Below are 114,561 nucleotides of genomic sequence, written 5' to 3'. Positions count from 1 at the left end.
ACCTATCGCGACATCGGTTTGAGCTTGAACCCTTGAACCGAATGAACCGGCAAGATCGCGGAAGACTGCTTCCAGCGATTTAAGATCATCCACCGAGAGGCCTGCAGCCCGCAGAATGTTCTCTGCGAGCGCGTCGGGTCGTCTCTGTTCGGCTTCGACCTCCATGATCGTCTTACGCCGCTTGCTGCAACGGGGCAGGAGCCGATGGCGTCAGCGTTTCCTGCTCGACAACATCGATGGACGGGCGATCATAGGCGGAAATAGTCTTGCGGCCGTACTCCAGCGCAATTTGGGGCAGTGCGCCATTCATATAAGCAAGCAATGTCTGCTTGACGATCATGTAGAGACGGTTTTGCTTCTCACGGGTTGTCTTGATCTTGGTGGCGATCGGGCCGACGACGCCATAGGAAAGGAAAATTCCGGCGAAGGTTCCGACCAATGCCGCGCCTATCAAATGGCCGAGCACCTCCGGCGATTCGTTCAGCGCACCCATGGCCTTGATCACACCGAGTACCGCCGCGACGATGCCGAGCGCCGGAAGGCCTTCGGAAACGCTGACCATGGCATTATAGGGTTTGAGCTTGTCACGGGAGATGGTGTGGATCTCTTCGTCCATCAGGGCTTCGATCTCATGCGAGCGCGCATTGCCGATGATAATGAGGCGGCAATAATCGCAGATGAAATGCGTCAGATCGTGGTTTTTGAGCACGCTCGGAAAGGTTTGGAAAATTGTTGATTCCGTTGGGTTGTCGATGTGAACCTCAACCTCGTTGCGCGACTTGGCACGCAATTCCCGCATCAGGGCGTAAAGGACCCCGAGCACATCAAGGTAGTCCCGCTGCTTGGGAATCTTGTTGGTAAAGGCTTCCATACAGGCCCGACCTGTATCTTTGACCGCCGAAAACGGATTGGCCACCAGGAAGGTGCCGAGCGCAGAGCCGCCGATGATGACGAATTCCCAAGGCTGCATGAGCACGGCAACATGGCCTCCCATTGCGATAAATCCGCCGAGAAGACATCCCATCGTCACGACGAGTCCAACCAGAATACCCAAGGCGCTCTCCTGCACGTTTATCGTTAGAGCGCTAACAGCGTCGGCTTGCGTGAACCTTGCAGCGATGGGCGTTCGCCCTGTGGCGCGCGGATCAGTACCGCCAGCTTCAGGCAAGCTTGATTTGACAAACATGAGCCAAACGTTTTCAGGAAAGGCGCATCATGATCAATACGATGACGGGCTATAGGCTGATTGCCGCCGACTTGCCGCGTTCGCTCGCCCGCGTCTCCAAGGAGCCGATCGTTCAACGCGAGAGCGATTATTATCTGAAAAATATAGGCAATGTGAAATCCATCGACGATTTCATGAAAGACACGAAGCTGTACAATTATGCATTGAAGGCGTTCGGGCTTGAGGATATGGCCTATGCCAAAGCCTTCATCCGCAAGGTACTCACCGAAGGCATCGACAATCCCGACAGTTTCGCCAACAAGCTTACGGACCCCCGTTACAAGGAACTCGCGACGACGTTCAATTTTGTCAAGCTTGGCGACAAGACAACTGCCCAACCTCAGGTGAAGCAGCCCATCGTCGACAAATATGTGCGCCAGACCCTGGAGGTCGAAACGGGCCAGCAGAATGAAGGCGTGCGGCTGGCGCTGTATTTCGCCCGCAAGGCGCCAACCATTACCAATGCTTTCGAGATACTTGGTGACAAGGCGCTGCTGCAGGTCTTCCAGGCAACCTTCAACATGCCCGCACAGATGTCCAATCTCGACATCGACCGACAGGCCGAACTGGTCGAGGACAAACTTAATCTCAAGGATCTCAAGGACCCCGCCAAACTCAACAAGCTGTTAACGCGGTTCACTGCCATGTATGAGATGAAAAATCCTTCCACCGCTGCGAGCGCACCATCCTTGCTGCTCGGAGGAACCTCTACGATCGGGATATCGGCAAGCATTCTTGCGACCCTGCAGTCCTTCAAGCTGGGTGGTCGTTGATGGAAAATTCAATCTATGTTGGGCTTTCGGCGCAAATCTCGCTGGAGCGCCGGCTCGATGCGCTTGCTCACAATGTCGCCAACATGTCGACGCCTGGCTTTCGCGCCACGGGCATGAAGTTCGAGGCAATGGTGTCGAAAGCCGCGGAAAACTCAAGTTTCGTTACGGCCGGTGAGAGCTACATCAAGACCGAAGCCGGTCCGATCACCCAGACAGGCAATCCACTCGATGTGGCTGCAAAAGGCGACGTTTGGTTCTCCCTCCAGTCGCCGGCCGGTCAGGTCTATACGCGCGATGGTCGTATGCAGATGTCGACCACGGGCGAACTCCTCTCCGTGAAGGGCTATCCGATTCTCGATGCGGGTGGGCAGCCTTTGACGATCGATCCAAATGGTGGACCGCCTGATATTTCTTCGGATGGAGCCGTCTATCAAAACGGCAAGCAACTGGGCGCGATCGGTCTTTTTACCATTAGCCCGAACGCCAAGCTGACCTATTTTGACAATTCCTCAGTCATTCCGAGCCTGGCGGCGCAGCCTGCTATCGACAATCCCAATGCCGGTGTAATTCAGGGTTCGATCGAAGGGTCGAACGTAGACGCAATCAGCGAAATGACGCGGTTGATGAGCGTATCACGCGCTTTCGAACGCGTTGACGCATTGCTTCGCGGCAGTGAGAATACGTTCTCCGAAGCCATAAAGACGCTCGGATCGAAGACGTGATCGCCGTTTGACCATGCAGTCACTTGCAGCAGCCTTGCCTATGATACGCCAACGGACGGGCAGCCTGGAGACGCTGGCAAGGATCGTGTCGCAGATTGTCCAGGAGCGAAATCCTGTTGTTGTCGGCGGCTATGTCAATGAGGTGTCGCGCTCCGCCATCGGGGTTCGTGGGATATCGCACAAGGTTCAACTCGGCGACATCGTGGCAATCCGCGCGGACAACCAGCTCCACCCGGCGGAGGTTGTCCGGCTCGAACAGACAAGAGTGCTGATCAAGCCGTTCGATGACCGCATCGTGCCATCGCTTGGAACACCGGTCTTCCCGGAAGGTCCGTTGCGTATTGCGCCTGCACCCGACTGGAAGGGCAGGGTAATCAATGCTCTGGGATATTCACTCGACAATAAGGGACCATTATCAGCGGGAACCGATCCGAAACCTGTGGATTGCCCGGCACCGTCGGCGATGAATCGCGGCCGGGTGGAAAGGGGACTGCGCACCGGCGTCAATGTCGTCGACGTCTTCATGCCGATGTGCTTCGGCCAGCGCATGGGCGTTTTCGCCGGGTCTGGCGTTGGCAAATCCACACTGCTCGCCATGATGACGAAAGCCACCGACTTCGATACGGTCGTGCTGGCTCTGACAGGCGAGCGCGGGCGCGAAGTGCGGGACATGCTTGAAGACACGATGGCTGGGAAGCTCGAAAAGACCATCGCCGTCATCGCCACGGGCGATGAAAGCCCGATGATGCGCCGGCTTGCACCCAATACGGCAACCGCGATTGCAGAATATTTCCGGGATCGCGGCGAGAATGTTCTGCTGATCGTTGATTCCATCACGCGCTTTGCTCATGCGGCACGGGAAATCGCCATCGCAGCGGGCGAACCACCGGTATCGCGCGGTTATCCACCAAGCGTTTTCAGTCAGCTGCCGCGCCTGCTCGAACGCGCTGGACCTGGTCTCGAAAGCGGCGGCACCATTACCGGTATCTATGCGGTTCTTGTCGACGGCGACGACCACAATGATCCTATCTCCGATGCCATTCGTGGCACGCTTGACGGCCATATCGTTCTTGATCGTGGCATCGCGGCGCGGGGACGGTTCCCGGCAGTCGATATTCTCGGTTCCGTTTCTCGTCTTGCACAGCATAACTGGACAACAGAACAACAGAAATTGGTGACCAGTCTGCGCGGCCTCGTCGCGCGCTATGAAGAAACGCGCGATCTGCGCATGATCGGCGCGTATCAGGCGGGTAGCGACCTTCTCATCGATCAGGCGGTCAATCTTGTCCCTCTCATCTATGAAGCCATGCAGCAAACGCCGACGTCGCCACTCTCGCAAGACCCTTACAACGACCTTGCGGCATCGCTTCGCCCAAAGGAGCCATCATGACGAAACAACAGGCACCGCTCGCGAAATCGGCAGCGACAGCGGCAGAGCCCAGACTAATTCGTCCGCGCGATAAACGCTTTGACGGCTATTTGAAGAGTGCCGGGTTCGCGCTGGCGGTCGGTAGTTTCGTACTGCCCTTCGTCATGTACTACGATATTCTTGATGCGCGATCGACGCCCATGTCCTCGGGCCAAAAAGTCAATGATCCGCTCGACCGGACCAATCAGAAGGTCGTACGTGAGACCCGTGGCAGGAACGGGGCATCGCCGGGCAAACCGAGCGAGGAATTTGACCCCATGACGACCGCCACGACCGCGGATCTGAAGGAAAACCGGGTGTCCAGCATCGATGAGGCCAGCAAGCAGCCGTTTCCCGGCAAACCGGTTTTTCTGTTACGCGAGATCGTTGGCGGCCTGGTTATGATCGAAGACGATACCGGCTACTGGTTCGTCGAAAAAGGCGCAACCCTCCCGGATGGAAGCAAGCTCGTCGCTATCGAGCGCGGTGATGGCAAGGACAGTTGGCAGATCAAGACATCTGACGGCGATGTGATCAGCCGCACCAACTAGTGAACGTCGTTTTGAACATATGTTCCTGGCGCATCGGGCCGCAAGTCTCACGCAAGTTTGAAAGCATAGGTTAAGGCCAGTTAACCGTGTCAGACGTGCGAGGAAAGATATGCAGGGCATCCATCTGTTCGAGCTGGCATCACGTCAGGCCGAATGGCTCTCGGTGAGGCAGGCGGCGATCTCCGGAAATGTGGCCAATGCGAATACGCCGGGCTTCAAGGCGCGCGATGTCGAGCCGTTCAAGGACGTGCTGGAACAAACGCAGCTGACCATGGCTGCGACCAATCCCAAACATCTTGAGATCGATGCCTCCGGCATCAGCGCGACAGCGCTGCGCAAGGATGCGGTGACCGAACAAAATCATTCCAAAAATACGGTCAGCCTCGAGGAGGAAATGGTGAGATCCGGCGAGATCAACCGTCAGTTCTCGCTCAACACCAGCATCGTGAAAGCGTTTCATCGCATGATGCTGTCAGCGGTAAAGAGCTGAGATGTCCGATCCATTGCAAGCCGCCCTCAAAGTCGCCGCATCCGGTCTTTCCGCCCAATCGACGCGCCTGCGCATTGTTTCGGAAAACCTGGCCAATGCACAGTCGACGGGCAAGACCGCAGGCAGCGACCCTTATCGACGCAAGACGGTCTCCTTTGCGACAGAGCTTGATCGCGCCACCGGCGTCGAAACAGTACGCATTGCCGAGGTCGGTAAGGATACCTCTGCCTTTACCGAAGAATATGACCCGAGCCATCCGGCAGCCGATGCCAATGGCTATGTGAAATTGCCCAATGTCAGCATGGTCGTTGAAATGGCGGACATGCGTGAAGCCAATCGCTCCTATGAAGCCAATCTCCAAGTCGTCAAGCAGGCACGCGAACTGATTGCCATGACTGTCGACCTTTTGAGGAATTCCTGATGATAGACCAACTTCTCAGTGTTTCCACGCGTAACGCCCTCTCGAATTTGGCGGAGACCGTAGCCCCAGGCGCAGCGTCCCACGCTGCAACCACTGGCCAGTCTTCATTCGGCAATGTTCTGTCACAACTGGCAGGATCGGTCAGTCATAAGCTTGAAGGTGCCGAGGGGGTTTCGATGAAGAGTATGACCGGCGACGTGCCGACCCGCGACGTCGTGAATGCGGTCATGGATGCGGAACAGTCGCTGCAAACGGCCATCGCCATCCGCGACAAGATCGTCCAGGCCTATCTCGAAATCAGCCGCATGCCTATCTAAGGATCAACGATGAAAGCGCTTACTATTGCTGCAACCGGCATGAATGCCCAGCAGCTCAATCTGGAAGTGATTGCCAATAACATCGCCAACATTAACACAACGGGCTTCAAGCGCGCCAAGGCGGAATTTTCGGATCTGCTGTATCAAGCGGAACGGACGGCAGGCGTACCCAATGCGGCAAACCAAAGCATTATTCCAGAAGGGGCGATGGTCGGGCTGGGTGTTCAGACATCGGCGGTGCGCAATCTGCATATCCAGGGCGGACTCAACCAAACCGGTAATCCGTTCGACGTGGCGCTGGTCGGTCGCGGATGGTTCCAGATCCAGAACCCGGCTGGCGAGACGTTGTATAGCCGGGCAGGCACATTCAACACGAACAGTACCGGCCAACTGGTGACCCTCGATGGAAATCTGGTCGAACCGAACATCATTGTCCCCACGGATGCGATCGAGGTCAAAATAACCGATACGGGCCAGGTGTTTGCAAAAATGGCCGATCAGACGGCACTTGTCGATCTCGGCCAGCTGACGATCGCAAACTTTGCCAACGAAGCCGGATTAGAGCCGCTTGGCGACAATCTCTACAAGCAGACAGATGCTTCAGGTGACGCGGTTGTCGGTGTCCCGGGCGATCCTGGATTTGCGACGTTGAAACAGGCCTATCTGGAGAATTCCAACGTCGATCCGGTCAAGGAAATCACTGATCTGATCACGGCGCAGCGCGCCTACGAGATGAATTCGAAGGTGATTCAGGCTGCGGACGAAATGGCTCAAGTCGTTTCAAAGAACCTGCGCTAAGGAGAATTATGAAGGTGGCAACTTACTCGGCCAAAAATATCATTCGCATAGTGGCCTTGGCCGGCTGCGTTTGGCCGTTTGCGTTTGCCGCCTGTGCCGACCGCATAGCGTTTCTCGTTCCATCGCAGATTATCTACCCGGGCGAGATAATCGGCGGTTCAGGACTTCACGAAAAATACTTCACTATCAGAGCAAGTGCGGCGGGCCAATATGTCCTGTCTTCGCAACAGCTTGTCGGCAAGGTGGCGCGGCGGACTCTGCTGCCCGGACAGCCAATTCTGGTCAATGCATTGAATGAGCCTGATCTGGTCGAGCGCGGTGTTCCGGTAGCTCTGGTGTACAGCACGGGCACATTGGTCATCACCGCCAAAGGCTCGCCGATGGAAGCCGGACACGCTGGCGACTTCATCAAGGTACGTAATATGGACAGCGGCATCATCGTCTCCGGCACCGTGTTGGCTGACGGCAGCATCCAGGTCGGCATGCAATGATGCGTTTTACAGCCGCTCTCCTCGTGGGGATACTGGCAGGTACAGTGGTCGTGAAGGCAGCTGAGCCGTCGCCGAATGCCAAACTATATGGCACACCTGGCGAAGCCAAGGCTGCATGGCGAAAGGCTGAAGCGGAGGCCGCACTGCAGAGAGGCGATGATGGGAACTGGGGCGGTGCCGCGTCGCCTTTGGGGGAAGGCGGGGCGATTGCCCGCTTGAAGGATATCGCCAACATTCAGGGTGTGCGCGAAAATCAGCTCGTCGGCTATGGTCTTGTCATAGGCTTGAATGGGACGGGGGACAGCCTGCGCAGTGCACCCTTCACCGAACAATCCTTGCGCGCAATGCTCGACAATCTCGGCATCAGCCCACCTCCGGGCGCCTCGCGCGTAAAAAATGTCGCGGCGGTTATCATCACCGCCAACCTGCCACCGTTTGCCGGGCGGGGCTCGCGCATCGATGTTACGGTTTCCTCCCTCGGTGACGCAACATCGCTTGCCGGCGGAACACTGGTGATGACGCCGCTGGCGGCGGCCGATGGCCAGACCTACGCAGTTGCACAGGGTAATATGGTCGTCTCCGGGTTCGTGGCTTCCGGACAGGCCGAAACCTTGACCCAAGGTGTTCCGACCAGTGGCCGTATTCCGAACGGCGCGCTCGTCGAGAAGGAAGTGACCGGCAATTTCGGCCAGGACGAACTTGTGGTTGAATTACGCGAGCCGGACTTCACGACAGCTGTACGCATCACCGATACGATCAATGCCTTTGCCAAGCGGCGCTACAACCAGCCGGTGGCCAAAGAACGCGACTCAAAGACGATCCGCCTGCGCAGGCCCAAGAATATTTCCGCAACACGGTTCCTTGCCGAGATCGAGGGACTGCCGGTCGTGACCGATGAGGTCGCGCGCGTTGTCGTCGATGAGCGGACCGGCACGGTGGTGATCGGTGAGAAAGTGCGCATTTCGCGTGTCGCAATCAGCCATGGCAGCTTGTCGGTGCGCGTCACCGAGACACCGACGGTCGTCCAGCCTGAGCCTTTTTCCGATGGCGTGACGGCAGTTGAGCCGAACACGGCCATTGACGCAACCCAGACGTCGAAGCTCGGGATTCTCGGTGGTACCGATCTCGAAAGTCTCGTCAAAGGGCTGAACCAGATCGGCGTCAAACCACAGGGAATTATCGCGATCCTGCAGGGTATCAAGACGGCGGGCGCTTTGCATGCGGAGCTGGTGGTCCAATGACTATGATATCAGGCATGAAGAAATCGCTCAGATCGAGCATTGCTGCACTCGTCTTCAGTTCGGCTCTGTTGCTGCCTGTTACCTATGGTATTTCGCAGGAACCGGCGGTCAAGCAAGAGAGCGGTCAAGAGATTGACCGCTATTGCACCAACATCAGCGACAAGGCGGCCGATGAACGCTATGCCATGCAGACACGCGAATTGGCACAGCTTCGCGCGGATATAGACAGCCGTATCGAGCAGCTCGACGCCAGGCGCAAGGAATATGAAGTCTGGCTGAAGCGACGCGACGCGTTTATCGACAAGGCCGAGGATTCCCTTGTCGGCATCATCTCCAAGATGCGGCCGGACGCAGCGGCAGCGCAGATGGCGCTGCTTGGCGACGAGGCCGCCGCCGCACTTCTTCTCAAACTCAATCCCCGCGTCTCCAGTGTCATTTTAAATGAAATGCCTGCGGAAAAATCATCGAAGCTTGCCCGGGTCATCGTCGGGTCACGCATTGTTCCAGCAGCAGAAAGAACCGCCCAATGAAAAAAGCGGCACAATCGATCGCTCTTGTCGGTGTTCTCACTCTTGCAGGTTGCGCGAACAATTTACGCGACTTCAATCGCCCGCCCGAAATGTCGCCAGTGGGCACAGGCGTTGGCCAAGGCTTCAATGTTACTGACCCGGCTTACTACCCGTCACAGCCGCGGCCACAAAAATATTCGCTCTGGCGGGACAGTCAGGCAAGTTTCTTCCGTGATCCGCGGGCAACCAATCCCGGTGACGTGCTGACCGTCGACATCACCATTGATGACAAGGCGAAGCTGGACAACAAGTCTGACCGGTCGCGTGTAGCATCCTCCGGCTATGGATTGTCCGCTGACATAGGCGGCAGCGGAGTGTCGCCGAGCGATATCAGCGGCAATCTCGACCTGAATTCGGATAGCCGCTCCAAGGGCGAAGGCAAGATCGACCGGTCGGAAAAGATCAATCTCCAGGTCGCGGCGATCGTCACCGCAATTCTGCCGAACGGAAACATGGTTATCCGGGGCTCACAGGAAATCGGTGTCAACAACGAGTTGCGGGTTCTCAATGTGGCCGGCGTGGTCCGTCCCCGAGACATCACCAATCTGAACAGAATTCCGTACGACAAGATTGCCGAGGCGCGGATCTTCTATGGTGGACGCGGACGCCAGAGCGAGGTGCAACAGCCGCCTTGGGGTCAGCAGATCCTCGACACCGTCTCGCCGATCTAGGATTGATAATGAGTGCTTCTGAAGATACTCCATCTGCCCCGAAAGGCCCTTCGATCGGCGCGTTGATCGGTGTCGTTGCGGTGCTGACGCTTGTCGCAGCGGGTGGTGGATGGTTTCTTGGTGGCCAACTTGGCCTTGCCGAAGAGGCCAAGCCCGAGGGGGAAAAACCCGCCATCGCGGCGGAATTGCCTACCGGCAGCGTCGTTCCGCTGAAACCCATACTCACCAACATCAAGATACCGCAGGACGTATGGATCCGGCTCGAAACCGGCGTCGTGGCGCGGCCCGGTGAGAAAGTTTCGGACGAGCTTGCCGCGACGGTCGCTGGCGATTTCACGGCTTTCATGAGAACTGTCAATTTGATGCAGCTGCGTGGTCCGGCAGGCATCGAGTATCTGAGGACGGATCTGCAGGAGCGCGCGGTGATACGCTCCCAGGGCAAGATCGAGAAAGTCTATATCTGGGCGCTGGTGATGGAATGAAAAGACGGTTTCTGACGCCAGCATTCCTTCTGGTTCTCACCGGGACGGCGATGGCGCAAACCTCGCTGCTCGAGGGTTTGCTCCCGCCCGGCAGTGCATCGACCAGCGGCCAGATCATGCAGATGCTGGCGGCGCTGACGGTACTGTCCATCGCACCGGGCCTCTTGATCATGGTGACCAGCTTTACCCGCTTCGCCATTGCTTTTTCGATGCTGCGCTCAGGCTTGGGCCTGCAGACGACGCCGGCCAACCTGGTGATGATCAGCCTTGCCTTGTTCATGACATTCTATGTCATGGCGCCTGTATTCGATCGAGCCTGGCAAAATGGCGTCCAGCCGCTGGTCAACAATCAGATTACCCAGGAAGTGGCTATCAACGAGATCGCCACACCGTTTCGCGAGTTCATGCTGCGACAGGTGCGCGACAAGGATCTGCGCCTCTTCGAGGACCTGGCGGACGAGTCATTTCGCACCAAGGCCAATGATGTCGTCGACATGCGCATCCTCATTCCAGCCTTCATGATCTCTGAACTGCGCCGCGGTTTCGAGATCGGTTTCCTGATCGTATTGCCCTTTCTGGTAATCGATCTCATCGTTGCGACGCTGACAATGTCGATGGGCATGATGATGCTGCCGCCAACGGTGCTGTCGCTCCCCTTCAAGATCCTGTTTTTCGTGCTCATCGATGGCTGGAATATTCTCGTCGGCAGCCTGATCCGTTCGTTTTCGTAAAGGCTGACCAGCACTTGCCAAGAAGAAAAAAATTAACGCTTAGTGTTATTGAAACTGTAATACTTATGTCGTACTCATCACGCCATGACGGGTTGTCATCAAGACAATAGGCATCATGCCGCTCCGTCAAATCGGTAAAATCCGATATGTCCCGATCCAGATATCTCATCAGGGGCTTGATCCTATGACCAGCATTCTTACAAACGCATCAGCAATGACTGCGCTGCAGACACTCAACACAACCAACAAGAACCTTGCGACCACGCAGGACCGTATCGCTACCGGCCAGCGCGTTTCCACCGCTTCCGACAATGCCGCTTACTGGTCAATCGCGACCGGCATGCGCACGCAGAATTCCGCTCTTTCGGCCGTCAAGGACGGTCTGGGTCTCGGCGCTTCGATCGTGGACACTGCTTACACCGCATTGACCAGCGCTATCGACCTCGCCAGCAAGATCCAGGCGAAATACGTTGCCAAGGAAACCCCTGGTACAGACGGCACGATTATCGACGCTGACATCGCTGAAATGAAGGCCCAGATCGTCGAGATGGCGAAGGGCGCAACATTCCAGGGTGTAAACCTGTTGGAGACTGGTGGCGCGGCACAGAATATCGTGACCGGCTATACATCTGGTACGGGCGTAACAACGATGAGCGTCGCGGCCTATGATCTTGAAGCCGCGCTGACCGCTGCAACATCGTCCTCAACCGTTGAAACAGCCGTCAACGCCATGAAGGCTGCTGCTGCCGGCCTTGGCTCTGCCAAGACTCGCATTGATACACAGCAGACGTTCACCGGCAATCTGATGGACGCAATCGATCGCGGCGTTGGCCAGCTCGTCGACGCCGACATGAACGCAGAATCCGCACGGTTGTCGGCTCTTCAGGTTCAGCAGCAGCTGGGTATCCAGGCTCTCTCGATTGCCAACTCCAGCAACCAGAGCATCCTGTCGCTGTTCCGCGGCTGATAACGATAATTTTTCTAGTTCAGATCTGGGCCACGCTTCGCGTGGCCTTTTTTGTTTTGCAACGATGTTCCGACACGAGGCTCTAACTTCGCGCAAGCTTCGCGCTCTATGGTTCCATCACGCGACGGTGGTGGGAATTGATGGAAAAGAACATAAGACAGACATTTGCGCAGCTCGGCACGGCGATGCAGAAGCTTGGCGCAAGGCGGCTCCTTGCTCTTGGAATCATTGGCATCACGCTGTTCAGCGCCATTCTTGTATCAAGCCTTTACCTCAACCGGCCGCAATACGAGACGCTGTATGTCGGTCTCAGCCGTGACGATGTTAACCGCATGGGCATGGCGCTCGGCGAAGCCGGCATTCCCTTCGATGTGAAATCGGACGGCACCTCCATTCTGGTGGCCTTTGGCAAAGCCGATCAGGCACGCATGTACCTTGCGGAAAAAGGTCTGCCCACCAGCAACAATGCCGGTTACGAGCTGTTCGACAATATGGGCTCGCTCGGGCTCACATCGTTCATGCAGGAGATTACCCGGGTTCGAGCGCTCGAGGGTGAAATTTCCCGTACCATTCAGGCAATTCGCGGCATCAAGGCTGCCCGCGTTCATATCGTCTTGCCGGAAAAGGGGAGCTTCCGTCGTGGCGATCAGGCGCCATCCGCGTCGGTTGTCATTCGTACCGAAGGCGACTTCGCCATCGAATCAGCACAGTCGATCCGCCAGCTTGTCGCTGCCGCGGTGCCGCAGCTTACAGCAGCGGAAGTCACCATTCTCGATACCAATGGCCGTCTGCTTGCCTCGAAGGATGACGGCACCAATGCGGGTGCCGTGATGTCGGCGACGCTGGAACAGAACGTTTCCGCTTCGGTGGATGAGAGCATCCGCAAGGCCCTTGCGCCCTATCTTGGCGTTGGCCATTTCCAGACCAGCGTTCAGGTCGCGCTCGACACGGATCGCCGCCAGACCAACGAGACGGTATTTGATCCGGAATCACGCGTCGAACGTTCGGTGCGGGTGGTGCGCGAGAGCGGCGATTCGAAGAATTCGACCAGCGACAATGCAACGGGTGTCGAACAGAACATTCCGCAGGAAGAAATCGCCAGCAAGAACGGCGATAGTTCTACAGAAAAGACTGACAAGCGAGAAGAACTGACCAATTACGAGTTGAACTCGAAGACAGTCTCGACGACCAGCGACAGTTATCAAATCAAGCGGCTCTCGATCGCAGTCGTCATCGATCAGGCGCGCCTGCTGGCAACGGCCGGTGTGACGCCGGCTCCCGACAAATTCCTCGAGCAGCAGATCGCAAAAATCACCGAACTTGTCGCAACAGCGGCGGGTCTCGACCAGAAGCGCGGCGACGTGATTAACGTGACTGCAGTCAATTTCATGGAGGCTTCGGACGAACAGCTGGCGCCTGCTTCAACACCGGTATCTGAGATGATCTTCCGTCAAGCCGGTAGTTTCATCAACGCTGCCGCTCTTATCGCCGCAGTAGGGCTTGTGCTCTGGTTCGGAGTCCGCCCCCTGATGCGTGAAATGAACAAGCCGCAAGAGGCTTTGCAACTCGCCGCAAGTTCGAACCTTCCGGTTCCAGGTTTGGCACCCGCGTCTAATCTTCCGGTCGTTGCGCAGGTTCGTGCGGAACATAGCCTGCCGTATGATGATCTCAGCGAACTCAGACGACGCATGCGTGTGCCTGCGCAAAATCGTCTGGAGCAGATGATCGACATGGATGAAGAACGGGTCGCGGCTATCCTGAAACAATGGGTTCACGAGGCAGCCTGATGGTCGCGCGCTCTGTCGCCAGTGTGCTGACTGATTTCACGCCGAAGCACGTGCCAGCCGACCGCGTCACCGTCTTTGCGGCCGTGAACAGGGAACGAGCCGACTTATTGGCAAAGATCGAGGAACCATCGGAGGATGTTGTTGAACTCATCGATTACGAGTTGAAGATCAAGGAGGCGTTTGTTGCGGGGCGCGAATCCGGCCAGGCGGAGGCCGCGGTGCTGTTCGAGGCCGAGAAAATCCGGCTTGAGAGGGAGTTCCAGGATCAGCTGGCCGCCGCGGAGGTGCTCTTCATGCAACAAACCGGCACGCGCATGGCGGAGCAGATCGGCGACGGGCTGTCCGCAATTGCATCGGACCTTTCGGGGTCGCTCGCTGCCGTTCTCACACCTTTGGTCGAAGAGCGCTTGCGCGAACGCGCTGTCGAAGCATTTGCTCGGGAGGTGGAACGGATGACCAAGCAATTCGCCGCTGTCAGCATGGAAATTTCCGGTCCATCCCATCTTCTCGACGTGCTTCGCATGCGACCCGAGATCGATCAGATGCGTTGCACCTTCCGGGAATCTGGCCAATCGGAATTGTCGATGAAACTGGATGATGCAGTGGTCGAGACCCGGCTTGGCCGCCTCATCGACGCGTTGAGAGATACCGCCGATGAACATTGATCCGGAAACGCACCGTGAGATCATAATTGTGCGGCGCGGCCGTGAACATGAAGAGGGTCATCACGGCGGGGTTTGGAAAATCGCCTATGCGGATTTTATGACCGCAATGATGGCCTTCTTCCTTGTCATGTGGCTCATCAATGCGGCCAACGAGGAAACGAAGGCCGCCGTTGCCGCCTATTTCAATCCGGTCAAACTGATGGACCGGCAATCGAGGCCGAAGGGTATTGAGGAAACCGACAACCAGGAGGGCAAGGTTCGCTTTGAAAGCCTGGATGCGACCGATGCCGAGACCAAAAGTGCGCGCAATGAAAAGCAGGTTCAATCACCACCTGCAACCGAAGAACGGCAGATTTTCAAAGATCCGTATGCCGTGCTTGCCGAGATCACCACGGAGTCCGGCGTTCTGCAAAACCGTTCTGCAGCGGGGGAGGGCGGCTCCAATCGTGCCGGTCCATCGACAGGTGCCGAGGGCGGAGACGCCTATCGCGACCCATTCAATCCCAACTACTGGTCGACCCACGTCGAGGATGAGATTTTCCCTCTGACGGACAGTCCGGTAACGTCGCCTCCATCCCAGGACAATGCGATAGCGCCAAAGCCGAATGAGGCTTCTGATGCAGACGTGCAAGTAAAGCAGGTGGCGCTGGAGAAACGAATGGCCGCTGGCGAGCCGCTGGCCGACGCGAAAGCTGCTGCATCCAATGATGTCAAGCCGGCGAATGCCGAAAAGACAGCGGTGGTGAAAGACGAAAAGCCCGGCGCGGTTGAGATCAATGCTGCCCGTGAACTTGCAGCGGAGATTTCGAAGAAAACGGGCGCGAGCTTGGATGAAAAAGCGCCTGACATTTCGGTCGTCCCCACTGAAGATGGCGTCATGATCCAGCTCACCGACAAGGTTGATTATGGCATGTTTGCCATAGGATCGGCCAAGCCTGACAAACGCGTGGTGCAGGTGCTCGATGAAATCGCCAAGATCATTGCCACCCGCAAGGGCGACGTGGTCATCAGCGGACACACCGATGCGCGACCGTTCAAAAGCGAAACCTATGACAACTGGCGCCTGTCATCGGCGCGTGCACATATGGCCTATTATATGCTGACGCGTGGTGGTCTTAACGCCAAACGTATCCTGCGCGTTGAAGGCTATGCCGACCGCGACCCAAAGATTCCGGCAGATCCTTACGCTGCCCAGAACCGGCGCATCGACATCTTTCTGAAGACAGCTTCCAGATGATCGCACGGCAAACCATCCGCTGGTTGTTGTTCGGCCTGATCAGTATGCCGCTGACAACGGCGCATGCTGCCATGCCCTCACCTGAGCCCTACATGCTGGTGCGATCCATGCGCATGCTGCAGGATCAGGTGGCGTCCGGAAAGCCGGAAGCATTGCCGATGCTCAATCGCGTGCTCGGCCATATTGCTGAACAGCTACAGGCTGCCAGACCGGAAGTCTGGTCGAAACCGGCAAATGTCTACGCCATTTTCATCTATCTCCTTAATGGCGGCAATCCAGAGGTTGTTCGCACCATATTGACCTCGGCCAATCTCGGTCACGTCGATCCCAAACTCGTAGCGGGGTCTCTGGCTTATGCCGATGGCGATACGCTGCGCATTATCGAGAATTTCCAGGAACTGCCGCCTAATGTTCCCATCGAGCTTGTTGCATCGATCTATCTGGTCACGGCGACACAGCTCGCGGGCCTCGACGCAGGAACCGCACTCAAGCGGCTGGATTATATACGCCTCAACGCACCAGGAACGCTGCTGGAGGAGGCGGCGCTGCGGCGTGGGCTGATGATCGCGGCACGTCTTGGAGACAAGGACAAGGTCAGGTTATTGGCGCGGAATTATCTTCAGCGCTTCGCCCTTTCCCCCTATTCGGAGGACTTCTTTCGCCAGCTTGTCGACGCCTTGATGGTGATCAAGGATAAGATAAGCAATGCGGAGATCGAAGAGTTGGCCTCCTTGGCGTGGCCCGGTGCCCGCTTGCCTTTCTACCTGCGCATTGCCCGAGGTGCGATCGTCGATGGCGATATGCAGCGGGCACGATTTGCGTCGGAACAGGCTGACGCCCTTTCAACTGTGCTTAAGACAGACGACACGCAAGCCAAGCTCTATCTGGCGGTCAGCAATGTTGGATCCGACAAGACCGGCGACGCCAGGTTCATGCTTTCGAAACTGCCGAGAGACCGTCTGCATGGTCGTGACGTCAATCTCTTGGAGGCTGCGATCGTGATGGCAAACAAGATTCTTGCACAACCAATTGCGGGGATGGATGGACTGCAGCAAGCGCCGGTCGCAGGCAGTGCCATTGCAATCGCTGAACCTGGCAGCGCCAAGACAGCTCCGGTCAATGCCGTCGATCCGATGATTGTTGAAACACGCAAGAAACTCGACGCTGTTGACGCGCTTCTCGGGAGGGCGAGGAAATGACCATGGGAGCTCAGATGCCGCTTAAGACAATGCTTGAAGCAATTGTCCGCGACAAGGGCAAGGACGCTATGCCTGACCAAAAGCCGGAGAAGGATGCATCTTCGGATTTCAGCTCAATGGTGAGAGCGGTTGGCCCGAAGCTGAAGCTCGACAAGGAAAATTCAAAGCCGGACAAGAGCTTGACGGAATCGCGCGATACAGCGGAGCTTGATGAGGAGGACAGGGATGTTCCGGGCGCTCCCGCTCAAGGTGTCTTCGGCCAGGCGCTTCTTGCTTTCGAACAATTGCTCGACCGGCAGCAGCACGAAAATGGCGCAAAGCCACAATCCGTCACCAAAGCCAGGGCGTCATCCAAAGCCGATACAGTTACAGAACCCATGCAAATCGTCGACGCGGATCAGGCAAGCGAAAAACCGGCCGAGATATCCGTGCCCGATAAAAGGCCCGGGAAGAGCGATCTGAAAGCCGTCACGAATACCCAGGTAGCCGCTGCCTTGCAGGACAAACAGCAACCCGGCAAATTAGTCTCGCAAGCCGGGCAGGACGTTGCGCCTGCGACCGAGGCACCCGAGGCACCGAAACCCAAGGTGAACATCAAGGCCGCCCCGGTCGAATACGCCGCGCCTGGTGAGGCAGCTACGCCCGCACTGTCCCCGTCGGTTCAGGCGGAGGCAAAACTCGGTGCGACTGCGTTGAATAATTCGGTGCCGGTACAAACCTCCCGCCTGCCGATAACCGATGTCGAGGTTCTTTCTGATCGCAGCATGCCCGGCGCCAGAACGCTGGTGATCCAGCTTCAGCCCATCGAACTTGGAACAGTAACGGCGCGCATGCGTCTGACGCCTGACGGGATGCATATCCAGTTGATGGCGGAAAACCCGGCGATGGCAGAACATCTGGCCAAGGACCATGACATGCTTACCAAGGCCCTGCAGCGGGCGGGTGTGGCAGATGATGCCTCGTCAGTCACCATCTCGGTCATTGATCGCTCCGGCGCCGCCTCGAGCACGCAGACAGGGCAGCAGAACCCGTCCGCGCAGGATCAGGCCGGCGCGCGAGCCAGCGGTCAGGGTCAATCCGGGTTCGACGGCTCGCCCGGTGACCGTTCCGGCAATCAAGAACCCTTTGGAGAGATGCGATCCGATGCGCGTGTGGAAAAGGCAACCGAGCCGGATATTGGGTATGGCCGTTCACGCGGGTTGGTTGTTTAGCCTGTTTCTCGCGTTGCAGCCTGCCTCGGCGGAAAACCTCTGCGAGCAGCAAATGCACCGTGCGTCGACGAAGTACGATATTCCTATCGGCATTCTCTACGCGGTAGGTTTGACTGAAACGGGGCACAAGGACTCGCTCCAGCCCTATGCAATGAATATAGAAGGCAAAGCGGTTTTTATGCCGTCAGCAGCAGCTGCCATGGCCAAATTCAACGAGGCGCATGCGCGCGGAGCAAAGCTCATCGACATCGGATGCATGCAGATCAATCACTATTTTCACGCCAGCAAGTTCCCGTCTGTAGAGGCAATGTTAAACCCTGCCGCTAATGTCGACTACGCCGCGCGATTTCTAAAAGAGCTCAGAGCACGCGAAGGCGGTTGGACCATGGCGGTTGCGCGCTATCACGCGGGACCCAACAATGACCCGGCCCAGAAGCAATATGTTTGCCGGGTAATTGAAAATATGGTGGCTACCGGCTTCGGCAACTGGACGCCAAAGGCGCGAATGTTTTGCGATAAGTGATTGTGTTAATACTTGGTAATAAAACGTGAATTTGTCTTCGCGGTCATATTTTGTAAAGTTTAAATTGGTAATGATCCTGCCCGCGCCGGACCTGCCAGCTTCCCCGAGAATGCATCTAATCCGAATTATTTAGGTCTCCCAATAAATTAGGTACAATATATTGGGAATTGTCGCCGAGTCATCGACCCCGCTAGTTGTGTGTTGCTTGGGGCAAAATAAATGATTCGGAAGGTGGGGCAGTGATTGTAGTCGTCGACGAACGAAGTCTGGTGACGAGTGGGTATTCGGCGTGGTTCGCCCGGGAGGGCATAACAACAACAGGTTTTACTCCGGACGATTTCGGCGATTGGGTCGCCACCGTTCAGAAGAACGACATTATGGCGGTCGAGGCATTTCTCATAGGAGAATGTGTCAATCGCAGCCAGTTTCCACAAAAAATTCGCGAGCGCTGTTCAGCGCCGGTCATCGCTGTCAATGAAACGCAGTCATTGGAACATACGCTGGAACTTTTTCAGGCGGGTGTCGACGATGTGGTTCGCAAGCCGATGCATGTGCGAGAGATACTGGCGCGAATCAATGCCATTCGCCGCCGCTATGGCAATGGCGATGCGGGAACGCAGGTCGGTCCGATCCGGGTATTTTCTGACGGCCGCGATCCGCAGGTCAACGGGCTTGATTTTTCCCTGCCGCGGCGGGAACGGCGCATACTTGAATATTTGATCGCCAACCGCGGACGCCGGCTGAACAAGGCGCAGATATTCAGCGCGATCTACGGCATTTTCGACAGCGATGTCGAGGAAAGTGTCGTTGAGAGTCATATCAGCAAGCTTCGCAAGAAGCTGCGTGAGCAACTTGGTTATGATCCGATCGATTCCAAGCGCTTTCTCGGCTACTGCATCAATCTGGACTAACTTGCCAGATTTTGGCCGCCATCGGCGGTCAAGTCGAAATTCAAGTATTCCCCGGTGACACCATCTGAACGTCAGCTTCGCGCAAGTATTGCGCGCTAACGATTCTGAACGGAATCACGGTGCAAGGAGACGGAAATGAGCCTCTATGGAATGATGCGAACCGGTGTGTCGGGCATGAATGCTCAGGCCAACAGGCTGTCGACCGTGGCGGACAACATCGCCAACTCCAGCACGACCGGCTACAAGCGCGCCAGCACGCAGTTCGCATCGCTGGTGTTGCCAAGTTCTGGCGGGGCTTATAATTCCGGTGGTGTCGAAACGGTCATTCGCCACCATATTTCGGATGACGGCTCGCAGCGCTTTACGACTTCTTCGACCGACCTTGCGCTGAAAGGCAATGGCTTCTTCATCGTCGGCAATGCCGACGATACGCCCTATCTGACGCGGGCCGGTTCATTCGTACCGGATGCGCAAGGCAACCTTGTCAATTCGGCCGGTTACTATCTGATGGGTTATCCGGTGGTCAATGGCAACGTCAATCCGGTTGCCAATGGCTTTCAGGGGCTCGAAAAGGTCAACATCGCTCAAAATGACCTGATCGCCGATCCAAGCAAGACCGGCATATTCACGGCCAATCTCCCGGCAGGCGCTTCGATTGTTGCCGCGGCTGACCGCCCGCCGACAAATGCCACTGCGTCAGCTCAATATACGGCCAAGACATCCGTGCAGACATTTGACAATCTCGGTAACGTCGTCGTCGTCGATCTCTACTTCACCAAGACTGCAGACAATACCTGGGAAGTTGCCGCCTATAATCATGCCAATGCATCGGCCGCCGGTGGTTTTCCCTATACGCCTGCCGCTCCGTTGACGACGGAAAATTATACGTTTGATGCCGTCACCGGCAAGCTTACTTCTGCTGACAAGTCGATCTCGGTCCCAGTACCAAACGGACAGGCGCTGGAAATCGACTTTTCCGCCACCAAACAGCTGGCAGGTGATTACACGCCAATCGAGGTAAAGATTGACGGCAACACGCCAAGCCCAATCGAAAATGTCAGCATCGCCGACGATGGCACCGTAACCGCCATCTACAAGAACGGTGCGAAGCGGGCGATTTACCAGATTGCGCTGGCCGACGTTCCAAGTCCTGACAACCTGCTTGTCATGACAGGCAATGTGTTCTCCCCGAGTGCAGAATCCGGCGACGTCCAACTCGGCTTTGCCGGTAGCGGCAGCTTTGGCACGCTGACATCCGGGGCGCTCGAAGAATCGAATGCCGACATCGCGCAGGAACTGACGGAAATGATTGAATCTCAGAGAAGCTATACCGCAAATTCGAAGGTCTTTCAGACCGGCGCGGATTTGATGGACGTGCTGGTGAATCTGAAAAGATAGCTGAACTTCTAATGGCGAATGGACACAGGGCATGTCACTAACTTCGGCGCTCCTTACTGCTCAGAGTGCGCTCAATACCGTATCGAAACAGACAGCGCTGGTCTCCCGCAACATCGCGGGCGCCAACGATCCTGATTTTACCCGGCGTATTGGTGCCGTCGTGAGCGGGCCAAACGGATCGACCTATCTTTCCATGACCCGCTCGGCCGACTCCGCGCTTCTGTCCAAATTTATTGAAAGCAACAGCCAGTATAACGCGTCCAACACGCTGCAGGCCGGCCTCGACCGACTGTCCGGGATCTATTCGGCCGATGATGCATCGGGATCACCAAGTTCGCTCCTTGGCGACTTGCGCGATTCATTGCAGCTCTACGCCTCGCAGCCCGGCAACACGTCAGTTGGGGAATCCGCGGTCACCAAGGCGACAGAACTCGCCAACGCGCTGAACAAGGGCACGGAAGAAACGCAGAAGCTGCGCCAGGATGCCGACAACGACATCGGCGATTCCGTCAAGAATCTGAACGCGCTGCTGGCGCAGTTCGAGACCGTCAACAACAGGATCATCAACGGCACGCGTTCCGGCACAGACGTCTCGGACTATCTCGACCAGCGCGATGGCCTGCTGAAGCAGATCTCAGGCGAGATCGGCATCACGACGCTGGTCCGCGGCGATAACGACATGGTGGTGTTTGCCGAATCCGGTGTAACGCTTTTCGAAGGTTCACCGCGCACGGTCAGCTTCACACCGACCAGCGCATTCAGCGCGGGTACAGGCGGCAACGATGTCTATGTCGATGGCGTGCCGCTATCGCATGGAACATTTCAGCAGCCCTATGGTACTGGCCGCCTCAGCGGTTTGTTGCAACTGCGCGACGACACGGCGCCGGCCTATCAAAACCAACTCGACGAGATAGCGCGCAGCCTCGTCAGCATGTTCGCGGAAAAGGACCAGAAAACACCAGCGACGCTACCGACGGTGCCCGGTCTGTTCACGTATTCAGGTGCGCCAACAATGCCGGCGGACGCGGCGATTCTTCCGGGCATTGCCGGCACAATCAGGGTTTCTGCCGCCTTCATCCTGACCGAAGGCGGCAACCCAGCTCTCTTGCGCGATGGCGGTGCGGCAGGCGCAGATTATGTACAGAATCCCGACGGCTCGGCGGGATTTTCAGCGCGGCTCCAGGATCTCATCGGTTCTATCTCGGCGCCTCGCAACTACGATCCGGATGCAGCCGCCGGCGATAGGAAAAGTCTTCTTGATTTTTCTGCGGCCACGATCAGTTCGCTTGAGACCAAGCGCAAATCTGTAACCCAGACAAATGAGTACAACACCGTTCTGGCATCGCGTGCCGAAGACGCCATTTCCAACACCAGTGGCGTGAATATCGACACGGAGATGGCGTCGATGCTCGATCTCGAACATTCCTATAAGGCATCGGCGCAGATCATCTCCGCCGTTGATGCCATGTTGAACGAACTCTTTCAGGCGGTGAGATAGATATGAAGACCCAATCGGTTTCATCCTATATGCTATCCAACTCGACACGTAATATCATCGCCAAGGCCCAGGCAGAACTGGTCAAGGCGAATCAGGAAGCCACAACGGGTTTTGTTTTCGACACAGGGCTTACCCTTGGAAGCCGCACGGGCCAGTCGCTTTCTCTGCGCAAAGAGCACGATCGGCTGACAGTCTTGACCCAGACCAATGGGCTGATCTCTGAACGAATGAAAGCCTCTCAAGATGCCTTGAGCAATGTCATCCAGGGATCGCAGGATTTTCTCGGCAACGTGACGGCGATGCGCGGGGCGAGCGAGGGCCGTTCGATTATCGTCGACAAAGCGAAGGGTCTGTTGCAGACCGCCACCGACCTGATCAACACCAGCTACAATGGTGAGTATATTTTCGCGGGAGAGAACACCGACGTGAAGCCGCTGGGTGACTACGGCTCCGCAGGCGATCCCGCCAAGGCCGCTGTTTTGCAGTCCTTTCAGGATTACTTCGGCTTTTCGACCACTGACCCGCAGGTCGCAAATATCAGCGCGGCAGACATGAAAACCTACCTGGACACGTCGCTCGCGGCGCAATTCGATTCCGCTGCCTGGTCGGCCAATTGGTCTTCGGCGTCGGATACGCTCGTCAAGAGCCGGATTGCGCCAACTGAGCTGGCGGAGACGTCGGTTAGCGCCAACAATGCGGGATTCCGCCAGCTCGCAATGAGCTACACAATGATGGCGGAACTCGGAGATATCGGCCTCAATCAGGCAGCATTTGACACGGTGATCGACAAGGTCGCGGAGACGACCAACCAGAACTCTACTTTGCTGGCGGGTGCTCAGTCCTTCCTCGGTAATGCCCAGGCCCGGACAAAGGACGCGACTGACCGGCTGACAGTACAGATCAATGTTCTCAATAGCTCGGTTCTCGATCTGGAGGCGGTGGACCCGTTTGAGGCGGCCAACCGGGTTGAGGCTTTGAGGACCCAGATTGATGCTTCCTATGCCCTGACCGTGAAGATCCAGAGCCTGAGCCTGCTCAATTACCTGAAGTAACACAACGAACGCGATGGCCGCGTTCGTTAAAAGCCGGAAAAGCACATGTACCAGGCCCGATACGACGACATCATGAACGATGGTGCTGACGAAGCCAAGGAGCGGGAACGCTCCTTGTTCGATCAGTCGATCATAATGCTGGAAGCGGCTCGCGATGAAAACGGCTATTCCTATAAAGGCGTTGAAGCCGTGTATTTTACGTCGCGTCTGTGGATGATTGTGATCGAAGATCTCGGCAGTCCTGCCAATGGATTGCCCCAGCAATTGCGGGCATCACTCATTTCGATCGGCCTGTTCATTTTGCGGGAGCTGGAGGCCATCCGGCAGGAGACCTCGCGAGACTACGACAGCATTATTGATATCACCAAGACCATTCGCGATGGGCTTTGATCATGAAACTATCGTTGCGTGCCGGTGAAAAAGTTTACGTGAATGGGGCAGTTTTACGCGTTGACCGCAAGGTTTCCATTGAATTCATCAACGATGTCAGTTTTCTTCTCGAAAGCCACGTCATTCAGGCGGATCAGACGACAACGCCGCTACGGCAACTCTATTTCGCTGCACAGATCATGCTGATCAATCCTGCAATGAAGGAAGAGGCCAACCGCACATTCAAGCGTATGCTGGCGTCACTCCTCGCAACCTTCGAAAACCAGCAGATGCTGAAAGAATTGAAGCTGATCGACGAGATGATGTGCAACGAACGGGTGTTCGACGCCCTGAAATCGATCCGATTGCTCTACGCGCTGGAAGCACAGATTCTTTTCGGCTCAGCAGAACCGACCATTTCCTCTCAAACACAACAGGCCGTCAGGCCGGAGGCAACCGCATGACCACGATTCCTCCCGTAGGAACACAGGCCGATACGACAGATACGTCCAAGGCTACCGGACCTGGCGTCGACTATCAGGCTTTCCTGAAGCTTCTCGTTGCAGAAATGAAAAACCAGGATCCAACCGAGCCGATGGATGCGACGCAGCAAATCTCCCAGCTCGCACAGTTTTCGAGCGTTGAACAAGCGGTTCAGACAAACACCAAGCTCGACCAGTTGCTTGCGAGTTCGTCGTTGTCACAGGCCGATGGTATCATCGGCCGGACCGTCACAAGCGCTGACGGTACCGTCAAGGGCGTTGTCGAGTCCGTGCGCATCTACAGCGACGGCATGATTGCAACACTCGTGGGTGGCGCCCAGCTTCCAATCACAGCCGGCATCGTCATTTCGGCCGGCAATGAATGAGGCAGATGCACTCGACATCATCAATCAGGCTATCTGGACGGTCATCGTTGCCTCTGGCCCGGCAGTCGGAGCCGCGATGCTGGCCGGGGTCTGCATTGCACTGTTTCAGGCACTGACGCAAATACAAGAAATCACACTCACCTTTGTCCCGAAAATCCTTGTCATCCTGGCGGTTCTTGCATTGACCGCTCCGTTCGTTGGCGCACAGATCAACACGCTGACGCTGCTGACATATTCTCGGATTGAGAAGGGTTTCTGACGCGGTCAGCCGCGTGCACTCACGCTGGCCTCGCACAAGCTTCGGTATCTATTGTCCCCGTGACAACAGGAGAATGCCGTGCAGCAAGCCGCAGTAAAACGATTGGGTGACAAGGGCTATCTGACGGGCAGCGATGTCGGCCTTGCTCTCGGCATCGTCATCATCCTGACGGTTCTTTTCCTTCCCGTTTCACCAATCGTTCTCGATATTGGTCTCGCCTTCTCCATTGCTCTCTCCGTGCTCATCCTGATGGTGTCGCTGTGGATCCAGCGGCCTCTCGATTTCTCTGCCTTTCCGACGGTGCTTCTGATCGCGACAATGATGCGCCTGTCGCTCAACATTGCGACGACGCGCGTCATCCTGACCCATGGCGACGAGGGTTACGCCGCAGCCGGACAAGTCATCCATGGCTTTTCGCAGTTTGTCATGGGCGGTGATTTCGTCATCGGTCTGGTGGTCTTCGCCATTCTTATCATCGTCAATTTTCTCGTCATCACCAAGGGCGCCACGCGTATTGCCGAAGTTGGTGCGCGCTTCACGCTCGACGCCATTCCCGGCAAGCAGATGGCCATCGATGCGGACCTGTCGTCCGGCCTGATCGACGAGAAGGAAGCACAGCACCGGCGGCGCGAACTCGAAGAAGAAAGCGCCTTCTTCGGATCGATGGACGGTGCTTCAAAATTCGTGCGTGGTGATGCGATTGCCGGCCTCATCATTACCGCCGTCAACATCTTTGGCGGTATTATCATCGGTGTGACGCGGCATGGCATGGAAGTCAGCGAAGCAGCCGATGTCTTTACAAAGCTCTCTGTCGGCGACGGTCTCGTCACCCAAATCCCGGCACTGATCGTATCGCTGGCGGCCGGTCTTCTCGTCTCCAAAGGCGGGACGCGCGGTTCAACCGACAAGGCCGTCTTTGGTCAGCTTGGTGCTTATCCGAAAGCGCTTTTCGTCGCCGCCTTGTTATTATTCGTGCTTGGCATCTTGCCGGGGCTGCCTGCCTTTCCGTTTTTCGTGCTCGCGGCTGGTCTTGTGGCGATTGGCGTATCTGTCCCGCGCAAGCTCGCCCGCGTGGCCGCTGCTGCACAGGCCGAAACCGCACTGAAGCAGCAACATGCGGAACAGGTAGACCGGGATTCTGTCAGGGCCTCACTTGAAACGGCGCAGATCGAGCTCTGTCTGGGCAAGCAAATCTCGGCGAGACTGCTCGCATCGCAGCTTGAACTTGCGCATCGCGTCAACAAGATGCGCAAGAAATTTGCGGTTGAGTACGGCTTTGTAGTCCCGGAAATCAAAGTTACGGATGATTTTCTCCTGCCCCCCAAGACATACCGGATCAAGATCCACGGTACCGTTGTGGCTTCGCATGAGCTGCGGGTCGGTGAAATCCTGGTTATTCCCGGTGACCGGCCACCCCCGCATGTACCGGGCGAAGAGGTGAGGGAACCGGCCTTCGGCATGAAGGCATACTCCGTTCCGGAAATCTTTGCAGCGGACCTCAAGCGCGACAACTACATGACCGTCGATAATCTCTCCGTATTGCTGACGCATCTCAGCGAGATCGTCCGCAACAATCTGGCGCAGCTGCTTTCCTACAAGGACATGCGTGCACTGTTGGACCGTCTTGGACCCGAATACCGCAAATTGCTCGACGATATTTGCCCTGCGCATCTCTCCTATTCTGGCCTGCAGGCGGTTCTCAAGCTGCTGCTGACGGAACGGGTGTCGATCCGCAATCTGAATCTCATCCTCGAAGCAATAGCGGAAGTGGCGCCGCATATCCGCCGCGCGGAAATGATCGTGGAACATGTGCGGATGCGTATGGCCCAGCAGATCTGCGGCGACCTTGCCGACAATGGCGTTCTTTCGGTTTTACGTCTCGGCAACCGTTGGGATCTGGTCTTCCACCAGAGCCTCAAACGGGATGCCAAGGGCGAGATTACGGAATTCGATATCGATCCGCGTCTGCTGGAGCAGTTCGGCAATGAGGCGAGTGTCGCGATCCGCAAGCACCTTGACGGGGGAGAGCGGTTCGTCCTCGTCGCTTCGCCGGAAGCGCGGCCTTACATCAGAATGATCATCGAGCGCCTGTTCGCGACATTGTCGGTCCTGTCGCATGTCGAGATCGCGCGTGGCGTAGAGGTGCGTTCCCTCGGCACTATTTCGTGAGGCTTTGAACGTGCCGCCACTGAGCGATAGCATCATTGCGGCCCTGCTTGTTTTTGCCCGCGTCGGAGCCTGCTTGATGATCATGCCGGGCATTTCCAGCCCACGCATTCCCATGCAGATACGTCTTTTCCTGGCGCTCGCCTGCTCTCTTATGGTCGTGCCAATGGTGCTGCCGCAGGTCACTCCGGCGGCAAAGGCAGCCCCGTTGATGCTGATGCGGATAATCGTGATCGAAGCGATCGTTGGCGCGTTCATCGGCATTTTGTCGCGCCTCTACTTTTGGGCACTGCAATTCATGGCCAATGCGATGGCGATGGCGACTGGATATTCAGGCGCACCAGAGCGCGCCATTGAATCGGAAGAACCGCAGGCGGCCATCGCCAGCCTGATCACGCTCTCTGCGCTGTGTCTGTTCTTCGTATCAGACCTGCATCTGGAGGTGTTGCGTGCGCTGCTTTCATCCTATTCGACAATTCCGGTGGACGGGATCTTTCAGCCGGCAACGGCGATGGTCAACCTGACCGACACGCTGTCGAAGGCGTTCATGAGTACCATACGCATCGCGGCGCCCTTCATCGTCTTCGCCGTCGTTGTCAATATTGCGGTGGGCCTGATCAACAAACTCACGCCATCGATTCCCGTTTATTTCATTTCCTTGCCCTTCGTCCTCGCAGGCGGGCTGATGCTGCTCTATTTCAGCATGTCCGACCTTCTGCGTTTTTTCACCAATGAGGCCGGCATGTATCTGAGGAACTTTTGAGCGATGACAACGAACGCATCCCGGACATCCTATCTCGGATTGATCAGGCTGCAAAAGCTCGCCAAAGCGCGCCATGAGCTGGAACTGTCACGCCTCAATGCAAAGCAAGCTGCGATCGAGGAGGAGAATGGCGCTCTCTTCAGGATGCAGGAAGATCGCTTCGCCGCAGATACAGCAGCGTTCGTTCCTGTGCACATTATTTTGAAGCGCCTTGAGACCAACAAGTCACTTCAGGCTCAGTTGTCGGACCAGATGGTCGAAGCCAAACGCAACCTGCTGAAAACGTCACGAACGCTCGACACGCTGGATGGCCGGCTTCGCGATTTGGTGAAGGAGACATCGCGCGCAGAAGTCACGGACGAAGCGGACGAATATATGGCCCATCTGCTTGGCGGGCGCTTGATCTAAAGACGCAAGGCTCAAGCCTCCCGTAAGTTTGGGAGGGTAGGGTGCATGGAGCGAAACAGGATGGAACAGGAATCGATGGCCATTAATCCACCTTCCGATCTGGTATTGGATGTTGCCATGGCAGCCGATCCGGACACGTTGCGAACCTCAATGGAGAAGTTGCGTAGCATGGCTTCCGATCGCGTCGCGGCACAGATGCAGCTGTCACGTGAGAACTTTGCCTCCATGCAGCAACCGGCTTCGACAAGTGGCTCTATTGCCGGTAGCGTAACTCATGCACCGAACGCCGCATTCAAAAAGTTCGAAGCTTTTATGCTGCAATCCTTTGTCGAATCCATGTTCACGGGAGACAATCAGGCAGTCTTCGGCGAAGGAATTGCCGGAGACTACTGGAAATCGATGATGGCCGAAGCTGTCGCCAACAAGATGGCCGATGCCGGCGGCATAGGCGTCGCCCGCATGTTGGAGCAGCAGAGCGCCAAAAAGGCGAAGTCTGAAGCCGCAACGCAAGCTGAGGGAGCAGCTTCGGGGATGTCCGCAGATCAGCAACATTTTCAAAACCAGGATTCAAATGTCATTTTGTACCAAATCCAACGCCAGCTCATTCATAAGCAATTAAAATCAACGGAAAGCGTTGACAACTCGAGGCAGAGTTAGAGCGCGAACTATCAAGGCCGACGAGATTGGAGAGATAGATATGGAAATAGAAATAATGACCAATGATCAGAACCGCAGCGATGTGCCCGAACCGGCGCTGGAGCCCGTCCTTTTCGCCATTCGTCGTTTGGAAGATGTCGTGGAGCGCGAGACACGGCTGCTTCTTGAAGGTCAGTTGGTAGATCTTGCAAATATCAACGCCAATAAGAGCCGCGGGCTACGTGATTTCAACAAGGCGATGGGCAAGGCGGTGAAGACCGTCGATACGCGCGCGCTCAAAACGCTCCAGCCGGTTCTCGATAGCCTGCGTCAGAAGCTTGATCGCAATTGCGATGCCATCAAATTGCACTTGCGTGCAGTGACAGAGCTCGCGGGAATTATCCGCGATGCGCTTGAGACACAGGAAGCCGACGGAACCTACACTGCGAGCCAGGTCAGAAATGGGCTCGGTGCATGATCCGTATTGTGCTGATCGGTCTGTGGATCTGCGTCGTTGCACTGGGATCCCTGTATTTTGCCGTCTGGCAGAATTCGGCGACAGCAGCCGTTGCACCCAACGCTCAGGAGGCACTGGATGATGGCAAGACCGAAGTCTTCAGTGTTCCGATCATCGTGGACAACGCGGTTCAGGGTTATATCGTGTCTCAGTTGGCCTATACACTGGATCACACGGTGAACGCGTCCTTCAAGATTCCGGTATCGTATTTCATCAATGACGAGATTTTCAACCAGTTCTACGGGCATTATTCCGACGCTAAGAACGTCCAGGAAGTCAAGTTCGACGATGTCAAGAAATCCATCATCGACGGCGTCAATGCACGATTTCCGCAACCATTGGTGAAGGACCTGCTCGTTGAGCAATTCAACTACATAACTGCCAAGGAAATCCGCGACCAGAACACCAAGGGTCTGGAGCGTCAGCAAGCACATCAGAGTGAATAATACTTACCGGCAAGCGTGCGCAGAATTGTGTCTGTCAAAGGCGTAACGTCCGGATCCTCGATGAACCGCACGCCAAGTTCCATGTCCTGGCGCCAGACGACTTCCGTAATCAACGCGCCGTTATATTGATCATCGAACAGCCAGAAGCGAGTGGGGACGGTGGATTGGTTGACAAGCCTGATCTTGGCGCCGCCGCCGGCTAGGTTGTGAAAATGACATTCGGTCAGAAAATGCCCCTCGAGCGTGACGACTTTGCCGGAGCGCAACCGTGTTCTTTTGCGCTCCTCGACTCGCTTCTCCGCTCTGCTGTTCGTTTGGTAAAATGGCATGTAAGCTCGCCTGGCCCGAATTGAAGCCGGTAAAAAGGCGCACGGACGACTTTCATACCGGCGGTGTCATGCGTCGCTTGTAGAGGCAAACAATTGCAAATCCGTTATGCTTTGATCGGTTACACCGCTCGAGACTGCGAAGGTTTACGGTCCTGGATCAATGGAGCTTGCGTCGCGGACGTTTTCAAGAGTAGGTACAGCTGAATATTGACAGCCCCCTCAGGTGACACACTTGCCAACCGCCACCAGGCTCCGAATTGCCTCCTACATTTTGTCGTTCATCGCGCTCGTCGCTGTGCTTGAACTAGGCTTGCTCTCGGCTCTCCTTTCCGGACTGCTCGTTTACAACCTCGTCCATTATTCGGCTCCATTGCTCGGTAGATTAGGCATCTCCGGACATCTGGCAAAAACCATAGCGTTGGCAATGCTGGCGCTGATCTTCATCTTGGTGATTGTCGCGGCCGTCATGAGCAGCATGGCACTGCTCACCGATGGCTCCGACGAAGGTATAGTATCGCTTTTCCAGAAGATGGCGGAAATCATCGATACGGCCCAGTTACATCTGCCGAATTGGGCGCGCGATTATTTCCCGTCAAATCTTGAAGAACTCGAAACGCTGGCGGCAAAGTGGCTGCGGGAACATGCGGGCCAGCTTCAGCTTGTCGGCCGGGAACTTGGCGTTCTCCTGGTTCGAATCATTGTCGGAATGGTGATCGGGGGAATGATCGCGCTCAGTTCTTCCGTTGCGGCATCACGTGAACCGGGCCCACTCGCGATTGCCCTTCGGGAACGTATCGAGCTATTAAGCGCGGCATTTCGCAATATTGTGTTCTCACAGCTTCGAATCTCGGCATTGAACACAGTTTTCACTGCCATCTATCTTGTTGTAATCCTGCCGTTTTTCGGCGTTCACCTGCCGCTGGTCAAGACCATGATTGCCGTGACGTTCATTGCGGGTCTACTTCCTGTTATCGGCAATTTGATCTCCAACACTGTGATTGTCGTCGTGGCACTCAGTGTTTCATTTGTTGCCGCGGTGGGTTCGCTCGCGTTTCTGGTAATCATCCACAAACTCGAATATTTCCTGAATGCCAGGATCATCGGATCGCGGATAAAATCGCGGGCATGGGAATTGCTCCTCGCGATGATCGTGCTGGAAGCCTGGTTCGGTATCGCTGGCCTCATCGCCGCTCCGATTTATTATGCCTACCTCAAGGACGAACTTAAAAAACAGAGCCTGATCTAGGCCAGCAAATTTGCGGTCGCGTGATATAATTTCCCGATGGCAGGGAATAAATCCGCCGCAGGTCCGTATACGCCCTATGGATAGTCCGAAACCCCGTTTTGACGTTGTTGGCCAGCTTGGATCGTTGCGCCGGTATGCACGTTCGCTCACCCGCAACGAGACCGACGCGGAAGACCTTGTGCAGGACACGCTGGTGCGCGCTTACGAGCGGCGCAGTCATTTTCGCAATGGCGGAAACCTGAAGGGCTGGCTTTTGTCGATCCTGCATAATGGTTTTATCGACAGCAAGCGTTCAAGCCAGTCGGAAGCGCGCCGCGGAGATGCTTTTGCAGTCATTGCCGAAACCGTCCTCCAACCGCCGCAAGAGCACTCCATGCGGTTAATGGAGGTCAGGGATGCCTTCTTTTCGCTGCCCGAAGAGCAGAGAGCAGCTCTGCATTTGGTGGCGATCGAAGGTCTCTCCTACGAAGAAGCCGCAGCAACCTTGGGGATACCGATCGGCACGCTGATGTCCAGAATTGGCCGCGCGCGTGCGACACTACGGTCTCTCGAGGCGGAGCAACCCGGCAAAGCCGCACGTCTGAAAATTGTTGGAGGCCGCGATGAATGACGCGATTGACCCTGTCGTTGAGGCCGACCTTGATGCCTATGTCGACGACCAGCTGGATGCGGGCCGCCGCATCGAGATCGCCCGTTATCTCTCGCATCATCCCGAGCAGGCTGCCCGCGTCATGTCGGATCTGCAGGCGAGGGACGAATTGCGGCTGGCGCTAACCGGCATGCACAGCAAGGGATCGCCGGAGACGAGCGAAGCGGCGCGCCGCCTTGAACGCGGCCTTATGCGAAACCGGCTGCTTGGCAATTTACAACGTGTTGCCGCGGTGGCCGTTCTTGTCGGTCTCGGGTGGCTGGCCCATGCCGGTTTTGGCCCACTCACCATCTCGCAGGTCGTCGCCTCGACACCGCCGCCAGCTTATGTTTCGGATGCGGTGATGGCCCACAAGACGTCCCTGGTCAGGGCGGAGATGACGTCGCAGTCCGAGGTGAATAGTTACGATCCTGCGGAAATACGTGCGGCCACCGCTATCACCATGCCACAACTTTTGGACCGTTGGATCGTCAATGATGTCCAGCTTTTCCCGTCAGCCTTCGGGCCAAGCGTCGAGATGGAAATCACATCTGCGGATATGGGACGGCTCTCGCTTTTCGCGGTTCGCCCCGGCAGTTTCGATGTCGTGAAGCCAAAAGCAGTGCGCGTGGGTGATAGCTCGGCGGCTTATTTCCAGATTGGCGATGTTGCCTATGCGCTCGTTTCGAATGCAAGCCCGACCGATCTCGAAACCGCTGCGTCGCAGCTTGTAACGACCCTTTACTGATTAACCAAGAGGATCCACAACCATGAATACACCACTTCGCTATGAAATGGGGACAGCGCGCGGACAGTCGGCTGCACTGTTCGATGAAGGACTGCGCCAGCATATGCTGCGCATCTACAATTATATGGGCTTGGGCCTTGTTCTGACAGGCGTTGTTGCCTTCGTCGTCGCCTCGACACCGGCCCTTTACGTTCCCATCTTTTCGACCCCTCTGAAATGGGTCGTCATGTTGGCGCCGCTTGCCTTCGTAATGTTGTTCTCGTTCAAGATGCAAACCATGTCGGCAGCATCGGCACAGGCCATGTTCTGGGCATTCTGCGCGGTCATGGGGCTTTCGCTGGCATCGATCTTCCTTGTCTTTACCGGAACCAGCATCGCCCGCACATTCTTCATCGCGGCCACGATGTTCGGCGCCACCAGCCTTTATGGTTATACAACGAAGCGTGATCTCTCCCAGTTCAGCTCGTTCCTGATGATGGGTTTGATCGGCGTCGTCGTGGCGAGTGTCGTCAACATTTTCCTCGGTTCCTCGATGCTGCAGTTCGTTGTCTCGGTTGCCGGTGTTCTGGTATTCATCGGTTTGACGGCTTGGGACACGCAGTCGATCAAGGAACAGTTTGCCGAAAGCTACGATTCGGAATCGCAGCAGAAGTTGGCTGTGTTCGGGGCCTTCTCGCTTTACCTGAACTTCATTAACCTCTTCCAGCTGCTGCTCAGCCTGACCGGTCAGCGGGAAGAATAGCGATAGGGTAGCAATCCTGTGCAGGCGCCCTCAAGGCGTCTGCACAGTGTGATTCAGCCCGCGGCGCGGGGTCTTCCCGCGTTCGTTCTGCACAAGGTAACGATTGTTCAGTGAATATCGTTCATATAGATACCTGTTGGCAGAGGAACCAGCCGAGAGATTCGCGCTATATGAATGAGCATGTCGATCACCACGCCGATATCGAAACATTCGATCTCGCTCCGATCTCGTTATGGCTGGAGGATTTTAGTGGCGTCAAGCACCTGTTCGAGAAATGGAAGCAATCGGGCGTCACCGATATCAGATCCTATCTGCGTGAGGATGAGGGCCGGATTAAACAATGCTCAAGCCTGATCCGCGTTCTCAAGGTCAACAAGAAGACCCTTGCTCTTTTCGAAGCAAATGACTTCAACCACCTGACCGGCAATCTCGGTTCTGTCTTTCGCGACGACATGCTGCAGTCGCATATACAGGAGCTGTCGGCTCTGTGGGATGGCGATACCGAATTCTCCAGTGACACGGTGAACTACACGCTGACGGGGCGCCGGCTGGATATTCAGCTCCGAGGCGCAATTTTACCAGGATATGAAGATTCGTGGACGCGGGTATTGCTTTCCATCGAAGATGTAACCGAACGCGAGGACGCGCGGCGGCAGCAGATCGAGAGCAAGCGCTACGCGGAAGGGTTGTTCGAGCATTCTCCCGTGTCTCTTTGGGTGGAAGATTTCAGCCGCATCAAGCGTTTGCTTGATGACGTGCGGGAGCAGGGCATTACCGATTTTCGTGTGTTTACCGATGTCCATCCTGAATTCGTTGGACAATGTGCAAGCGAGATCCGTGTCATCGACGTCAACAACGAGACGCTCAGACTGTTTCTCGCACCTGACAAATTGACATTGTTGCGCAGGCTTCCTGACATTTTCAGGGATGGGATGGATGTGCATTTCAGGGAACAGCTTATCGAACTCTGGAATGGCAACCTCTTCCATCAGCGTGAGACCGTGAACTACGCGCTCGATGGTACCGAACGCCATGTGCTGCTGCAATTTTCTGTTCTGCCGGGCCACGAACAGGATTGGTCGTTGGTCCAGATATCCTTGACCGACATCACGGCACGCAAGAAAGCCGAAGCCTATCTAGAATATCTCGGCAAGCATGATGTGCTCACCAAACTTTACAACCGCGCCTTCTACGTGGACGAGTTGAACAGGCTCGAACGTCGTGAATTTCATCCTGTATCGATCATCATCCTCGACCTTAACGGATTGAAGGTGATCAATGATCAGTGGGGGCATGGCGTTGGTGATGGTCTGTTACGGCGGGTTGGCGAAGTGCTGGGTGGGGCCGTCAAGCCTCCCTGCTATGCCGCGCGTATTGGCGGCGATGAATTCGCCATTCTTCTTCCGGCCGTCGATGCGCTTGGCTGCGCAAGCATGATCGAGGAAATCCGCAGCCTTATCGAAATAAACAACCAGTATTATTCCAATATACCCCTGAACATATCGATCGGCTGGGCCACCAGTCATGTCGGAGAGAAGATGGAAGCTGTGGCCAAGCGCGCCGATCTGCTGATGTACGAAGACAAGCGTTCGCATTATTCGTCAGAGAACGAGCGTCGTAACCTCGATTAGTTACGACCGCCCGCGTTTCAAATTAGGCTGTTTGGGGGATTTTAAACAGATCCGCGTGATCCCGGGGCTGGGATCGCCAATATTGTTCGGGAGCCACCACCTGTGCTCCGAGTTCCGCCGCTGCATGCCAGGGCCAGCGGGGATCATAGAGGATTGCACGTGCAAGTGCGATCGCATCGGCGTCACCGTTGGCAATAATGTCTTCTGCCTGTTTCGCCTCGGTGATTAGTCCGACGGCAATGACGGGCATTTTCACCTCGGCCCTGATGCGCCGCGCGAATGGGACCTGATAGTTGGGTTCAACCGGCATTTTCTGCAAGGCCGAAAGACCGCCACTGCTGACGTGGATGGCGGCGCAACCGCGTGCCTCCAATTCCTTTGCAAAGATCACGCTGCTCTCGACATCCCATCCTCCATCGACCCAGTCGGAAGCGGAAACGCGTATCCAGACAGGCTTGTTGGCAGGAAATGCTGCCCGTACTGCCTCGAACACTTCAAGAGGAAAGCGCATTCGGTTTTCCAGACTTCCACCATATTTATCTTCGCGCTTGTTGGAGAGCGGTGACAGGAACTCGTGCAGCAGATATCCATGGGCCCCATGAATTTCGATGCCGTCGATACCGATCCTGTCGGCGCGGTGCGCCGCCTTGACGAACGCATCCCGAATGCGATCAAGGCCAGCGCCATCCAATGCCGTTGGAACATCGTACTCATCCAGATAGGGCACCGGTGAAGGGGCTACGGTTTTCCAGCCGGTCGGCTCATTTGGCGCAATCTGTTTGCCGCCTTCCCATGGCACGCGGGTTGATGCCTTTCGCCCGGCGTGGGCCAGCTGCACTGCGATGGGTATCGGCGAATAGTCCCGGATTGCGGCGACAACACGCCCGAGGGCTGCTTCATTGTCATCGGAGTAAAGCCCGAGATCACGGGGAGATATGCGTCCTTCAGGCGTTACTGCGGTAGCCTCCGTGACCAGCAAGCCGGCGCCAGACAGGGCAAGATGGCCGAGATGCATCATGTGCCAGGCGGAGGCCGAGCCATCTTCGGCGGAATACTGGCACATGGGAGCGACTATGATCCTGTTTGCGAGTTCGAGCGAATCCAATCGCAGCGGTTGAAACAACTGGCTCATTATATGACCTCAACTTTTCGAGTAGCTGCGTTGCGAAATTGGGAGTTTCGTCGCAGCAGGTTCTTTTTGAATTTGACATTGAACAAATGGATGCTGCCTGCTGGAAGTCAAGTAACGGGTTCGTAATGACCAGAAGCGGCGGGCGCTCGGCAGTGACACCGGCCCAATTCAGAAAAACCCCTGACAGACAGCACTTCAGCGGACGAAGCGTGGAAGCCATCCGCTTCCCTCCAACCTTGAGCTGAAATTCTGGTATTAGAAACGCGAGAATGCAGCCGTTGATTTTGACCTGAGAACTGACAATCCGCACTTGACATTTTCTAACACATCGGTAAATCCAGATATATGAAAAAAGAAAAAACAATCGAAGCTTTTTCGGCTCTTGCCCAACCAACCCGCATGGATGCGTTCAAGCTGATTGTGATGCATGAGCCAGATGGGATCGCGGCTGGAGAGGTGTCTGGCCTCCTCAACGTTCCGCAGAACACCATGTCTACCCATCTCGCGATCCTGTTGCGAGCGGGGTTGATTTCCTCTGAGCGACAGAGCCGTTCAATTATCTACCGGGCTAATTTCGTAAACCTGCGCGAAGCAATTAACTTCTTGCTGAAAGATTGTTGTGCCGGACATCCCGATATCTGTGCGCCGCTGTTAGCCGATATCGTTCCCTGTTGCCCGGCAAAGGAAAACCAGGGGCTTCATGCGTGACCTGTCGGATTGAAGGGGCGACTTTGGCGTCCTGATCGAAATTCGGGTGATGTTGTGGTGTGGATCGTCAACCGCAGCAAAAATTGGTACGAGCGCGGCGCGGACGTGCAGAACTTCCAGAAAATCGAAAGGACTGTTTAATGGCCGTTACCATCTATCACAATCCCTCTTGCGGCACGTCGCGCAACACGCTGGCTCTCATTCGCAACGCGGGCATCGAGCCGACGATCATCGAATATCTGAAATCGCCGCCTGCGCGCCAGGAACTCAAAGACTTGATCCGGAGAGCTGGGCTGACTGTCCGCGAAGCCATTCGCGAAAAGGGTACGCCCTTTGCTGAACTTGGTCTTGATGACATGTCGTTGACCGACGAGCAGTTGCTTGACGCTATGGAAGCGCATCCCATCCTCATCAACCGCCCATTTGTGGTGACTGAGAAGGGTGTACGATTGACCCGACCGTCGGAGCTGGTATTGGATATTCTGCCGGAGCCGCAAAAGGGAGCGTTTGCCAAGGAGGATGGCGAGGCCGTCATCGATGCAAAAGGAAAACGCGTTGTCTGATCTGCCGAACACTTTGGAACAGGCTATGCACAAGGTCGATGCGTCCAGGTTGGCCGCACCAAAATCCTCGCATGCGCCAAAGATACTTTTGCTCTGCGGTTCATTGCGCAAGATCTCCTATAGCCGTTTGCTGACACAGGAGGCGGCGCGGCTACTGCAACATTTCGGTGCTGAGACCCGCATTTACGATCCAGCCGGATTGCCGCTTCCGGATGACGCTCCAACTGATCACCCGAAGGTGCAGGAGCTGCGTGAGCTTTCGCTGTGGTCAGAAGGCCAGGTCTGGACAAGTCCGGAGCGGCATGGGGCGATGACAGGTGTGATGAAATCGCAGATCGATTGGATACCTCTTGCGATGGGCTCGATCCGGCCAACGCAGGGGCGTACGCTCGCAGTCATGCAGGTCTCGGGTGGCTCGCAATCATTCAATGCGGTCAATCAGATGCGGGTACTCGGGCGCTGGATGCGTATGATCACAATACCCAACCAGTCATCTGTGGCGAAAGCCTATCAGGAATTCGACGAACAGGGTCGTATGAAGCCATCGGCCTACTACGACCGGGTCGTCGATGTCATGGAAGAGTTGGTCAAGTTTACGCTTCTGACCCGCGACGTGTCGGGCTATCTGACTGACCGGTACAGTGAACGTAAGGAAAGTGCAGCAGAGCTAGAGCAGCGAGTAAATTCCAGGTTAGCAGTCTAAGCCTTCAATCCTTTGACCTTGCATCGTCTACCAGACCCGATAGCCGGGCGTCCGGCTGTCGTTAAGCGAACTTCTGCCCGCGCGAAAGCGCGATGCGCCTTTCGGCCGTAACGCAGCTGCCGTCAAATTGTTCGACAAAAACGTCGCCTTCAAGCAGGAGTGTCGCAACACAGAATGACAGGTTGAGCTGAGCAGAAGTCAGGCCTTCCAAACGATACGGCCAGCCGAAGCGGCAGGCCTGGCGCATCCTAGCCGAATTGCCTAACCCAAATTCCTGAATCGCGCATCGTTTAGAACTGTAATAAAATTCGCCTATGGCAAATTTCGACTATCCTGAATTTGAATGTCAAAACTGCAAAGCGATCATGATCGCGGTGCGGCGCAACTTGTGCGATTCCAGTGCCATTTTTTGCAGTCGCTGCGATAATTTTCTGGGGGCGTTTGTCGACCTGGACAACCAACTTTCGCTGAGGTCACGACAACTGAAGGGTCCTCCGGACTTCCGTTAACGCTATGGGATGAGGTCGAGGACAAGTTGCTGGCGCGCGGCCTGAGCCTGTCAGGCGGACAGCAACAAGGCCTTTGCATTGCACGCTGCATCACCCTGCGACCTGAGGTTCTTCAGCTCGACGAACCCACATCCGCACCGGATCGCATATAGACAGCCCGCATCGAGGAACTGATCAATACGCTCAAGAGACAGTTCACAATCGTCATTGTCACCCACAACAGGGAGCAGGCGGCACGCATATCGAGTAATACAGCGTTCATGTGCCTGGGAAAACTCGGTCCAACAACCGACATATTTCAACCAGCCGCAAGACAAGAGGATCCTTGGGTATTACGGGTCGCTTTGGTTGAGGCCGCCTGCCTGACGGTATTATGCTGATGGCGCGGCGTTGAAGAACGGTGACAGCCGGGCTTCGGCCCATACCGAAGCAGGTCATTTGCGCCGTGCAATAAGTATCACGGGATCGATCTGATGGTTCTCGAGCGCCTTTGCGTAGTTTGAGAACTTTTCGGGTGCATTGGTTCCGGTCAAAAGGTGAAGCCCCAGGGGTGGAGGAGCATTTGCACTGGCAGCCTTCGCCAAGACCTCTCGAAAGAATTGCCTGGCAAACTCCCGCACGCTTACCTCTTTGTCGATAAGAAATCCGGCCTCGACGAGGAGGTCACTTGTCTGCGCGGGGGACTTGAGGAAACTGGTTGCCTCGCTTTCCGCCCACGGCTCGGGGTAGATCATACCTGGCGACGGACCCTTCATGACGTCGAACACGCATAGCGGTGCGCCGGAGCGCATCACGCGGGCCAATTCGGCGTAGAATCTGTCGCGTTCGCGGATATTCATGGCCGCATGAAAACTCACGGCCGCGTCGAACACAGCATCCGGAAACGGCATCGAGGTGACACTGCCAACCTGAAAAGCGCACTGTCCAGTGAGCTGCATCCGGTCGGTTAGGGCTTGGGCAACCTCGACATATTGCGGTGTGAGATCGATACCGGTGACACGGCACCCATGTTCTTTCGCCAGTAGCCGTGCTGTTCCACCAAGGCCGCATCCGGCGTCCAGTACGTGCATTCCCGCCTTGAGCGGCATCATCTTCAGCGCCTTGACCGTGGTCAACCGGCCAGCTGTGTGGAACTCGTCAACTGGTGCCAGATCAATGGGCTGGAGATTGTCCAGATCAGCCCCAAGGGTCTTTAGTCCAGCCAAAATGGCCTCCAGCAGTCCCGCTCTGCCGTAGTGACTTGCTACCGCGTTCTCCAGTTTCTTCATGATTACCTCCCTGCCATTCGACCGCACGCTATGGCGTGGTATAGCTGGAGAACATGCCTCGCTCGCGGGCATGGTCCGGGATGATCAGCACGCCATGGCGGGCAGTTTAACCACCTTTATTATCGCTCAACTACGAGATTGTTTCCAGGGAGATGTGTCGGCCCCATGCCATCTGACAAGAAAGTGAAGTATCCTTGATGATGACCTCAATGGTGGCCTTATCGGCATCGCTGCTGGCGTGCCACATCGGGTTGAAGCTGTGATGATGGGCGACGAGAGATTAAATTATCCGAGGGACTCTGTCGTCCTGTCGCTCAAGGAACGTACCGAGCGACTGCGCACTTTGGAGTTGACCCTTGGCTGTTGCCGGAATTGAGAAACCGAACATCGCTCCACCTTCCGGACGGTTTGAAGCAGCTATCTCGCCCCCGTGAGCTTTGATAATTGACTGGCAGATGGCCAGCCCTATCCCCAGCCCGCCTTCCTTTGTTGTAAAGAATCCATCGAATATCTGATCTAAATGATCAACCGGGATACCAGTCCCGGTATCCCTGATCGAGAATTCGACACGAGCGTTCTCGTCCAATCGGGTTTCGAGAAAAATGTCGCGTTGCACGTGAGGAGCCGTCTTCATGGCTTGGATGCTGTTAACGATCAAGTTGACGATCACCTGTTGCAGCTGGATGCGATCACCCCGGACAGCGGGAAGATCCTGGTGCAGCTTTGTCGTAATGACAACGCCCTTATCCTCGCTTTCGTGGCGGAGGAACACCACGCACTGACGAATGACATCATTGAAATCAAGCAAAGTAGAGGTGGCCTCACGCTTGCCGGCCATATCCTGAATCCGGCCGATAATGTCGCCCGCGCGCTGTGCGCTTTCAACGACACGGGATGTGAGGATGTCTACCTTGCCAAGATTTGGCTCGGCCCGCCTGAGATATCGCAGGCTCGTCTGAGCGTTCATCAGGATTGCCGAAAGCGGCTGCTTGATTTCATGCGCTATCGATGTCGTCATTTCGCCCAATGTGGAAAGACGCGCTGCATGGGAAAAGTCGGCTTCGATTTTTCGTAATTTTGCCTCTGCTTCAAGGCGAGCGGTGTTGTCGATCATCATGAGGATTGTCGTATCGAGGCGCTCGCCGGGTACCGGGAAGGTCATCAACAACAGTACATCGAGCAGCCGGCCATCGAAGGCCCTTACCTTCAATTCCTCCACATGATTCCTGACACCTGAAAAATGCGCCAGCATCACGCGTTTCGTCGCGCCGGGTGTGGTTGAAAACAGGTATTTTACCGACCCGATGAATTCTGAGCGGTGCTTCCCGCCGAAAAGGACCATGGCCTCTTTGTTGACGTCGAAAACGTGTACGATATCGCATGCAAGTTTGACGATCTCTGGATGTTCATCCGAATATGAGGCCATGTCAGTGATGCCATTGGCGCGAAGGCGGTCAAATATGCGCCCTGCCGGCCGGGCGTCGATCTGCCAGACAGGAATGGGCAGGGAGGAAATCATGTTCCGATAGCGTTTTTGGCTCGCTTCGAGTTCGATGACAGCATTCGGTGCATTCAAGGTTGCCCTGACAGAGACGAATACGGTGTCCGCGCATCTTGGATCAAAAGCCTTCCAGCCTGTCAGCACGACATGCTGCAACCGCCCCACGGTGGGGATTTCTCGTGCTACCGTTCCTTTATGAGCAGAGGCGGCGATGGTTGTGAGCAGATCGCCGAGGGCAGCACGGCTTTGTTCGGGCCAGAGGCTTGTAATTGGACGGTCCAATACTTTGTCCCGGTCTGCGGGCAGGCCGAACAGACGGATTGCTTCATCGTTGACGTCCAAAATCCGGACGGCAGAGAGCAACATATCCAATCGATCGGGTTGCCATTCCTGATCCCCGCCGGGGCAGGCTGCATCCATGCTTTCAAGCAAAGCGCGTGCGCGCGTCACATTGAATTGCCAGTAGGCAACCTGTCCGATAGCAGCCTGCGTAGGCGGTTTGCCTTTTTCGATGGGGTGATCAACGGAATCCATTGGCGACCTCTCCGGGCGATGGTCAATGTTTAATTCGATGAAACGGTACTGTTACGGCTCTCGGGGCAAATCGATCGTCGATTGAGAGCTGAAATAATATGCCCGTGTAGAACATCGTCACTGATCGGCTTGTTCAAAAAGGCGACGGCGCCGAGACGCAGTGCCCGGGCTTTTGCTTCGGGGGCTAACCGGGCCGACATGAAGATGATGGGCAAGACGGGATCGGCGGCAGACAGCATCTCCTGAAGCTCCAGTCCGCTCATGCCTTTCATGTTGAGATCGGTGATGAGGCAGTCGAAGCGCCCTCTTGTATGTGCAGCCAGAAACTTTTCCGGACGGTCGAAGATCTGGCACTTGAAATCGAACACCTCGAGCAATTCGGCCAAGGCGTTGCAAATACTCAAATCGTCGTCGACGACTGCAATGATTGGGGTAAGGGTCAATTCGCAAACTTTCACACAGCGGACTTTCGTCACGGCGGTTTAGTATCTGCTTGATCACTGCCTCATCAAATCCATACGAAAGTCTAGGCCCGGTAGTCATCACGCATATCCGCTGGTATCGACTGCCAGGCGCGAACAAGATGGGTGATGAAGGGCGTCTTCATCTTGCGCATCACACTGCTGCGATGAAGCTTGACCGTGATTTCTGAAATGTTGAGATCGAATGCGATCTGTTTGCTCAGTGCACCCCGCACCACGGCTTCCATGACTTGACGCTCACGAAGGGTGAGCGTCGCATAAAGCGCCATATTCGCCTTGGTTGTGAGTTGCTCGGCGCGCCTCTCCTTGTCAATTTCAATGGCCTTGTTTACCGCATCAAGCAGGGTCTGATCGCGCACAGGCTTGGTCAGAAATTCGATCGCACCTGCCTTCATCGCCTGAACTGTCATTGGAATGTCGCCATGACCGGTCAGAAAGATGATGGAGGCAGAGATACCATTGGCGGCCAGGCGGGTCTGGAAATCAAGACCGCTAGCACCTGGCATTCGCACGTCAAGAATCATGCAGCCTGGTCTGTCCAGAATGTCCGCGTCCAACAGTGCCTGGGTGGAGCCAAACCCCGCCGTATCAATGTCCACCGATTCCAGCAGTTCACAGATCGAGAGCCGCACCGATTCATCATCGTCCACGACCAGCACCAGGGGTTCCGTCTCGGGACGAGCTTCAATGGTGGCGATTGCATTTCCCAAAGAAATGTTCATTTTCCATTCTCCAATGCATTGCGCAGCTTTACGGTTGCGACGCCTAGTCCTGCTGACCGCGCCGTACTCTTTTCCTTGAACTGTCCTTGACTGCCGAAATGCGCGTAACTTCCCGGTTCGTCGCGCGATTGTCGAGCCATGCACCGACGTCTTCGCCAAACTGTGCTGGAGCCAGGCCACCAAAGGCCCCCGAAAGGTCTTCAAGCGTCGTGCGCGCCATCTCCTTGCGCATGCTTTTTTGGGCACGCAGCATCACAGCGTGAATCCCGCACACGCCGTTGGTTATCCAGGCTGGCGGCGCGCCGCCAAACAGAAGGCAATTCTCGCGCACATCCTTGCAGTCGAAGAGATTTTTGCGGCCATCGATGGCATCGACAATATCGAGCACCGTTACCTCCCGTGGCTCCTTGGCAAGCCTATATCCGCCATTGATGCCACTGGTCGAAACAACGATCCCGGCTTTTTCAAGCCGCGGCATAATTCTCGCCATCAATGTCACTGGAACGCCTTGCAGTTCGGCAAGATCACGGCTGCTCACGGGCTTTGCACGCGGCTGGATCAAATACATCATGCAGTGGATGCCATATTCGACCGTCGCGCCATACAGGCTCGGCGGCCGGGCCCTGTGGGCCGCTGTATCAATGAGATCCCTGGGCTTTGTCGGGTTGGTCATAACACCTCTCCTACACGTCCGTGTTATAAAACGCCAGAGTTTTTTGTAGTGCGGACTTTCGTTCAGCGGACGAATCTACAAGGGGATCCGATGATACCAGGCAACTGGCCGGCGAAAACAGCATGGAAATCTGGATATCACAACACAGCCGGTGCGGACGACGCTCGCAATGAAATCCGATGGCAGCTATGGCCTTTTTGCTGCAATCCACACCGCACAGACCCATCTCGAAAATCGACTGCTCGCGTCCCGATCGCTAGCCCTCGTGTCGCAGGTTCCTAAACTTGAGGATGGGTCGACTAACCCCGGCGATTAGAGCGGCCCACCCCCTTGCACGATGGAATGTTTTTGTCTCCCCAGCCATGCTTGGAAGCGATAGAGTTATTAGCCCCAAAGGCCACAACGAGGAGATAAGTTATGAAAATTGTTATTATCGGTGGAACTGGGCTCATCGGATCCAAGACCGCCGTACGTCTGCGCAATAAAGGCCACGAGGTTCTCGCCGTATCGCCAAACACCGGCGTCAACACCATCACCGGCGAAGGCCTGGCGGATGCGCTGGTCGGCGCCGAGGTGGTTGTTGACCTTGCAAATGCGCCTTCGTGGGAAGACAAGGCTGTGCTCGAATTCTTCGAAACATCGGGCCGCAATCTGCTCGCCGCAGAAGCCAAGGCTGGTGTAAAGCACCACATTGCCCTTTCTATCGTGGGAACGGAGCGGCTGCCGGAAAATGGCTACTTCAGGGCTAAACTTGCCCAGGAGAGGCTCATCAAGGAATCGCCCATTCCATACACAATCGTTCATTCCACCCAGTTTATGGAATTTCTGAAGGGCATCGCCGATGAAGCAACCGTCGGCACCGTTGCTCGCCTGTCTCCTGCGGCCTTCCAGCCCATCGCATCGGACGACGTTGCCGACGCGATGGCAGACGTAGCCGTCGGCAAGCCGCTCAACGGGACGATCGAGATTGCGGGTCCCGAGCGCGCTCCCATGAACGAAATCATTGCCCGGTATCTGAAAGCGGCCAACGATCCGCGGACGGTCGAGGCAGATGTCCATGCGCGTTATTTCGGGTCCGAACTCAACGATCAGTCGATCGTGCCCGGCAACGGTGCGCGACTCGGCAAAGTGGGCTTTGAGGATTGGCTCCGTCACTCTCAACAGCCGAATTGAGCCAACCATCGAACAACCTGTCTTTGGCCCAGGTTACGAACGCACATGAATCAACAACCAAAGGGATTACGACAATGAAGTCAGCTTTGTTAACGCTGTTTGTGTCGGCTTCAGCTTGCCTGCTCGGCACCTTGCCAGCCGTTGCTGCTGAAGATGGTGCAAAAGTCACGCCCCTCATGCAAAAGGATCTGCCGAATTATCCCGGAAAGGAGGGCCTGATGATATCGGTGGTGTATGAGGGTGGAGGCTCTTCACCCATTCACAAGCACGACGCAAATGCATTCGTCTATGTGCTCGAGGGTTCGATCGTGATGCAGGTCAAGGGAGAAAAGGAGGTCACCTTGTCACCGGGAGACACCTTCTACGAAAGCCCTTCCGACATTCACCTGGTCAGCCGCAACGCGAGCACGACTGAACCCGCGAAATTCATCGTCGTGTTGCTCAAGACCAAGGACGCTCCGGTTGTCATGCCGGTGAAGTGACATTCGGTGCGATGGCGGATCCAATGGTCTGCCGGTCGTCGCTTCGTATCGGGCGCACCAAGCAACAGCTGCGAGAGGATCAAGTTGATGAGAGTCACGGTTATGGGAGCGACAGGACGGGTCGGGATGCACCTCGTGGAAAAACTTGAACAGGTAGGCGTCGAAGTGGCAGCGGCATCCACTTCCCTCGGAATCAACAGCGTGACGGGGAAAGGTCTCAGGGAAGCTATGACGGGAGCCGAAATTGCCATCGACGTCACCAACGCCGAGTCGTTCGGTGATGACTCGGCCCTGGATTTCTTCAAGACGTCTACCCGGAACCTGTTGGCCGCCTCAGCAGAGACCGGGGTCAGGCACTACGTCGCGCTTTCCGTGGTGGGGACACCTCGCCTTGTCGAGAGCGATTATTTCCGTGCGAAGATGGTGCAGGAAAATCTTATCCGGGCAGCGCGGAGACCCTTCACCATCCTCCATTCCACGCAATTCTTCGAGTTTATCAGCGGCGTGGTCGACATGGGAGCAGAGGAAGATGCCTTTCGGCTCCCGTCGGCATCGGTAAGGCCAATAGCTGCCCACAACGTCGCCGAAATGCTGACAGAATTGGCGATGGGGGCGGCAAGGAACGGTACCGTGGAGATCAGCGGGCCCGAGCAGTTTGGGCTCGATGAAATTGCTCGTATCCACCTCGCAGCAAACGAAGATACACGCCAGGTCATTACCGACAACAGCGCGCGCTACTACGGCGTTGAATTAAATGACGACACACTGCTTCCACTCAACGACACGCATATTGGTTCGATGCGCTACGGTGACTGGCTGTACCGCTCCATGGCCAGCTAGAAGGTTGACCTTCCAGTCGTATGGCTTGGGCTTCCCTGTCGCGTGGGTAAACGGCATCGTTCGGGGGCAATGCCGACCAATGGCTGAACCGCCACAACAGATTTGCCGGCTACGTTCTTCCTCTCCCGGACGACAATCATAACTACCCGCAGTTGCAAGCTGCTTGATCATGACAACCATTTGATGGAGTATTCCAGAGCATGATTTAAGAGAGCGGAGGGCTTCGGGAATGCGCCGCATTGCATTGACTGTCGCGCTTCTGTTCGCCGCCACGAATGTGGCCTTCGCCTGGGGTCATTCCATCATCGCCGAAATCGCCCAAAGTCGGCTAACCCCTCTGACATTGCGGCGTGTCGCAGACTTGCCTGGCAGCGGCGCGTCGTTGGCCTCAATTGCCAGTTGGGCCGACGACGAACGGGCTCGCGACAAGACCACCACCAGATGGCACTTGGTCGATATCCCTCGAATAGCTCCCGGTTATGATCCCGCGCGCGACTGCGTTCTTGATGCGTCTGATAGTGATTGCATCATCGCCGCTATAAACAGACAGCTCAGTATTGTTGCCTGTCCCTCTCTTCCACTCGAACCATGCCAGCGCGCGCTTGAATTTCTCGTGCATTTCGTAGGTGACCTGCACCAACCTCTGCACGCCATCGGCGAAGAAGGGCGCTTGGTCCCAGCCAATGGTTTGCTCGACGACGACTATCGACGGGAAAATCTTCCAGTTCTTGACACACTACTCGCTCGGGCGGGTTTGCGCCTTGCCAAAACCTTGAACGACGCCTTTGCTAAGGGTGATTGTTCGGCGGAGCAGGCATAGGGGATCTGATGGCGAGAAAAACCACGGAAAACAGGCACCGGCTTTCGCCGGAAACGCGCCGGAGGCTCTATGGTGCACGGCGTTTCTTGCCGCTGGAGGTGCAGAAGGACACTGACCTTCGCCTGCAAATCGATGTCTATTTCAAAGATCCGCTTGTGGCGAAGAACAATCCTGCTGCGGCCATTGATCAGAACTTCTTTGTGCCCTGGGAGCCGGGGTTGCGGGACGGACCGACCAGTGCCCGTTTTGCGGTGGTCGATTACGATGCCACCTCCAACACCCTAAAACCGCCTGCTGTCTGGGACAGCAAGGCCAATGCCTTCGTCGCACCGAACGGGCGTATCCTCGACGAGAACACCAGAAAGCTACCGCAGTTTCGCCAACTCAGCGTGTGGGCAACCGTCCAGCATACGCTCGACTTTTTCGAGAGCGGCTTTGCTCTTGGCCGCCGGATTACCTGGGCTTTCGAAGGCAACCGGCTGATTGTGGTGCCGCATGCCGGCTACGGCGAAAACGCCTATTATGATCGTCAGAGCAAATCGCTGCAATTTTATTGGTTCGACGGGGAGGATGGGCGCATCTTCACCTGCCAGTCCAGCGACATCGTCAATCACGAATTCGGTCACGCGGTTTTGGACGGGTTGAGACCCTGTTACTATGAATCCGTTTTGCCGCAAACGGCAGGCTTCCACGAGTTCGTTGGCGATTTGACCGCTATCCTCATGGCCTTCCGCAACAATGATTTCCGTAAAGCGATGATCAAGGAGAGCGCTGACCTTGCTGGTGGAACCCTGTTGTCATCCTTGGCACAGGAGTTCGGCAATGCGGTCATCGGTCAGCCTTATCTGCGCACCGCAGCTAACCAATTGACAATGAGTGACATAAGGAACGATCTCCAGCCTCACCGCATTTCGCAGGTGCTGACGGGAGCCTGTTTCGACATCATGGTCAGGCTTTTCGGCAAGTACAAGGATCGGATGGACCAACGCAATAAGGATAATCCGAAGAGCAAGCCATCACTGCCGAATGCCTTCTGGTACACGATCCAGCGCATGCAGATGATGGCGATACAGCCGCTGGATTTTCTGCCCCCATGCGAAGTTGAGTTCCGTGACTATGCTTTGGCGCTGTTGCGCGCCGAAGAGGTGTCAAATCCAACTGATCCCGATGGCTATCGCGAGATGATGTTCAATGTATTTGTCGAGCGCGGTGTTCTCGATGAAGCGGATCGCGCGTCCCTCCTGGAACCGGACGCTGTCTTCAACCGTCCTGAACTGACCATTTACCATGACATCGACTCGATTGGTGCATCGCGCGGCGGTGCCTATCGTTTTCTCGATGACAATCGTGCCGATCTGTTCATTCCCCTGAACGCCGATCTCATCATCACCGAGATCGTTCGCGCCAAGAAGCTGACGACGGAATCGCGGCAACTCCCCGACCAGATCGTCGTGCAATACATATGGCGGGAAGATGTCGCACTCGAGGGCGAGCGCTTCGGTCGCTTTGCCGGTGAGCGAACGAGTATGCTGTGTGGTGCAACGCTCGTCCTGGACCAGAATGGCAACCAGATCCATTGGGCGCGCAAACCCGGCAGCGAGGAGCTTGGTAACAGCCCCGGGCAACGCGCCGAGCGCAACGCCGGGCGCAAGCGTCGCGAGGCATTTCTCGATGCTCTGGCAGCACGGATCAAATCAGGCATGATCGGCGAGACCGTCGGCGGCGAGCTTGGTCTCCTGGCCCGTGCCATCCCGCCATTCGGGTTCTACCGCGTCGACGGCGAAGTGCGTTTTCAGCTTTCGCCGCATTTTGCCATTCACGACGATATCGAGGACGACGACATTGGAGGCCGGCAATGGCAGGTAAGCTCCTGATACGCATGTTTGACGTCGGTCTTGGCGACTGCATCTATTGCCGGATTCCGGAAGGGCATGAGGATGGTCGCGATTTTCACATTCTCATCGATTGCGGATCGCTAAGCGGCATGGACTACCTCACAGCCGCGCTCGAAAAGCTGAAGATCATGCTACCTGACGATGGCGGCAAGAAGTGGCTTGATCTGCTCATTATCACGCATCAGCACAAGGACCATATCCTGGGTTTCACGCCGGATCTCTGGGCTGACTTTTCGGTCGGTTCATTGTGGATGAGCGCCGCGATGGATCCCGATCACCCGGAGGCCAAGAACGCGCAACAGCTCCATGCCTTCGCTGGCGGCATGATCAAGCAGGCGCAGCGCCTCAACTTCAGTCCGGAACTGGAAGGCCTCTTCGCGGCCTATGCAGCAACGAACGATGTGGCGATGGAGACATTGCAAAAGATCATTCCCGTCAAAAACAATATCAAGCCGATCTATGTTCATGCTGGCATGGACACCGATGACAAGCTCAAGCTGCCCATGAAAAATGCAGTATTGCGGATTCTTGGACCGGAAAAAGACATTGACCTTTATTATCTGGGCAAATCCGAGAACCCGTCAATGCACGGTTTTATGTCCCTCATGGACGTCGTTGCAAGATCCACGCCGCCGAACACGGCGCCTGCAAAATCAACGTCTCTCCCGACGAATATCGCCACGGCCGATTTCCGGCGGTTGCAGTCGCGAATGCTGTCGACAGCACTCGCCTTCGCCGATCTCGATGGCAAGGTGACGAACAATACCAGCGTCGTTCTGCTCGTAGAATGGAAGGGGAAGCGGCTGCTATTTGTCGGCGATGCTGAATGGGACGCGCGTTATGATGAAGGCGAGGCCAACGGTTCGTGGAATGTCATGTGGAACAAGCGACATCCCGTGTTGGCCAAACCGCTGGATTTTCTCAAAATCGGCCATCATGGCAGCGAAAACGCCACACCATGGAATGACAATCCGCTGCGCGACCCCGCCAAGCCAAATGAGCCGCTCGACATTCTGAACGCCATCCTGCCGAAGAATGGTACCCCAATCGCGTCCGCCGGCGTTTCTACCCGGCGGGGTCAATACAAAACCATACCGAAGGCGGATTTGCTCGTGGAGCTTGGCAGCCGGGTTGCGACCAAGCGAGACTATGCCAGGGCGTTCAAAAGCGCCCATATCAATACGTCGCTGATTAACAAGTTCGACGAGTTCGAGCAAACCTGGTTTGCCTCCCCTCAGCCTCTGCGAACGGATTTGGAAGATATGTTGCGCGATCAGGGCTTTATCGATATCGAGATTTCAGCTTGATGCAGTACTGAGGGTGTTGATGATGAGGCACACAATGGCTCGTCTGGTATCTGCACTTTAGAAAACCGGGTCTGCGGTTAGATTCCGCTCAAGGTGAGCACTTGACGTCAGATCCCCAATAAGCGACCGTCCGGTAAACTATTATCTTGGATTGTTAGGTGGCTAGATAGCGGATGTGCCTATTCTACTCTGCATCAAGGCTATAGCGGCCACTGAATCGACGCCATCAAATGACCGAGATAGGGCCGATTTCCGGTCAGGCAGCTTTCAAGAACAGTCCTGCGAAAGCAGACGTTTAAGTCGGCTGCCGTGATGTCTGAGTCTGACCCAAAGCGGACCTTGCCTCGGCGATCACTGAAAAGAAGGATGATCGGTGACCCTTTCGGCAATTGCCGAGTAGCTTTTCGATATTGGCATCAGCGTCACCGCCGGTGGAAGTGATCACCAAGGAACGCCATAGGGTCCTGCTTAAGCACCTTGCAAAACTGCACCAGAGTAGAGACGGCCATGCGGTTCTTCCCCATCTCGTACTTTTGCACTTGCGAGTGCGAAAAGCCCATAAATTCGCCAAGCTCTGATTGAGAAAGGCCAGCGGCCAAGCGAACGACCCTCAGCTTTGCGCCAAGGTCTTTATCAATGCTGGCTGCTGCCGATTTACGAGTTAACGTTACCATCCCGCCGAGTGAACCATGCACCAATTAAATATTGCTAAGTAAAAAAACGCCGCCGGGCGTTGGCCAGCAGCGGCGGGAGGCGCGGGACCGGGTGGCCTTGGCCTACCACCACAATTTACGCTGCAACAGAAGATGCGACAATCAGGGGTTTTCCTAAGGCAAAGCCGGAATAATCCCCTTTCGAAGGGAAAATGAAAAGACCCAGCCCGCATGGCTTGTGGACTCCGCGGCGCTGGGTCGGGACGTTCGCTTGCGACAAACGTCAAAGGACCATTAAAAATCGAGTCGTTACTGATCAACAGCCATTTCAACTTAAGGTTATTGCTGAATAACCATGATGCGCGTCGAACCCCGCGGCCGCTTCACGGTTGTTTGGGTTTCGAACTCATTCGGAGCTGCCCTTGATCCTTCCCGCACACCATGGCTGATACGCTCGGCCCCATACCACCCCCGCCACGAACCGGGCTTCCATTCACCTTTCTGACAGCCGGTACGCCCGCATCAGACTCCCGAATGTCTTTGGAGGCCACAGCGCCGCGTCCGAATCTCCGGCGTGAGCGGCTTTCGCCCTGCTGATTGCCGAGTTGCAATTGGATGGCGCTATGGCCGAGGCTCGGCATATCGATTATGACGCTTCAGAATATAGGGGATTACCGCAAAAGGCCGTCGCGACTGAACTCCTCCCAGTCGGCCAGATTTGCCGTTGCTCCCTCCAAGCCGGCTTGTGGTGACGACGCAGAATCCGAACGCTTCTTCAACAACCGCGTCAGCTTCGCTTTGTAGGCAGCCCGCCGTCGGTTCTCGGACGCCGCCATCGCGTCCTCTTCACGCCATTGATCGACCACGCCTCTGTCGAGGAGGTCTTCGACAACCCTAGGGTCGAAAACGTGAAAGGTGATCTTCCTGGCCCGGCCCGCTAGCCGTACTGTCCGAGTCCCTGCGCTGGGAAGTCGGCCATCGGCGAGCCACCGATGCCTCTCGCTCGGCTTGATGGTCAGGATGTCCTGAATTTCTCGAGGGATCACCGGAAAGTTCTCAATATCCTTCATTCCAGAAGAGACCATGCCCACAGCGGCCTGAAATTTCGGCTTTGCATTGGCTGACATCGCTAGTACGAGTGTCCCGGCGTCGAGGATGAGTGATTTCTTCGAAGGCGTCGGGAGCCGTGCCCGGATCTCCAAAAGGATGCCTTTCGCACGCACGGATGATCCGAGCGTCGCCGCCGATGGCAATGTCCAGGTTCTGATGAGCTCGATGTCATTCTTCTCTTCCTTGGGCATGAATCGTAGATAGGTTCCGCGTCCTGGCAAGTCAACGGAAGGGGCAATTCGATGTTCCCGCGAGGGTCACGATAGTCACCTCCGCAACATGTTGCGCGGCTGGCGGCTTCGGGCGAGTTCTATCACTCACCCATCATTTGACATCGGCGAAGTCGGCATGAGAAACGTAAACCGGGTTTCCGCATCTGTTGATTGAACAGTCAGGGTTCCGCCATGGGCCTTGCCTATCTCCGAAGCGATGTGCAAGGCCCAGACCTTGCCTTTTGTCCCGAACTTCGCCCCTGGATGAAAGAGTCGGTCCTGTACTTCAGCCGGGATCGCCGCCCCGGCATTTGAAACAGAGTCCCAACCATCATTATCGGTCCACGCGTTGAACCTCACGGGTTGGCTCAGATCGCCATGGCTAAAAGCATTTCCAAGGAGATTGGAAACCAGCTGTCCTATACGAACAGGATCGCAATTGATGGACTCGATGACGGAGAAATCTGTCTCGATGATTGCGTCCGGCATGCTCAATTGAAGTTCAGCCATGGTCTCGTGAAAGATGGGGTAATTTTCACTGGGGACAATGTTCGTGGGGATACCGCCGCCATGTCTCTGGTTTCGGCGGGCTTGCCGAGCGCGTGAATGTGGCCGAGGTATAACCTCCATTCAAGCTACGTTCCAGGCGCTTCCAAGATGGCTCTTGGCTGCGGGAGCGAAACCGCACCTCAGATAAAAGCGCGTCTGCGGTTAGATTCCGCTCAAGGCGGCCATAGCCCTACAGGCGCGTGGAAAAAGACCCTCCCACAAGAGGGAGGGTCAGATGCGGGAGCGGCCCCCGTCGCCCCCAACGGCGTTCTTTTTTTCTGCCGAACGACGCTCTATGCGATCTCATCAAACATGGCGTTGATTTTGTAAATTGCTTCCGCCCGGTTCGTCGCCCGAACCTTCTTGAGGATATTTCGAACGTGAACTTTCACAGTGTTTGGAGCAAGCCTGAGGGCATAGGCAATCGTTTTGTTTGCCTTTCCCTGCCGCAGGACTTCGATGACCTCACGTTCCCTTCGTGTGAACATTTCCAAACGCTTGGACTGATGATGGTTGGTTCCGAGGATGCTTTGCATATCATGCCGGTTCTTGGCCGCGACGAAAACACCTCCTGCCAACGCCATCGATATTGCTTCGATGCAAACAGATATTCCGGCATTGCCTGGAAGGTAACCATGGGCACCTTGCCGGAGAACGCTCAGGATTTGCTGAAATCCGCACAGGTCCGCCTGAACAATGACTGGGACTTTCGGAAATCTTCGTACAAGCGCCCCGATTTCGAGCACAATGGAATTATCCATGAACCTGGAGTCGTCGACGCATACAAGGATGACTGAAAATGCCGCCGCTTCATATGCCTCTATATCGTTCACAGAGCCATATGTGGCCAAACACAGTCCAAGTCCATTCGATATAAGCCCCCTCGAAAGATGCTCTCGAGCAATGGCACTTCCGTCAATAATGGCAAGGGTCCGTTGTGGACGGGGTTCTGTCGATGCGATGTGGAACGCTGCACGGCGGGCCGCCGCATGCCGATTGTAAACGGCGTGATCAGCATCCGGTATTCGTTCATACATAATTCCTGACATTTTCTTGTCCCCAAAAACTACTCATTGACACGTGCTTGCAACATTGAAGTTCAATTGCACCACGTTTTGCTGTTGCCGTTTCGAGCGCGGCAAATACGTGCCGAGCGTTCGATCAAAAGCTGCATTGCGGCGTAGGAGAGTTTGATTTCTCCTCCTCTGCTACGCAGTGCGCCGATCTCAGTTAGGCGTTGAACCGCGCGACCATCTATTCGCCGGATCGTTTCGCCCTGTGACAGGCGGTTCAATGCTTCCCAGTCGTCTATCGATATTTCACGCTTTGAAACCATGTTCGTCGAGCTCCGATTATGAATTGCCAGGCAAATACCCGCTTCAGACGGGCTTATCGAAAATAGCGAGAACTGCCGCGGCATGTCCGTTGCCGGTGCTGCCCAGTCACGTTGTTGACAATTGGACACGGTCGAAAAATGGGTCTCTGCACTGGAGTTAGGATCGAGATATGAATAAGTCGGATCTCCCGCTCCATGGATGCTTTGACGCTTTTGTAAGTGAGGCACAAACCCGTTGGCAATTTCGGCCGCTTGATCAATCTGGCAAAAGATGACCACCGGTATTTTCTGGTAAGAACTGTTGACATCGGTTTTCCCTCCTGCAGTCTATTGATCGACTTGATCTCCGGATTTACCGAAGTATTGATCTAATATTACCGGAGGAGGCGTCTCTCGAGCGCTGTCTGACCGTCAATGCACCGTCAAAAATGCAGGACAAAACGTAAAAAGGACCCGCGGGCGGGTCCTTTTTGGGTGTTTTGTTGGGCTTTGCGTCAACTGTTCAGCACGACATCGACAGCCTTAGCTGCATTGAGCAGTCCCGCACCAAAAAAGTACCTGGAATCGATGACATCTTCATTGTCCGCATTCATGCAGTCGGGGGTGAGGGGACGAAAACCCGGTCCAACATTGCTGCTTCGGCTGGACGCTTCCTCGAGGATAGACTTGACGGCTATACCGTCTAGCCTGCCTGACCCACCGTGAACGGCACGATGGGCCCGTTGTACGAGAGCCGCGACGCCGCCGACCAAGGCTGCGGCCCCGGACGTGCCGCCAAAGCTGGTATAGTAACCGCCACCAATGCCGGGATTATTGGCAGATGGAAGCAGTGAGGACCAGGGAGCTTTTCCTTCATCATAACCAAAGACCCCCGGAAGGTCTGTGCTGAGAAGGCTGAACTGCGAATAGCAATATTCCTTGCCGGGATCCGCGTTATATTGATGCTTGGCGATCAAGGGAGACAGCCGATTGATCCGCAATTGATGGCGATTGAAGACCTCGCCATCATCAGAGGGTGCAACGAGCGTTAGACCTTCGCCATAATTGCTGTAGCCGGACCGGAAACCTTCAACCGTGACGGCGCCGACCGCGATGATCCCGTTGTCGGGAGCTGCGAGGCTCGCCGGATAGATCAGCTGGCTTTCGCCACTGTTGCCGGCAGCGCAGATCACCGGAATCTTTCGGCTCACAGCAATGATCAAATGTTCCAGGATCGTCCATATGCGGTCCGGATTGAAACCCAGCTGCGTTGCCTTGGGCTCGAGTTCCGCCGGTCCCTGTTCTGCCAGGGCGATGCGTGCAAATAGATCCGCAGCATCACGATTGGCCCAGCGCTCCAAGTCGGCCTTCAATTCGTTCTTGGGCTCAATGGCGCTTCGCTTCGGATCGGGTATGCCGCGGGGCATGACGATGACGTCAACGTTCTGCAAATACGCATAAAGGAGTGCGGCGATGAACTGCACAGGATTGTCTTCGAACGAAGTCGTAATGTTAACGAGGCGCGAAAAAGGATCAGCGCCAAAATACGGTAACAGGTTGGGATTTTTGTTGGGATGGGTCTCGGTTGAATCGGGATTCGTAAAGATGTCTTCTGGTGGAGACAGGATTTCGCTGTCTTCCGTGGCCAATGCGGCGGGCTCGGCCACGATTAAACCGGCACAGGCAGTGCCGTGAGCGGCGAACATGGTGTTCGAATCGAGGATCCGGCGCAATACGCCATAGGAACCAGCATACTCCGCCACAATATCATCCAGGTATTCCTTGTCATCAACCGATAGTCCGAGGTTGCCGAGTCCGGATATGTCGAGTTCGGCAAAGAACGCCTGTTTCTCTTCCTTGTAGGAACTATTTGTATCGTCGAGGATGGCCAACGCACGCGCACCGTATCTGTGCGTTGCCAGGTCAATAGAGGCATTCTGATCGATCCGGGTTGCCAGGTTCGGGTGATCTGGAGATATGCCGACGTCAATGAGCGCCACCCTCGCAGGCGAGATCGCAGCCACCTCTGCAAGGGTGTCCCAGACAGAACCGGAAATAACAGGAGAAGGCGTGATGCGCAGCGCACTTTCATTGTTGGGGGGAATCGAACCACTCGAAGATCCGAAGTCCGCCGTAATCACTCCCAGAGCAGCCAAATGCCAGAGATAATAGTAGCCGGCAGGCGCAGCCTTCGTGTTGTCTGATTGGAGGGCCATCTGTAACCTCATTTACGCTAGAGGAACCACTGAAGATGAATGCACTTTCTTCACACCCATTCCTTGTGTACCGCGTTGTACGTCGCGGCGAACGCATCTCTCAGATAAGGAGCAAACCGGCGGGCCAGATCACGTCCTGCTTTCGTATCGCTCGGATAATGCAGGCCGGCCCATTCTCGATTCTCTGCAACATTCTGAGCAATTCGCGCCAACTCTTCGGTCGCTGGATGCTCGGGAAGGATCGTGTTGAATGCAAACACAATGGAAAAGCATTGGAATGCATGATTGCTTTGGAAGGATTCGTGCGCTGGAACTGCCAGAAGCGGTCGCAGTCGCGGTTCAAACTGACTGGGTCGCAACCGATTGAATTTATTCTTGTAAATGAGCCCAACATATTCGCAAGCGGTCAGGATACTCTGAAAAAGCCCCTCGGTCTGTTCGAACCCGGCTATGTTCTCGATATAGAGAGGTCGTGTAAACTCGCCGACCGATAGCGAAGCTTCCTGTTGAATATCCGGGAGTCGTCTGGCCCTTTCGCGGTCGCGCTTCTGCATCGACAGCATCACTTTGGTTTCAAGGCGACTGAAATCCGGGCCTGGAGGTGGAGTAATGTCGAGCATCTCCCACGTAAACCGAGCGGCGGCGGTAAAAGCGTTCCGGGAAGGTTGTTGGTGGAGCCTGCGCAACTGGAATGCAGGTATCAACTGTGCATTGCCGGTGCTGATTCCGCCGAATGAGGTTTTATTCTTGTTCTTGTTCTTGTTCAGCGAGGATTTGTTCAGCACCGATTTGTTGGCAACACCGCCGCTCGCCGTGGCGGCTCCGGCTAGAGGTGCCCCCGGGATGTTGATACCGGCCCCATCCACCGCTGCGTCAACCTCAGCGAACGGCAAAGGTGGGCAGGGCGATACATGATCGGCATCGACCTCAAATCGAAAATTGTTCAGGAACTGTATCAGCGGTGATTGCGCAGCAACGTTGACCATTTTCGCGTATCCTTCATCCATTCGAGCCGAATTTTGATTGAGGAAGAATTACCGGCGCTTGACACCGGCCTTGGTAAGCCCGGCGATCAGCATCTTGCCTCCCCCAGTTTTTAACAGCGGGTAGCGATTGTCCTTGAGCGACTCGATCGAGAAATTCGGTTCGACGGCCTCGAGCCGCTCTACATACTTTTCCGCCAACGCCATCTCGTCCCGATGTGCATGACTTGCTGCCATGTAGCGCAAGAGAGAATTGAAATCAGGACGCATCTTCAGCGCGTCTTCACCCGCAGAAATGGCGGCTGCGTGATCGCCGGCAAGAGCTGCACTGATGCACTTGGTCGTGTCGAAGTAATATTTGTGCACGCTGTAAAATCCAAGGTTCTGGACCCAGTTAGCCATGGCCAACGCCTTTTCAGGCTGCCCGGCATAACAATGCAACATGGAATAAAGATCCCAACCGAGCGGTTGTGCCGGGTTGAGCTTGATTGCGCGCTCGAATAGTCCGGCGGCATAGTCGTATTCGCAAAACAAGAATGAATGGACGTGTCCAACGAGAGCAAGTGCGATGGAATTGTTAGCATCCAACTCCAATGCCTTACGGGCGTAGAATTGGGCTTCTTCGACTATGGTGGAATCGTAGGCATTGAAACGCTGTCCAACGCGGAAAGTCCTGATAAAGGCGAGCCAGGCATAGACTGAGGAGGAGGGCCGCTCAGCAGCAATGTTGTGGAGGATGCGTTCGGCTCTATCGAGATCCCCCCGAGACAATCGAAAGACCGAGTTGACCGCCTCGATCATAGTGGTTTCGCGCTCGAGCTTTCCGCCTTCGCCGCGGAAAAGAAAGCTCCCGTTGACTTCATCGATCAAGTGATTGATCAGCCCATGCAACTGACTTGTTTCGCCTCTTTCCAGGGGCGGGCGATCAGCGATGCAACTGTCTTTCCAGATCAGGCTATGGTCGGCCAAACGCACAATGCTCACCACGATAAGGGCGGTTTGACTGGCGAGCGTCAGTTCCAGCTGTATGCCGAGGGCTGTTGCCAGCGAGATCTCGTTGCCCGGTCCAACATCATTCGACGAGTTCGCCCCAGGCCCTGCGCCGAAGGAAAAATCAGTGACACGGATATCAGTTCCCTCAACAAGCGATTTTGCGATGAGATTAGTCACTCCCGCCGCAAGAATCTGTCCATTTTCACTTTGTCCGGCGATGCGCGAGGGCAAGATCGCGACAACCCATTGCCGCGAACTGACGCTGGAACTCGAGTCACTGGCTTTATCGTTCGCCGCTCCATTCCCAGTGCCACCACTATTCGTGCCCGGATTGATTGCCGTTAAAGGAACGAGTGGCGTCGGTTCCTGGTTCTGACGCGCCAGCTCAAGCTTAGGTTCAAATTTTTGCTGGAATTGTCCCTCATCGTAGCGACGCTGCCAGACCTGTCGCTCCAGTGTGAGCCACTCCTCGAATTCAGCGTCTCTGACGTCGACCCCTTCGAGAAAATGTTCAGCAGCCAGTTCGTCATTTCCTGCTGGATGGCCCTCGCTCAGGATTTCGTCGATATCCAGCCGTATGCGGTCCATGCGAAGCGAGACGGTGTTCTTGTCAGCCACCAGGATATCGCGTGCATCACCCAGGCATTTCCGGATATCGAGCAGTGCCTGGCGAAGACTGGCAGAGGCCTGGTCTTCAGGCCTGTCGCTCCAAAGCTTGTCACGAAGCCAAACTCTCGAACGTGATCCCCTTAGGGAGACCGCCAGCATGGCAAGGATCGCTTGGGACTTTTGGGATTTGGGCGTCAGAACCTTGCCCTCCGGATCAGTGATCGCGAAGGGTCCAATAAGGTACATGCGATAAGCCGCTTCGCTGTGCTGACTGCGGTCCATCAGCGTGGGTCCCCGAGTAGCCTCTTGGATTGCTTTATCTTGCTTGTGCTTGGGCTCTCGCTCTAACTTTGGCACAAAACACAACTTTGGCAATACGTTTGCGTGTATTGGGAGCCCCAGCGGGTAAACAGGAACGCTTATTCCCGAAATGTTGTACACTATTCCGCTCCCATCATTTGCTTGACGTCGGCTAAGCTGGCTGACTTACGGGGAATACAATTCCACTGTTATTGCAGCGTGAAACCAGCGTGAATTGTGGTCAAAAAAATAAGGAGGTGTGGGTTACAGGAGCACTTCTGATCGGTTCGTGGCGTGCGAACTCACTAGAGCGCCGGCAGCTCGTCTGCGGTCGCGCAAACTTTTTTCCACAACGGTGTCGGATTGGCAAAGTCTCGCTCGTCCTAGGGGCCTGTTCCGGCAAATTATGGAGGATCACAACCATGCCGAATACCATACGTTTGCACCGCGTTCTGGCAACAAGTCCGGACAAGGTTTATCGGGCCTTCATCGAGGCAGACGCGCTCGCCAAGTGGCTTCCCCCCAACGGTTTTGCTTGTACTGTGCATCACTCAGAGCCGAAGGTCGGCGGCACGTTCAAAATGTCCTTCCGGAACTTTACGACTGGCAATAGCCACGCGTTTGGTGGCGAATATCTCGAGCTGGTTCCTGGTGAACGGTTGCGTTACACCGACAAATTCGACGACCCCAACCTGCCTGGCGAAATGGAAGTAACTGTGACGCTGGCCAAAGTGTCGGTCGGGACCGAGCTCCATATAACACAGGCGGGCGTGCCGGACGTCATTCCACCGGAGGCTTGTTATCTCGGATGGCAGGAGTCGCTGAAAAACTTGGCAAGGCTCGTCGAGCCGGAGATCAACGAATAGCCCATCAGACCTGCAGTCGCTGCGAGGTAATGGCTGTTCGCGGCGCCCAAATGAGAAGCAAACCGGTGGTTGCGGCTGCCCGGAGCGTAGGGATGCACGAAAGAACGCGCCGTGTTAGCGGCAATGATCCAGGTTGCCGACATCACAACCCAGCAGCAGCATATACATTGGGAGAAAAGCAGGCGGCTTCACCGCCTGCGCATCCATAGTCAATGCCCCTGTTTGCGATGTAGTTTTGAAGGCCGCTCAATTCCTCACAGCCGCCGGGGAAAGCGCTGTCAAAGAAGCCAACTGCTCGCCGGCCTTCTCCAGGTTCAAAGAGAATATGCCTGGAAGAAGGCCAGGACCGCGCCCACGGCTATGCCAATCAGCGGTGCTATTATTCCCCCCAGCTTTGCTTTTCGGAGCGCGCGGGCTTGCCGTTCGCTTACCCGGCGGTTCGTCTGGTACCGTTCTTTGAAGATTTCGAGGTATTGGCGGGAAAATGTGGGCCGGTCGTTTTCGTTGTCGGCGGCGAGCAGCCAGAATTCGGCAATGCGACCAGGTAGATCGATGTCCCCGACTTCGAGGGCCTGAAAGCACTGCCAGGACGACCACACCAAAACCAGCGTCAAGGACGCCAGTTCCCAGCCAACCGTTGGAGAAAACTCGCCTGCAGCAAGGGACGTAACAGCGCCGGTCGCCGTGGCAAGGGCGATGACGGAAAATAGCCGGAGAAGTCCCAGCGCCTGGTTATTGCTCGAAGATATGAGAGCAACGATAGCATTCTGCCGAAATCGCGTATCTTCGATAGCGAGCTTCCAGTCGTCATTTTCAAACATTGGAATCATCCCCTTCGGCATTGCGGACAGGGCGGTCAAAATGCACAATTTCAACCACTGGCAGCGCGACCGCTAATACAGGAACCAATCAATTGCGATCGCAGCTGCAACACCGATCAGGAACACGACGGTGAACGTGAAGGGCCCGACGTTCACGCCCAGTTGTCTCAGCCGCTCGTCCAGATCATCATGACGCATCGAAAACCTCATCGTTTGGTGCAGATCAACCATGAAGCTGGCGTAGCAGCAATCCGAGGCGTTCTTCAGGAGCTGCGGTGGAGATTTCGCCTGGTGGCCTGCTCGGCACACTGCTCTTGCGGCCCGCTCTCACTTCGCTTGGCGTATAGCCGAACTCCCTCTTGAATGCCCGGCTGAACTCTGCGCCATCACTGAAACATCGCTGCTCAGCGATCTCGATGATACGACGTTTGTCGTTCGGGTCGGCCAATGCTGCGTGTGCATCGAGGAGCCGCTGGTGCTGCAGGTAATGCATCACGCCACCGAATGGCTCGAACATTCGATAAAGTCCGGTGCGTGAAATCGCGAGTTCACGCCGCAAGACCTTGGCATTGAACAATGGATCGAACAATCTGGATTGCACTACGCGGCGTGCCTTTTCGAGCAACACGCGGGCGATAGGTGCCTGAGCCTCCTCGATGTTGCCTGGAGATGGCAGCAGGCAGGCCCGGATCATCGCCTGCGTCGCGCCAACGAGTTCAGGAAGATTGTCCGCCTCGACCGCTGGCAGCCGCTTGGCCAGTCCGATGAAATAGTCGGACAGCAGCCGTCCCATCGCGGTGTCGACTGTGGAGAACTCGGAAGCACTGAGGGCACGAGCCACTTCTGGATCGGAATCTCGGGGAACAAACAGCACCAGCATGTCGCTATCTGTTACACTCCCCTCAAACCAGCGTCCCAGCGAATGGACCTGGACGATACCGGCGCCGCCTTGAAAGCTTCCTGCCGGACCCTCGGTGCTGATCGAACCGTCGAGTGGAAGGGTCAATGCCCAGTGATCGAGCGCTTCCCTGCGTGTGTGACCTGGGACACTTGCAAACTCGAGTGCGCCGGTTCTGATCCGCGAGAATGCCAGGCTGCCGAGATCCCAGACGGTCTGCTTTCCTTCAAAGCCACGGGACCTGTCCCTGCATTCGCCAAGCTCGAGCATCGATGAGAAGCTTTTGCGCCACGATTCATACTGATGGTCAATCGGCACGCCGCTGGTATCGAACTTGAACGCGGGAATGGAGAATGCGCCGGAAGACGACCGCTTCGGTTGGGGATGAGGGCAGTTGATGGCAGATGCCGCTGCCGCGTGTGCAAAGTTTCGATCGAGCGATATATCCGATGGCGCGATATGATCATGCGCGTTCATGATTTCACCATTTGTCGTACCCGGAACAACGTGCAAAATAGGTGGCGCTGTCTCATTGTTAGAGACGAGCATAGTAGTACTTCGATCCATTTTGTTGGGGGAAGTACAGGCATGGCTGCTCCAAAAAACCACAAGAATAAGGTATCGCGCAGTTACAAATGCTCGACTTCAAAAGTGTGGCACAACCATTGCGGTCTGTTCAGTACGTAACTGTTACGAAACAAGTTGCACAAACGGTGGTCTCTCTACCTGAAGGTGTTCGAAATTAGGTCGAAGTTCTGTCGGAATTGTCAAAAGCCTTTGCCGACAGCAACACGGCAATCCATTTCGCCACGGAGGATTTCTCGCAGTAGATAAGGAACGCGATGAGAATGGGGACGCCAATGAATGCGCCTGGCACCCCCCACATGAAGCTCCAGAAGAATACCGAAAAAATGACGGCGAAAGGCGAAATTGCCAAGGATGCGCCGGTTAAACGGGGTTCAAGATAGCTGCCGATCAGAAACTGGATCAGGTTCAGTCCGACAAAGACAGCCAGAGCCATCTGCCAGGAATCAAATTGGCCTATGGCAAAAAGCGTCGGCAGGACAGTCGCTACGAACGGTCCAAGGAACGGTATGTAGTTGAGGGTGAAGGCAATTGCGCCCCAGGCAGCCGCCAGTTCGAGGCCTGCGAAATAGGCGAATGCCCAGACGATCAACCCGGTCAAGATGCTGGCAAACGTGCGCACGAGCATGAACCGGCGCAATTTCATTGAAATTTCGCGATTGGCATGGAGCATGTTCATGCCCTGCGGTTGTAGCGCGGGAGAGCGAAGACGCTTGGCGAAATCCTCTATTTCCAGGAGGCCGAGCATGACGAAAACAAAGACCAGCAAGGCAAATCCCGCGAAACTATTGAGGCGCCCGGCCAACCCCTGGGTAAAGCTCACCAGCCATGTCACGTCGAAACGGTCGGCGAGTGGACCTGCGATGGCAATGCCGTGTTCCTCCAGCCAGTCGGTCCAGTGGACATAGACATCCTGGAATCTGCGGGCATTGAGGAAAAGCCATTGGCCAAGCCTGCTGAGACCCCACGTCACCGAGGATCCGACGGCGACGATGATGAAGATTGTTGAAGAGAGCGTCACAAACAGGGCAAGCAGTTTGGGCACCCAGCGCTGCAACCTGATCTGGAGTGGCGCAACGAGGGCGATGACGAAAAGGGAGAAGGCGAACGGTATGAAGATTGCTTGGCCGAAACGAAGCAGCGCGAGAACCAGGATGCCGGTCGCGAGATAGCCGATCATCGGTTTTGCATATTGAACTGCCATGCCTTGCCTACCCGCCCCAAACCCAATGATCCCGGCCTACCCGGAAGCGCAAGGCAAAGACCCTGGCCAATGGACCACGGCCATTCGCCCGTCGGCTCCGCAAACCATCTCGATAACGATCCGGAAGATGGGTCCTGCGGGTGAGCACATGGACTGTGCCCTACTGTCTAAGGTCAAGATGTGGCCTTTTGCAAGGCGTCGCGCAAAACCTGCTCCTTGGTTTCATCCAACGAAGTTTTGAGAACAACACCGCCGTAATGCGAAATGTCCTTCAGGACCTTGTCAGCCGTCATCGACTGCACGAGCACGAACAGGGCGGCATTTCCAGGCTGAATATTGGCTGCGAGATCCTTCATGAAGTTGTCGTTTATGCCAACATCCGTCAATGCCCCGCCGAGGGCACCAGATGCCGCGCCGACTGCGGCGCCGATCAGCGGATTGAGAAAGAGGACGCCAATCAGCAGACCCCAGAAACTGCCGGATACCGCGCCGGCGGCTGTCGTGCTCACCAACTGGTTGAGCTTGATTTTGCCCGCATCTGTCTTTGTGGCGATGACAGCGTCGCCAAGCGTGATCAGATATTCTTTCTGGAGTTCGAGGAGACGATTGCGCACCTCTTCGGCCTTGGGTTCGGTGGAATAGACGATCACGATAAGATCAGACATGTTGCCTCCGGTTCTCTAGGGTGACTAACGCTGGGACGCGCTGCAAAAAACTATATCGTGCCCGACACGTCGAAGAGATTAGCCATGAATCCCACAGCTATGCATTGTGTTTCTTTTTCCTGCGAAGGGCGACTGGACATTGAACAAGCGGTCAATCGCTTGGTGGCGGATTGTCGGCGCTCCGCGACCGTTCGAAGAAAAATGCCTTCAGGCGAGAAACATCTTCCGGCCCAATGTTTTGCGGGGCGGTAACGGCAACCCAGCCGTCGATGTAATGCTCCGGAGCGTAGACATGACCGTATCCCATCGGCGAGGTCGTGGCGATGGCCATGTCGAACAGGAGCTGCAGCATTGTGACCCCTGGAATCCAGCGGAGGCTTGGCGAGACATCGGGACCACGCGGGGTCTTCATCCAATCCGGCTCTCGATAGAGCGCGTGAAAATCGAAGAACGTCACAGGATCGCTGGCATATTGGAGATAGACGATGCGAAGCGGTCCCCAGACGGCGCCGGGAATATCGAGCGCGTTGTTCTGGTTGGTGAACCGTATGATCGAACCGTCGCGGAAGCGCGGCAGCCATGCCGGCGAACCAGGATTTCGGCTTGCCGTCACGGAGTTCCAAATGGTGCTCTGGAAAGGGGGACCGCTCCACAGGGCGCCTTGGAAAGGATCGCCGATAATATCGTAGAGATGGGCTGAAAGTTCGGAGTTCATCGCGCCGAGGCTCAGGCCATACAAGTACAGTTTGGGTCGGCTGTCACGCGGGAGCGTAGTCCAGTGGCGGTATACTTCGCGAAACAGCGCCTGGCCTGCTTCGGCGCCGTAGCCCGGTTCCACAAGCAAGGATAACCAACTGCTGAGATAGGAATATTGCACGGCGACGCTGGCGATATCGCCATGATGTAGGTACTCGACCGTGTCGATACCCTCCGGATCGACCCATCCTGTTCCCGTGGGAACGATGACAATCAACGCCGCTCGTTCGAACCCGCCATCACGCTTCAATTCTTCAAGCGCGAGGCGCGCTCGTTCATCGACCGTTTCCGCGGAATTCAACCCGACATAGACACGAACGGGATCCAGCGCTTTTGCGTTGAAGAAACTGCCGATCTGCGCACCGGTAGGTCCAGATGCGATAAACGCGCGCCCTTGCCGCCCGAGGTCCTGCCAGTCGAGGACCGAGCCTGGACCGCCAGGTTTTGTGGGATCCGAGGGGCGTACCGAGCCGTCATCGATCCTGGCATCGAGTTCGCGAAAGGATGTGTCGACCATACGCAAGACGACCTTGAACAGGACGCCCTGCGCCACCGACCAGAAGAGTACTACCGCCAGAACACCGCCGATGACCTTGGAAACACGGCGCGGCACGAGGCGGTTCAGCCAGTGCGAGAAAAGCCGGAATGTCCGCTTGAAGAGGCGGGCGAGCAGAATGACCACCAGAAAAATACCGAGCGCAATAGCTGCAAGTTCAATTGGTTCCACGCTTTCGACCGGCCCAAGTCCCATGAGGCTCCGCACGGTGTTTTGCCATTCGGCGGCCTTCCACAGAAAAACGCCGGCGGTTCCGATACACAGGATGACAGCAATCCATTTGGCCGCTTTCTGACCCCGCGCGCTTGGAACTGGAATTTCCAGATAGCGCCAGAGCCACACCGCTGCTACACCCACGCCATAGCCGAGCGCTGCACAAAACCCGGAGAGCGCACCCTGAACCAGGAAAGAGCGTGGCATGAGGCTCGGCGTAAGGGATGCGGCAAAGAAGAGAATACCGACAAGCAGACCAATGGCGGAGAACGACTTTGCCAAGACTGAAATATAAGCTTTCATCGGATTCCCCATCGAAGAGAGATGGCAGTTTGAAGTCGACCGCAGTGACGCAATGCATAGACACCCTGTCTTGTTGAAGAGTGATGTCAATTTCCAACTGGTGTCACGGTCATACTAACTATCCAGTCGTCAATTATTCGTTGTTGAGGCGATGGCCAATTAATAGGCGATCTTGGCACAGGCGAGATACCCTCGGTGCGGTCACGGCAGGAAATACGGGAAATTTGAACTGAGAGCTTGTTTTTGGGATTCCATGCCTATCACAGATAATTGGAGCACCACTATATTCGCATCATTGCGCTTGCGGCGCTTGTCGCACGCCGCGAAATTGGTGACCTCACATAGGGATAGAGGAGGTGTTTCAGTTTCATCTTTCCGCCTGTCGCTTGCAAGCGCGATACCTGAAAGGGGAGCCAGCATCGGGTACCTGATCCGATGATTGGCGGTTCACCCACGAACGATCTCTACGATGCTTTGGCGGGATGTAGCGGGAGGGCGCCGTCGGCCATGGCTTGTCGTCTTGGCGACCACAGATTGAGCAAAGCCCAGGAAACCGCGCCATCTCACCTTGGTGTCATTCGAACAACTCGGCGTAATCCGTTGGCTTAACGGGAGACATGAAATGACCACTGCCAATACCGCGCCAAAGACCGTGATGCAAAGGCTGCTGGACGGTGTCGAGAGAGTGGGAAACATGGTTCCCCATCCCGTCATCATCTTCCTCATCCTGATTGGCATTGTTATCGTCCTGTCTGCCATTCTCGGTGCCTTCGGGGCGGCGGTCAGCTTTGAGCGCATCAATCCGGACACCCACGAGATCGAAACCGCTTCAACGGAAATACGCAGCCTTCTGAACGTGGAAGGCATTCGCTTCCTCTACTCCTCGCTCATTCCCAACTTCATGAGTTTCACGGCGGTGGGGCTGATGATCGCCGCCATGATCGGCGCGGGTGTAGCAGAGGAGTCCGGTCTGGTCACGGCACTGATACGCAAGCTCGTCATCGTTTCACCGCGTTGGGCCCTGACCTATATCCTGGCCTTCGTGGGCATCCTTGCAAGTATCGCAGCAGATGCCGGTTATCTGGTGCTTATACCGCTCGCCGGCGTCGCCTATCTGGCAGTCGGAAGACATCCGCTGGCTGGTCTGGCGCTCGGTTTTGCAGCAGTTGCCGGTGCTTTCACCGTCAACATGCTGATTAAACCACTTGATGCAGTCCTCGTGGAATTCACCAACGATGCGGCACGGCTGGTCGATCCCAATCGATCGATCGGGCTGGCATCAAATGTCTGGTTCTCCATCGCGTCCGTGATCTTCCTCACTTTCCTCATAGCATTCATCACCGACCGCATGATCTCGCCCCGGCTTGGGGAATACAAGCCGGAGGCAGCAGCTGACGGCGCTGTTCCAGATCAGGGGGCCGTGCTGAGCGAGCAGGAGTCACGCGGATTGCGGTTTGCACTCTACGGGCTCATCGGTCTGGTGGTGGTGTTCCTGCTGTTGACGCTTCCCAGTGGCGCGCCGTTGCGCAATCCTGAAACCGGCGAGCTGATTGGCAGTTCCCCATTCATGAACGGCCTGATCGCGCTCATCATGCTCCTCTTTCTGGTGACAGGGTGGACCTACGGCATCGGCGCCGGCACCTTGCGGACACTGTCGGAGGTGATCGCTGCCATCGAGAAATCGATCAAGAATATGGGCGGTACCATCTTCCTGTTCTTCGTCCTCAGCCAGTTCGTCGCCTATTTTACCTACACCAACATAGGCACGGTCATGGCGCTCAGCCTTTCCGGTGCGCTCCAGGCGGCAAATATCGGGGCCCTGCCACTGCTGATTGGCTTTATCGTCGTTGTCGCGATCATCGATCTGTTGCTGACCGGCGCAATTGCAAAGTGGGCGATCTTCGCTCCCGTCTTCGTGCCGCTGCTGATGAAGCTCGGGGTCGAGCCGGAGGCAGTCCTTGCAGCCTATCGCGTTGGTGACTCGCCAATGAACGCGATCACCCCGCTCAACGCCTATTTTGCACTCGTCGTCGGCTTCGCCCAGAAATACGACAAGTCCGCAGGCGTCGGCACCATAGTCTCGCTGATGCTCCCCTATGTCGTTTTGATATTCGTGCTGTGGACGGCTCTGTTTGCCGTCTGGAAGGCCCTCGGGCTGCCGTGGGGCCTGTGACGAACGCTATCTTAGCGATTACAACAAAATGATCGGATGGATGTCATGAGCAACTCTATTCCCCTTGATGTCGCGGCGGCGGAAGATCACCTGATGCGTTTCCTCTCGGTCGAGGGCGTCACCGGACAAGAAGCCAACATTGCCGCTGCGGTCAGCGACGCTCTGAAGAAGGTCGGCGTGCCGGAGTCGGCCATTCGTTTTGACGAGGCCAACAAACGTATTCCGCTCCCGACCGAAACGGGCAATCTGATCGTTGATCTGCCCGGAACTCGGCCAGGACCGCGGCTTCTCTTTTCCACGCACCTCGACACCGTGCCGCTCTGCGCAGGGGCAAAGCCGCGCCGCGAGGGGGACCGTATCGTCTCGGACGGCACCACCGCGCTTGGCGGCGATGCCCGGACTGGCGTCGCGGTTCTCGTCGTCGTCGCCGAAACTCTTATCAAGAACAAGCTGCCGCATCCGCCGATCACGCTGCTGTTCACCGTGCGCGAGGAAAGCGGGCTGCATGGTGCGCGGGAACTTAATCCGGCCGATCTCGGCGGCGCGGTCATGTGCATCAATGTCGATGGCCAGATGGCATCCGATCTGATCATCGGCGCTGTCGGCCAGGAGAATTGGGAAGCGGAAATCACCGGGCGCGCCTCGCATGCCGGCGTTGCGCCGGAAAAGGGCATATCGGCAACGATGGTCGGTGCGATGGCTCTTGCCGAAGCACGCCGGGCCGGCTGGTTCGGCAAGGTTGTCAAGTCAGACGGTCGCGGCACGAGCAATGTCGGTATCTTCGGCGGCAAGGACAACAAACCCGCAGGCGACGCGACCAACGTCGTGACCGACTATGCCTTCATCAAGGGCGAGGCCCGCAGTCCCGAATCCACCTTCGCGACGAAGATCGCCAAAGGTTACGAAGAAGCGTTCATCAAAGCGCAAAGTGAGGTCACCGATGACGCGGGCGACACTGCGGAGCTGAAATTCAGCCATGTGACTTCCTATCCACCGTTCGAACTCGGCAAGGACACTCCGATCGTACAGCGTGCGACCAAGGCGCTCAAGACGCTCGGCATCGAGCCAGTCTTGGTATTCTCCAATGGCGGCCTGGACGCCAACTGGCTCGACAAGCATGGCGTTCCCACCATTACCATCGGTTCCGGCCAGGCCGAGATTCATACCATCAAGGAGTATGTAAACCTTCCGGAGTTTGAAAAGGGCTGCCGTATCGGCGTGCTCATGGCGACGCTTGATGACTGATAGTCCTGCGAGGCCGTCTGACGGCCGGAGCCATCCGTGAAGGAAAAACTCGGATGTCAGCAGGCATCGACGGCCAAACTGCTGGGCGACTAAAAAGCCCGGTCAGGGCCAAATGAGGAATTGAGCGATTGAGCCCGATAGCATACACCGCCGCCATTATAGCCGTTGCCGTCGTCCTGTTCGTCTGGAACAAATTGCCAGTTGTCGTTGTGGCCATGCTGACCGCATTGGCCCTGTGGGCGACCGGCGTGCTGACGATTAACCAGGCGCTTGGTGGCTTCGGTGATCCGGCGGTGGTCTTCATTGCGTCACTCTTTGTCGTCAGCTCCGGGCTGGAGGTAACCGGAGTCACCGCCTGGGCCGGGCAGTTGCTCATCCGTGGTGCTGGCGAAGAAAGCCGGACGCGGCTTTTGCTGCTGAAGATGGGGCTGGTTTCGCTGCTGACCGCCCTGATCAGCGTCAACGGCGCTGTCGCAGCGCTGCTTCCCGTAGTGGTTGTTATTGCCGTCCGCCTCAAGCGTAATTCGTCGCAATTGCTCATGCCGCTGGTTTTCTCCGCGCATGCTGGCTCCATGCTTGCGCTGACCGGAACGCCGGTAAACGTGCTGGTTTCCGAAGCCGGGCTTGACGCGGGGTTCGGCGGCTTCGGCTTCTTCGAATTCGCGCTTGTGGGCGTGCCACTTTTGGCAGGAACCATGGCCATCATCGTGCTGTTCGGAAAACAGCTGCTTCCCGAGCGCAACGGCGCCACCATGCCAGCCGATTTTAGCCGCCACGCCAAAACCCTGGTCGAGCAATATGGGCTCGCCAGCGGAATCTACCAATTGCGGGTCCGGGCAAGCTCACCTTTTGTCGGCGTGCCATCATCTGAAGTCGCTCTATCCGCGCATCCGGGGCTGCAGCTGGTCGCCATACAGGAGGGCGAAACGGCCGGGCCGCTGCGCAGGCCCCTGGTCGCTGAGGGAGACCATCTTCTGATACGCGGTGAAGGTGACGCGGCCGCGGCATTCGCGGCCCAGATGCATCTTGCGTTTCGGGATGAGAAGGCGGCCGGGCAAGGCGAGGACACGCTGTTCAATCGCAGCTCCGGGCTTGCTGAAGTCGTCATCCCGCCACGCTCGGGTCTTATCGGGGAAAAAGTTTTCCCCGGCATGGTCACCGAAAGTGGAGATCTGATCGTTCTGGCGGTGCAGCGCCCAGGTTTGGAAACCGCCGCCATCAAAGCCAAGGGCGCAGGTGGTATCGAGCTGCAAGCGGGTGACACCATGCTGCTGCAGGGAACCTGGAAAGCTCTTGACGTTCACCTCGACGATCCAGACGTTCTGGTCGTCAATTCACCCGAACTGGTACGTCGTCAGGCCGTTCCCATGGGCCCGGGCGCGCGCCAGGCCATCATCATCTTGACTGCAATGGTCTTGCTTCTTGCGACCGGCATTGTGCCGCCGGCGGTATCCGGACTGCTTGCTGCCGGTGCGATCGTGTTGTCAGGCATCATGAATGTGGAGCAGGCCTATCGTGCGATTGGCTGGACGACGGTCATCCTCGTGGGCGCGATGATGCCACTTTCCACCGCGATGGTGGAAACCGGAGCGGCAAAGCTGATGGCGGAACATCTTGTCAATCTCGTCGGCGATGCCGGACCGGTAGCGCTGCTTGCTGGCTTGTTCATCCTGACTGCGATCATGGGCCAGCTCATCAGCAACACGGCAACGGCTCTGATCGTCATCCCGATCGGTGTGGCGGCTGCAACGGCAATGGGCATTTCGCCCCGTCCCGTGCTCATGAGCACGGCGGTGGCGGCGGCAGCGGCGTTCCTGACGCCCATCGCCACGCCCACCAACCTGATGGTGATGGGGCCGGGCGGCTACGCTTTCAGCGATTACTGGAAGCTCGGCTTGCCACTGCTGATCTGGTTTTTTGTGGTTTCTGTCTTCATCGTGCCCCTGATCTGGCGTTTCTGATAAGAGGTTTTGACGATGGGCGATGGCGATCGGCTGTTCGTTGAAATCGAAGGCGTAGGCAAAATCCAAAATGTCGCCCGACAGTAATAGCGGCGAGGCGGGGAGGGCTGGTAGCAGTCTTCCAGGAATGATTAACCGGTCGCTCCATCGGGAAGCCGGGAATTCAAATAATCCAGTATCACCTTGATTGTAGGGCAATCGGGCTCCGTGAGGAATAAGCGCTGTGATTTCGCGTTTTGGCACCCGGTAGTCCTGAAGCATCTTGGTGACATCACCGCCGAAGAGTTCTCGCGGCAATGCAGTACTCGGGTAAGATTGCAAGCCCCAAGCCACTTCTCACACCCGCGCTGTATATCCGCATTGGGGATCAATCAAAGGGCCTGCCGGCAGGAGGGAGCTCAACCCCAGGCCGCTTTGACAGAACCGTGTCAACAAGGCCCCATTTTCTGGCTTCCTCCGCCGTCATGAAATGATCTCGATCCAATGTCTTTTCCACATCCTCGAACGAGCGCCCGCAATGCTGCGCGTAGAGGCTGATCATTCGGTGCTTGGTTTGGCGCATTTCTTCCGCATGGATGAAAATGTCCGAGGCCTGTCCCTGGAATCCGCCGAGTGGCTGATGCACATGAAGACTTGAATTGGCCAATGCAGTGCGGTGACCGGGTTCACGCCATCAGGAGGAAAGAACCCATGGACCGTGCAGTTCCCATGCACAACGTTGCGACGGGGCATGTGATGAACTGCATCGTGTCGTAGATCGCCAGACCACTGGTGATGACCCCGCCGGGCGAGTTTATGTACATTGAAACCGGCTTCGCGGGGCTTTCCGATTCCAGAAACAGCAATTGCGCGCAGATGAGTGCTGCCATTTGATCCTCGACCTCACCATTCAGGAACACGATGCGTTCACGTAGCAAGCGCGAGTAAATATCGAATGATCGTTCGCCGCGGCTGGATTGTTCCACGACCATAGGGACGAGTTGCATCATGTCGCGCATAGGCGAACTCCTTTCAGTGGTGTTCCGGGTTGTACTTTTTAGGCTGCTGCGCGCAGAGGTTTCTGGCAATTGCCGTTGGCGGCGCTCATCGCAAGTTCATGCACAATGCTGAAGGTCGTGCCGCCAGTACCATTCGCCCCGATTTGGAATGTCACGACACTGATGGCATCGTTGTCCCTGATTCTATAGCGCACGCGCGTATCAGGATCGGCGGAAATCAGATGGAGTTCGAAGGGTGGCTCCAGCGTACTTTTCTCCGGAGCGTCGTTCTTGCCCTCGGGTCGCTTCAGCCATTGCGATACATACTCCGGTACGGTCAAAGCTCGCCACACTTTAGATGGAGCAGCCTCCAGTTCATAAGTGAGATTTACGCTCGCATCGGTGTTGCGTGTCATTGATCCATCTCCTTGAGAAGCTGCTTCAGGTCATCCACACGGCTTGGCCAGAACGCATTGTAGCGGCTAAGCCATTGATGGATGCGCGCTACGCCATCGGGATTGATCCGATAGAGAACATTCCTGCCATGTTTCTGTTCTGCGATCAGTCCAGCCGTGCGCAGGACAGCCAGATGTTGCGACATGGCCGGCTGCGACAGGTCAAATCCCTGCCGCAAGTCCGTGGCGTTCATCTCGCCATCGGCCAGCCGTTCGAAGACGGCACGTCTTGTCGGGTCGGCCAGCGCCTTGAAAAATTCCGGTTCACTCATGCAAAATACATAAGCACAGACTTATATGATTTGCAACAGGGACAATATCAAAATGTGACAGAGCGCAGCCGTTTACATCTGCCTGATGTGCATTACGGTCACACGTTTCAGTTCTTCGATATCCTTCGCTGCCAGAGCATCGATCATCTGGTGATGCTCCCGCGACGATTGTTCAATCCGTGCGCGTGTTTTCCACTGTGACACCGGCGCCGACGACGTCCTTTGGCGGATTTCGGTAACAAGGTTCACCAGTTCGCTGTTGCCGCAAAGCGCAAGCAATTCGCGGTGGAAGGCGAGATTGGCTTCGTAAAGCTCGATCATCGTTCCGTTCATGATGAGATCGTCAAAACGGTGTGCAAGGTCGCGGAGCTTTTTCGTCGTCAGTTCGGAGGCATTGGCAATGATCTTGTCCGCGACCGCCGTTTCAAGGATGACACGAATGTCGCTCACTTCCATTGCCTGGCGGCCATCGGGCTCGAACACGTGGTAACCGCGATTGGGAACATGTTCGACCAGACGTCTTTGTACTAGCCTGTCGAGTGCACGCCGCACTTCCGGTCTGGTGCTCTGGTAGCGCTGTTCGAGATCGATCTGTTTCAGCCACACGCCCGGAGCGAGCACGCCAGCAAGAATATCGTGCAGGATCAAATCGGTAACATCGACGACTTTGAGCTGTGACCTTGTTTTCGCTTTCGCTTCACTCATGCGTCTTTCCCCATATTCCATCGAAATGCATATCTCTTTAGGGCCGTTGTCCCTTACGAGATGTACGCCAGACAAATAATTTTACCCAGAGGTTGCGTAAAAAATATTTGAGTCTAAATTGGTTCCAATTTTGGTTACTATCATAAAACAGCCAATCGGGACATCATGAGAAATTCGGGAGAAGTCTGGGAAATCGTCGAAGCCAAGCGCGATGCGTTCTTTGAATTGAGCGATCGCATATGGGAGATGCCAGAGACGAACTACGAAGAATACCGCTCGTCGGAAGAGCACGCCCATCTGCTGGAGAAGGAAGGGTTTCGCGTCACCCGCGGTATCGCCAATCTGCCGACGGCAGTCATGGGCGAAGCAGGAGAAGGCGGACCAATCATCGCCATTCTCGGCGAATTCGACGCGCTCCCCGGCCTCAGCCAGGTTGCAGGACTGGCCGAAGAGCGGCCAATGGTCGAAGGCGGGAATGGCCATGGCTGTGGCCACAACCTTCTCGGGTCGGGATCGATGCTGGCGGCGGCTGCGGTCAAGGCCTATCTGGCGAAAAACCGACTGAAGGGGCGCGTACGTTACTACGGCTGTCCCGCTGAAGAGGGCGGCTCGGCCAAGGGCTTCATGGTGCGTGCCGGCGTGTTCGACGACGTCGACATTGCAATTTCCTGGCATCCAGCGGCCTTTGCCGGTGTGAACAATCCAATCTCGCTTGCCTGCAACGAAATCAATTTCCATTTCAGCGGCCGTGCGTCGCACGCCTCGGCAACGCCGCATCTGGGTCGCAGCGCTTTGGATGCTGTCGAATTGATGAATGTCGGTGTGAACTACATGCGTGAGCATATGCCATCGAGCGCACGTATCCACTATGCCGTTACCGACACGGGTGGCTCCGCACCGAATGTCGTTCAGGCCCGGGCAACGGTACGTTATCTGGTGCGGGCGCGTGACCTGCCCGAACTCAACAGCCTTGTTGCGCGGGTCAAGAAGGTCGCGGATGGCGCGGCTCTCATGACCGAAACCACCGTACGCAGCCGCATTATCAGTGGCGATGCCAATCTTGTCGGCAACACGCCGCTCGAAGCCTTGATGCATTCGCAGCTGGAGCGCCTCGGCCCGCCGGATTTCAACGAAGCCGATCATGCGACTGCGCGGAAATTTCAGGAAACGTTCTCGCAAGAGGACATCGTATCCTCCTACAAGCGGTTTAACGTCATGCCCAAGAAGGGCCAGGCGCTGTGTGACAGCATTTTCCCTCCCGAAAGCGGCGACGGATCAATCGTCGGCTCGACGGATGTAGGAACAGTGAGCTGGGTCGTCCCTACCGTGCAGATGCGCGGGGCGACCTATGCCATCGGCACCCCGGGACATTCATGGCAGCTGGTGGCCCAAGGCAAGCTTCCTGCGGCGCACAAGGGCATGGAACATGCGGCGAAAGTGATGGCCGCGACAGCCATCGAGCTCCTTGCCAACCCGAATTTCATCGAAGCCGCCAGGGCCGACCATCGGCAGCGTCTGGATGGGACGCCGTTCATCAATCCCATACCGGATGACGTCGAGCCGCCATTGCCGGAGAATACGGATGTCTGAGACAGGCTTTGAACCGGACACGGACAAACTGATGCACCATATTCGCGAGTTTTCGCGCAGAGTAAAACTGTCCGGTACGGCTGAAGAACTTGAAAGCTTCCGCTATCTGCAGGCGCAGATGCAGGGGTATGGCTATAACACCCAGCTTGCCCAGCACGATGCCTTTATCAGCTTGCCGGGCAGGGCACGTGTCATTGTGGGTGGCAGGATGCTGCCCTGCATCACCCATTCGATGTCCGTTTCCACGCCTGGCGTTTCGGCTGAACTGGTCTACGTGGGCGAAGGCACAGCGGCAAAGTTCAGCGCTACGAAAGTTTCCGGAAAAGTCGTCCTTGTCGATGGCATAGCGACTGAAGAGGTTGCTGCGCTTGCCAGCGCCGCCGGGGCGATCGGCCAGCTTCATATTAGTCCCAACGAACATCTCTACGAAATGTGCGTGTCGCCTGTGTGGGGCAGCCCCTCACAGCATACACGCCCAAATCTCCCGTCAACGGTCATCTGTTCCATACCGAATGATGAAGGGGCGGAACTGCGCACGCGCTGCGAACTGGGGGAGGCGGTCAATGTCTCCATGCAGACCGAGGTCGATACCGGCTGGCGCAAAACACCTCTGCTGGTCGCCGAATTGAGTTCCTTGGCCGCCCAAGCAGATGAGCCGTTCGTGCTTTTCTCGGGCCATCACGACACATGGCACTACGGCGTCATGGATAATGGCGGCGCCAATGCGACGATGCTGGAGGCTGCGCGCCTGCTGGCCGCTCATCGCGGCGAATGGCGCAGAGGGCTCCGCATCTGCTTCTGGTCGGGCCACTCGCATGGGCGCTATTCAGGTTCGGCATGGTATGCGGATGAGTACTGGAGCGAGCTGGAGCAGCGCTGTATCGCCCACGTCAATGTGGACTCGACGGGCGGTGACGGAGCAAGCGTGCTCACCAATTCAGGTGTGGTCGATGAGTTGAAGGCAGTGGCTTTCGATGCAGTCGAAGCCATCAGCGGCCAGAAACATGCCGGGCGTCGCCATGGCCGGGCTGCTGACCAGTCTTTCTGGGGTATTGGCATTCCTTCGATGTTCGGAAGTCTAAGCCATCAGCCGCCGGGACCTGTGAAGATGTTGACGGCGCTCGGCTGGTGGTGGCATACGCCGCATGACACGATGGAGCATATCGATCCGAAGAACCTTGTTCGCGATACGAGTATCGTTCTTCGGGTTCTGCGACAGCTGCTGACGTCTCGTATCCTGCCTTATGATTATACGGCTTACGCCGGTGCTTTCTCTGACGAAATCGCGCACCTCGAGCAACAGCTCGGCGATAGGTTGGATATCAGCGCGCTCCAAACTGGTGTGTCAGCTCTCCGGGACAATGCGGCAAGCCTGCTTGCGACGTCGAAGACCGCCACGGATGCCAACGCTTCGCGGATCAATGCCGCGCTCATGCGCGCATCGCGACGGCTTGTCCCGCTCAACTATACGACCGGCGAACGCTTCCATCACGATTCAGCGTTGCCGCATCCGGCCTGGCCATCATTGGAGGGGATCAGGCAACTTGCGCGGCATCCGCAAGGTTCGGCCGAGCTGCCGTTTTATGTCGTGCACGCGCGTCAAACGCGCAATCGCATTTCCCATGCCTTGCGGGAAGCCAATGCGGAACTGGAGGCGGTGCTGATCTGAACGCGGCCTGACAACAGTTCGCGAAAAAAACGAGGCCTTGTGGCGTCCAAAATAAGGGGAATAAAGATGAAGAAGAAATTGCTGTTGGCCATCATAGCCGCCGCCTTGTCATTAACGGGTACGGCGGCAAACGCCAAGGACTGGACCCATGTCAAAGTGGGGATCGAAGGTGCCTTTCCGCCCTGGAACATGATTGACTCCGGGGGTAAATTGTCGGGCTTCGATGTCGACCTGATCCAGGACCTGTGCACGCGGGCCAAGGTCGAATGTGAGCTCATCACCGGCGAATGGACAAGCCTTATCCCCAGTCTGAACGCCGGGAAGTTCGATCTCGTCATGACGCTCGGCATCAACGAAAAGCGCAAGCAGGTCGTCGACTTCACGGTTCCCTATGCGAGCGGCGTTGCCAGTTTCCTCACTCTTAAAGATGGAACGGTTGCCGCGCTCCCCATGACAGGCACGCGCCTTAATCTTAACGATCATCCCAAGGCCGATCCTGTGATGGCCGAGATTGGCAAGGAGCTCAAGGGCAAGTCTGTTGGCGTTGTCGGCTCGACGAGCCAGGAACAGCTTATTCAATCCTATTTTGGCAATGCAGTTACGGTCCGCACCTATAAGAGTTCACCCGAACGCGATCTCGACCTGAAGGCAGGACGTATTGATGCGGGTTTCGACAGCGGCGTATACGCAACCTCGATGTTGGCCAAGCCAGGCAATGAGGATCTGCAGATGTCTGGCCCTCTTATCAAAGGCGCCATGCTTGCAACGGAAGTGGCGCTTGGCACGCGCAAGGGAGAGGCCGATCTTCGCGAAAAGTTCGATGCTGCGATCAAATCTGCTGCTGAGGCAGGCGTGATCAAGACGCTTTCAGAAAAGTGGAGCAAGCTCGATCTCACGCCAACTTTCAGCGGGAATTGAACGCGCAGTTTCAAGAGTAGGGCACAGATATGCCGTTCAATCGTCTTTGTGAAGCCGGATCGTGTGGGCCATGAACCAGCCGGGTTTCCTTGACGTCATCAGCTTTGGACCGGGAGGGTGGGGTGCAGCTCTTCTCGCCGGAGCCTGGATGACGGTTCTCATCGCTATATCCGGTTTTCTGATCGGTTCGATCATTGGCACATTCGGCGCTTGGGCAAAGATATCCGGCGGCAGGACAATACGGGCGATCGCTGACGGATACACCACCGTACTGCGCGGCATTCCCGATCTTCTCGTCATCTACCTGTTCTATTTCGGCGGGAGTGCGGCGGTAACAGCGATCGGGCGTTTTTTCGGCTCGGAGGGGTTTATCGGTTTTCCCGGTTTTCTGGCCGGTGCTTTGGCGGTTGGCATCACGTCGGGCGCCCAGCAGACGGAGGTGTTTCGCGGGGCATTCAAGGCCGTGCACAAAGGTGAAATAGAAGCGGCTATCGCTTGCGGCATGTCGCGCGCGTTGCGGTTCAGGCGAATTATCGCACCATTGACGCTACGCCATGCGCTGCCCGGCATGGGAAATGTCTGGCAGGTCGTTTTGAAGGAATCGGCTCTCGTTTCGATTACGGGTGTGGCTGAATTGCTGCGGCAGGCACAGGTGGGGGCCGGATCAACTGGAATGCCTTTCAACTTCTATGTCGTTGCCGGCGCGATTTACCTGACGATCTCGACCTTCTCCGGTGCGCTGCTGCAATGGTCCGAGCGCTACTTCTCACGCGGCGTCAGGAGGAACTGATGGATTGGACATTTACGCTTGAAACGTTCATCAGCCTGGTTGCGGCTATTCCACTGACGCTGCAACTCGCTGCCACGTCAATCCTGCTCGGCGCTTTTCTCGCCTTAGGTCTGGCACTGCTTCGGCTTTCCGGGGTCCGAGTTCTCGACTGGTTTGCCCGGTTCTACGTGTTCGTGTTTCGCGGCACGCCACTATTGGTGCAAATATTCCTCATCTATTACGGGCTCAGCCAGTTTCCGGCGGTGCGACACACCATGTTGTGGCCGATATTGCGCGAGCCCTACTGGTGCGCCGTCATCGCATTGACGCTGAACACCGCCGCCTATGCCAGTGAGATCATCCGCGGCGGGCTCGTGTCGGTTCCGCATGGCCAGATAGAAGCTGCGCGTGCGTGCGGCATGCCACGCTTTATGGTTTTCCGGCGGATTGTCCTGCCGCTTGCTATCCGGCAGGCATTGCCGGGATATGGCAACGAGATGATTTCCATGGTCAAGGCGACATCGCTTGCCTCGATCATTACACTGATGGAAGTCACCGGGGTTGCCGCGAAAATCATCTCGGAGACCTACCGCGCCATCGAGGTCTTCATCGTCGCTGGGGTGATTTACCTGACCATCAATTTCCTGCTCACGCGGCTGGTGCATGTCGTCGAATACATGTTGAGCCCGCATCTTCGCGCGCCGCGACTGCGGACCCCCGTTCAAGGAGAGAGCAAATGAACGCTCAAGTGCCTGCGACCACACCAATGGCGCTCGACGTCAAGGATCTGCACAAGAGTTTCGGCAATGTCGAAGTCCTGAAAGGGATTTCCTTACGCGCACGCGAAGGCGAAGTCGTCTCGATCCTCGGGTCTTCAGGTTCCGGCAAGTCGACCCTGCTCCGCTGCATCAACCTTCTCGAAGTGCCCGATTCCGGGGACGTAACGGTTGGCGACGAGACGATCCGCATGCAGCGCACGCGCGATGGCAAAAGCCGGCCGGCGGACCAGGCGCAGGTCGAACGTATTCGCTCACAGCTCGGCATGGTGTTCCAGAGCTTCAACTTGTGGTCGCACAAGACAATCCTGGAAAATGTCATCGAAGCGCCGATCCACGTGCAGAAGCGCCCGCGCAAAGAGTGCGTCGAAGAGGCTGAAGCCCTTCTTGCGAAGGTCGGCATCGCTGAAAAGCGCGATCACTATCCCTCGCATCTGTCGGGTGGCCAGCAGCAACGCGCTGCAATAGCGCGTGCCCTCGCCATGCGGCCGAAGGTTATGCTCTTCGACGAACCCACCTCGGCGCTCGATCCGGAGCTTGTCGGCGAAGTGCTGCGCGTCATGCGTGGTCTGGCCGAAGAGGGCCGCACCATGCTGGTGGTCACCCACGAAATGGGCTTTGCCCGCGATGTCTCAAGCCGCGTCGTCTTCCTGCACAAGGGCCTCGTCGAGGAGGACGGCCGGCCGGAACATGTTTTTGTCAACTCGAAATCCGAACGGTTCAAACAGTTTATCAAAGGCTGAATTGATCAGCCGCAATCCAAAAAGGGGAATACCTGGAAATGAAATATGCAATGCTCACCCTGAAAGCACTGCTGCTGTCGGCGTTGGTCTTTTCGTCCGCCGCCCACGCGGAAGCCAAGAAATGGACACAGATTACCATCGCTACGGAAGGCGCATTCAAGCCCTACAACTTCACCAAGCCCGACGGAACACTCGACGGTTACGAGATCGAGCTTTCGAAATATCTTTGCGATCACATGAAAGTCGAGTGCCGGATTGTCGTCCAGGACTTCGACGGGATGATCCCCGCGCTCAATGCCGGTAAGTTCGATGCCATCATGTCGGGCATGTCGGCGACCGCCAAGCGTGAGCAGATCATCGACTTCAGCCAGTCCTACGGTTCCACCGGCCAAGCTTTCGCAACGTTGAAATCAAGCCCTTTGGCAGGCATGGAATTCAAGGGCGAAGTCTTCTCGCTGGCATCCAATGAGGCAGGCGCCATCAGCGCGTTGGAGAAGCTGAAGCCACTTCTGCAAGGCAAGACCATCGGCGTCCAGACCGCCTCGACAGGTGCGACCTTCGTCGAGAAATACTTGAAGGACGTTGTCGAGGTTCGTGAGTACAAGACCACCGAGCAGCACGACCTTGATCTCGCTGCAGGCCGTGTCGATCTCGTCATGGCCTCCATGGCCTATCTCACCACATCAGCCGCCAAGCCGGGCAATGAGGAGATGACTGTCGCTGGTCCGCGCTTTCAGGGCGGGTTCCTGGGCAAAGGCAGCTCTGTCGGTCTGCGCAAGAACGAGCCGGAACTGAAAGCGATGTTCGACAAGGCAATCGATGAAGCCAAGGCCGATGGCACGATTAAAACATTGTCGCAGAAGTGGTTTGGCTTCGACGTCACGCCACTCTGATCGAATGAAAATGCCGGGCACCAGGCGAATATGTTTGTGCCCGGCACTTTGAAGAGGCGAGTAAAACCATCGCCGTCATAAACATGACTTGATTTATCATATTATTACGATTAAGCACCCGATATCGCACCTTGGTGCAGTTTCTACACGGGGTTTGAGATGCCGGAAATCCGCTTGAGTGCGACCGCGCGTGTGATCGTGTCGACACCGGATCATTTTCTCAAGCGGCTGACGGATTACTTCTCCGAGCATGGCGATGTGTCGCTTGCCGCGCGCAAGGGGCGCATCGCCCTTCCGTTCGGCACAGCAACCATCGAGGCGGATGATGACAGCCTTTCGCTGCGGACCGAGGGTGAGGATGAAACCGGCCTTGCCTATATGAAGTACGCCATCGCCAACCAGATGCTGGAACTGGCGAATGGGGAAAAGCCCAGGATCGTCTGGGCGGGCGACTGTGCAGCGGGCGGGCAGCCGCCATTTTTCCGGGAAATGCGCTTTGCCAGCGCCAGGAATATATCGCCGCAAATGCGGCGTGTGACACTTCAGGGAGAGAGGCTGGCGCGTTTTGCACGGGGCGGACTGCATGTCCATTTGCTGTTTCCGCCAAAGAGCACAGACCGGCCACAATGGCCGGTGACCGGGGAAGACGGGCGCCCGGTCTGGCCTGAAGGCGCGCACAAGCTGGTCTCCCGCATCTACACGATCCGCAACATTGACGCGGACGCAGGCAAGGTGGATATCGACATCGTCCTTCATGAGGGGAACGCAACGCCGGGTTCAGACTGGGCCCTGAATGCCCGCCAAGGCGATCTGGTGGGTATGACAGGACCGGGTGGCGGCGACGTGCCTGAGGCCGACTGGTATCTTCTGGCCGGAGATGAAACTGCGCTTCCGGCAATCGGCCGCATCCTGGCGCGTCTTCCGTCGCGCGCAACGGCGGTCGTGCGTATCGAAGTGGACAATCCGCTCGAAGAGCAGCTTCTGCCATCTGGTGCCAATGTTGATCTTGTCTGGCTGCATCGTAATGGCCGTAAAGCAGGAACGACGACGCTGTTGCAGGATGCCGTCAAAGCGGTGCCGTTTCCGACCGCCGGGAAACGTGTGTTTGCCTGGGCTGGCTGCGAATTCGCCGCGTTTAAGGCTATTCGCAGCTATTTGCGGCATGAGCGGAAACTTGAAAGGGAAAGACACCTGGTTGTGGCGTATTGGCGCCGCGGGTTTGACGGTGATAATGCCCGAAAACAGCAAGAGAAAACGGCTGAATAGCAGCACAAGAGGCAAGGGATGACATTTCATCCACGGATGAAGAGCCGGATTGAAGGGGTCTCCGTTATCGGCGATCTGCGCTGGCGCTCGTGGCAGGGAGTTGTCGCCGATGTCTGGTCGGTCAATTGCGCGCCGGGTGCAGCTGGAGAATATGTGTCTGAGGATCCGCGTCTGTTCGTGACGCTCGACAAGTCAGGCGATGGCAGCTTCGGCGTCGGGCTCAACGCCCATGCCAAGGGTTTTATCCGAAGCAGCGTGCCTTACCCAATGAGCTATATTCCTGCCGGCTTACCTGTATGGGGGCGGGTTCATGACATCCAGTATCTGCGTCATCTCGATATGCACTTTGACATCACCAGTTTCGAACGCCGCTTCACCGATGATCATATCGGTGAAAGATTGAAGCTACCCCGTCTGATGTTTTTCGACGAGCGTGTGGCAAAGCTCGCCAACTTGATTGCCGATGAATGTCTCAACGATGAACCGCTGCACGAACTCTATGGCGATGGACTAACCACGGCGCTTTTCGTCGCGCTCTTTCGCATCCAGCAAGGCAAGAAACGGCAACGCAGCCAGCTTTCGCCGCGACAGTTGCGGACGGTTACACGCTATATCGAAGACAATTGCATGCGAAGCATCCGCCTCCATGAACTTGCGGAATTGACAGGCCTGTCGCAGTCCTACTTCAGCCACGCCTTCAAGGCTTCGACAGGCATTGCCCCGCATCAATGGCAGATAGGCGCCCGTATCAGGAAAGTGCAGGTGCTGCTGGAGAAGCCCGGATCGTCGCTGACGCGCGTAGCTACCGCTGCGGGTTTTTCGGATCAGGCGCATTTCACGCGCGTATTCAAGCGGGTGGTGGGCGTGACGCCCGCCGTTTGGCGGCGGGATCGGCAGTTATAGCGCCGGACCACGTCGACAACCACGAAAACAGCCCAAAAAAGTTCAAAAGACAACAGAAACAATCAATCCCGAAATTTAAACTTGATATATGTACTCAACTTATATGCGAGCTCTCGGGGAGCGATTGCACGCGCTGCGTTCTGGCTCTGGGACATATGAGTAGGGGATTGTCATGAGTGGTGTCTATCGGTCGGCATTTGGCGCGCTGCTTGGCGGGACGGCGGCGTTTGTATTGCTGTCGGCAACCGGCACGCGTGCGCAGGACGCCAATGCCTCCATCCAGCTGGACCCGATCGTCATCGAAGGGGCCAATTCAGATGGCTCTGCAACCGGTCCGATCGATGGCTATGTGGCCCAGCGCTCGGCAACCGGCTCCAAGACAAATACCCCCATCGCGGACATTCCACAGGCTGTATCTGTTGTCGGCAGACAACAGATGGATGACCAGGGTGCGCAGAAAATCGACGAGGCCCTGCGCTATACCTCTGGCGTATTTGCCCAGCCCTTCGGCGTCGATAATGACACGAACTGGATCTACATCCGTGGATTCGATGCGACGCAGAAGGGGACATATCTCGACGGATTGCAGAATTTCAGCTTCGGCTTCGGCGGCTTCTTCATCGATACATTCGGCATTGAGCGCATCGATGTTCTGAAGGGACCTGCTGCAGTGCTTTATGGCGGCAGCAATCCCGGAGGCATCGTCAACTACATCAGCAAGCGTCCGACCGGCGAACGTCTGCGTTATGTCGAAACCGGGATCAACAGCTATGGCAACGGCTACCTTGGTTTCGACATCGGTGACAAGGCATCCGACGTGGTCGATTATCGCATCAACGGCAAAATATCCGGCGGTGACAACTATACCGATTTTTCAAAGGATTTCCTTGGGGTCATTTCGCCCAGTATCACCTGGAAGCCGGATGATGTGACGAAGTTCACCATTCTTGCCAACTATACGCATCTGGACCTTACCCATGACGGTGGCAGCTTCCTGCCCTATTATGGAACTGTAGTCGACGCGCCCTTCGGCAAAATCGATCGCAAGGCAAATTTCACGGAGCCGTCGATCGACGACTATAACCGCGACCAAGCCTCCATCGGCTATGAACTGGAACACACTTTCGACAATGACTGGACCGTGCGGCAGAACCTTCGCTATGGCCACAGCGGCGTGCGCGAACACAATCTATATCCATTTGGATACGATGCCTTCTCCGCGCAGCCGATCGACGGCAATTACGATCTCTCGCGCATCAATTTCATGCACGATACGACGGTCAATTCGTTCGTGGTCGACAATCAGCTTGAAGGCGAGGTCACGACCGGTGCCATCGAGCACACGCTCCTGTTTGGTGCGGAATACAAGTTCTTCGACATCGATCAGATCCAGGCAACCGGCGCATCAACGCCCATCAGCGCAGTCGACCCCGTTTATGGCGTGCCTCAAGGTCCCATGTTCGCGCCTTACATCGACCAGGTCGTCAAGCGCCATCAGATCGGGGTTTACGCGCAAGACCAGCTGCGCTTTGGCGATGGCTGGCTCGTCACGTTGAACGGCCGCTACGATTATGTGACGACGGACGCACAAGGCACGCCAGAATATGACGGGCATGATGGCCAGGCCAGCGGCAGGGCAGGTATCGCCTATGAATTCGACAATGGGATCACGCCCTATGCGAGCGTCGCGACATTCTTCAGTCCGGAGATCGGGGTCGACAGCAATCTTGCGTTTTTAAAGCCTGAAACCGGCCAGCAATACGAAGTCGGCGTAAAATACCAGCCGACAAGCTTTGACGGTCTCATCACGGCTTCGCTGTTCGATTTGACGAAGCAGAACGTGCTCACTGGCCCGTTTAACGCGCAATTCCAGGTCGGCGAGGTCAACTCCCGTGGCTTCGAAATCGAGGCACAAGCGAACATCACTGAAGCCTGGAGGCTGACGGCCGCCTTTACTGCTCTCGACTTGAAAGTGAAGGAAGACGCCGACGAGGCACTGATCGGCAAGCAGCCCTATTTGATCCCCGAAGTACAGGCCTCGCTCTTTGCCCAGTACACTGTTCTCGATGGCGCGCTTGAAGGCCTCGCACTTGGTGGCGGTGTACGTTATGTCGGGTCTAGCTATGCCGACCAGTTGAATACGTTGAAGGTTCCCGATGTGGCATTGGTGGATCTGAAACTCGGCTACAAGAAGAACAATTGGGGTGTTGATCTGAACGTCACCAACCTGTTCGACAAGGACTATGTATCGGGCTGCCAGGGTGTTTACGTTTGTTCCTATGGTGAAGGACGCAAGGCGTTGCTGAAAGCCCATCTAACCTGGTAGCAGGTGGCGTCGTACCCGGAGAAAACTCGACTGCCCTGAATTCGATTATCTGTTAAACTTTCTGCAGAACTGTTCGCGCTGTCTGCCTCTGCTGTTGATTTTTCCGCTTAGCTTGCGTCAGGTTGAAAAGATGCTGCTCGAGCGCTTGCACCTCGCGCTCTCCATGGGGCGGTTCTTGTTTTCTGTGTTTGGCCGTTCTACGGGATGGCGTTGACCGCGCGAGCGGCGACGATGACAAGCGTCAACAGCGAGATCGTGCTCTCCAACATCATCAGCATCTTTGCACGTCTCGTAAGCGGAAGTACATCGGTTGGACTGAATGCCGTCGCCGTATTGTATCCGAGAAAAAGGTAGTCGAGGAACAATGGTTGCCAGTCGGGTAAGGCAACTTCGGGTGCTGTCGCCTGCGGAAAGAGCCAATCCGGCTTTGTTGTTGTGCCGCTCGCTCGCGAGGATGGCCCGCCGCGATCGATTTGCCAATAAAGCAATGAGAAGGTCAAAACATTGGCGATCCAGATTGCAAGCGATGAGGAGAGCAGTGAGACGGCGCGGGTTTCCGGTGGATGAAGCGTAATGATGCCGATCATGTCCGCCAACTCCGCTGCCGTGTTGGCGACGTAGGCCGCGCCAAGAAGCATGATCGCGGTCCGCTCAATGCGCGTCCACGACGTGTTTGCAGTGAGTGTGACCACAATCATGGGCACGATCACCACAAGCGCAACGCCGTAGGAAACCCACACCGGCATCGCCCGCACATGTTGGGGCAGCACCGCAAAAAGACCGAGCACGACCAGTATCGCGAGCGCAGGAGCCCAGCGGGGTTCGTCGCGGATGGTTTGGCCCGGGTCGTTCATGATCGAACGTCCGTGACGGCACTTTGATTCAATCGCGCATCGCATTCGGGCTTACAACCGAATGCTCGCGGGCGCTCACCAGCGAGAAGATCGAGTGTCATTCTTGTTTCCCCACCCGGAGATCCAACGAGAACATACTTCATTCCACAGGATCACATCCCAGCCTAGTCCTGTGGGGTCGCCGTCACAAGGCCTTAGCGGCAAGTGCGTTTGCTGAAATCATCTATTGGTGGCATGCTCGGCGTTGATCAGTTCCGCTCCGCAACATAGTAGACAAGCGCGAAAATGCCGTTCGAGATTTCCGCCAACGTCGAACAACTTTCGACAATGATTTCACATGCTGTGGCTCCGGCATTTCTGCTGGCCTCAATTGCAGCTTTCGTGTCCATCCTGATCAATCGGATGACGGGGATAACCGACCGGATCCGGAACCTCAATCAGATCGCCGATGACGACGCTGCGCGGGTGTGGCTTAAGGCCGACGTCGCCCGTCTGAAACGCCGCGAAATCCTGTTGAATCAATCTCTGCAGATGGCGGTGATCGGCGGAATCGGGATCACAGTGCTGCTGTTGGTTGGGTTTGTGGTTGCCTTCTTGGGTTATCGCCATGAACCCGGAGCAGCTATCTTGTTTATCGGGTCCTTGTGCTTTCTGATGGTTGCTCTGTTCCGATTCCTGCAGGACGTAAGGATTGCCCTGAGCGAACTTGACCATCATCATTGAGTGTTGTTGGCGCGCACGGTCGAATAATGTTATGATATTGCAGGGGGAATTTACATGGACATCTTCAGGAACTGGCTTTCCATCCCGGTCGCTACGGTCACGCTGCTAGGGATGAATTGTGGCGCGTGGGCACAGGACTCAAGCGAAGACCTCGCCAAGAAATTGTCAAATCCCATTGCCTCGCTGATCAGTGTGCCGTTTCAGTTCAATTACGACAGTGGGTACGGTCCGAATGACGGCGAGAAGTATTATGTCAACGTTCAGCCCGTCATACCGTTCACATTGAACGAGAACTGGAACGTCATCTCGCGAACCATTTTGCCGATCGCCTGGCAGGATGATATCGCCGGACCATCTGGCGATCAGTTCGGTTTGGGGGATATCACCCAAAGCCTGTTCTTCTCGCCGAAGAAGCCAACCGCTTCCGGCATCATCTGGGGCGTTGGTCCAGTCTTTCTTTTGCCGACTGCTACCGACGATTTGCTTGGCGGTGAAAAGTGGGGCGCGGGGCCTACCGCCGTTGTCCTCAAACAGGATGGCCCATGGACCATTGGTGCGCTGACAAACCACATCTGGTCGTTCGCGGGTGATGATGATCGTGAGGACATAAACGCCACCTTCGTGCAGCCGTTCATTTCCTACACCACACCAAAGGCCTGGACGTTTGCTCTCAACACCGAAAGCACCTACAATTGGCAGACCGAAGATTGGTCCGTCCCGATTAACTTCGTGGTATCCAAGCTTGTGAAGGTCAACAAACAGCCGATTCAACTTTCGGCCGGTGTCCGCTATTGGGCCGATAGCCCGGACAATGGACCGGATGGATTCGGCGCGCGACTGGCGGTCACGTTTCTCTTTCCGAAATGACGCTTACTTGCTGCCTGTTGCCGCGCGCAACTGCCGAATGAGTTCGGCCAGTTGTGGATCATCCAGCCGCTGTCGTGCCAGCGCTTCGGCATATTTCAACGTTTCCGGGTAGCGGCGAAGCTTCAGTCCATACTGGATGGCCGCGCCGAGAAGACTGGCGTCGGTTTCTCCTCCTGCAACCGCAAGATCGAGCACCGTGAGAGCATCCTCGGTGCGCCCGGCGGAATCGAGCGCAATGGCAAGCGTTGTCTTGTACCGGCTGTTGCCGGGATCAAGCCGGATAGCCTCGTCCAGCTCCCGGATTGCTTCTGGCAGCGCTTTTTGGCGAACGAGCGACAGAGCGTGTCCATAGCGAAGATCGGCCTGATCGGGTGATACTGCGATCGCTTTTGCGTAGGCCTGTTCCGACTTTTCGTTTTGTCCTGTCGCCCGGTAAAGTTCGGCAAGGTTGATGCGAGCACCGGAGAGACCCGGATCGAGAGCGATCGCCTGGCGGAATGCTTTTTCGGCCTCGCCAGCGCGTTGCTGACCGAACAGAAAGGTCCCAAAATTGTTCTGTGTCTCGGCGACGTCGGCATTGGCCTCAACATAGGCACGCAGGTCTTGGACCGCGGTGTCGAAGTTCTTTCTCGCGTCACCCAGCAGACCGAGCGAGGGAGTGCTGCCGAGAGCGGTAACAGCCGCCACGCGCACGGCGCGTGTGTCGTCGGCAAGGAGGCGCCCAATCGCATCCAGCCGGTGTTCGGGTGGCAGATTGGCGCCGCCTTCTGCGGCCCCGAGCCGGACGAGTGGATCCGGGTCCTCCGCTGCCGCCTTTACATCAGCTGCGATGTCTATCCCGCCGACGCGGCTCATGGCGGCAACCGCGCTGCCCCGGACAATGCCCGCCTGTTCACGGTTTGCAACGATCTTTCGCAACACATCGATTGACGCGGGATCGTTCTGTGCCGCGCCGGCAAATGCATGCGCCGGCGTCGGACGCTCACGCCAGGCCTTGCCATACCATTTGTCCATGGTGTCGCCTGCCCAGGCGTTGGTTTTGCCCTCATGGCATGTCGTGCAGGCATTCGGCGTACCATAGGCTGCCGACAGGTCAGGACGCGGAATGACGAAGGAGTGGTCGCGCCGTGGGTCGACTTTCATATAGGTACGCTCGGGCATATGGCAATTCGCGCACTGCGCCCCAGTCGATCCCGCCGGGTGACGAGTGTGGGTCGAGGTATCAAAATCGCCGCCCGGATTGAATTTTACAAAGCGCTCCGGCGCCACTTTCGTATGGCATTGCGTACACAGGGCATTGCCCTGTGCTTTAAGGACAGCTTCATGCTGGGTGTGGCAGTCGAGACAGGTGACGCCTGCTCTTGCCATCTTGCTCTGCTGGAAGGAACCGTATTCGAATACCTCATCGAGAATTTGCCCGTCAGGAAAATAAAGGTCCGGACGCAGCAGCGCGGGGGAGAAATAGTCGAGGAAGGGCTTTCCGGGCTGATAGCCGTCAAAAAGCTTGGTCCGCCTTGCGTGGCAGGCAAAGCAGGCACTCGCATCGACCTTGGATAGTCCAAGATTTGAGGGAGTGGACATCTTGGCATCTCGGGATTTTTCCTCGGCCCAGGCGACGTGTTTTGCGCCGGCGCCGTGACAAGACTGACAGCCGATGCTCGTGGCGACATAGGACGATTTATATGCGTTTGTCTCCGGCTGGAAATTGGCCCGGGGATCGGTTGAGTGGCAGTCGATGCAGGTGCGGTTCCAGCGGTAGAACGGCCCCGTCCAATGAAATGTGGATCCCGGTTTTGCCGGCTTGGCTTCGCCGAGCCAGAACCATTGCTGTTTTTCGGTATCCCATGCGAGGTCGAGTGCCTGTAGCCTGCCACCGCCGATGTCGGCAAGATATTGCTGAAGCGGTTCATAGGCAAAAGTGTACTTTACTTCAAATTCTGCCTGCTTGCCGTCCGGTCCCTCGGTGCGAACGAAGAAGCGTTTATCTTGCCGAAAGAACGTTGAAACAAGGCCATTGTGTTCGAAGCTGGTATTGTTGAAATTTGCCCGCACCGACTTGTCACTGGCGATGGCCATCGCCTTGGCGTGGTTCGATTTGGCGAATGCTGCGGCCTCGTTGACGTGGCAGGATGTGCATGTGTTCTCGTCTACGAATCCCTCATGTACTGAGATCAGGGGATCAGTACCGGAAGCCGGAATATTCTCGGCGGCAACTGCCTGCTCGGCGAATGCGAGCAGAAAGCAAAGCGAAGGGACCGTCCAAAGCGCGATAGGCGAACGAGCACGCAACCGGATGTTTCGCATTACAGCCAGCACAACTTTACCCGCACCTGCATCCCATCATGACCCGGCTATTCGTCCTATTTCTCGGCAAATATCTGCTTCCAGTCGGCCTTCATGTCGACAACGGTCCACTGGTTGACGGCGGCCGCATCGAGCGCCGTATCGAGGCGCCCGAACTCCGTATTCCGGTCGTAGGCATATTCGCGTTCGGCATCCGTGTGGTGGACGATCAGCCCGAATCCCGGTTTGTCGCCCAAAGTCGTCCATTGCAGCATCTCGAGGTCGCCATCGGAATTGCCGAAGGCTGCGATAGGACGGCGGCCAATGTGCTCGTTGATACCAACGGGCTTGCCGGCCTTGTCATCAATGAAATTGACCTGCGGCAGGCGCATCAGGGTTGGCGTGCCGTCGCGCATTTCGAATTGCGTCTTGATCGACGAGCCGACGACCTGTTCGGGTGGAACGCCATAGACCTTTTCGGTCCATGGCCGCATCATCTCGATGCCGCCACCCGACACGATGAAGGTCTTGAAGCCATTGGCGCGCAGATAAGCGAGCAGTTCGAGCATCGGCTGGTAAACGAGTTCGGTGTAGGGCTTCTTGAACCGCGGATCACGCGCGGTTGCCATCCAGTCCGTCACGATCGTTTGAAACTCTTCGGCCGTCATTCCGGCATGTGTGGTCATGAGGAGTTCCACCAGGCCTTTTTCTCCGAGGGCGGCCAGCGTCTTCATATCACTCTCGAGCACTGCCTTGAATGGTTGTGTGTTCTTCCATTCGGGGTGGGATGCGGCTTCGGCCTTCACGCGGTCGATGACGAAGGCGAGCTGAACGTACATCGGATGCTCGGTCCACAATGTGCCATCATTGTCGAACACGGCGATGCGTTCCGGCTCGGCGACGAAGTCGGGTGTGTTCTCTGTGGTCACCTTCTTGACGAACTCGACGATGGCAGCCTTTGGTGCCGTGTCGTTCCATGACGGAAGCGGATCGTTTTGCGCCAATGCCGGGACAGCCAAAAGAAGGATGGCGCCGATGCCCAGCACTGCAACGCGGGCTACTTTGGCAAGATCATAAGCCTTGGACATAATGACTCTCCTTTATGCCATCTGAGCATCCCAGACGCGCCGGCAAAGCAAAAGAAGCCCCCGGTTTGAAACGGGGGCTATTTGAGTATTAATTGCCGGTTGGCATCGGAATGCTGACACCCTCTTTCGCGAGCGAGTCCCGCACCCACTGGAACTTCTCATAGTTCGAAAGCGTGATCGGTCCCGTGTAGCCAACGCTCTGCATCTTGCGCGGCGGATACTGGACATAGGTGGCCATGATCTTCTTCAACTCCTCGCCCATGACCACACCCATCCAGGTCCGCTCGGTGAAGTTGTTCATGAAGATGTCGTAGCGTTCCTGCGGGTCCTGCCAGAGGTCGAATACCTGGGGTACCGTGGCAACGTATTTTTCCGCACCCTTCCACCCGAGGTTCGAGTCGACCGCTAGTCCGCCGGTCGAGGCTCCGTCATCGCCGCGGAGGTTGAACACGAACTTGTAGTTATTGAAGCGAATGGCGCCGGGGGAGAGTTCGTTCTCGGTGAAATAGAACCAGGATTTGCGCTCGGATTTGCCCGTTCCAAGCAAGATCGGCGACATGTCGTAGCTGTCGAAGATGATGGGTTTGTCTTCGCGGTCCTTGTCGGGAAGTGGAACACCGGCGACCGAGGCGAAAGTTGCCATGAGATCGAGGCCGCCGACGACGTCATGATTCTTCGTATCGGGCTTGATCTTGCCGGGCCACACCGCAATCGCCGGGACACGGTTGCCGCCTTCGCGCAAGGTGCCCTTGGTGCCGCGGAAGGGCGTGTATCCGGCGTCCGGATAGACATCCTGCCAGGCGCCATTGTCGGTCGTGTAGAAAACAAGTGTGTTTTTGTCCATGCCTGTCTCACGCAGCTTGTCCATGATCCGGCCGATACGCGTATCGAGTTCGACAACCGAATCTGCATATTTGCTCTTCGACAGTGATTTAAGCTGGAACTCCGGTGCCGGCATGTTCGGCTGATGCACCTTCATGAAGTTGACGTTGATGAAAAAGGGCTCGTCCGGCTTCTGCGACGCTTCATCAAGGAATTCGATCGCTGCCTTCTCGACATAACCGTCAAAGAACGGAATGCCGACCACGCCTTCCTTGCCGTCGATCACTGGCGTATCTACATACTGACCATTGATCTTGAACTCTTCTGTCACCGGGCCACCCGCATTGCCGGACAGCGCGCCTTTCGTGACTTTCTGAAACATCGCCCTCAGATCCGCCGGCATGTCCGGGAACCAGGTCGGATCTGCGTACGTATAAGCGTTGAGATGATAAAGGCCGGCATATTTCATCTCGTCATAGCCTTGGGCGTTCGGCAGAGCATAGTCGGCTTCACCAAGATGCCATTTGCCGGTGAAGTACGTATGATAGCCGCCGCGCTTCAGCACCGAGGCAAGCGTCCATTCCGCTGCTGGCAGACCGCCGCCCTGGCCCTGGAAAGCCACAGTGGTCATGCCGCTGCGGTTTGGAATGCGCCCGGTCTGCATGGCGGCGCGGCCGGGCGTGCAACTCGGCTGCGCGTAGAACGAGAAGAAGCTCATGCCTTCACTCGCCAGTTTGTCGATGCTCGGGGTCGGCATGCCTCGTCCTTCGCCGCCGCCATAGGGTCCGAGATCGCCATAGCCGGTATCGTCGGAGACGATGAACAGGATGTTTGGCTTTTTTTGCGCGTCCTGCGCCTCAGCGGGTGCGAGCGCACCGCATAATATCGTCCCGGCTACCACGGTGCCAAGACGGAACTTCAGGGTTCTCCCGGTCATTTTCTGCTTCTCCCTTTGACATTACGCATTTATTTGTGACGAGATGACGGGACGGCGTTCGGTGGCCTGAATCGTCCCTCCCAGCTGTACGAAATAACGATTCGAGCAATGACTGATTGTGTGTTCGATGGTGTGCAGGTTACGCAAATTTCGCAGCAGTGAGGTGCCGTCCGTTCAAACGCCGTCTAAGTATTTTCTTCGAAGGTAGTCTATTATTAGAAATTATTCTTGGATCAGCTGTCAGTGAAGTACGTAACAGTTACAAACACGGATGTTGCCGGCAGACCCTCAAAGTTTTAATTACTCAATCTATACGGGCGGACGCCAGGAGCTATTTCGCTTGATAGTATGCCTGCACCAATCATCGCCCCGCGTCGGGATCTTCTAAAGACGCGGCATCGTCCGATCCCTTGGCCCGCTCCCTGTCCAGTCTGCCAAACTCTGTCATGATGCTGACGAGCACGCTGCCTGTCCACCCGAAGGTGAACAAACCGGATATCGCTATGACCGGTCCGAGCAACCGCCACTGGTCGGGCAGTCTTATGGTGCCTTCGCCGAGTGTGGTGTAGTTTTCCAATACGAAATAATAGCTGTCTCGCATCGAGGGAATTAAACCTCGCACAGAAATCGGAATGGCCCATATGAGGGTTTCGGCAAAATGCAACGTTGCCAGAGACGCGATGGTTGCCGCCAGCAGCAGGTTTAGCCGCCAATGTGGCGTGCTTCTTGTCATATGAATCCAGGATCTGCTGAAATGCCGATTTATGACTCTGATGCCGGCGCCATGGACGAAAATAACAATGATTAAGATCAGCGTGCCAACCGCAATTTCGAGAACAGGCTTTGTGGTTGAAAGTTCGTCCATCTTTTTATCCCCATGGTTCAAGAAGACTTGCAGTTGGCTTGTCCTCACTAGATGACTTGCATGTCCGGCCCAATCAGTCCCAAGTTAACGGTCACGTACGAATTTCTGGTGTCGAATGTTCTTCCGACAATCTCCCTGTAACCGTTACGTACTTCACTTCTTCGGTTTGGAACGACCTATATGGTTTCGGTGTATTCCAGGAGCCCGTCTCTACATTGTTCCCAACCGTCGAAGAATAGGAGTTACGAATGACTTTTTTCCATAAGTTTCTCGGGTGTGCCGCCGCGCTCATTCCTTTCGATGCAAGCGCGGAATCTGCCCAGATTGGAATGCTCGCCTGCGATGTGTCCAAAGGGATAGGTATGTTTGTCGTGGAGAAGCAAAAACTCTCCTGCACATTCAAGCCCGACAACGGCGGCAATACCGACAACTACACCGGATCAATCGACGAATTTGGGATCGCGCTCGGCGAAGTTGCATCGGGGCACCTGATCTGGGGCGTCGTTGCTGCAACCAGCGGACTTCAGGCGGGGGCGCTCGCCGGTACCTATGCCGGAGTCGGAGCAAACGCTTCAGTTGGCCCCGGCGCCGGGGCCAACATTCTTGTCGGCGGCACGGGCAAAGCATTTTCCTTGCAGCCCATTTCGGTGGAGGGACAGGAGGGCATCAACTTCGCCGGAGGAGTTACGACTGTCACTTTAAATCCAGCACCTTGATGTGACTAGCAATCAAAAAGCCGGGGGAGAGAATGTTTGTTCGAATGCGCGCTGCAATTTCAATATCGATACTGGCGACAACACTTGCAGGCTGTCAGTCGACCGGCGAAGACACTGACGGCGTGCCAGCTTCAGCGGTGCCGCCCGCCATGGATGCGACCGCTACCACTGCAGGGGGCGCGCCGGTTGACATTGCCGATCTGGTCAATGCGCCTGCCACTCGTGCTAAAAGCCAGATGCAGGCGCGAGGTTACGCATTTATCCAGCAGCAAGGTTCGACCACATACTGGTGGAATCCCAAAACGACAATCTGCGCAACAACGCTAACGAGCAAAGGCAAGTTCCAGACCATAGGAACAGCAACAGCACACTATTGCGGCCAGCCATAATCATAGTTGCACCGTCGATATAGCCGAAGTCTCCTTCGGAGCTGAGCGGACACAATTGAATGGCTGTCGACAACAAAAGGCACAGATTTTCAGATCCTCATGGTCGGCTCAAGCTTCGGGTGATCGGCAAGCCGGCCCAGTAATCTTGCCCACGCGACAAGACCCGTGCGGAAATTCGACAACCGGAAGAATTCATTCGGCGCGTGATAGTCTTCGTCCGATGTCGAGAACGAAAAAAAGATGGCCTCGGCACCGAGATATTTGCGGAATGCCGTACCGATCGGAATGGTTGCGCCCATGGCAACGCGCAAGGGGTTACTGCCAAGCAGTTCAGCAAGCACTGACTCAGCGGCAATGAGGCCGGGCAGGTTTGGGTCAACGGAAAAGGCCTCGCTGCCAAGGCCATGCGGCTCTACTTGCAAGCCATAGCCAGCGGGCAGGCTGGTCTCAAGATGGCGGGTGATAGCCTCGATCACTTTGGCAGGTTTCTGGCCGGCAACGAGGCGGCAGGTAATTTTGACGCTCGCCACGGAGGGGATCACCGTTTTCGTTCCCGGTCCCTGATAGCCGCCGAAAATGCCATTGAATTCGAGCGTCGGTTCCAGCCATTGCCGCACCAGCAGCTGGCCGCCATTCTCAATAGGATCGGGTTTGGGCGAGCCAATATCACGGTAGTAGGCATCAGCGTCGAAATGCGCCGCATCGATTGCTGTGAGGATCGTCGGGTCCAAGGGTTTCGCGCCCTCCATGAAACCGGGAACTGTGACCCGGCCTTCTGCGTTGTGCAGCAAGGCGAGCAGCTTGGAAAGCGCCCGGATCGGATTGGGTGCGCTGCCGCCGTGGCGACCGGAATGCAAATCCTTTGAGGCGCCGGTGATTGTCACATCGAGTGCGACCATTCCACGGCTCGCAACCGTCATCGACGGGCGGTCCAGCCGCCACATGGCACCATCAGCCGAGACGACCAGATCGCAGGCGAGGCGACCGCGATTGCGCTCGAGCGTGGGTTCGAAATGCTCGCTGCCGGATTCCTCCTCGCCTTCGATCAATATCTTGAGATTGACCGGCAAGCGGGCTTCGTTCTTCAGGTAGGCTTCGACGACAAGGATCGGGATCAGCAGCGGACCCTTGTCATCGGAAACGCCGCGCGCATAGAGGCGGTCATCACGTATTGTCGGCTCAAAGGGCGGCGTCATCCACTTGTCGAGCGGATCAGGCGGTTGCACATCGTAATGGCCGTAAACGAGGATGGTTGGGAGCCTGGGATCAATGATGACTTCGCCAAAAACGGCAGGGTGTCCGCCGGTGTCCCATACTTCGACCGAAGCGAAGCCTGCCTTCTTGAGACGGTTCGCCACGAATTCGGCAGCCTCCCGGATACCGTCCCGAAAAGCGGGATCGGTGCTGACGCTGGGGATGCGGCAGAACGCTTTCAAATCCTCAAGAGCATTTTCGTAATTGTCAGCAAGGTATTTCTCGACGGAATTCATTTGCCACCGTCCACACTGATGACCTGTCCGCTGATCCATTGCGCCTGGTCCGATGCGAAAAACAGAACCATGTTGGCGATGTCATCGGGCCTGCCAAGTCGCTTCAGGGCGATATTGTCGAGAAGCCGTTTTTGGCCCTCTGCTCCCATTGCCTCCCACTGCCTTTCGGTTGTCGGGTTCGACAGCACGAAGCCGGGCGCGACATTGTTGACTGTGATGTTCCAGGGACCGAGTTCATGCGCGAGCTGGCGCGTCAGTCCGATCTGACCGGCCTTCGCACTTGCATAGGCCTGTATTCCTGTCAGTGAAATGCCAAGGCCGGCACCGCTGGAAATATTGATGACCCGGCCGAATTTCTGTTGTTTCATGCTCGGGGCGACGGCCTGCGTCATGAAGAAAGCGCCGGAGAGATTGACATCGAAAATTGTCTGCCAGTCGCTCTCGGAAATTTCCTCGATGGGTCGACCCACCTGTCCGCGTACACCGCCGGCATTGTTGACCAGAATATCTGCGCCGCCATCGGCAGCCTCGATTTTTGCAACGGTTGCCTGAACCGCGCTTCTGTCGCCCACATCCAGGATATGCACAGTCGACGATGCCGCTCCGCAAAGTGCAACGGTTTCCGCGAGCCCGGCTTCATTGACGTCGCAGACATGCACGCGTGCGCCACGGCTGGCGAATGCCTGCGCGATTGCGCGGCCAAAGCCGTGGGCGGCACCCGTAACGATAACGGTTTTGCCGCTGAACTCGATGTTCATGTGCCGGCCTCCGTTCGCGCAAGCAGGTCGAGATTGGCAAGCTCAAGCGAGCGGGTCCCGGCCTCGATCTGATGGATCAATTCGACGACCTTCGCCGCGAGCGGGGTCGGTACACCGAGTGATCGCCCGATTGCGACGACAGGCCCGACCTGCGCATCGACCTCGGTCTTGCGCTTGCGGATGGCAAGATCACGCCAGATGCCGGAATGCGATTTGGCCGAGCGGCGGTTATGGGTGACCATTTCGTCGAAGGAATGCGCGGTGTCCGCGGCCGATGCGGTAGGGGCGAATGCTGCCGGATCGAACCCGTCGAACGCCTCAGGCACCACGTCGTTGGCGTTGGCGACTGCGCCGACCTCAAGCGCAAGTTTTGTCAGAATTGGCCTGTAATGCTCGTTGGCCAGCACATCCGCGATACTGTCGTTGGTGAGTGCGGTACCGAAAAGCAGCGTACCGTAAATGAGCTTGCCCCAAAGATAACCCCAGATATTGTCGGTGAGGATGGCCTTCGGCTCGAACGCCTGCATCAACGCATAAATTTGCTCGATACGCGCTGTACGCTTACCGTCCAGTTCCCCAACAACCACCGCGCCGTGGCCGCTATAATGCACGACGCCCGGCTCTAGATAATCGGCGCCGAAGTTGACGAAACAACCGATGACCCGATGCTCGCCTATAACCTTGCTGATGACCATTTCGTTGAGGCCGTTTTGTGCCGACACGACATAACCGTCTTCAGCAACATGCGGCAGCAGAGCTTTCGCCGCAGCTTCGGTGTGGTGGGCCTTCACGCACAGGAAAATGCGCTCGAACTTGCCCTGCAGACCCTCCGGGGTAAAGGCTTTGGCCTTGACGGTGTCCCGAAAGATCGGCCCCTCGATCCTTAGGCCGTTGGCATTTATTGCAGCGACATGATCGGCGGCATTGTCGACGAAAATCACCTCATGTCCCGCCCGCATGAATGCCGCTCCCAGGGTACCGCCTATTGCGCCGGCGCCCCAGATGAGGATCGGGCCGCTCATGCCCATGCTCCTTCGAGCAAGGCTCGTGTCTCTGCCACGGCGACATCCCAAATTGCCTGCATCTCTTCATCTGGACGCTCATAGTAACCGCCGAAATTGCCGTCACCGAGATAAGCTCTGACGCCTTCCGGATCCATGACGCGCAAGCGCGCAAGGTCAATCATTGGCTTCTGCCGTGTTGGCATTTGGATGCCCGGCAGCCGTGTCCAAGCAAAATTCTCCATCCACGAGGCGTGGGAGGCCACCTTGTCGATTTCCTGCACCTTGGCAAAGGTCGCCGGAGCGTTCCACCAATTGTGAAACTTGACCGCTGTCCCCGGATTGTCTGCCATCCATTCGATGGCCAGACTTCCCGCTGGCTGATTACCGCCATGGCCGTTGACGATCAGGATGCGGCGAAATCCTTGTGCCTTCAGCCCGTCCAATATATCGCGAACGATGCGCACATATGTCTCGAGGCGAAGACTGATCGTGCCGGGATAGGCCATGAAATAGGGAGTGAGACCGTAGGCAACGACCGGAAATACCGGTATCCCGAGTGGTTCTGCTGCATCCGTGGCGACTTTTTCTGACAGGATCGAGTCGACTGAGAGCGATAACTGGGCGTGTTGTTCGGTGCTTCCCAAGGGAAGAATAGCGCGGTCGTCGCTGCGTAAATACTCTTCGATTTGCTGCCAGTTTGCTTGTGAAACTTTCACGATGGTTCCCTTCCTTATTTGTCCATGCTGGCCGCGCGCAACGCATTTTCAGTTGCCGGTGGCGGAAGTCCGCCTGCTGCCCGGATGATGGGCAAGATCACTTTTTCGATATCGGCGACGTCAGGAGCGTGGCGGTATTCAATCGCTTGGGCACCGGGGCGCAGCCGGCTTGTGACCTCCTCGGCACCCGAGGCGAAGATGACAACGCTGGCATACGCGATAATTTCGTCGAGCCCCGTGGTTTCCAGCGTCGCGCCCGCAATCTCGTGGACATGCGGCGCAAACCTTTGAACGCCCGCTTTCATGATCGGCAGGAAGTCGGGGAACCGCGAGACAACAGCGATCGAAGCCAGCGAATCCAGCGAAGCCAATGCCATTCGTGTCTCTTCCGAGGGGGTAAAGCTGATGGTGACCACCTTGGTGTTCGGTACCAGGGCGGCCACTTCCCTGTGCCGGTTGGCAAAGGTTATCGCGAGGTCGGCCGAAATTGCGCGCGCGCGCGTTTCCGGGTCGCGCTCGATTGCCGAGATCGTCAACGGTTCCACCGCTACGCCTTTTCCGAGGCGGGCAGCGATGAAACGCGCATAGCTGGCGGTCGCTTCCGGAAATAGCCCGATCATGACGATGCGCATGCGTTGGCCAAGGCTTTCGCGGTAGAAGACTCTTGAGCTGACCAATGAGACAAACTCGGCAGAGCGAATGCCAAGGGCGCGACTCTCCTCGATCAATGCATCGATGTTGCGATGCAAATTGGTTTGGTCCGAACGGCCGGCGAGCCTTGCCTGCAAACTGTCGCTGACAAATGTACCTGAACCTGGACGTGCGTCGATCAATCCTTCGGCTTTCAAATCAGCATAAACCTGGCTGACCGTCATCGGCGCCACGCCGATCTTCTCCGCAAGCTCGCGCACGGAAGGAAGAGCTTCGCCCGGAAGCAATTCCCCACAGGCGATGCCGTACTCTATGAGCCCATGGAGTTGTGTTCGCAGCGGAACCGGCAAATCGCGGTCGATGAAGAATTCCATGAACCCAGTCTTTGGCTGTTCTAATAGACTAATACGATTATACCGGGCGCGTCCTAATCGCAAGGCCAGAGCGAGCCAAGTCAGCAAATTATAAACTGTTGACAGCGCCGAAGGTAAGTGAAATCGTTATACCCAATAAGAACACTTAGGTAGTTCACAACAAAGGGGAATACGAATGAAAAAGATCGCCAAGGCGGCTCTTGCCGCCGTATTGCTCGTCGGTACGAGCCTTTCCGCCGTTGCGGTGGAAAGGGGTGGTGTCATGACCTATGGGCGTTACGCTGACAGCCTCTTTCTTGATCCGGTGCTCAACGACGCCAACGTCGACATCTGGATCCTGTCCAACCTCTACGACACGCTACTCCTTCCCACAGATGATGGCAAAGGGGTTCAGGCTGGACTCGCCACCGAATGGAAGGTTTCCGACGACGGGATGAGCGTCAACCTCACATTGCGTGACGGCATCCAATTTTCCGACGGCTCGCCCATCACACCGGCCGACGTGGCCTGGTCGCTGAAGCGTGCCGCCAACAAGGACAACGGCATTTGGAACTTCCTCGTAAGTTCCATCGACGATGTAACGACTGATGGCGACAAAACGGTCGTCCTCAAGTTGAAGCATCCTGACCCGGCCATCCTTGCTGCATTGACCGTGTTCAACACCGCGATCTTGCCTCAGAAGGTATTCGAGGCTGCTGCCGGTGCCACCGACGCGGACAAAGCAAAGGTATTTGCCGAGCATCCGGTCAGTTCCGGCCCATTCGTGCTGCAATCGTGGGATCGTGGATCAACGATGAAGCTTGTTCGCAACGAGCACTACTGGGGGAAGGGGGAAGACGGTAAGCCTTTGCCTTATCTTGACGGCGTTACCTTCGAAGTCCTGCCGGATGATGCCACGCGCATTTTGAAGTTGAATTCTGGCGAGATCGACGGGGCGGAATTCATTCCCTATTCGCGCGTCGAAGAATTGAAGTCCGCCGGCAACCTCAATATGGAGTTGTTCCCTTCGACCCGCGTGCAGTATGTCACGATGAATGCACGGCCGCAGATCAAGGGTAAGGACAATCCGCTATCCAATCCAAAAGTGCGTCAGGCAATGAACTACGCCGTCAACAAGGACGCAATCATTGCGATCGTAACGCACGGCGTCGGCAAGCCTCTGACGTCTTACATGTCTTCGGCCACGCCGATGCATACGGGCGACAAGCCACTCTATGCCTATGATATCGAAAAGGCGAAGAGCCTGATGAAGGAGGCCGGATTCGAAAAGGGTTTCGATACGAGCATCCTCGTCCTTGCGGGTAATCAGGATGAAATCGGCATTGCGACCGCGCTACAGCAGATGTGGGCGGAACTCGGCATCAAACTTGAGCTGCAGCAGGTGGACAATGCCACCCGTACCCAGCAATATCGCGATGGCGTTTTCACAATGCGTGAGGCTGCATGGACCGACGATATTGCGGATCCAAACGAGATCACATCGTATTTCGTCTATTCGCCCACCATCGATGCTTTGCACACGGGTTGGAAAAACGAGGAAGCGGACAAGCTCTTCGATGCGTCGCAGAAAGAGATCGATGCTACCAAGCGCGCGGCTCAATATGCTCGCATCCAGGAGATCTATAACGCTGAAGGACCGATCGTGCCGCTCTACGAGACACCCTATCCCGTGGCGCTAAGCAAGAAGGTGCATGGCTTCCTGCAGATACCGCTTGGCAACAATTTCTTCGGTCGCGCTTGGCTGGATAAGTAACTGGAGTTCAGGTGCATATCGCGGGTGGTTGACATGTCACCCGCGCTCACTCTGGATACTCATGCAAAACATCGGGAGCGGCGCATTGCCACTTTTCAGTTTCGTTCTGCGCCGCATTCTTCAAATGATCCCGACGGTGGTATTTATCCTCGTCGTCACCTTCGTCCTGGTGAGGCTTCTGCCTGGTGATCCCGCCAGCGCCATGCTCGGCGATCGCGCTATCGATGCCGACGTTAAGCGTATCAATGCCAGCCTTGGGCTGGACAAGCCGATCCCCGTTCAATTCCTGTATTTCGTCAAGAACGTCTTCACCGGCGATCTTGGCACGTCAATCGCACTGAAGCTGCCTGTGACGACCATCATCATGCAACGCTTGCCAGTGACACTGATGCTGACCTTGATGGCAGCGTTGCTGGCCCTCGTTCTCGCCGTGCCACTGGCGTTCCTTGCCGCACTGAGGCGGGAACAGACCGCCGACGCGGTCATTCGAGGCACATTCCAGGTCGGATTGTCGATGCCTGTGTTTTATGTTGGTATCCTGATGTTGACCGTCTTCGGCGCAACATTGAAGTGGTTCCCGGTCGGTGGCTATGGCGACACGTTTGCCGACAGGCTCTATCACCTGTTTCTGCCGGCTTTGACACTGGCGTTCAGCTTTTCTGCCGTGTTGATGCGCAATTTGCGGTCCTCGATCATAGGCGTCATCAACGCTGAATATGTCGATTTCGCCCGGGCCAAAGGGCTGCGACCCCGCATTATCATGACCAGACATGTGCTGCGCAACGCTCTGATATCGACGGTCACTTTGTTTGGACTGCAGATCGGTACGCTCTTTGGCGGAGCAGTCATTACCGAGACGGTTTTTGCCGTGCCTGGCGCCGGCCGTCTCATGATCGACAGTATTTACGGCCGCGATTACCCTGTGCTGCAAGGATTGACGATTGCGCTCGCGGTTCTGGTATCGCTGACATTTCTGGCAACCGACATTTTTCAAGCCTGGCTTGACCCGCGGGTTGCCCGATGAGCGTTGCTGTTGAGAAAATTGGGCTGTACCCAAGATTCCGGCGGCTTGCATTGCCACGTACGTTGATTTCCGGCGCGATAATCATTGGTGTGAGTTTGCTTATCGCATTCTTTCCAGCGCTGTTTGCCCCCTATGATCCCATTGCGTTTGACTATAAAGCCCTGCTGAAGGGGCCGACATTGGCGCATCCGTTCGGAACCGACAGTTTTGGCCGCGATGTCCTGTCCCGTGTGATCCATGCCTATACGATCGATATGCAGATCGCCGTGTTCGCAACGGTCGGGCCGTTCATCTTTGGAACGATTGTTGGAGCCTATGTCGGCTATGCGGGCGGCTTGGCGGAGGCGATTTTCGGCCGCGTCGTGGATGCAGTCATCACATTCCCATTTCTGGTTCTCGTTATCGCGATCGTCTCGGTTCTGGGGCCTGGCCTCGGCAATATGTACGTTGCTGTCGGCATTGTTGGCTGGGTATTCTATGCCCGCCTCGTCGCGGCCGAAGTCAAGGTGCAGAAACGTCTGGACTACGCCGATGCAGGACGGGTCATGGGATATACGCCGATGCGGATCGTCTTTCGCCACCTCCTGCCCAATGCAATCACGCCTGCTATCGTCTACTGGATGACCGATATGGCGCTGGCGATCCTTTTGGGATCAAGTCTTGGGTACCTCGGGCTTGGCGCCCAGCCGCCCGCTGCCGAATGGGGCGTGCAGATCGCCGATGGCAAGAACTTCATGAGCACGGCATGGTGGATTTCTGTCTTTCCCGGAATCGCTATTGTCATAACCGGTCTCGGTTTCAGCCTCCTCGGCGATGGGCTGGCCCAGCTTCTGAGGGTACGCAGATGAGCGTGGCAATCGATACTGGTCTTGGCCTTACCGTTCGTGGTCTGACAACGCTTTTTAACACGCCTCGCGGCATGGCGCTCGCCGTTGCTGATGTCGATCTCGACGTTGCGCCCGGAGAAATGGTCGGGCTCGTCGGCGAATCCGGTTCAGGCAAAAGCGTGACTCTGCGCTCTATCATGGGGCTCATTCAGACACCGGGTCATGTCACGGGTAGGGTCGAGTGGGGCGGACGCGATCTGGTTGCCATGCCGGCCGAAGAGCTCCGGCGGATCCGCGGCAGTGAAATCGCGATGATTTTTCAGGAACCGATGACCGCGCTCAATCCGGTGCTGCCTGTTGGGCTGCAACTTGAGGAAAATCTCGTGGCCCATATGCGGCTGAATGCGCGCGAGCGGCGGGCGAGGGCGCTGGAGTTGATGAATACCGTCGGCATACCGGCGGCGGAACGGCGGCTTAATGAATATCCGCATCAGTTTTCCGGCGGTATGCGTCAACGCGCCATGATCGCCATCGCGCTGGCCTGTTCGCCAAAGCTGCTTCTCGCTGACGAACCGACCACCGCTCTCGACGTCACCATCCAGGACCAGATCCTCAAATTGCTGCTTGATCTGCGCGACAGACTGGCGATGAGTGTCGTGCTCGTTACCCACGATCTCGGTGTCATTGCCGGGACGTGCGATCGCATGGCGGTGATGTATGCCGGGCGCATCGTCGAGATGGGAACGGTGATCGATGTGTTCCGACAGCCTCGCCATCCCTACACGCGCGGCTTGCTCGGGTCTGTGCCGCGTGCTGGCGCCGTCCGAACCATGCTTTCATCGATCGAGGGGACGCCGCCGAGCCTGACGGATCTTCCGGCAGGATGCGCATTCCACCCGCGTTGCAGCTTTGCAACCGATATATGCAGGCAGGAGCGGCCGCCGCTGCTGTCGCTTGGTAATGAGCGGAAGGCGGCCTGTTTCCATCATGATCGCGTCGCAGCCGCGGAGGCGATCCTTTGAACGCTGTCCCAATCATCTCCGTCGATGGGGTCTCCAAGCAATTTGGCGCATCGTCTTCTTTCATGCGGCGCTTGGCCGGCGAGCCGCGATTGGCAGTCCATGCGTTGAACAATGTCAGCTTCGAGGTGCATCGCGGTGAGACGCTTGGTATCGTCGGCGAATCCGGTTGCGGCAAATCCACCTTGGCACGGTGCCTGGTGCGTTTGCTGGATCCGGATGACGGCGCCATCCGTTTTGAGGGCAGGGACATCGCGACTTTGCGATCTGTCGAGCGCCGCGCCTTTAACAAACGCGTGCAAATGATATTCCAGGACCCGTACGGCTCGCTCAATCCACGGATGACAGTCAGCCAAGTCTTGAATGAAGCTCTGTCGGTGCATCGCATGCGTCCTAAAGGGGATATTCCGGCCCGCATTACCGAACTTCTCGATCTCGTGCGGCTGCCGCACGATGCGGCATCCCGCTATCCGCATGAGTTTTCCGGGGGCCAGCGTCAGCGCATCGGCATTGCCCGAGCGCTCGCAGTGGAACCCGATGTCATTGTGGCGGACGAACTCGTCTCGGCACTCGATGTGTCCGTTCAAGCGCAGGTTATCAATCTGCTGTTGCGGCTGCAGGAGGAGTTGCACCTCACGCTGATTTTCGTCGCACATGATTTGCGGCTGGTGCGTCATATTTCGCATCGCGTTGCGGTTATGTATCTCGGGCAGATGATGGAAATAGGACCGTCGGAAAGTCTGTTTGCCTCGCCGCGCCATCCGTATTCGAAAGCACTGCTCGATGCGGCGCCCGAACTTGACCCGACGCAACGGTCGAGGGTCGTTGCGGCACGTGGTGAATTGCCGAGCCCGCTGGATGTTCCGCCAGGTTGCCCGTTCGCCAGTCGCTGTCCGCATGTATTCGACCGCTGCCGGGTCGAAAGGCCGGCACTGACCAAGCGAGCTTCAGAACACAGCGCCGCCTGCCATCTTGTCGATTTTGGCGCCATGCCATCGGCACTGGCGGATGCGGTCTGATTGCCGCTGATGCATTGTCGAACTTGAGGAACCCCGGATGAGCTTTACCACCTTTGAAAGCGAAGTCGCCAAGGTCAACGATATCCTGTGCGCGGTTAACCTGTTGACCTGGGATTCACGCACGATGATGCCGCCTGGAGGTGTTGATGCACGCGGCAAGCAGATCGCGACGCTTGTTGGTCTTGCCCGCGATATCGCGACCGGCGACCGAATGATGAAAGCAATTGAAAGCGCCCGCGCCGGTACAGATGGCGATCCCTTGCAGCGCGCTGCCGTCGAGCAGGCAGCGGCATCAATAGGTGTGCTGTCGCGCATCCCGGCAAGACTTGTCTCGGCGGCCGCCGAGCTCAAGACGAATGCACAGGCGGCATGGAAACAGGCGCGCAGCGTCGATGATTTCGCGGCCTTCGCGCCGTGGCTCGAACCGACCATGGAGATGCAGCGCGAGATCGCGTCGGCGATTGGCTATGATGCGCATCCTTATGATGCGCTGGTTTCGACTTACGAGCCGGAAATGACCTGGGCGAAATTGCGCGAACTCTACGGGGAGTTGCAGAAGTCGTTGGTTCCCTTGCTGGCCGAGGCTCGACAAGCGCGGCCAGTGCGCACGGAGATTCTCGATCGCACTTACCCGATTGAACGCCAGCGAGCATTTTCCAGTATGATTTCCGAGCGTTTCGGCTACGATTTCAACAGGGGTCGTCTTGACGATACGGTTCATCCATTCGAAATCTCCTTCACCAGCGCCGATGTTCGTATCACAGGTCGGTTCCGCGAAGACTGGCTCCCAGGCGGCCTTTTTGCGGTCTGGCATGAAGCTGGTCACGGAATGTATGAGCAAGGGGTAGAGGCGCGCTTTAGCCGCTCGGCATTCACAACCGACTTCATCAACCTTTATGCTGTGGGCGGCAGCAGCTTCGGCACTCACGAGTCACAGTCGCGCCTTTGGGAAAATCGCGTTGGCCGCTCTCGCCGGTTCTGGGAGATTCATTTCGATGAACTGCGCAGCTTCTTTCCCGAACAACTCGCCGATGTTTCGGTCGAGGATTTTTGGCGGGTCGTCAACGCACCGCGTCCCAGCCTGATTCGGGTCGAGGCAGATGAACTCACCTATGATCTCCACATCATGCTGCGGTCGGAGATAGAAGCGGGGCTAATCACCGGAGAAATCCGGGTGGGTGATTTGCCGGCCATCTGGCGGGACAAGATGCAGTCCTATCTTGGTTTGGATGTTCCAAACGATACGCTTGGCGTACTTCAGGACGTGCATTGGTCATCGGGTATGGTGGGATCGTTCCCGACCTATACGATCGGCAACATCATGTCCTCGCAATTCTTCGCCAGTGCGAAGGCTGTTCCTGCGGTGAAAGAGGGGTTGGATACGGGCGACTACACTCCTTTGAAGACTTGGCTGAACGAGAATGTTCATCAATATGGGCGGTCGCGGACACCGGGCGAATTGCTGCAGCAGGCGACCGGTTCGCCACTGTCAGTTGCTAATTATGTCGCTGATCTGAAGCGCAAGGTTGCCGATCTCGCGGTGTAATTGTCGCTTGGCATCCAAACGTAAGAATGCAGTGGATGGGACGCCGGAATCGATATCGTCACTCCTTGTCGTCAATCGAAAGATGGACGCGACTTAAAGCGATGAAGCGGTTACAGTCCGGCGTTCTTGCATTTAAATCATAATTTGGGGGTCATTTGGAACGCCGGCTGAGCGCTATATTCGCTGCTGACATCGTGGGCTACAGTCATCTCATGGGCATAGATGAAGAAGGTACGTTGAACAGGTTCAAGTGCCATCGCAGTGAACTGATTGACCCCTTGATCAATGACCATAAAGGTCGAACCTTTAAGCTGACCGGAGATGGCATGCTGGTTGAGTTCGCCAGCGTGATCAACGCTGTCGCCTGCGCCGCCGATATCCAGCGTGGCATGGCAGAACGTAACCAGGGCGTGCCTAAGGACCACCGCATCGATTTGCGAATAGGAATCAATCTAGGTGACATAATCGTCGAGGACGGCGACATATTTGGAGACGGTGTCAACGTTGCAGCCCGTCTGGAAGGCATTGCCGACGCCGGTTGTATCGCGGTGGCAGCATCAGTACGCGATCAAGTGGGCTCCCGGTTAAATTTGAAGTTCATAGACAAAGGCGAACATGCACTTAAGAACATCAAGCAAAATATCCGTGTTTATACAATCGGTTTTGGCAGTCCATCCGGCATAGAAGCCACCACTCAGACGATAGTTGGCCCGCTTGATCAGCTACAAAAAACCATAGCCGTCTTGCCATTCACCAATATGAGTCGCGATCCCGAACAAGAGTATTTTTCTGATGGTATCACTGAGGACATCATCACGGATTTATCAAAGATTTCCAGCCTTCACGTCGTGGCACGCAATACCGTGTTCACTTACAAGGGCAGGTCCGTGAAGATTAAACAGGTCGGGCAGGATCTTGGCGTCCGTTATGTTTTGGAAGGCAGTGTGCGCAAGGTCGGAGAGCGTGTCCGGATAACCGGGCAGCTGATCGACGCGCTGTATGGTGGCCACATGTGGGCCGAACGATATGACCGGGATCTGACCGACATTTTCGCCATACAGGATGAAATAACCCACGCGATCGTCAGCCAGCTGAAAATCAAGCTCTTGCCGGAAGAGCTAGAAGCAATCGACACTGAGCCAACCGGGAATGTCGAAGCTTATACCTATTATTTGCGGGGACGGCAGTTTTCGCATGCCTGGACCAAATCATATCTTCATTTGGCGCGGCGCATGTTCTGCAAGGCAGTGGAATTGGATCCAGATTATGCCCGGGCCTACGCAGGCATTGCTGACTGCGAGGCAGCATTGCGCGACTGGCAACCGGATGACTTCCCGCTGGAAAGAATTTCAGCTATGGCCGCCAAAGCGCTCGAGCTGGATCCAAATTTAGCCGAAGCGCACGCATCCCGGGGATTGGCTCTACATCAGGCCGGTCATGATGAAGAGGCCGCGGCCTCGTTCGAGCGCGCACTCGCGATCGATCAGGGACTTCACGAAGCCAATTTCCACTATGCTCGCTTCTTTTACATGCGCGGTAACTTCGAGTCTGCGGTGCACTATTTCAGACAAGCTGCCGAGTTGAAGCCGGATGATTATCTCTCGCCCATCCATTTAATGAGCGCATATAGCTCTCTCGGTAAAGTGGCGGAAACCGAGAGCTGGGCTCGTGTTGGAGTATGGCGGGCGGAACAGGCTCTGGCCAAAAATCCGGAAAACTCCGGACCAGCCCATCGTGGTGCATTGGCTTGGGCGCACCTTGGTGACCCTCAACGGGCCCGGGAGTGGGCTGACCGGGCATTGGCTATCGATCCAGATGATGTGGTAGCGCAGTACAACGTTGCCTGCGTGTACTCGATCATAGGTGAGATCGAGAAAGCTATCCGATTGCTGCAGAGTGTCCTTCCCAAAAGTTCGTACTATCAGACTATGTGGTTCAAGAATGATTCCGATTTAAACGCTATCAGAGGCGATGTTCGAGTCTTGAAAATGTTTGAACTTATCGAGGAGGAGAAGCGGCTTACCGTGTGAATACCTAAGCGGTGATTTGCAAGGAGCAGTTTTCTCATCACGAAGCAACAATCACCGTCGGTGCCTCAAAGACGCGATTGTCACTCCGCGCGCCAAAGCCATGCGTATGCCCAACTCATATCCAAGAGTCCTGCCATACGGGTGCCAGCTCCATATATCTCCAATGTCACCATCCTGTTGATCGAGTCCAGCAGGCCGCCCTCAAATCAGGATTGGACATTCGTCCTCAACTACATTTCCCAAAATGACAACGCCATCCCCGCGACGGCGCGCGACGACCGTTCCCCAAAATATAGATAGTAGCGTTCAGGACGTTGACAGAACCTCAAAACGAAAATACGTTTCTAGATGTGGACCGACGTTCCATATAGAGGAACATACATCGAGCCGGAGGACGAGGAAACCGCTCGCGGGTTCGTCGAAGCAGTCGATCCACAGGAACGAAGGTTGAAGCTTTCGCGTACGGCGGAGGCGTGGCGACTGGCCGGCGGAAGCCGGGGGTCGGCGAGGTGTTTCCGGGTTGCTTTGGGAGGAGAACCGATGATCGACCGCGACAAACAAGGCGCTGAGGGCGGACACACCCTGAACGATCACCTGTATGACGACACACTCGCACATGAACACGGACCCGATGCCGATCACGATCACGATGACTACGGTCCGCCCGAGCCGCTTTCGAGCAATCCCATCTGGATTCAGGACAATGTTTTTCTAGCAAGCGTGGGCATCGACATTGGTTCGTCCGGAACACAGGTGATTTTTTCGAAGATTCATCTTCGACGCAGTGGTGAAGACCTGACGAGCCGGTACATCATCGTTTCGCGCGAAACACTCTACCAATCCCCGGTACGGTTTACACCCTACGAAAGCGAAGCGCTGATCGATGCCCGGGCGTTGGGAGAAATTATCGACGACGCCTATGCCGCCGCGAGACTTTCTCCAGATGCCATCGACACTGGCGCAGTCATCCTAACGGGAGAAGCGCTCCGCCGAGAGAATGCCAATGCGATCGCTTCGATCCTGGCAGCGCAAGGTGGCCAGTTCGTTTGTGCCGCGGCCGGCCATCATATGGAAGCGATGCTCGCCGCCTATGGATCCGGTGCCGCGCGGCGCAGTTTCGACCAGGGAACGCGGCTCCTTAATATCGACATTGGCGGCGGCACGACAAAGCTCGCGCTGGTGGATCATGGCCAGATCTTGGCGACGGCGGCCTATCACGTCGGTGGTCGTCTTCAGGTCGTGGATGAGGGCGGGCGGATCATACGGCTCGATCCGGCGGGCCGGCACCACGCACAGCGGGCAGGCTTCGATTGGTCAGAGGGTGACCGGATCGACGTCGGTGATCTCGATCGCGTCGCGTCCATCATGGCTGATACGCTGACCGCAGCCATTGTCAGTCGGGACCCGGGCGAGGATGTGACTCATCTCTTTCTTACGGATCGCCTGCCGGAACTCGGCGACCTCGACGGGGTAGTTATCTCTGGAGGTGTTGGCGAATTCGTCTATGGCCGGGAAACACGGGATTTCGGCGATCTCGGCTCTCGGCTTGGCCTAGCCTTGCGTTATCGGCTGGACAACGGCGCGATACCCTGGCCGCTTGTTGAGGCGGGCGAGTGCATTCGCGCTACCGCGCTCGGCGCTTCCGAATATAGCATCCAGCTCAGCGGTAACACCTGTTTCTTGTCGGACCCCGGCACTCTGCTGCCGCAGCGGAACCTTCAGGTCCTGCGTCCGCCCGTCGCTCTCTCCAAAGAAATCGATGCGGTCGGGATCGGGCAGACGATCCAGCGGCATCTTCAACTGTTTGATGTCGTTGCTACCAGCCCCAACGTTGCGCTCGCCTTCGAATGGGGCGGTACACCTGAATATGCGCGTATCCGCGCCTTCGCAGAGGCCGTCGAAACCGGCCTTCGTGTACTGATCGATGCGGGTCAACCGTTATTTGTGATGCTCGATGGTGACATTGCCATGACGCTCGGTGCGATCCTCAAAGAGGAACTTGGTGTGCCTGGCGAAGTTCTCGTGCTGGACGGCCTCGCATTACGGGATTTTGATTTTGTCGATCTTGGCCGTCTCCGGCTCCCATCGAGGACGGTGCCAGTGACGGTGAAATCCCTCGTGTTCAATGAAAGTGCCTCAAATCCGGGCAAACCTCAGCGCCTGCACCACCGCGAAAGGGTGGTCAGTCCCCCCCATTCGCATTCGCATGCGACGCATCATCACCATCATGGTTCTGACCATCATGATCATGACTCGGATCACGGTCACCATCACGGCCATTCTCACAGCACGCCATCCGAATTGCGGACGGACGTGGCAACGAAAGAAAGCCGGTAGACACCTGCAGTACCATCAAGAAAGGAAAGCCAGATGGCGAAAGACGCGCTCGTTTCCGAGGACATGGCAAACAAGTTCGCCACCGAAAAGGAAACGCCTTATACGCGCTGGATAAGAGATGAGGGGCTTGATATCATCCCTGCGCTCTACGTACGAAATCTCAGGACTGTACCCCTGAAGCCCTGGGCGCGGCGTGGCGGTAACGCCGTCTTCGTCAATCATGATGCATCGCGGACCTCCAACGACAGCTATGTGATGGAGATCCCCGCGGGCAAGTCACTTGCGCCACATCGCCAGCTTTACGAGGAAATGATCCTCGTGCTTGAGGGACGTGGATCGACCACCGTATGGAACGACGCCGGCAAAACGATCAGCTTCGAGTGGCAGGCAGGCTCGCTCTTTGCCATTCCTCTCAATACGCTGCACCAACATTTCAACGGTTCGGGTCAGCAGCCTGCGCGCTACATCGGCGTTACGAATGCGCCTCCTATCATCAATCTCTATGAAGACCTCGATTTCGTCTTCAATTCAAAACACGACTTTCCCAATCGTTTCTCTGGCGAACCGAATTATTTCAGTAACAAGGGCGAGCAAAAGGGTCTGCTGCTCGAAACTAACTTCGTTGCGGATGCAGTGAGCCTGCCATTGATCAGTGCCAAGGAACGCGGCGCCGGGGGCGGTCACATCCGCTTCAATATGGCGAAGGGCTCGATGAACAGCCACATTTCGCAGTTTCCGGTCGGGACCTACAAGAAGGGGCATGCCCATGGCCCCGGTGCGTATGTCATCATTCTCAGTGGTGAAGGCTACTCCTTGATGTGGCCGGAGGGCGAGGAACCGAGGCGCTACGAATGGGAGGTGGGCACGCTGATCGTTCCGCCGAACATGTGGTTCCATCAGCATTTCAACACGGGCAAGACACCGGCGCGCTACCTCGCTTTCAAGCACGAGGTGGTTTCCATACGCAATGCGCAAGGTGTTCCAAAAGCATGGATCAGCCGGCGTCTTGGCGGGGATCAGATCGACTATGCCGACGAGAGCGAATTGGTGCGGACGATGTTTGCCGAATCGCTGGCTAAAAACGGCCTGTCGCCACGAATGGAATCTGCCTACGAGACCGAGCTTGCGGATTTGCCGCCGAGGTAGACACCCACGACAGAAGACTCAGAAATCCAATAGGGAGGAACAATCATGAAAAAGCATTCTTGCGAGGGCCAGGCGATATCCCGGCGTCAGATCTTGTTGGGATTCGCCACAACGTTACTGACGTCGCTTCTGGTTACAACGCCCGTCTTGGCGCAGACCAGCATCGCGGAGCTTGCCGCATACGACGGTGCGGATCGCATGCAAAAACTGATCGACGGCGCGAAACAGGAAGGCACGCTGACCATCTACACGTCCGCGCCCGTCGATGACATGACCGCGCTCACAAGCGCTTTCACAGAGAAATACGGTGTAAAGGTCGAGGTCTGGCGCGGCAGTTCTGAAGACGTTCTTCAGCGCGGCGTCGCGGAGACCCGCGCGGGTCGTTATACCGCCGATATTCTCGAAACCAATGGCCCGGAGCTCGAGGCCTTGACGCGCGAGAACATATTGCAGCCGGTCTCCTCACCGACGTTCAACCAGATATTACCCTCCGCCCTCTTCGAGCATCGAAGCTGGATCGGAACGCGGCTCAACGTCATCACGTCGGCGTACAATACCAATCTGGTGCAGGCCGCCGATGTACCGAAGACGTGGACCGATTTCCTGAACCCTGCATTCAAGGGCAAGCTGGGCATTGAGGCCGAGGACTTCGACTGGCTCGCTGCCGTGGTGAAGAACTTTCCTTCGGAAGCCGAGGGGATCGATTTCTTCAAGAAACTTGCCGCCGCCAACGGTCTTTCAGTACGCAAGGGTCATACTTTGCTGACCAATCTTACAGCGTCTGGCGAAGTGCCTATGTCGATGACCGTCTACCAGTACAAGGCGCAGCAACTGAAACAGGACGGCGCCCCGATAGAATGGTTCGGCATTGCGCCCATTCCAGCTCGCGTCAATGGCATCGGGGTTTCACGTCACTCGACCCATCCGCATGCGGCGCTCCTTTTTTATGAGTTTGAACTGACCGATGCTCAATCGATCCTGGCGAAGCGCGGCTTCACTCCGACAAACATATCGCTGTTTCCTTTGCCAGAGAATCTCAAGCTCAGCGTGATCGATTCAAAAATCGTCCTCGATGAGGGGAAGAAATGGCGAAACGTTTTCGACGAAGTCGTTTCTGCAAAGCCATAGAACAGATCCATTGAACAGTTGAGCGGCCCATGCCGCGTCGAGCTGGTCATGCCCCACTTTTAGTTGATGCCGCATTCTCATTGAATCTTTTACTAAGTCACTGCATAGTTTGGGAAGATATGAGTGTTAGGTTTTAGCAATGTACGCTGAACGAGCATATTTTGATGTGGAAGAACGTCGTCGCGACAAGCAGCGGGACCGCGATCTCGACTGCGCACGACTCGTGAGAGGTGAGCTCCAAGCCTCTGATTTATTGAGGAAAAATGGACTATTCTCTTCGTTTAGGCCAGATCAAATGAGTATGGGCCAACGCAGGGTACGCATGCATATCGAATGAATGA

114 protein-coding genes and 2 pseudogenes (1 of these 116 only partly in view) are annotated in these 114,561 nt (G+C 56.3%); 79 read left to right on the top strand and 37 right to left on the bottom strand.

All coding sequences use genetic code 11. The features are described 5' to 3' along the window. Positions 1–165, bottom strand: the start of a protein-coding gene (locus tag LB462_RS16785; protein ID WP_224510323.1) for a FliM/FliN family flagellar motor switch protein. 774 nt of this gene lie to the left of the window's left edge; the window shows 165 of its 939 coding nt (coding positions 1–165); the start codon lies at positions 163–165; its stop codon lies off the left edge, out of view. A 7-nt stretch (positions 166–172) separates the two neighbouring features. Further along, a complete protein-coding gene (motA, locus tag LB462_RS16780) occupies positions 173–1,054 on the bottom strand; it encodes a flagellar motor stator protein MotA (RefSeq protein ID WP_370637207.1) in 882 nt (293 codons plus the stop codon). A 161-nt stretch (positions 1,055–1,215) separates the two neighbouring features. Between motA and LB462_RS16775 the strand changes: the two genes are divergently transcribed. From LB462_RS16775 to LB462_RS16605, 35 genes are all read left to right on the top strand, one after another. Beyond that, positions 1,216–1,998, top strand: a complete 783-nt coding sequence (locus LB462_RS16775) for a DUF1217 domain-containing protein (RefSeq protein ID WP_224510303.1) — start codon at positions 1,216–1,218, stop codon at positions 1,996–1,998. After that, the gene (gene flgF, locus LB462_RS16770; protein ID WP_224510286.1) at positions 1,995–2,720 is read left to right on the top strand and encodes a flagellar basal-body rod protein FlgF; all 726 of its coding nucleotides are present in this window, start codon (positions 1,995–1,997) and stop codon (positions 2,718–2,720) included. The genes LB462_RS16775 and flgF overlap by 4 nt, the downstream gene beginning before the upstream one ends. A 40-nt stretch (positions 2,721–2,760) precedes the next feature. Further along, positions 2,761–4,110: a flagellar protein export ATPase FliI gene (gene fliI, locus LB462_RS16765; protein ID WP_224510283.1), complete on the top strand. Its 1,350-nt coding sequence runs from the start codon at positions 2,761–2,763 to the stop codon at positions 4,108–4,110. After that, entirely contained in the window at positions 4,107–4,679 is a 573-nt protein-coding gene (locus LB462_RS16760) for a hypothetical protein (protein ID WP_224510280.1), read from the top strand. Before fliI ends, LB462_RS16760 begins: the two co-directional genes overlap by 4 nt. A 109-nt stretch (positions 4,680–4,788) precedes the next feature. Then, the gene (gene flgB, locus LB462_RS16755) at positions 4,789–5,169 is read left to right on the top strand and encodes a flagellar basal body rod protein FlgB (RefSeq protein ID WP_224510279.1); all 381 of its coding nucleotides are present in this window, start codon (positions 4,789–4,791) and stop codon (positions 5,167–5,169) included. A gap of 1 nt (position 5,170) precedes the next feature. Next, the gene (flgC, locus tag LB462_RS16750; protein ID WP_112532380.1) at positions 5,171–5,590 is read left to right on the top strand and encodes a flagellar basal body rod protein FlgC; all 420 of its coding nucleotides are present in this window, start codon (positions 5,171–5,173) and stop codon (positions 5,588–5,590) included. After that, entirely contained in the window at positions 5,590–5,907 is a 318-nt protein-coding gene (gene fliE / locus LB462_RS16745; RefSeq protein ID WP_224510276.1) for a flagellar hook-basal body complex protein FliE, read from the top strand. Before flgC ends, fliE begins: the two co-directional genes overlap by 1 nt. Before the next feature lie 9 nt (positions 5,908–5,916). Further along, complete coding sequence (gene flgG, locus LB462_RS16740) at positions 5,917–6,705, top strand: flagellar basal-body rod protein FlgG (protein ID WP_210004905.1); 789 nt, start codon at positions 5,917–5,919, stop codon at positions 6,703–6,705. A gap of 38 nt (positions 6,706–6,743) precedes the next feature. Further along, the gene (gene flgA / locus LB462_RS16735; protein ID WP_370637205.1) at positions 6,744–7,196 is read left to right on the top strand and encodes a flagellar basal body P-ring formation chaperone FlgA; all 453 of its coding nucleotides are present in this window, start codon (positions 6,744–6,746) and stop codon (positions 7,194–7,196) included. Continuing rightward, positions 7,196–8,437, top strand: coding sequence for a flagellar basal body P-ring protein FlgI (locus LB462_RS16730; RefSeq protein ID WP_224510542.1), 1,242 nt, complete (start codon positions 7,196–7,198; stop codon positions 8,435–8,437). Before flgA ends, LB462_RS16730 begins: the two co-directional genes overlap by 1 nt. Next, a complete protein-coding gene (locus LB462_RS16725; RefSeq protein WP_370637199.1) occupies positions 8,434–8,967 on the top strand; it encodes a MotE family protein in 534 nt (177 codons plus the stop codon). Before LB462_RS16730 ends, LB462_RS16725 begins: the two co-directional genes overlap by 4 nt. Beyond that, positions 8,964–9,677, top strand: coding sequence for a flagellar basal body L-ring protein FlgH (gene flgH, locus LB462_RS16720; RefSeq protein ID WP_224510274.1), 714 nt, complete (start codon positions 8,964–8,966; stop codon positions 9,675–9,677). Before LB462_RS16725 ends, flgH begins: the two co-directional genes overlap by 4 nt. A gap of 8 nt (positions 9,678–9,685) precedes the next feature. Next, positions 9,686–10,159 carry a flagellar basal body-associated FliL family protein gene (locus LB462_RS16715; protein WP_224510271.1) on the top strand — a complete coding sequence of 158 codons (474 nt, stop codon included), beginning with the start codon at positions 9,686–9,688 and terminating at the stop codon, positions 10,157–10,159. Further along, on the top strand, positions 10,156–10,890 hold the full coding sequence (gene fliP, locus LB462_RS16710) for a flagellar type III secretion system pore protein FliP (RefSeq protein ID WP_224510268.1): 735 nt from the start codon (positions 10,156–10,158) through the stop codon (positions 10,888–10,890). Before LB462_RS16715 ends, fliP begins: the two co-directional genes overlap by 4 nt. A gap of 184 nt (positions 10,891–11,074) precedes the next feature. Continuing rightward, complete coding sequence (locus tag LB462_RS16705; protein WP_224510264.1) at positions 11,075–11,857, top strand: flagellin N-terminal helical domain-containing protein; 783 nt, start codon at positions 11,075–11,077, stop codon at positions 11,855–11,857. A 140-nt stretch (positions 11,858–11,997) separates the two neighbouring features. After that, complete coding sequence (fliF, locus tag LB462_RS16700; protein ID WP_224510261.1) at positions 11,998–13,644, top strand: flagellar basal-body MS-ring/collar protein FliF; 1,647 nt, start codon at positions 11,998–12,000, stop codon at positions 13,642–13,644. Then, positions 13,644–14,309: a hypothetical protein gene (locus LB462_RS16695; RefSeq protein WP_224510258.1), complete on the top strand. Its 666-nt coding sequence runs from the start codon at positions 13,644–13,646 to the stop codon at positions 14,307–14,309. The genes fliF and LB462_RS16695 overlap by 1 nt, the downstream gene beginning before the upstream one ends. Beyond that, a complete protein-coding gene (locus LB462_RS16690) occupies positions 14,299–15,546 on the top strand; it encodes a MotB family protein (RefSeq protein WP_224510256.1) in 1,248 nt (415 codons plus the stop codon). Before LB462_RS16695 ends, LB462_RS16690 begins: the two co-directional genes overlap by 11 nt. Next, positions 15,543–16,745 carry a MotC family chemotaxis protein gene (locus tag LB462_RS16685; protein WP_224510253.1) on the top strand — a complete coding sequence of 401 codons (1,203 nt, stop codon included), beginning with the start codon at positions 15,543–15,545 and terminating at the stop codon, positions 16,743–16,745. Before LB462_RS16690 ends, LB462_RS16685 begins: the two co-directional genes overlap by 4 nt. Continuing rightward, the gene (locus LB462_RS16680; RefSeq protein ID WP_224510250.1) at positions 16,742–17,956 is read left to right on the top strand and encodes a flagellar hook-length control protein FliK; all 1,215 of its coding nucleotides are present in this window, start codon (positions 16,742–16,744) and stop codon (positions 17,954–17,956) included. The genes LB462_RS16685 and LB462_RS16680 overlap by 4 nt, the downstream gene beginning before the upstream one ends. Then, positions 17,928–18,479, top strand: coding sequence for a transglycosylase SLT domain-containing protein (locus LB462_RS16675; protein ID WP_224510246.1), 552 nt, complete (start codon positions 17,928–17,930; stop codon positions 18,477–18,479). The genes LB462_RS16680 and LB462_RS16675 overlap by 29 nt, the downstream gene beginning before the upstream one ends. A 239-nt stretch (positions 18,480–18,718) precedes the next feature. After that, on the top strand, positions 18,719–19,390 hold the full coding sequence (gene ftcR, locus LB462_RS16670; protein ID WP_224510243.1) for a flagellar transcriptional regulator FtcR: 672 nt from the start codon (positions 18,719–18,721) through the stop codon (positions 19,388–19,390). 135 nt (positions 19,391–19,525) lie between these two features. Further along, complete coding sequence (locus tag LB462_RS16665) at positions 19,526–20,788, top strand: flagellar hook protein FlgE (RefSeq protein WP_224510240.1); 1,263 nt, start codon at positions 19,526–19,528, stop codon at positions 20,786–20,788. Between the two features lie 31 nt (positions 20,789–20,819). Beyond that, positions 20,820–22,286 carry a flagellar hook-associated protein FlgK gene (gene flgK, locus LB462_RS16660; protein ID WP_224510238.1) on the top strand — a complete coding sequence of 489 codons (1,467 nt, stop codon included), beginning with the start codon at positions 20,820–20,822 and terminating at the stop codon, positions 22,284–22,286. 2 nt (positions 22,287–22,288) lie between these two features. Further along, positions 22,289–23,338 (top strand): flagellar hook-associated family protein, encoded by a 1,050-nt coding sequence (locus LB462_RS16655; RefSeq protein WP_224510235.1) that lies wholly within the window; start codon positions 22,289–22,291, stop codon positions 23,336–23,338. 45 nt (positions 23,339–23,383) lie between these two features. Further along, positions 23,384–23,728: a flagellar biosynthesis regulator FlaF gene (gene flaF, locus LB462_RS16650; RefSeq protein WP_224510232.1), complete on the top strand. Its 345-nt coding sequence runs from the start codon at positions 23,384–23,386 to the stop codon at positions 23,726–23,728. A gap of 2 nt (positions 23,729–23,730) precedes the next feature. Next, positions 23,731–24,171, top strand: coding sequence for a flagellar biosynthesis repressor FlbT (flbT, locus tag LB462_RS16645; protein ID WP_224510229.1), 441 nt, complete (start codon positions 23,731–23,733; stop codon positions 24,169–24,171). Continuing rightward, positions 24,168–24,575 (top strand): flagellar hook assembly protein FlgD, encoded by a 408-nt coding sequence (flgD, locus tag LB462_RS16640; RefSeq protein ID WP_112532400.1) that lies wholly within the window; start codon positions 24,168–24,170, stop codon positions 24,573–24,575. The genes flbT and flgD overlap by 4 nt, the downstream gene beginning before the upstream one ends. Then, a complete protein-coding gene (locus LB462_RS16635) occupies positions 24,568–24,834 on the top strand; it encodes a flagellar biosynthetic protein FliQ (RefSeq protein ID WP_224510227.1) in 267 nt (88 codons plus the stop codon). Before flgD ends, LB462_RS16635 begins: the two co-directional genes overlap by 8 nt. A 78-nt stretch (positions 24,835–24,912) precedes the next feature. Next, positions 24,913–27,003 (top strand): flagellar biosynthesis protein FlhA, encoded by a 2,091-nt coding sequence (gene flhA, locus LB462_RS16630; protein ID WP_224510224.1) that lies wholly within the window; start codon positions 24,913–24,915, stop codon positions 27,001–27,003. A gap of 10 nt (positions 27,004–27,013) precedes the next feature. Continuing rightward, positions 27,014–27,763: a flagellar biosynthetic protein FliR gene (gene fliR, locus LB462_RS16625; RefSeq protein ID WP_224510222.1), complete on the top strand. Its 750-nt coding sequence runs from the start codon at positions 27,014–27,016 to the stop codon at positions 27,761–27,763. Positions 27,764–27,766: 3 nt separating this feature from the next. Further along, positions 27,767–28,171: a hypothetical protein gene (locus tag LB462_RS16620; protein ID WP_224510219.1), complete on the top strand. Its 405-nt coding sequence runs from the start codon at positions 27,767–27,769 to the stop codon at positions 28,169–28,171. 75 nt (positions 28,172–28,246) lie between these two features. After that, the gene (locus LB462_RS16615; protein WP_370637204.1) at positions 28,247–28,828 is read left to right on the top strand and encodes a rod-binding protein; all 582 of its coding nucleotides are present in this window, start codon (positions 28,247–28,249) and stop codon (positions 28,826–28,828) included. A 40-nt stretch (positions 28,829–28,868) separates the two neighbouring features. Beyond that, positions 28,869–29,285: a flagellar protein FlgN gene (locus LB462_RS16610; protein ID WP_224510213.1), complete on the top strand. Its 417-nt coding sequence runs from the start codon at positions 28,869–28,871 to the stop codon at positions 29,283–29,285. Continuing rightward, positions 29,282–29,770, top strand: a complete 489-nt coding sequence (locus LB462_RS16605) for a hypothetical protein (RefSeq protein WP_224510210.1) — start codon at positions 29,282–29,284, stop codon at positions 29,768–29,770. Before LB462_RS16610 ends, LB462_RS16605 begins: the two co-directional genes overlap by 4 nt. Here the strand turns inward: LB462_RS16605 and LB462_RS16600 are convergent. After that, on the bottom strand, positions 29,758–30,099 hold the full coding sequence (locus LB462_RS16600) for a PilZ domain-containing protein (RefSeq protein ID WP_224510207.1): 342 nt from the start codon (positions 30,097–30,099) through the stop codon (positions 29,758–29,760). The two genes, LB462_RS16605 and LB462_RS16600, sit on opposite strands and share 13 nt — an antisense overlap. 223 nt (positions 30,100–30,322) lie before the next feature. Between LB462_RS16600 and LB462_RS16595 the strand changes: the two genes are divergently transcribed. The 5 genes from LB462_RS16595 (at position 30,323) to LB462_RS16575 (ending at position 35,094) form a co-directional block, all read left to right on the top strand. Next, positions 30,323–31,345, top strand: a complete 1,023-nt coding sequence (locus LB462_RS16595) for an AI-2E family transporter (protein ID WP_224510204.1) — start codon at positions 30,323–30,325, stop codon at positions 31,343–31,345. 76 nt (positions 31,346–31,421) lie between these two features. Next, positions 31,422–31,955 carry a sigma-70 family RNA polymerase sigma factor gene (locus tag LB462_RS16590; RefSeq protein ID WP_224510201.1) on the top strand — a complete coding sequence of 178 codons (534 nt, stop codon included), beginning with the start codon at positions 31,422–31,424 and terminating at the stop codon, positions 31,953–31,955. Then, positions 31,948–32,721 carry an anti-sigma factor family protein gene (locus tag LB462_RS16585; RefSeq protein WP_224510198.1) on the top strand — a complete coding sequence of 258 codons (774 nt, stop codon included), beginning with the start codon at positions 31,948–31,950 and terminating at the stop codon, positions 32,719–32,721. The genes LB462_RS16590 and LB462_RS16585 overlap by 8 nt, the downstream gene beginning before the upstream one ends. 22 nt (positions 32,722–32,743) lie before the next feature. Continuing rightward, complete coding sequence (locus tag LB462_RS16580) at positions 32,744–33,463, top strand: Bax inhibitor-1/YccA family protein (protein ID WP_224510195.1); 720 nt, start codon at positions 32,744–32,746, stop codon at positions 33,461–33,463. 170 nt (positions 33,464–33,633) lie between these two features. Beyond that, a complete protein-coding gene (locus LB462_RS16575) occupies positions 33,634–35,094 on the top strand; it encodes a sensor domain-containing diguanylate cyclase (protein WP_224510192.1) in 1,461 nt (486 codons plus the stop codon). 22 nt (positions 35,095–35,116) lie between these two features. Here LB462_RS16575 and LB462_RS16570 read toward each other — a convergent pair whose 3' ends face one another. Then, on the bottom strand, positions 35,117–36,226 hold the full coding sequence (locus LB462_RS16570) for an NADH:flavin oxidoreductase/NADH oxidase (protein ID WP_224510189.1): 1,110 nt from the start codon (positions 36,224–36,226) through the stop codon (positions 35,117–35,119). Positions 36,227–36,571: 345 nt separating this feature from the next. Here LB462_RS16570 and LB462_RS16565 point away from each other — a divergent pair, with 345 nt between their 5' ends. The 4 genes and pseudogenes from LB462_RS16565 to LB462_RS16550 form a co-directional block, all read left to right on the top strand. After that, complete coding sequence (locus tag LB462_RS16565) at positions 36,572–36,934, top strand: ArsR/SmtB family transcription factor (protein WP_224510187.1); 363 nt, start codon at positions 36,572–36,574, stop codon at positions 36,932–36,934. A 140-nt stretch (positions 36,935–37,074) separates the two neighbouring features. Then, positions 37,075–37,497 carry an arsenate reductase (glutaredoxin) gene (arsC, locus tag LB462_RS16560; protein WP_224510184.1) on the top strand — a complete coding sequence of 141 codons (423 nt, stop codon included), beginning with the start codon at positions 37,075–37,077 and terminating at the stop codon, positions 37,495–37,497. Beyond that, positions 37,472–38,200 (top strand): arsenical resistance protein ArsH, encoded by a 729-nt coding sequence (gene arsH, locus LB462_RS16555; RefSeq protein ID WP_224510181.1) that lies wholly within the window; start codon positions 37,472–37,474, stop codon positions 38,198–38,200. Before arsC ends, arsH begins: the two co-directional genes overlap by 26 nt. A 511-nt stretch (positions 38,201–38,711) precedes the next feature. Then, positions 38,712–39,061, top strand: a pseudogene (locus tag LB462_RS16550) (ATP-binding cassette domain-containing protein); the annotation flags it as partial. Between the two features lie 82 nt (positions 39,062–39,143). Here the strand turns inward: LB462_RS16550 and LB462_RS16545 are convergent. The 5 genes from LB462_RS16545 to LB462_RS16525 all read right to left on the bottom strand — a co-directional run bounded on the left by LB462_RS16545 (position 39,144) and on the right by LB462_RS16525 (position 43,889). Then, positions 39,144–39,977: a class I SAM-dependent methyltransferase gene (locus LB462_RS16545; protein WP_224510178.1), complete on the bottom strand. Its 834-nt coding sequence runs from the start codon at positions 39,975–39,977 to the stop codon at positions 39,144–39,146. A 280-nt stretch (positions 39,978–40,257) separates the two neighbouring features. Further along, a complete protein-coding gene (locus LB462_RS16540; RefSeq protein WP_224510175.1) occupies positions 40,258–42,012 on the bottom strand; it encodes an ATP-binding protein in 1,755 nt (584 codons plus the stop codon). 29 nt (positions 42,013–42,041) lie between these two features. After that, positions 42,042–42,455 (bottom strand): response regulator transcription factor, encoded by a 414-nt coding sequence (locus tag LB462_RS16535; protein WP_224510173.1) that lies wholly within the window; start codon positions 42,453–42,455, stop codon positions 42,042–42,044. 83 nt (positions 42,456–42,538) lie between these two features. Continuing rightward, entirely contained in the window at positions 42,539–43,216 is a 678-nt protein-coding gene (locus LB462_RS16530; RefSeq protein WP_224510170.1) for a response regulator transcription factor, read from the bottom strand. Positions 43,217–43,259: 43 nt separating this feature from the next. Next, entirely contained in the window at positions 43,260–43,889 is a 630-nt protein-coding gene (locus LB462_RS16525; RefSeq protein WP_224510167.1) for an RrF2 family transcriptional regulator, read from the bottom strand. Positions 43,890–44,306: 417 nt separating this feature from the next. Here LB462_RS16525 and LB462_RS16520 point away from each other — a divergent pair, with 417 nt between their 5' ends. The 6 genes from LB462_RS16520 to LB462_RS16495 all read left to right on the top strand — a co-directional run bounded on the left by LB462_RS16520 (position 44,307) and on the right by LB462_RS16495 (position 50,406). After that, on the top strand, positions 44,307–45,062 hold the full coding sequence (locus tag LB462_RS16520; protein WP_224510165.1) for an SDR family oxidoreductase: 756 nt from the start codon (positions 44,307–44,309) through the stop codon (positions 45,060–45,062). A gap of 74 nt (positions 45,063–45,136) precedes the next feature. Beyond that, positions 45,137–45,544: a cupin domain-containing protein gene (locus LB462_RS16515; protein WP_224510162.1), complete on the top strand. Its 408-nt coding sequence runs from the start codon at positions 45,137–45,139 to the stop codon at positions 45,542–45,544. Between the two features lie 87 nt (positions 45,545–45,631). Further along, positions 45,632–46,384, top strand: a complete 753-nt coding sequence (locus LB462_RS16510) for an SDR family oxidoreductase (RefSeq protein WP_224510159.1) — start codon at positions 45,632–45,634, stop codon at positions 46,382–46,384. Between the two features lie 229 nt (positions 46,385–46,613). Further along, the gene (locus LB462_RS16505; protein WP_224510156.1) at positions 46,614–47,204 is read left to right on the top strand and encodes a S1/P1 nuclease; all 591 of its coding nucleotides are present in this window, start codon (positions 46,614–46,616) and stop codon (positions 47,202–47,204) included. Positions 47,205–47,212: 8 nt separating this feature from the next. Further along, on the top strand, positions 47,213–49,078 hold the full coding sequence (locus tag LB462_RS16500) for a gluzincin family metallopeptidase (RefSeq protein ID WP_224510153.1): 1,866 nt from the start codon (positions 47,213–47,215) through the stop codon (positions 49,076–49,078). Continuing rightward, the gene (locus tag LB462_RS16495) at positions 49,060–50,406 is read left to right on the top strand and encodes a ComEC/Rec2 family competence protein (RefSeq protein ID WP_224510150.1); all 1,347 of its coding nucleotides are present in this window, start codon (positions 49,060–49,062) and stop codon (positions 50,404–50,406) included. Before LB462_RS16500 ends, LB462_RS16495 begins: the two co-directional genes overlap by 19 nt. 422 nt (positions 50,407–50,828) lie before the next feature. Here LB462_RS16495 and LB462_RS16490 read toward each other — a convergent pair whose 3' ends face one another. The 4 genes from LB462_RS16490 to LB462_RS31575 form a co-directional block, all read right to left on the bottom strand. After that, positions 50,829–51,101, bottom strand: a complete 273-nt coding sequence (locus LB462_RS16490) for a helix-turn-helix domain-containing protein (protein WP_224510540.1) — start codon at positions 51,099–51,101, stop codon at positions 50,829–50,831. Positions 51,102–51,730: 629 nt separating this feature from the next. Further along, positions 51,731–52,360 (bottom strand): hypothetical protein, encoded by a 630-nt coding sequence (locus LB462_RS16485; RefSeq protein WP_224510148.1) that lies wholly within the window; start codon positions 52,358–52,360, stop codon positions 51,731–51,733. A 126-nt stretch (positions 52,361–52,486) separates the two neighbouring features. Beyond that, complete coding sequence (locus LB462_RS16480) at positions 52,487–52,891, bottom strand: sensor histidine kinase (protein WP_224510145.1); 405 nt, start codon at positions 52,889–52,891, stop codon at positions 52,487–52,489. A 332-nt stretch (positions 52,892–53,223) separates the two neighbouring features. Further along, positions 53,224–53,382: a response regulator transcription factor gene (locus LB462_RS31575; RefSeq protein WP_370637203.1), complete on the bottom strand. Its 159-nt coding sequence runs from the start codon at positions 53,380–53,382 to the stop codon at positions 53,224–53,226. On the opposite strand from LB462_RS31575, the gene LB462_RS16470 reads away from it, so the two are divergent. Beyond that, the gene (locus tag LB462_RS16470; protein ID WP_224510552.1) at positions 53,311–53,727 is read left to right on the top strand and encodes a hypothetical protein; all 417 of its coding nucleotides are present in this window, start codon (positions 53,311–53,313) and stop codon (positions 53,725–53,727) included. The genes LB462_RS31575 and LB462_RS16470 overlap by 72 nt on opposite strands. A 302-nt stretch (positions 53,728–54,029) precedes the next feature. Here LB462_RS16470 and LB462_RS16465 read toward each other — a convergent pair whose 3' ends face one another. The 4 genes from LB462_RS16465 to LB462_RS16450 all read right to left on the bottom strand — a co-directional run bounded on the left by LB462_RS16465 (position 54,030) and on the right by LB462_RS16450 (position 59,328). After that, the gene (locus LB462_RS16465; RefSeq protein WP_224510142.1) at positions 54,030–54,545 is read right to left on the bottom strand and encodes a hypothetical protein; all 516 of its coding nucleotides are present in this window, start codon (positions 54,543–54,545) and stop codon (positions 54,030–54,032) included. Between the two features lie 215 nt (positions 54,546–54,760). After that, the gene (locus tag LB462_RS16460; RefSeq protein ID WP_224510139.1) at positions 54,761–56,461 is read right to left on the bottom strand and encodes a S8 family serine peptidase; all 1,701 of its coding nucleotides are present in this window, start codon (positions 56,459–56,461) and stop codon (positions 54,761–54,763) included. A 50-nt stretch (positions 56,462–56,511) separates the two neighbouring features. Next, positions 56,512–57,447 (bottom strand): phosphatase PAP2 family protein, encoded by a 936-nt coding sequence (locus LB462_RS16455; protein ID WP_224510137.1) that lies wholly within the window; start codon positions 57,445–57,447, stop codon positions 56,512–56,514. Between the two features lie 48 nt (positions 57,448–57,495). Next, positions 57,496–59,328: an SARP family transcriptional regulator gene (locus LB462_RS16450; RefSeq protein ID WP_224510134.1), complete on the bottom strand. Its 1,833-nt coding sequence runs from the start codon at positions 59,326–59,328 to the stop codon at positions 57,496–57,498. 440 nt (positions 59,329–59,768) lie between these two features. Here LB462_RS16450 and LB462_RS16445 point away from each other — a divergent pair, with 440 nt between their 5' ends. Continuing rightward, entirely contained in the window at positions 59,769–60,212 is a 444-nt protein-coding gene (locus tag LB462_RS16445; protein WP_224510131.1) for an SRPBCC family protein, read from the top strand. Positions 60,213–60,526: 314 nt separating this feature from the next. Here LB462_RS16445 and LB462_RS16440 read toward each other — a convergent pair whose 3' ends face one another. From LB462_RS16440 to LB462_RS16420, 6 genes are all read right to left on the bottom strand, one after another. Then, positions 60,527–61,033, bottom strand: coding sequence for a hypothetical protein (locus LB462_RS16440; protein ID WP_224510129.1), 507 nt, complete (start codon positions 61,031–61,033; stop codon positions 60,527–60,529). Between the two features lie 72 nt (positions 61,034–61,105). Beyond that, on the bottom strand, positions 61,106–61,231 hold the full coding sequence (locus LB462_RS31240; RefSeq protein ID WP_255626722.1) for a hypothetical protein: 126 nt from the start codon (positions 61,229–61,231) through the stop codon (positions 61,106–61,108). Positions 61,232–61,256: 25 nt separating this feature from the next. Continuing rightward, on the bottom strand, positions 61,257–62,408 hold the full coding sequence (locus tag LB462_RS16435) for a helix-turn-helix domain-containing protein (protein ID WP_224510126.1): 1,152 nt from the start codon (positions 62,406–62,408) through the stop codon (positions 61,257–61,259). Positions 62,409–62,673: 265 nt separating this feature from the next. After that, positions 62,674–63,720 (bottom strand): AI-2E family transporter, encoded by a 1,047-nt coding sequence (locus tag LB462_RS16430; RefSeq protein ID WP_224510124.1) that lies wholly within the window; start codon positions 63,718–63,720, stop codon positions 62,674–62,676. 173 nt (positions 63,721–63,893) lie between these two features. Beyond that, complete coding sequence (locus LB462_RS16425) at positions 63,894–64,385, bottom strand: DUF1269 domain-containing protein (protein WP_224510121.1); 492 nt, start codon at positions 64,383–64,385, stop codon at positions 63,894–63,896. 151 nt (positions 64,386–64,536) lie between these two features. Continuing rightward, complete coding sequence (locus tag LB462_RS16420; protein ID WP_224510119.1) at positions 64,537–66,213, bottom strand: alpha/beta hydrolase; 1,677 nt, start codon at positions 66,211–66,213, stop codon at positions 64,537–64,539. Positions 66,214–66,835: 622 nt separating this feature from the next. On the opposite strand from LB462_RS16420, the gene LB462_RS16415 reads away from it, so the two are divergent. The 3 genes from LB462_RS16415 to LB462_RS16405 all read left to right on the top strand — a co-directional run bounded on the left by LB462_RS16415 (position 66,836) and on the right by LB462_RS16405 (position 71,592). Then, positions 66,836–68,386 (top strand): AbgT family transporter, encoded by a 1,551-nt coding sequence (locus tag LB462_RS16415; RefSeq protein WP_224510116.1) that lies wholly within the window; start codon positions 66,836–66,838, stop codon positions 68,384–68,386. Between the two features lie 36 nt (positions 68,387–68,422). Continuing rightward, positions 68,423–69,631, top strand: a complete 1,209-nt coding sequence (locus LB462_RS16410) for a M20/M25/M40 family metallo-hydrolase (RefSeq protein ID WP_224510113.1) — start codon at positions 68,423–68,425, stop codon at positions 69,629–69,631. 128 nt (positions 69,632–69,759) lie between these two features. Further along, positions 69,760–71,592: an SLC13 family permease gene (locus LB462_RS16405; protein ID WP_224510110.1), complete on the top strand. Its 1,833-nt coding sequence runs from the start codon at positions 69,760–69,762 to the stop codon at positions 71,590–71,592. 367 nt (positions 71,593–71,959) lie between these two features. On the opposite strand, the pseudogene LB462_RS16400 reads toward LB462_RS16405, so the two are convergent. From LB462_RS16400 to LB462_RS16385, 4 genes and pseudogenes are all read right to left on the bottom strand, one after another. Further along, positions 71,960–72,590: pseudogene (locus LB462_RS16400) on the bottom strand (ATP-dependent Clp protease proteolytic subunit). Between the two features lie 38 nt (positions 72,591–72,628). Next, positions 72,629–72,985 carry an SRPBCC family protein gene (locus LB462_RS16395; RefSeq protein WP_224510107.1) on the bottom strand — a complete coding sequence of 119 codons (357 nt, stop codon included), beginning with the start codon at positions 72,983–72,985 and terminating at the stop codon, positions 72,629–72,631. Next, entirely contained in the window at positions 72,982–73,296 is a 315-nt protein-coding gene (locus LB462_RS16390) for an ArsR/SmtB family transcription factor (protein ID WP_224510104.1), read from the bottom strand. Before LB462_RS16390 ends, LB462_RS16395 begins: the two co-directional genes overlap by 4 nt. A 72-nt stretch (positions 73,297–73,368) precedes the next feature. Next, positions 73,369–74,001, bottom strand: coding sequence for a GntR family transcriptional regulator (locus LB462_RS16385; RefSeq protein ID WP_224510101.1), 633 nt, complete (start codon positions 73,999–74,001; stop codon positions 73,369–73,371). A gap of 165 nt (positions 74,002–74,166) precedes the next feature. On the opposite strand from LB462_RS16385, the gene LB462_RS16380 reads away from it, so the two are divergent. From LB462_RS16380 to LB462_RS16335, 10 genes are all read left to right on the top strand, one after another. Then, positions 74,167–75,591: a M20 family metallopeptidase gene (locus LB462_RS16380; RefSeq protein ID WP_224510099.1), complete on the top strand. Its 1,425-nt coding sequence runs from the start codon at positions 74,167–74,169 to the stop codon at positions 75,589–75,591. Then, positions 75,584–77,260: a M28 family peptidase gene (locus LB462_RS16375; RefSeq protein WP_224510096.1), complete on the top strand. Its 1,677-nt coding sequence runs from the start codon at positions 75,584–75,586 to the stop codon at positions 77,258–77,260. The genes LB462_RS16380 and LB462_RS16375 overlap by 8 nt, the downstream gene beginning before the upstream one ends. A gap of 66 nt (positions 77,261–77,326) precedes the next feature. Further along, positions 77,327–78,178, top strand: a complete 852-nt coding sequence (locus tag LB462_RS16370; RefSeq protein WP_224510092.1) for a transporter substrate-binding domain-containing protein — start codon at positions 77,327–77,329, stop codon at positions 78,176–78,178. Between the two features lie 70 nt (positions 78,179–78,248). Then, the gene (locus LB462_RS16365) at positions 78,249–78,968 is read left to right on the top strand and encodes an ABC transporter permease (RefSeq protein ID WP_224510090.1); all 720 of its coding nucleotides are present in this window, start codon (positions 78,249–78,251) and stop codon (positions 78,966–78,968) included. Beyond that, on the top strand, positions 78,968–79,687 hold the full coding sequence (locus LB462_RS16360) for an ABC transporter permease (protein WP_224510087.1): 720 nt from the start codon (positions 78,968–78,970) through the stop codon (positions 79,685–79,687). Before LB462_RS16365 ends, LB462_RS16360 begins: the two co-directional genes overlap by 1 nt. Further along, positions 79,684–80,466, top strand: a complete 783-nt coding sequence (locus tag LB462_RS16355) for an ABC transporter ATP-binding protein (protein ID WP_271894009.1) — start codon at positions 79,684–79,686, stop codon at positions 80,464–80,466. The genes LB462_RS16360 and LB462_RS16355 overlap by 4 nt, the downstream gene beginning before the upstream one ends. Before the next feature lie 38 nt (positions 80,467–80,504). Continuing rightward, positions 80,505–81,359 carry a transporter substrate-binding domain-containing protein gene (locus LB462_RS16350; RefSeq protein WP_224510083.1) on the top strand — a complete coding sequence of 285 codons (855 nt, stop codon included), beginning with the start codon at positions 80,505–80,507 and terminating at the stop codon, positions 81,357–81,359. Positions 81,360–81,518: 159 nt separating this feature from the next. Continuing rightward, the gene (locus tag LB462_RS16345) at positions 81,519–82,625 is read left to right on the top strand and encodes a siderophore-interacting protein (RefSeq protein ID WP_224510079.1); all 1,107 of its coding nucleotides are present in this window, start codon (positions 81,519–81,521) and stop codon (positions 82,623–82,625) included. An 18-nt stretch (positions 82,626–82,643) separates the two neighbouring features. Then, positions 82,644–83,528: a helix-turn-helix domain-containing protein gene (locus LB462_RS16340; protein ID WP_224510076.1), complete on the top strand. Its 885-nt coding sequence runs from the start codon at positions 82,644–82,646 to the stop codon at positions 83,526–83,528. A gap of 172 nt (positions 83,529–83,700) precedes the next feature. Then, positions 83,701–85,854, top strand: coding sequence for a TonB-dependent siderophore receptor (locus LB462_RS16335; RefSeq protein ID WP_224510073.1), 2,154 nt, complete (start codon positions 83,701–83,703; stop codon positions 85,852–85,854). Between the two features lie 197 nt (positions 85,855–86,051). Here the strand turns inward: LB462_RS16335 and LB462_RS16330 are convergent, their stop codons facing one another. Then, complete coding sequence (locus LB462_RS16330) at positions 86,052–86,708, bottom strand: hypothetical protein (protein ID WP_224510070.1); 657 nt, start codon at positions 86,706–86,708, stop codon at positions 86,052–86,054. 285 nt (positions 86,709–86,993) lie between these two features. Between LB462_RS16330 and LB462_RS16325 the strand changes: the two genes are divergently transcribed. Continuing rightward, the gene (locus LB462_RS16325; RefSeq protein ID WP_255626721.1) at positions 86,994–87,431 is read left to right on the top strand and encodes a DUF2721 domain-containing protein; all 438 of its coding nucleotides are present in this window, start codon (positions 86,994–86,996) and stop codon (positions 87,429–87,431) included. A gap of 111 nt (positions 87,432–87,542) precedes the next feature. Then, complete coding sequence (locus LB462_RS16320; protein WP_224510531.1) at positions 87,543–88,298, top strand: transporter; 756 nt, start codon at positions 87,543–87,545, stop codon at positions 88,296–88,298. Positions 88,299–88,301: 3 nt separating this feature from the next. Here LB462_RS16320 and LB462_RS16315 read toward each other — a convergent pair whose 3' ends face one another. The 4 genes from LB462_RS16315 to LB462_RS16300 form a co-directional block, all read right to left on the bottom strand. After that, positions 88,302–90,602, bottom strand: coding sequence for a tetratricopeptide repeat protein (locus tag LB462_RS16315; protein ID WP_224510067.1), 2,301 nt, complete (start codon positions 90,600–90,602; stop codon positions 88,302–88,304). 56 nt (positions 90,603–90,658) lie between these two features. Next, positions 90,659–91,669 (bottom strand): HAD family hydrolase, encoded by a 1,011-nt coding sequence (locus tag LB462_RS16310; RefSeq protein WP_224510064.1) that lies wholly within the window; start codon positions 91,667–91,669, stop codon positions 90,659–90,661. Between the two features lie 88 nt (positions 91,670–91,757). Then, entirely contained in the window at positions 91,758–93,428 is a 1,671-nt protein-coding gene (locus LB462_RS16305; protein WP_224510046.1) for an arylsulfatase, read from the bottom strand. Between the two features lie 361 nt (positions 93,429–93,789). Next, on the bottom strand, positions 93,790–94,293 hold the full coding sequence (locus LB462_RS16300) for a two pore domain potassium channel family protein (RefSeq protein ID WP_224510044.1): 504 nt from the start codon (positions 94,291–94,293) through the stop codon (positions 93,790–93,792). Between the two features lie 248 nt (positions 94,294–94,541). Between LB462_RS16300 and LB462_RS16295 the strand changes: the two genes are divergently transcribed. Both LB462_RS16295 and LB462_RS16290 read left to right on the top strand, forming a co-directional pair. Further along, the gene (locus tag LB462_RS16295; RefSeq protein ID WP_224510042.1) at positions 94,542–95,009 is read left to right on the top strand and encodes a DUF992 domain-containing protein; all 468 of its coding nucleotides are present in this window, start codon (positions 94,542–94,544) and stop codon (positions 95,007–95,009) included. A gap of 32 nt (positions 95,010–95,041) precedes the next feature. Beyond that, the gene (locus LB462_RS16290; protein WP_224510039.1) at positions 95,042–95,398 is read left to right on the top strand and encodes a hypothetical protein; all 357 of its coding nucleotides are present in this window, start codon (positions 95,042–95,044) and stop codon (positions 95,396–95,398) included. Positions 95,399–95,487: 89 nt separating this feature from the next. Here LB462_RS16290 and LB462_RS16285 read toward each other — a convergent pair whose 3' ends face one another. Genes LB462_RS16285 through LB462_RS16265 form a run of 5 tightly spaced genes read right to left on the bottom strand, consistent with a single transcriptional unit; the run spans position 95,488 to position 100,391 of the window. After that, positions 95,488–96,888, bottom strand: coding sequence for a dipeptidase (locus LB462_RS16285; protein WP_224510036.1), 1,401 nt, complete (start codon positions 96,886–96,888; stop codon positions 95,488–95,490). After that, positions 96,885–97,646, bottom strand: coding sequence for an SDR family NAD(P)-dependent oxidoreductase (locus LB462_RS16280; RefSeq protein WP_224510033.1), 762 nt, complete (start codon positions 97,644–97,646; stop codon positions 96,885–96,887). The genes LB462_RS16285 and LB462_RS16280 overlap by 4 nt, the downstream gene beginning before the upstream one ends. Then, the gene (locus LB462_RS16275) at positions 97,643–98,668 is read right to left on the bottom strand and encodes a ketopantoate reductase family protein (protein ID WP_224510029.1); all 1,026 of its coding nucleotides are present in this window, start codon (positions 98,666–98,668) and stop codon (positions 97,643–97,645) included. Before LB462_RS16275 ends, LB462_RS16280 begins: the two co-directional genes overlap by 4 nt. Beyond that, complete coding sequence (locus LB462_RS16270; RefSeq protein WP_224510012.1) at positions 98,665–99,366, bottom strand: creatininase family protein; 702 nt, start codon at positions 99,364–99,366, stop codon at positions 98,665–98,667. The genes LB462_RS16275 and LB462_RS16270 overlap by 4 nt, the downstream gene beginning before the upstream one ends. A gap of 14 nt (positions 99,367–99,380) precedes the next feature. Next, complete coding sequence (locus tag LB462_RS16265; RefSeq protein WP_224510010.1) at positions 99,381–100,391, bottom strand: GntR family transcriptional regulator; 1,011 nt, start codon at positions 100,389–100,391, stop codon at positions 99,381–99,383. Positions 100,392–100,566: 175 nt separating this feature from the next. On the opposite strand from LB462_RS16265, the gene LB462_RS16260 reads away from it, so the two are divergent. From LB462_RS16260 to LB462_RS16215, 10 genes are all read left to right on the top strand, one after another. After that, a complete protein-coding gene (locus LB462_RS16260) occupies positions 100,567–102,144 on the top strand; it encodes an ABC transporter substrate-binding protein (protein WP_224510007.1) in 1,578 nt (525 codons plus the stop codon). A gap of 85 nt (positions 102,145–102,229) precedes the next feature. Further along, entirely contained in the window at positions 102,230–103,168 is a 939-nt protein-coding gene (locus LB462_RS16255) for an ABC transporter permease (protein ID WP_224510005.1), read from the top strand. Beyond that, positions 103,165–104,016 (top strand): ABC transporter permease, encoded by an 852-nt coding sequence (locus tag LB462_RS16250; RefSeq protein ID WP_224510002.1) that lies wholly within the window; start codon positions 103,165–103,167, stop codon positions 104,014–104,016. Before LB462_RS16255 ends, LB462_RS16250 begins: the two co-directional genes overlap by 4 nt. Then, entirely contained in the window at positions 104,013–105,017 is a 1,005-nt protein-coding gene (locus tag LB462_RS16245; protein WP_224509998.1) for an ABC transporter ATP-binding protein, read from the top strand. The genes LB462_RS16250 and LB462_RS16245 overlap by 4 nt, the downstream gene beginning before the upstream one ends. Further along, complete coding sequence (locus LB462_RS16240; protein WP_224509996.1) at positions 105,014–106,033, top strand: ABC transporter ATP-binding protein; 1,020 nt, start codon at positions 105,014–105,016, stop codon at positions 106,031–106,033. The genes LB462_RS16245 and LB462_RS16240 overlap by 4 nt, the downstream gene beginning before the upstream one ends. Before the next feature lie 37 nt (positions 106,034–106,070). Beyond that, positions 106,071–107,579 (top strand): gluzincin family metallopeptidase, encoded by a 1,509-nt coding sequence (locus LB462_RS16235; protein WP_224509977.1) that lies wholly within the window; start codon positions 106,071–106,073, stop codon positions 107,577–107,579. Between the two features lie 155 nt (positions 107,580–107,734). Beyond that, positions 107,735–109,609, top strand: a complete 1,875-nt coding sequence (locus LB462_RS16230; RefSeq protein ID WP_224509974.1) for a TPR end-of-group domain-containing protein — start codon at positions 107,735–107,737, stop codon at positions 109,607–109,609. A gap of 540 nt (positions 109,610–110,149) precedes the next feature. Beyond that, the gene (locus LB462_RS16225) at positions 110,150–111,946 is read left to right on the top strand and encodes an ethanolamine ammonia-lyase reactivating factor EutA (RefSeq protein ID WP_224509971.1); all 1,797 of its coding nucleotides are present in this window, start codon (positions 110,150–110,152) and stop codon (positions 111,944–111,946) included. Between the two features lie 33 nt (positions 111,947–111,979). Further along, entirely contained in the window at positions 111,980–113,092 is a 1,113-nt protein-coding gene (locus tag LB462_RS16220) for a cupin domain-containing protein (protein ID WP_224509968.1), read from the top strand. A 45-nt stretch (positions 113,093–113,137) separates the two neighbouring features. Continuing rightward, positions 113,138–114,220, top strand: coding sequence for an ABC transporter substrate-binding protein (locus tag LB462_RS16215; protein ID WP_224509966.1), 1,083 nt, complete (start codon positions 113,138–113,140; stop codon positions 114,218–114,220). Positions 114,221–114,561: the final 341 nt, after the last annotated feature.

Origin of the sequence: Phyllobacterium chamaecytisi (assembly GCF_020164455.1) — a bacterium.
Lineage (GTDB): Bacteria > Pseudomonadota > Alphaproteobacteria > Rhizobiales > Rhizobiaceae > Phyllobacterium > Phyllobacterium chamaecytisi.
Note: the sequence above shows the minus strand (reverse complement) of the source record. Positions and strands in the feature narration are given on the sequence as shown.

Excerpts from the sequence above, each read along its gene's own strand:
- flgD (WP_112532400.1), top strand. The coding sequence starts at position 24,168 with ATGACCACGATTCCTCCCGTAGGAACACAGGCCGATACGACAGATACG.
- LB462_RS16330 (WP_224510070.1), bottom strand. The coding sequence starts at position 86,708 with ATGAACGACCCGGGCCAAACCATCCGCGACGAACCCCGCTGGGCTCCT.
- LB462_RS16500 (WP_224510153.1), top strand. The coding sequence starts at position 47,213 with ATGGCGAGAAAAACCACGGAAAACAGGCACCGGCTTTCGCCGGAAACG.
- LB462_RS16390 (WP_224510104.1), bottom strand. The coding sequence starts at position 73,296 with ATGAGTGAACCGGAATTTTTCAAGGCGCTGGCCGACCCGACAAGACGT.
- LB462_RS16680 (WP_224510250.1), top strand. The coding sequence starts at position 16,742 with ATGACCATGGGAGCTCAGATGCCGCTTAAGACAATGCTTGAAGCAATT.
- LB462_RS16325 (WP_255626721.1), top strand. The coding sequence starts at position 86,994 with ATGCCGTTCGAGATTTCCGCCAACGTCGAACAACTTTCGACAATGATT.
- LB462_RS16495 (WP_224510150.1), top strand. The coding sequence starts at position 49,060 with ATGGCAGGTAAGCTCCTGATACGCATGTTTGACGTCGGTCTTGGCGAC.
- LB462_RS16315 (WP_224510067.1), bottom strand. The coding sequence starts at position 90,602 with ATGCGAAACATCCGGTTGCGTGCTCGTTCGCCTATCGCGCTTTGGACG.
- LB462_RS16530 (WP_224510170.1), bottom strand. The coding sequence starts at position 43,216 with ATGAACATTTCTTTGGGAAATGCAATCGCCACCATTGAAGCTCGTCCC.
- LB462_RS16485 (WP_224510148.1), bottom strand. The coding sequence starts at position 52,360 with ATGCCCAAGGAAGAGAAGAATGACATCGAGCTCATCAGAACCTGGACA.
- LB462_RS16570 (WP_224510189.1), bottom strand. The coding sequence starts at position 36,226 with ATGAGCCAGTTGTTTCAACCGCTGCGATTGGATTCGCTCGAACTCGCA.
- LB462_RS16455 (WP_224510137.1), bottom strand. The coding sequence starts at position 57,447 with ATGGTCAACGTTGCTGCGCAATCACCGCTGATACAGTTCCTGAACAAT.
- LB462_RS16375 (WP_224510096.1), top strand. The coding sequence starts at position 75,584 with ATGTCTGAGACAGGCTTTGAACCGGACACGGACAAACTGATGCACCAT.
- flaF (WP_224510232.1), top strand. The coding sequence starts at position 23,384 with ATGTACCAGGCCCGATACGACGACATCATGAACGATGGTGCTGACGAA.
- LB462_RS16360 (WP_224510087.1), top strand. The coding sequence starts at position 78,968 with ATGGATTGGACATTTACGCTTGAAACGTTCATCAGCCTGGTTGCGGCT.
- LB462_RS16225 (WP_224509971.1), top strand. The coding sequence starts at position 110,150 with ATGATCGACCGCGACAAACAAGGCGCTGAGGGCGGACACACCCTGAAC.
- LB462_RS16395 (WP_224510107.1), bottom strand. The coding sequence starts at position 72,985 with ATGACACGCAACACCGATGCGAGCGTAAATCTCACTTATGAACTGGAG.
- LB462_RS16365 (WP_224510090.1), top strand. The coding sequence starts at position 78,249 with ATGAACCAGCCGGGTTTCCTTGACGTCATCAGCTTTGGACCGGGAGGG.
- fliP (WP_224510268.1), top strand. The coding sequence starts at position 10,156 with ATGAAAAGACGGTTTCTGACGCCAGCATTCCTTCTGGTTCTCACCGGG.
- LB462_RS16520 (WP_224510165.1), top strand. The coding sequence starts at position 44,307 with ATGAAAATTGTTATTATCGGTGGAACTGGGCTCATCGGATCCAAGACC.
- LB462_RS16610 (WP_224510213.1), top strand. The coding sequence starts at position 28,869 with ATGGAAATAGAAATAATGACCAATGATCAGAACCGCAGCGATGTGCCC.
- LB462_RS16380 (WP_224510099.1), top strand. The coding sequence starts at position 74,167 with ATGAGAAATTCGGGAGAAGTCTGGGAAATCGTCGAAGCCAAGCGCGAT.
- fliI (WP_224510283.1), top strand. The coding sequence starts at position 2,761 with ATGATACGCCAACGGACGGGCAGCCTGGAGACGCTGGCAAGGATCGTG.
- LB462_RS16565 (WP_224510187.1), top strand. The coding sequence starts at position 36,572 with ATGAAAAAAGAAAAAACAATCGAAGCTTTTTCGGCTCTTGCCCAACCA.
- LB462_RS16460 (WP_224510139.1), bottom strand. The coding sequence starts at position 56,461 with ATGGCCCTCCAATCAGACAACACGAAGGCTGCGCCTGCCGGCTACTAT.
- LB462_RS16235 (WP_224509977.1), top strand. The coding sequence starts at position 106,071 with ATGAGCTTTACCACCTTTGAAAGCGAAGTCGCCAAGGTCAACGATATC.
- LB462_RS16430 (WP_224510124.1), bottom strand. The coding sequence starts at position 63,720 with ATGGCAGTTCAATATGCAAAACCGATGATCGGCTATCTCGCGACCGGC.
- arsC (WP_224510184.1), top strand. The coding sequence starts at position 37,075 with ATGGCCGTTACCATCTATCACAATCCCTCTTGCGGCACGTCGCGCAAC.
- flbT (WP_224510229.1), top strand. The coding sequence starts at position 23,731 with ATGAAACTATCGTTGCGTGCCGGTGAAAAAGTTTACGTGAATGGGGCA.
- LB462_RS16580 (WP_224510195.1), top strand. The coding sequence starts at position 32,744 with ATGAATACACCACTTCGCTATGAAATGGGGACAGCGCGCGGACAGTCG.
- LB462_RS16310 (WP_224510064.1), bottom strand. The coding sequence starts at position 91,669 with ATGTCCAAGGCTTATGATCTTGCCAAAGTAGCCCGCGTTGCAGTGCTG.
- LB462_RS16440 (WP_224510129.1), bottom strand. The coding sequence starts at position 61,033 with ATGTTTGAAAATGACGACTGGAAGCTCGCTATCGAAGATACGCGATTT.
- LB462_RS16435 (WP_224510126.1), bottom strand. The coding sequence starts at position 62,408 with ATGAACGCGCATGATCATATCGCGCCATCGGATATATCGCTCGATCGA.
- flgG (WP_210004905.1), top strand. The coding sequence starts at position 5,917 with ATGAAAGCGCTTACTATTGCTGCAACCGGCATGAATGCCCAGCAGCTC.
- LB462_RS16355 (WP_271894009.1), top strand. The coding sequence starts at position 79,684 with ATGAACGCTCAAGTGCCTGCGACCACACCAATGGCGCTCGACGTCAAG.
- LB462_RS16220 (WP_224509968.1), top strand. The coding sequence starts at position 111,980 with ATGGCGAAAGACGCGCTCGTTTCCGAGGACATGGCAAACAAGTTCGCC.
- LB462_RS16540 (WP_224510175.1), bottom strand. The coding sequence starts at position 42,012 with ATGGATTCCGTTGATCACCCCATCGAAAAAGGCAAACCGCCTACGCAG.
- LB462_RS16510 (WP_224510159.1), top strand. The coding sequence starts at position 45,632 with ATGAGAGTCACGGTTATGGGAGCGACAGGACGGGTCGGGATGCACCTC.
- LB462_RS16760 (WP_224510280.1), top strand. The coding sequence starts at position 4,107 with ATGACGAAACAACAGGCACCGCTCGCGAAATCGGCAGCGACAGCGGCA.
- LB462_RS16715 (WP_224510271.1), top strand. The coding sequence starts at position 9,686 with ATGAGTGCTTCTGAAGATACTCCATCTGCCCCGAAAGGCCCTTCGATC.
- LB462_RS16775 (WP_224510303.1), top strand. The coding sequence starts at position 1,216 with ATGATCAATACGATGACGGGCTATAGGCTGATTGCCGCCGACTTGCCG.
- LB462_RS16260 (WP_224510007.1), top strand. The coding sequence starts at position 100,567 with ATGAAAAAGATCGCCAAGGCGGCTCTTGCCGCCGTATTGCTCGTCGGT.
- LB462_RS16695 (WP_224510258.1), top strand. The coding sequence starts at position 13,644 with ATGGTCGCGCGCTCTGTCGCCAGTGTGCTGACTGATTTCACGCCGAAG.
- LB462_RS16525 (WP_224510167.1), bottom strand. The coding sequence starts at position 43,889 with ATGACCAACCCGACAAAGCCCAGGGATCTCATTGATACAGCGGCCCAC.
- LB462_RS16690 (WP_224510256.1), top strand. The coding sequence starts at position 14,299 with ATGAACATTGATCCGGAAACGCACCGTGAGATCATAATTGTGCGGCGC.
- LB462_RS16295 (WP_224510042.1), top strand. The coding sequence starts at position 94,542 with ATGACTTTTTTCCATAAGTTTCTCGGGTGTGCCGCCGCGCTCATTCCT.
- LB462_RS31240 (WP_255626722.1), bottom strand. The coding sequence starts at position 61,231 with ATGCGTCATGATGATCTGGACGAGCGGCTGAGACAACTGGGCGTGAAC.
- LB462_RS16385 (WP_224510101.1), bottom strand. The coding sequence starts at position 74,001 with ATGAGTGAAGCGAAAGCGAAAACAAGGTCACAGCTCAAAGTCGTCGAT.
- LB462_RS16415 (WP_224510116.1), top strand. The coding sequence starts at position 66,836 with ATGACCACTGCCAATACCGCGCCAAAGACCGTGATGCAAAGGCTGCTG.
- flgH (WP_224510274.1), top strand. The coding sequence starts at position 8,964 with ATGAAAAAAGCGGCACAATCGATCGCTCTTGTCGGTGTTCTCACTCTT.
- LB462_RS16450 (WP_224510134.1), bottom strand. The coding sequence starts at position 59,328 with ATGGACCGCAGTCAGCACAGCGAAGCGGCTTATCGCATGTACCTTATT.
- LB462_RS16480 (WP_224510145.1), bottom strand. The coding sequence starts at position 52,891 with ATGGCTGAACTTCAATTGAGCATGCCGGACGCAATCATCGAGACAGAT.
- LB462_RS16515 (WP_224510162.1), top strand. The coding sequence starts at position 45,137 with ATGAAGTCAGCTTTGTTAACGCTGTTTGTGTCGGCTTCAGCTTGCCTG.
- LB462_RS16665 (WP_224510240.1), top strand. The coding sequence starts at position 19,526 with ATGAGCCTCTATGGAATGATGCGAACCGGTGTGTCGGGCATGAATGCT.
- LB462_RS16730 (WP_224510542.1), top strand. The coding sequence starts at position 7,196 with ATGCGTTTTACAGCCGCTCTCCTCGTGGGGATACTGGCAGGTACAGTG.
- LB462_RS16545 (WP_224510178.1), bottom strand. The coding sequence starts at position 39,977 with ATGAAGAAACTGGAGAACGCGGTAGCAAGTCACTACGGCAGAGCGGGA.
- LB462_RS16655 (WP_224510235.1), top strand. The coding sequence starts at position 22,289 with ATGAAGACCCAATCGGTTTCATCCTATATGCTATCCAACTCGACACGT.
- LB462_RS16250 (WP_224510002.1), top strand. The coding sequence starts at position 103,165 with ATGAGCGTTGCTGTTGAGAAAATTGGGCTGTACCCAAGATTCCGGCGG.
- LB462_RS16590 (WP_224510201.1), top strand. The coding sequence starts at position 31,422 with ATGGATAGTCCGAAACCCCGTTTTGACGTTGTTGGCCAGCTTGGATCG.
- LB462_RS16685 (WP_224510253.1), top strand. The coding sequence starts at position 15,543 with ATGATCGCACGGCAAACCATCCGCTGGTTGTTGTTCGGCCTGATCAGT.
- LB462_RS16285 (WP_224510036.1), bottom strand. The coding sequence starts at position 96,888 with ATGAATTCCGTCGAGAAATACCTTGCTGACAATTACGAAAATGCTCTT.
- LB462_RS16585 (WP_224510198.1), top strand. The coding sequence starts at position 31,948 with ATGAATGACGCGATTGACCCTGTCGTTGAGGCCGACCTTGATGCCTAT.
- LB462_RS16600 (WP_224510207.1), bottom strand. The coding sequence starts at position 30,099 with ATGCCATTTTACCAAACGAACAGCAGAGCGGAGAAGCGAGTCGAGGAG.
- LB462_RS16505 (WP_224510156.1), top strand. The coding sequence starts at position 46,614 with ATGCGCCGCATTGCATTGACTGTCGCGCTTCTGTTCGCCGCCACGAAT.
- LB462_RS16280 (WP_224510033.1), bottom strand. The coding sequence starts at position 97,646 with ATGAACATCGAGTTCAGCGGCAAAACCGTTATCGTTACGGGTGCCGCC.
- LB462_RS16300 (WP_224510044.1), bottom strand. The coding sequence starts at position 94,293 with ATGGACGAACTTTCAACCACAAAGCCTGTTCTCGAAATTGCGGTTGGC.
- LB462_RS16445 (WP_224510131.1), top strand. The coding sequence starts at position 59,769 with ATGCCGAATACCATACGTTTGCACCGCGTTCTGGCAACAAGTCCGGAC.
- LB462_RS16635 (WP_224510227.1), top strand. The coding sequence starts at position 24,568 with ATGAATGAGGCAGATGCACTCGACATCATCAATCAGGCTATCTGGACG.
- LB462_RS16620 (WP_224510219.1), top strand. The coding sequence starts at position 27,767 with ATGACAACGAACGCATCCCGGACATCCTATCTCGGATTGATCAGGCTG.
- LB462_RS16265 (WP_224510010.1), bottom strand. The coding sequence starts at position 100,391 with ATGGAATTCTTCATCGACCGCGATTTGCCGGTTCCGCTGCGAACACAA.
- LB462_RS16615 (WP_370637204.1), top strand. The coding sequence starts at position 28,247 with ATGGCCATTAATCCACCTTCCGATCTGGTATTGGATGTTGCCATGGCA.
- LB462_RS16725 (WP_370637199.1), top strand. The coding sequence starts at position 8,434 with ATGACTATGATATCAGGCATGAAGAAATCGCTCAGATCGAGCATTGCT.
- LB462_RS16305 (WP_224510046.1), bottom strand. The coding sequence starts at position 93,428 with ATGACCGGGAGAACCCTGAAGTTCCGTCTTGGCACCGTGGTAGCCGGG.
- arsH (WP_224510181.1), top strand. The coding sequence starts at position 37,472 with ATGCAAAAGGAAAACGCGTTGTCTGATCTGCCGAACACTTTGGAACAG.
- LB462_RS16215 (WP_224509966.1), top strand. The coding sequence starts at position 113,138 with ATGAAAAAGCATTCTTGCGAGGGCCAGGCGATATCCCGGCGTCAGATC.
- LB462_RS16420 (WP_224510119.1), bottom strand. The coding sequence starts at position 66,213 with ATGAAAGCTTATATTTCAGTCTTGGCAAAGTCGTTCTCCGCCATTGGT.
- LB462_RS16340 (WP_224510076.1), top strand. The coding sequence starts at position 82,644 with ATGACATTTCATCCACGGATGAAGAGCCGGATTGAAGGGGTCTCCGTT.
- LB462_RS16675 (WP_224510246.1), top strand. The coding sequence starts at position 17,928 with ATGGCCGTTCACGCGGGTTGGTTGTTTAGCCTGTTTCTCGCGTTGCAG.
- LB462_RS16350 (WP_224510083.1), top strand. The coding sequence starts at position 80,505 with ATGAAATATGCAATGCTCACCCTGAAAGCACTGCTGCTGTCGGCGTTG.
- LB462_RS16345 (WP_224510079.1), top strand. The coding sequence starts at position 81,519 with ATGCCGGAAATCCGCTTGAGTGCGACCGCGCGTGTGATCGTGTCGACA.
- LB462_RS16320 (WP_224510531.1), top strand. The coding sequence starts at position 87,543 with ATGAATTGTGGCGCGTGGGCACAGGACTCAAGCGAAGACCTCGCCAAG.
- LB462_RS16335 (WP_224510073.1), top strand. The coding sequence starts at position 83,701 with ATGAGTGGTGTCTATCGGTCGGCATTTGGCGCGCTGCTTGGCGGGACG.
- LB462_RS16290 (WP_224510039.1), top strand. The coding sequence starts at position 95,042 with ATGTTTGTTCGAATGCGCGCTGCAATTTCAATATCGATACTGGCGACA.
- LB462_RS16575 (WP_224510192.1), top strand. The coding sequence starts at position 33,634 with ATGAATGAGCATGTCGATCACCACGCCGATATCGAAACATTCGATCTC.
- LB462_RS16370 (WP_224510092.1), top strand. The coding sequence starts at position 77,327 with ATGAAGAAGAAATTGCTGTTGGCCATCATAGCCGCCGCCTTGTCATTA.
- LB462_RS16425 (WP_224510121.1), bottom strand. The coding sequence starts at position 64,385 with ATGTCTGATCTTATCGTGATCGTCTATTCCACCGAACCCAAGGCCGAA.
- LB462_RS16275 (WP_224510029.1), bottom strand. The coding sequence starts at position 98,668 with ATGAGCGGCCCGATCCTCATCTGGGGCGCCGGCGCAATAGGCGGTACC.
- fliF (WP_224510261.1), top strand. The coding sequence starts at position 11,998 with ATGGAAAAGAACATAAGACAGACATTTGCGCAGCTCGGCACGGCGATG.
- LB462_RS16410 (WP_224510113.1), top strand. The coding sequence starts at position 68,423 with ATGGATGTCATGAGCAACTCTATTCCCCTTGATGTCGCGGCGGCGGAA.
- LB462_RS16245 (WP_224509998.1), top strand. The coding sequence starts at position 104,013 with ATGAGCGTGGCAATCGATACTGGTCTTGGCCTTACCGTTCGTGGTCTG.
- LB462_RS16605 (WP_224510210.1), top strand. The coding sequence starts at position 29,282 with ATGATCCGTATTGTGCTGATCGGTCTGTGGATCTGCGTCGTTGCACTG.
- flgC (WP_112532380.1), top strand. The coding sequence starts at position 5,171 with ATGTCCGATCCATTGCAAGCCGCCCTCAAAGTCGCCGCATCCGGTCTT.
- flgB (WP_224510279.1), top strand. The coding sequence starts at position 4,789 with ATGCAGGGCATCCATCTGTTCGAGCTGGCATCACGTCAGGCCGAATGG.
- LB462_RS16705 (WP_224510264.1), top strand. The coding sequence starts at position 11,075 with ATGACCAGCATTCTTACAAACGCATCAGCAATGACTGCGCTGCAGACA.
- fliE (WP_224510276.1), top strand. The coding sequence starts at position 5,590 with ATGATAGACCAACTTCTCAGTGTTTCCACGCGTAACGCCCTCTCGAAT.
- flgK (WP_224510238.1), top strand. The coding sequence starts at position 20,820 with ATGTCACTAACTTCGGCGCTCCTTACTGCTCAGAGTGCGCTCAATACC.